Genomic DNA, 115,343 nt, shown 5'->3' on the forward strand with positions numbered 1-115,343 from the left:
CCGAACCCATTCACATCGAAAGATAGAAAGCCGCTACCACTCTCACCAACAGAAGACGTGATATCACTCAACACCCCCTCGAACTCCGCCAACGCTCTAGCGGCATCCGTCGCAGTCGACCCCTCGATCGAAAACTTCTTACCACCACCACCGCCGACGACCTGCCTCGCCAGCCGCTGCCACACATCAACCATCCCACAACCTCACCCTCGCTCCTCCTGTATTGCCGTAACGACGTGGGCGATCGCATTGTTGATCGCTGCGGTCATGCGGCGGACATCCGCGCCGGTGGCGGCAGGTGGGCGTCCGGTGATGACGTAGCGACCGTCGTCGAGGAGATCGCACCAGCGCACGGTCCGGCTGCTGATGCCGCGCGGTCCGAATGCGGAATGGCCCTGAATCACGGTGATGGTCCCGGTCGTGACGGCAGGCAGCGCCAGAAAACGCCTGGCGCGGGCGCGGATGATGTCACCGTGGTCGACATCGCCCTCGGGCAGCACGATGTCACGATGCCTGCCCGGACCGACCATCGGCAGCGCGTCGACGACGGTTTTCGCGAGCTCCAGCGCGTCGAGCTCGGTGATCGTGTATCCCCCGCTGTGCCAAATGGTTTCGCCGGGAAGCTGGGTCACGAGGTAGCCGGTGCTGCCGAGCCGGCAGGCGTGCAGCCGGATCTGACCTTTCGGGTTCTCCGGATCGGCCGGACTGCGGCCGTGCACCACCACGCGGATGTCGGGCCTGCCGAGGGCGGCCAGCACCGGGTCCAGCGCGGCACCGTGGTTGGTGCGCGCCTGCGTTGCGGCCTGTCGTAGCTCGCGTTCGGAATCCTCGAGCAACTCTGTGCGCGAGGTGTATAGCAACGGCTGTGGCAGCTGTTCTTCCCCCGTCGCTGCCCAGGCCGCGGCGAACTCGAGATCGGTGAGCTCCCAGGTTCGCCTCATCGGTCCACCACTGGCCGGTACGACGGGGGTAGCTGACCGATTGCATCGCCCAGATGCTCCTCGGAGTTCAGGTACTCGGCGGACTTGTGCTCCTTGTCCTCCTCACGGTCGCGGCGCCTTGCCGCCGGCGCGGGAGCACCGGGAGAACCGGGCACCCCGGCACGTGGGCCGGCGCGACCCGCTGGCTCCACCGAGGGCGTCCCGGCTCGCGGGAACAGCTGTGCCGCAGGTCTCTTCGACAGTTCTCCGGCCCGCGGGCCGCCGCCCGCTGAACCGCCACCGCCCAACCCCCGGCCACCGGTCGGACGGGGGGTGGGGCGGGCAGTTGACGGTGCAGGTAGCCCGGCCGCACGCGGTCCGCCACGGCCGGCCATGGCCTGTGGGTCGCGGGCGCCCATGAAAGCTGGATCCGCAATCCCAGATCTGGCGTCCTGGCCGAGGTCGCGTGGCCGGTCGGCAATCCCGGCCGGATAGTTGGACAGGCCGTCGGGTTCGAAAGGCTGCGTCCCGTCGACATCCGGACCGGTTGGGAGTCCCACTTCTGGTCCGACATCGTCGAGCGGGCGGGTGCCCGGGATGAGGTGTTCATCCTCCGAGCGGATGCGAACCCCTGTAATGCGGTCGTCTGGAATGGTCACGGGTGCCGTCCCGTTGCGCCGTTTCGTGGGGTCGGTGCCGTCGGTCACCGGCGACACCGGATGCGGCAGCGGGGGTATGCCGGACGTGCTGCTCTGCAGGCCGGAGGTGTAGTTCAGCTTCATGAGCATTCGGAGGGCCCACAGATCGCCGGACTCGAGGTCCTGCTGTTGCTGCTGGGTCAGCTGAGCCGGGTTCGGCAGGTCTTTGAAGACGTTGTAAGCCCGCTGCAACACCGCCGCGGTCGTCGACAGTTTGTCTCCCACACCCGTCATCGCGGTGTCGAGGGAGTCGATGTCCTTTATGTACCGACGAATCGCCTTGCGCGCCGCGTCCGCTCCGCCGCCCTCCCACACGACGGTCCCGCCGTGCTTGACGTTCGTCACCCTATCGAGCACCGCCTGGTAGTCCTCGAACCCCTCCCGCACATGGCCGGACACCTTGTTCCACATCTTCTGGGCGTTGATCACCGAATACCAGTTGATGCTCGTCCCCCACTCGTAGAGCTCTCGGTAGCTCTTGCTCATCGGATCCACCCAGCGGATCGCGACGCCGTCGGGAGCCATACCGGGCCGGTAGGCCGTGGTCAGCGTGCCCGAACCCAGCAGCTCCTTTTTCGACGCCGACAACGTCTTCGGGCGGATCTTCGCGAACTCCTCCGCATTGATGACTTCGGTGTTGTGGTAACGCGCCCCGACGGCCCGGAACGCGGCGGCTTGGTCGTCGAGCACGGCCAAGTGCGAGTCCAGGACTCCGACCAGTTCCTCGGTGGCCTTGCTGTGAAACCGCGCCGCCACATCGCTGCCATCACGCACGCCGCTCACGGGAGCGAACGAGTCACGGGTCGCGAGCTGCTGGACTCCCTTCAATTGAGCCACCAGATCCCGCGCGCCATTCATGAGGTCGACGACCGTCTGCCGGTCGAACCGAAGATTTCCCGCCCGGGCGCCGGACGCCACCTTCCCCCACAAATAGTCGTCGCCAGCCATGTGTTCGCCTCACTTCACGAGAACACGCCGCTCTCGCACACCCTCCAGATTCGCGGCTTCGATCCGTGGGCGGATAGTAGGGACATCCCTACATCTCGACGTAGGAATGAGCACCGACAACTTGGCCAGGGCCGACGCGGCCGGTCCAGCGGTTCTGATGCGCCCACGGCGGGACAGACCGATCCGTTCGCTCATTAAGAGCGGCTGCGAGCGCTCGGCCCTGCAGTTCGGAATGTCCTGAATGGTCGCGAGGTATACAGAGTCCAGCGTTATCACGATGTCACGCGGGCGCCGGTCGATGCTGCGCGCACAGCGACACGCTGGGCCGGATCTCGTCGTGTAGTTTCAGGGCGCCGCGCACCACCCCGGTTTCGATCTGTCCGAGCATCGACGCCAACCACCCTGCGGTGCGATGTGAGGGAGGAAGGGCCTGTTATCCCGCCATCGCTTCCCTGACTGGCTCCGCCTTCCTGCCGAGCAGGGACAGGACGATGCTGCGCTGGATGCCGCAGAAGCCGGGCGCGTACCAGGAGCCGAACGACGGCAGGTCGATTCCTTCGGTTGCTTCCGCCGCCCGGCCCCGCCGCGTGGAGGGCACGCATGGTAGCGCTTCGACCCCTTGTGCCGCAAGCAGTTCCGCGTTGATAGCCGTCGTAGACGGGCAGCAGTGACCATCGCCCTCGCCGACTCGAACTCTGGCGCCACATTCACCGAAACTGCTGGGACAGCGCCAGTTTCCGCAGTTTGTAGCACGCTCGTCTCGTCCACAATTGTCCACTCGGGGCATACCCCTCGGTGTGCGCAGCATCTGTCCGCGCGGGGGCGTATGTCGGCCACGACCTGAGTGCAGGAGGCGGTGGGATGACGAACCGGTCGTGGCTCGATGACGACCACCGCTCCGGATCGGTTCAGCACATCGACGGCACCACGTCGGCGCTCGATGAGAACGGGTATCTCGGTCGGCGGGAGGACCTGTTGAAGCAATTGTTCCACCCTTGCCGATTTTCGAGAGCGTCGAGCACCCCTGTGCACTTCCAACATGTTCCAGGTTTGCGGCCTCACCAAGTACCTACCAAATTCGCCTGCACCTCGGATCCAGCATCGGCTTCCTGCCCGTCGATCGATGAGCAGATCGAATGGCTTCCCAGCATCGAAGAGGGGTGAAAAGAAAACGGCTCAGCCGCCGAACGCGGTACGGAGTCTGGCGATGGCTTCGGCAAGCATTCTTTTGGCCGTGTCCGGTTGTAGTTGTAGCCGTGTGGCCGCGCCTTCCAGCGAATGCCCTTCTATGAGGTGCAGCGTAACCAGGCGTTCCGCGGTGCTGGAGTCTGTCATGCTCGCCAGTGCTACCCGAACGGTGTCAGCGAAATCGGTCTCGGTGAAGGGTGACGATGGGTCGGCGATGTCGCGTTGAGTGGTCCCGGATCGATCGATGGTCCTCCTTTCCAGCGATACGGTTTGCTGGCTGAGTATGCGACGTGCTTCTGTGACATCGGTAGGGGCAAGACCCAAGGCATTCCCGATTTCGTTGTCGCCGGGAACATATCCGGCAGCGGCCGCCCGGTTGACGTACGCGGCGACAGCTCCGACTGTCCGGCGGGTTCTGGCGTCGAGGTTCGGGTACCGGCGTTTGAAATAGACATCGCGTAACGCTGCGTAGCAGCTGGCCCAGGCGTGAGGGGTGAATGGCGCTGTCGGAACGTGATTGTTGATCGCGCTCAGGAGCGCTGTTCGAGCGATTTGCGCCAGGTCGTCGCGGTCTTTTGGACGGGCCCACCGATGGGTCAAATTTTCGGCGATCCACTGATAGTGCTCGAAGATCTGGTTGCGCAGCCGCGTCTCTTCAGGGCTGCCGACATCGGTGGAAACAAAATTCCAGAACCGGTCCTGCTCCTCCTGGTCGTGCGATAAGCCATACCGCTCGGAGTAGAATCGCCTGATCGCGTCTGCCCGCAGTTCGGGGCCGATACCCAATCCAGCGCATATTCGCCGAAAAGTACGCAAGCGCGGCACGATGCTAGCCCTCGCAACCAGCGAAATGTGGCCTCGCGCCAGATTGGCCGCCGTAGTCAGCTGTCTCTGAGTCCTGTCCTGGTTGGCGAGATGAGCTCTGACCCAGCTGCCGATCGTGTCGTGGGCGGCTGGGGTGATGTCGGTCGGTGGGAAGAAGTGGCGCAGTCCCTGCTCGCCTATCGCGTCGGGAATGTCCAATGCCATGCAGATGTCGCGGACATCGGACCGACGAGGGGCGGCGTGGCCCTTCTCGATGGCGGAAATGTAGCTGCTGCTGCGACCCGCCGCGGCGGCGAGCTGGGCCTGGGTCATTCCTGCCTCGTTGCGCAGCGCGGTGAGCCAGTCGCCGACCGTCTCGTTGGCGACGGGATCCCTCTTCAGCAGGCGGTACTGCTCGGGGTAGAAGTGGCGCAGGCCTGCGTCGAGCACCGCGTTGGGAACTTCCAGCGCAATACAGAGGTTGCGGACATCGGACATGCTTCGGTTGCGACCACTCTCAGTATCGGAAACATAGGTCGGGCTGCGGCCTATCGCGTCGGCAAGTTGGGTCTGTGTCATGCCATTGTCGCGGCGCAGTACCGTGAGCCACCTGCCGACTGTTCCGTGGGTGGCGGGATCTATGCGCAGCAAGTGATACTGGTCAGGATAGAAATGGCGCAACCCTTCCTCGCGCACCGATTCAGAGGCCCCCAATGCGAAGCAGATATCACGGGCAACAAACACATCCGGAGTACTGTTCCCATTCTCAATATTGGAGACATTAGCCTGACTGCGGTTTGTTACGGCGGCGAGTTCGGCCTGTGTCATGCCACGGTATCTACGCAGCGTGGTGAGCCAGCTGCCGACTCTGTTGTGAAGCCCGGGATCCGTACTCAGCAGGTGATACTCGTCAGGATAGAAATGGCGCAACCCTCCCTCRCACACCGATTCAGAGGCCCCCAACGCCAAGCAGATATCACGGGCAACAAACACATCCGGAGTACTGTTCCCGTTCTCCATAAGGGAGAAATAATCTTTACTGCGGTTTGTCACGGCGGCGAGTTGAGCCTGGGTCATCCCTTTATTGCGCCGCAGCGTCGTCAGCCAGCTGCCGATCCTGTTGTGAACCGCGGGATCCRTACTCAGCAGGTGATACTCGTCAGGATAGAAATGGCGYAACCCTCCCTCACACACCGATTCAGAKRCSCCCAACGCCAAGCAGATATCACGGGCAACAAACACATCCGGAGTACTGTTCCCATTCTCGACATCGGATAAGTACCGTTCGCCATGAATTGTTGCCGTAGCGAGCCGAGCCAAGCTCATATCATTACTGCGCCGCAGCGTCGTCAGCCAGCTGCCGATCCTGTTGTGAACCGCGGGATCCATACTCAGCAGGTGATACTCGTCAGGATAGAAATGGCGCAACCCTCCCTCACACACCGATTCAGAKRCSCCCAACGCCAAGCAGATATCACGGACAACAAACACATCCGGAGTACTGTTCCCATTCTCCATAAGGGAAAAGTAATCTTGACTACGGTTTGTTACGGCGCCGAGTTGAGCCTGGGTCATTCCCCTATTGCGCCGCAGGGCTGTGAGCCAGCTAACGACCTTGTCGTGTGCGGCATGATCCGTACTCAATAGGCGGTATTTTTCGGGATAGAAGTGACGAAGCGCTTCCTCACGCAAGGTGTCGGGAACGCTCAATGCGACGCAAATTTCGCGGGTGATGAAAGGGTCTGGGGTGGTGTAGCCATTCTCGATGTCGGAGATGTATGACTTGCTGTGCCTCGTGGCTGCGGCCAGTTCGGCCTCGGTCGTGCCGTTGTTGTAACGCAATTCTCTGAGCCAGCTGTTGACCGTGCCGTGGTCCGATGGATCGGCCAGCGGACAGAAGAGACGCAAACCTTCCTCGCACACGATTTCGGAAACACCGAAAGCGAAACAGATTTCACGGATTTCGGATCGACCGGGGACGACATACCCATTCTCCGTATCGGAAACATACCCTTTGCTGCGGTTTATCACGGTGGCGAGTTCCGCCTGAGTCATCCCATTATTCCGCCGCAGTGCTGTGAGCCAGCTGACGACTGAGTTGTGGGCTGCAGGATCCGTGATCAGCAGGTGGTATTGGTCGGGGTAGAAGTGGCGTAGACCTTCTTCGCGCACATCTCCGGGGACTTCCAACGCGAGACAGATAGCGCGTGCGACGAACGGATCCGGATCGACACGTTCGTTCTCGATCTCGGAGATATAGGTGTTGCTGTGGTCGGTCCCGATGGCGAGTTGCGCCTGCGTCATTCCCTTGTGACGACGCAGCGATTTGAGCCAGCGGCCGACCGCACGGTGCGCTGCGGGGGTAATATCAACTTGGGGATAAAAGCGGCGCAGACCTTCCTGCAAATCTGCATCAGGAACACCCAGCGCATGACAAATTTCGATGACCACGGACCGGACAGGCCGGTCTCGATTCTTCTCGAAAGCGGAAATATGGGGCTGTCTTCGTCCGACAGCGATGGCGAGTTGGGCCTGGGTTATCCCACTATGACGGCGGAGTGCAGCGAGCCAGCTACCGACCATCTCGTGGGCGGTAGCGGCGAGTTCGGGTATGTCGTGGGCAGGCGCAGCAGGTTCCGCCTCCGAGGAGGGAACGTGGGCGTCGTCGTCCCGGCGGCCTCGGTTGGTTGGTGGGCCTTCGATATCGTGTTGTGGCAAGTCGCGGTCGCTGCGATTGAGGATTGGTGCGTGGAGGGCAGACAGTCTGCCGTTGTCGTTCGTGAAGTAGGCCACGAAGGCTTCTGCTACGTCGCGGTAGGGCGGTGTCCAGCTGTTGCCTCCGTCTTCGTGGGGGCGCAGGCGTGGGACGTCGATGGGAGACTTGATGAGTGTGTCGGCGACGTAGATCGTGCCGTTGACATTCGTGACCACGTATCCGTGTGCTTTTTCGCCGTCGTCTACCACGATGACCGCAGTGTCGGCTCCGTCGCGTCCAGAACCTAGCGCCTCGACAACCGATGCCAGGGGGTCGTCGGCTCCGCGCTGCGGCTCCACTTTCGTCAGTTGGGCTTTGATGGCGCCTTCCAAGGCGGACGAACCTTTCTTGCCGCTCTCCGGCACCTCCGCATCATCGTTCCCGAGCGCCCATAGCGTTCGAGCCACATGAGGCAGGCATTCGTTCCTACGCCGAACCGCATCGTCGACGGCTTGGTACAGACCCTCGGCGCCGCGGCCGGAAACCGCAGACTCCGACACCACCGGGAACCCGCGCAGCCGCAGGCCCTGCACGGTCTCGAATACCGAATGATGGTGGGGGATCAGGAAACCCATCGTCGCAGCGATGAAATCGCGCTCCGACACCTCGGGAGGCTGCAGCAGTCCGAACGTGTCCATCAGCCTGGCGGCGGTGCCCGAGATTGCCGCCGTGATCGGAATCCCACCCTCGACGGCGACGTTCTGGAAGTATTCACTGTGCGGATCGAAGTCGACAACGATTGATCCGGGTTCCCAAGGCAGCGGCACAACATACCTGGTGTGGTCCAAGCGCGGGACATCTTCGGGGGCGATCGTTCCGACACGGCGGTACACCTCGACTCTATCGACGACGCACAGGCCGTCATCGTCTCTGATCCGCCCACCGTGCTCGTCGTAGGTGTAGATCGGCAGCACGTAATCGACCGAGGCGTCGTCGGACCGCAGCTGCGCTTCGAGCGCATCCGCTTCGACGCGACCGTGAGCGTCACGCGGAAGTTCACGACCTGGGTCGAGCGTGTCGATACGCAACACCTCCAGTCCGCCGGGAATCGCCTCGAGTTCGCGGCGAGACAACGGCATTCCCAGCACATCCCAGTCCCGCACCGTGAAATTTTTGCGCCGCTTCTCCTCCGGCGACCGATTACGACGCCCGACACGGCTTTGGTCGTACTCGTCGAGCACCCTGGAATCGACGCCGCGGCTGCGGGCCGAGTTCACTTCGTCGTTGACGGCCGCCGCAGTGATCGGCTGACCAGGATTCGCCGTCGTCAGCGTTTCGCGGAGTGCGCCCAGTGCCGCGACATCCAGCCCCAGCTCGACGGCCTTCTCCGCCCATCCGCGCTGGTTCAACAACCGAGCGATGCCTTCGCAAAACGTTGTGCCCGAGGCATTTCCGCTCTGCAAGTTCCGGAACCTCGCGTTCAACACGGCCGAGATGATTTCGCGCAGGTTCCCGTCGCGGCGCAGCTCCTCCAGTGACACCGTCGGCAACACCATACCGCCCGACTCAGGCCTTGTATTCGCGTAGAAAGCTGCCTTGATCTCCTCCGGCGTTCTGTCCGGAAACAGGCCAGAATTCACCTCCCAGGTCCGGTCCAGCATCGCCACCGCCGCAGCCCTGCTCTCCGGCCGGTTGTACAGGTAACGCGCCAGCTCCATCTCATCCCGCATGCGGTACTGGCGCCAACCAACCGCCTGCGCGTCGGATCCGCTGATCGCATCTGTCCGCACCGGCTGGTCGACCGCATCTGCATGCGCTTCAGGCGACAATGCCGCCGGGTCCGATGGCGACCTCGCTCCGGTGTGATCGTCATCCGTGGCCGCTGCATGCTCGACCGCTGGGGGCGACCCTCCTTCCGATCCCGGCGTCGGCTCGCCGGCACGCGGGCCGCCCCGGATCGGATGCGCAGGCATATCCGGATAGTCGACGTCGCGATCGTGCAGAGTGCTGTCGATCGGCTGCACCACACCGTTGTCATCGACGCGGTGCTCGATCACCCACGCCTTGACAACAGTGCGGTACGGCTGGCTCTCCTGCCACAAGCTCACCTCCAACGCACCACCGACGAGCGGGTCGAACACTACGATCTCGTCCACTACCACCCGGTCGACCTCGTTGCGGACCATAGTCATCTCGACCCGATGCGCTGCCTCACCGTCGTCGAGAACGACCGTGACCGAGTCGACCCGGACATCCGCGAAGATGACCTCGCCCCGCTCATCACGTGCCCTGCCAACGCGCAGATCATCGATGATCTGCTCCACCAACCCGGTGTCACCCGAGTACCCGTCCCGCTCACGGACAGGCACGAGGCGGCCCCCGACACTACGCTCGAGCTCGCGCCAGTCCTCCAACGCACCGACAGGCAAATCGAGAACGTCGTCGGCGCCGAGGTCGAGGAGGGTGCGGTTGCCAGCCGGCAGGCAATCCTGCTCATCCTCCTGACGCGTGCCGTACCGCTTCTCCGGGTCGGGCACGTACTTGGACACGTCGTGCCCCAAGCCGATTCGTGCGATCACCCGCACCAGCGCATCGTGCTGCAGGTTCTGCTCCAGGTCGAAACGCTCGATGCCGTCGATCGCCGAGAGACGGTGCGCGTCCGGCGGCAGATTCGGGTTGTCGAACTCACTCGAGAAGGCCACATACGTCGAGATGTCATGGGTCGGCATGTCGTACAGGTCCGTCTCGACGGGATCGACCATGAACAGGGTGTGCAGTCCCTCCTCCCCCATCAGCGTGAACGCCGTTTCAGCTGCATTGTCGAAGGTGACGAGGTCGAACCCGCCGGCGACGGTGACGTCGATGCCTGCTGTGGCAAGGGGGGAATCGGGTCCACTGGTTATCCGGTAGACCATGCTGGCCGCAGCGATATCACGCCGCAGCAGCGAACCGCGCTCGACCTCGGTCCGGATGTCGCCGGCACCGGGAACAGCGCGCATCCACGCCACCACGGCTACGTCAGCGCCGTGCTGCATGCGCTGCATCTCCTGGTAGACGCGCAATGCCAGGCCCTGGCCCTCCGCATAACTTGTGTCGGACAGTTGGCCGTGAAGTTCATTGACGAGGTACACACGCTGCGCGGCGATCGAGGCCTCGCCGAACACGAACGTCGCCTCGCCGGTGCGGGGGTCGACATCGCGCAGATAGTGCGGAGATCCGGCGGAATCGTCGATGCTTTCGATCAACCATCGGGTTCGCAGTGTCCGCTGCTGCTCTTCGTGGGAGACCCCTGTCGTTGCGGCCTTGTCTTCGAGTTCGCGCAGGTGCGCAGTGAGCATCCGCCGGCTGGCCAGGTTACTGATGTCGTCGGGAATGCCGAAGGCGCGGGCGATCAGATCGGGGTGGCTTCGCAGCACCGCGCGCTGCAGCCGTGTCAACCCGAATCCACCCTGCGGCCCGCCGCGTTCGAGCGCGACCCGCTCACGCAACCGCTCCGGCAGAAATTCGTCGCTCAGCTCGCTCCACCACGCGCGGTTGTGCACGGCCTGCTCGCGGGCGTGCCTGACCAGCCCGTCCTCATCGATGGCGCGCTCGACGCGGGCCTGCCCGACCAGCCCGTCTTCGTCGATGACGCCCTCGAGAAACTTCGAGTAATCGAGGGGCAGCAGACGCTCCGCCACCCATTCCCGACTCCCCCGCGCATGAGCGCTGCCCACACCCGGCAGCCTCGTCATCGCGTGCGCGGCGAGGTCCCGGTCGAGCTCGCTCGGACCCTCATCGTCGAATTCGCCCCACAAGGACCGCGGTGGCGTATCACCACCATCGCCACCTATGGATGCGTCGTTTGTGGCGCCGGAACTTTCCGGCGGCCGGTCGGATGTGGGTTCCGGGTCTGGAGCACGGCCGATGTTGCCGACTTCGTGCCCACGTGGCCTGCCCGGTTCCGGCAGGGGAAGCTCGGCGTCGAGGTCGGTGACGATGGGGCGCACCGGGTTTCCGGACTTGTCGACTTCGATGCCGTGCGTGAATCGCGGACCGGGGGGTGGCATTTCCGGGTCGAACTCGCCGATGAACCGGCCGCCGTGGTCTTCAAGCAGCTGTTCAGGGATCCCCTCTGAACGCAGGGAAGCCGTCTCCGCCATATCCCCATGCGGCGTTGCGGCCATCGAATCGACATCGGTGACGGTCGTTTCCGGGCCGAGCTCTGCTGGTTCGCCCGGTGACCTCGCGGCCATACGCTGCACGGCAGCGGCCTCCCGAGCGGCCGGTTCACCCTCGGAGTGGTCGGCGTCACCTCGGTCCACCGGCGCGGCATCGGCGAGCGCTGGTGCAGCGGGCCGCACGTAGAGGGCCCCACCGTCGGATGCGGGAGCCCGCAGCGCCTGTTCATCTGCGAGATGCGGTCGTGCTACTCCCTGCCGTTCCGCCGATCGGAAACGCTCGATCTCCGCAATGTCCAAGATCGGCATGCCGTACAGCGCGCGATACAACGCGTATTGCGGGGACCGCCAATCGGAATCCGGATTGCCTCGGATATAGACGGCCGCCTCGGCCAGCGCTTCGCCGTTGTTGAGCGTACGAACCCGAAACGGGATTCGGACCGGACGCCGGAGGCTGTAGGTGGACAGGTTCCACAGCCATCGCCACTTACGCACCGCGATCTCGCCGGACAAGGTCAACGCGGCGAAAGCGGCCTCGATATGCCGATCGACCCGCGCACGCGCCGGTGTCACGTACCCGGTCTCGTACCCGACGCCTTTGACACCGGCATGGTCTGTTCCGTGACCGAGAATTTCATGGAGGAACAGGTCGACCCACGCATCACCGGTGCCGGAGGAAAAGAACCCCTTGCGAACTTGCTTGGCCCATCTCGCGGCGAATTCATCCGGGTGAGTAACGCACCGAAGATCGATCGTCAGAGCATGCCCGGCGGCCATTTCGGCGAACCTCCCCTCCAACGGCGCAAACCGTACAGAAGAAAGACGCAGTTGCGGCGCCATTTTCAGCACATAGTCGATCGCGTACACGATATATTCAGCGGTCTGTTGCGAGATTTCGTCTCGCAACAAGCCTTGAACCTCGACGTAATCGGAGTCCTCCGGACCATCGGCACCATGAACAGCGGTGAGTTCCTTGATGGTACGGCGCTTCGCCGAAAGCGCGGGGGAATCGTCGAGCCTGGCAACCTCCGGCCCCGGGCTCGTCAATTTGTTCAGACCACGTAGCAGCGGCCGGAGTTCGACCAAACGGCCGATGAACCGGTCCGATTCACGGCTGTGCCCGTCCCGAGCCTCACGCTGCCGACGCCGTACCTCCTCCTGCAGCTTCTCGACCCTGGACCGTACCTCCGCCGAATCCAGCGCATTACCGGCCTCCTCGCGTCCTTCCGACACCAACCGCAGCAGCCTGATGTCGCCTCGAATCGCCGCGATCTCGGTGCTGAATTTCACATCGAAGGCATCCAGCTGAGCTTCGTCCCCATCCGGCCCATCGAGCGCCTGCTCACCGTCGTGAGCAGCGGCGCCATTCCGTCCGATCTGCGAGGTGGGGGATGCTTGGTCGTGTCCGTCACCCCCACGCACATTCCCAGGCGGCTCCGCGTCAGGCGGTGCATCCGAGTCCTCGGAATCCGGAAAGGCCTCGGGTTCGAACGTGGGAACGTGGGCGTCGTCGTCTCGGTTGCCCCGCAGCAGCGCGTCGTCCGATCCCACCTGGTTCAGGCCGTGCCCCAAAACTGATATCGAGTGATCCTGGGCGGCAGCGGAATCCACCGCAGCGCGCAACCGCGCGACCATCTCGGCACGGGCCTGAATCCACACCGGGTTGGTCTGCAACCGGGCGCGCGCCCTGTCGACCGTGAGCCGATACTCATCCTCGTCCCACCGGTCGTAGGGCCAGTGGATCCACGCGGGCAGGGGCAATGGCATGGACTCCGCTTGCTGGATCTGCTGAATTCGGTGCTGGTCGAACGGACGGTCCTGGTACCAATAGGCGTCGCGCTCGGCCCGGAGATAATGGGTGACGACGGGCAGGGAGTCCATGCCGATCATGTGGGATGCACCGTCGATGAGGTGGAGATTCGCGGTAGGAATGAGCCCGGTATTGATCCAGCTGTGGATGACCGGGACGAATTCGTCGTCGGTGCCGTGCACGATGTCGACGGGTACGCGGAATCCGTCGAACTGTATGCCCCATGGTTTTCTGACTTGAAGGACATCGTGCACCCACCCCTCGATCGAGTTGCGCAGGCCCCGCTCATAGCCCCGGGCGCATTCCTGCTGGTACAGGCCTACCCATTTGTGATCCAACAGACCGAAGGATCCCTGGTTGTGCCGCAGCAGCCAACGTCCGTCGCGGGCGGTTTCGGTGGCAATGTTCGTGATGGTGGCGATCGCGCGCTCGAGGTCGGGATTGCCGAGCACGGCCAGGTTCGGCCCTCCCATACCCTTGGTCCAGTTGCTGCTGCCGTGCTGTGGGGCGACACCGACGAGTGAGATGACGCGGTCGACGCGGTCGGGGTCGAGTGCGCCGACGGCGAGGGCGGTGGGTCCGCCGCCGGATCGTCCCATGACTGCATAGTGGTCGAAGGCGAAGAGCTCGGTGGCGATGTAGATGATGTCACGGGCGCAGTCGGCCACCGCGCGTCCGGGCAAAGGGGTGGAGTCGCCGTAACCGGGTCGCTCGACCACGATGAGCGCGTATCCGCGCTCGGCCAGGACGTTCGGGTCCGGCAGGACTCCGTCGACTCCGACGGGCGAGCCGGGTGACAGGAACACCGGATAGCCGTATGGATCGCCGGCGAAGCGGAAATGGACGATTCTGCCGTCGGGCATGCGTGCGGCGTAGAGGGTGGAGACCTCGCCGAGGTCGGCGGTCTCCGCAGGCTCGTCCAGCGCGGTCACCCGGTCACCGGGTAGGGCCGCCGGATGGCCGTGTACCCGCGCCGACTCACGTCTGCCTGCGAGTGGATCGTCGTCGCGGCGTGGTTGTTCCCACTGCCCGTGATCGACTACGGCGGATGCGGGCGTGGGCGTGCCTGCGACCTCGATCTGGTCTGCCCATGCCAACGCCGCCATGACAGCCTGGAGTCGGCGGCCGCCGTCGGAGTCGCGGAGGACTAGCGCATCGATCGCGCGTATCACCGCGTTCATCCGTTGTCGGGCAAGCTCCCTGGTGAACCCCGCATCGCCGCGGGCGTGAAGGTAGAACTGTACGGCGTCGTGGGCCAGAAGCCACACCCGCCGGTCTCGTTGCTCGGGATGAGTTACCGAATCCGCCGCAGTCCCACCGAATTCCAGCACGCCGGCGCCGGTAGGTTCGGCGCCCATATGGCGAATCCAGTCGAATGGATCGGGTACCGAATACGTTTCGGCGTGTGGTGTGCCGGGATCCTGGGCGGAGAATTTCAGCGTCTCGATCCAGCGAGTGATCCGGGCATCGGCGTACTGGGTGATCAGTTTCGCCGCTCGATCGCTGTCGATGAAGCGCTGCGCTTGCCGCTCCGCCAGACGCTGGATATCTGCCTGCGGTGTGCCCCTGGCGGCGAGGTCGGCCGCCGCGTTGGCGAGGTACTCCCGATACAGGTCGCGGGCAAGGGCGACCCGAATCCGGTTGAAGTAATCCTTTCGCAGCCTCGAGGCTTGCACTTCTTGGATGGTCTGGAGTGAATCGGCTACTGCCCGCTCTGCCGGATAGTGGGCGGGTGGTTCGTCGACGTGCTGAACAGCCGCGCTACCGTGCGAGTCGGTGATCGTCAGGTGGAGAGACCGCTCACCGGGTTGTGCGCCGCGGAGGTCGGCCGTGATATCGATAGCTTCGGTGGCGTTTTCGATCGCATGCACGGCGATGTCGACGGCGTGGCCCCGGCCCGGCTGTGACCAGTCGTGCAGCATTGCAGCGAGTGCCTCGCCAACGAGCGCACTATCGGCGGGGTCAGCGTGCTCAACGGCCTTGAAGTCGATTCTGAACTGTGTCGAGTCGGGTTCGTTGTTGCTGTCGGTGGCGGTCCGGGCCGAACGCTCGGGAGCGGCCTCCGCCGACTCCCCCGCTGGAGGGTAGTGCGGCGGCACGCCGACTTCACCGTCAGCGGCAGCGCGCACACCGTCTGGGGGACCGTCCTCCGCCTGCCGGGCCCCGATCCGGCCTACGGGACCCCGATGCAACGACTCCCCATCGCGCAACGCAATCTCCGGCACAAACACCCCATCGGGCTGCACACCGAACACTATCCCGTGCACTTGCATTACATACGCACCAGAGCGCACCCACTCGGCAATAATCTTCTCGCCCCGCAGCAATCCGCCGGCGGCGTTGTCGTACACCACCACCTCGCCCGGCGTCAGCTCCAGTTTCAACTGCGATTGCGCGAACTCCGCGAACTCCTCGGTCACCTTCACCACCGCGAACGCATGCGCACCCACTCGACCGAAATCCATCGCCCCGGCCACGACGCCCCCCTTCTCACGCACGTGAGCCACCACCGCCGCCAACCCCGCCGAACCCACGCCGAACGATCCCGGATCCCAATTCGCCGCCAACCCCCGAGCGAAGTCGGCGCCAGTCATCCCCTGCTCCGCGATCCGCACATCATCCGCCGCTGCCAGATGGATGCGCGCGGCCGCCTCATCGCCCATGGCGTGCCGCACGAACGCCTGCACCAATGGACCACAATTCTTCGGACCGGTCCGAAGATGTGATACGACATGCCCAGCATCGCCATCCCCGACAGCAAACGACGACTCGTGCTGAGCACGGGCCTGGTCGACCGCGTCCGCCGACCGCGCTGCACTCAACGACTCGAGCAATTCCGAATCGATAACCGTGAGGTCGGCCCACACCAGATAGTGGTCGGTATCGGTGACTTCCACACCACTGTCGGTCGTCCGGAACTCCGCAGAGGCCAACACCTGATCCGGCGCCCCATCCCAACCGGGCACAGTCCTGGTCGCCGGATCCAGCGCGACGCCCAGGCCCAATTCGTCGATGAGCGCCCGATACACCGGGTGTGGATTATCGGTATTCAAGTCAGCGGCGATCACGACCGGACCATCCGCTACCGAGCGCAGTACGTGCGCGATCCGCCTGGCGAGCGCCGCGCCTTCGACATCTTTGTGCTCTTCGTAGCTGCGGTGGACGTAACCCTGGGGCGTGCTGCGTAGGAAGTATTCCAGCGGTGTCGGGTGCAGAGTGATCAGCGTCACGCCGGCGACCTTGACGACCTCCGCAAACCGGTCGTAGTGCTCGTTCGGCTCCAGCAATCGGTTGGAATCCGGAAGCCTCAGCTCGAGACCGCGGGTATCCGGCAGCTTTATGCCGCGGGGTTCCTCCATCGGTAGCTTGCTGAGCACGGCGATGCCAAGCGTTTTGCTGGCATCGATGTGCGACGGGCACATCGGGGTCTCATGAAAATACTTGTAGCCGAGCATGTCTGCCAGTTGCCGCGCGGTCGAGCCGTCCAGACCGATCTCGGACTCCTGCAGGCAGACGACGTCGGCGTCGATCCGCGCCAACTGCTCGGCGAAGGCCGGCAGGTCGATTGTGGTGTAGTCGAACGCCTTCGACGACCGCGAATGGCGAGCGCCCGCGATATTCCACGTAGCCACCCGCAACGGCCTACGCGGATCGGCCGGGTCTCGTGGCTGCCCGAGATCGATGGCTTGCACAGGGTGCGTCGGTTCGGCCTGCGGTTCTCCTGTCGGCCCGCCACCATTGTCGATCGGCCCAGCAGGCTCGCCAGCATGGTCGATGTGATCACCGGGGGGCAGCGCATCGGCATCGATCGGCGAACGGGTTTGGTCACGGTGTCCGCTCTCGGCCGCGTCATTACGCTGTATCGGCGGTAGCGGAATCTGCCGGGTGTGCAGCTCGCTCAGATGTTCTGCCGGATGCCAAGGCGGCAGGATGTGATCGGTGGCCATCCGATAGCCGTACTCGGTCAGCCCGTCGTACTTCAGCTCCCCCGTCGGGTCACCATTCGTAAACGCGCCCGGGCCCAGCAGCCTCAGCCACTCATCGACTTTCATCGAGATCTCGCGAGCCCACTCGGTGTGGAACTTCCTCAGCGCTAGGTCGATCTCGTCATGTGTTGGGGCACGGTACTGCCCTTCGGCGACGGCCGCGGAAACGCGATGGGCGCGCACCGTCCCGTCCGGCTGGGCGCGGGTTTCCAGATATTCGATGTGGATGTCGGGTCGCCACAGCGAGCCATCGAGATCCCGATGCATGAGCTCCGCGTCCGCCAGCGCCCGCATGTGCTGCCCTCGTTCGGCCACGACCACGAGGCGGCGGGGCTCGCCCGGGATAACTCGCCAAGCACGTCGCACACCAGTGGGGTCGCCGCGCAGCGCCCGCATGTGCTGCCCGCTATCGGGGACCACCGCAAAGCTGCGGGGCTCGCCCGGGATAACTCGCCAAGCACGTCGCACACCAGTGGGGTCGTCACGCAGCGCCGCCATGCGCTGCCCGCGATCGAGACCGACCACAAAGCTGCGGGGCTCGCCCGGGATAACTCGCCAAGCACGTCGCACACCAGTGGGGTCGTCACGCAGCGCCGCCATGCGCTGCCCGCGATCGAGACCGACCACAAAGCTGCGGGGCTTGCCGGGGAATTCGACGACCCGAGCAGTACGTCGCAGACCGGCCGGGTCGTCCCGCAGCAGGCCCTCGACGATCGGCGCGGCCAGTCGCGCACCCAACTCGTCCCCGATCGCCACCAGCTCCCGCACCGCCTGATACTGCTGATCCAGTGCGTCGGCGATGCTGGCGATTCGCTGCTCTACCGCTGCCAGCTCGGCACCCACCGGGGATACATCGATGATGTATCGGTTCTCCGCAGCACGCACGCTGTCCAGGTCGACGACGTCCCGAGCGACCAGACTAGTCGAGCCGTCGTTGTGCACCTGCAGATAGCGCACCGGGTATGAACGGTTGACGATCTTGTCCCATAGCCAGAGGGAAGAACCCATACGCAATTCGTGCAGCGCGACACCATGAAACCCGTCCATAGCGACAACGACCGCCTCATCGGCGGCACTGACGTGTTCGGTGTGCCTGGAGATTCCGTGCTCCCCGGGGTCGATGTAATCCTCCTGGACCACAGCGTCAGAGCGCTCCCGGTTGAGATCCTGCAGCTCGGCCACGGCCAGCACGGCACGCAATACCTGCCGGCGCGCCTCGAGCTCGGCGATCGCCCGACGGCCGACCGCCTCGTCGTGAATCACGTCGGGTGCGGCGTCGCCAGGGAATTCACCCACCAGCTCGCGCAAGTGCGCAGCGGCAGCATCGCGCCGCAGGGTCGCATCCTCGTGGAGCCGCCGTAACTGTATCTCGGAGACAGCGGAGTCGATACCGGCGAGCAGCGAGGCATCGGTGTTACGACGGGCTCCGGCCACCTCCGCCGCGACAGCAGGCAACGGCTCGTACGGCGGCGTATACCCGCTTCGAATCGGCCGCGTTCTGGACTCCGGTTCGACCTGCGGAGATGACGGAGGAGGGGCGGGCCGCTTGCCCGGCAGCAGTTTGCGCAACCCCTGGACCGGATCACCCTCGATCAGCTCAGCAAGCTTCTGCGCCAGCTCGGTGGGACTGTCCGCGGTCACCCTGGAGTAGATGGGATCGCCGAGCAGCGCGTCATGGGCGGGACCGAACGACGATGCCCACAGCTTCCACCTCCCTGAGGGCGTCTTCTCCATCCCGACCTCGGCGAGAACCCTCTCGCCGGCCAAGTTGATCAAGCGCACGGCCGGCGGCTGCGGGCGGTCCGATACCAGCGGTACCTGCCGCAAAGCCAGTCTGCGCAACACATGTCCAGGGTGAGTGGGCTCCAGCTCCGGCCCCTCCAGCAGCCGCCACAACACGGACGTCGACAGCTCGTCCACGCCGAGCTGCGCAAACCACTGGTCGAATCCACCTTCGAGCTCTGCGCGCTGGGCGAGGAAATCCGCCACCAGAACGTCGTGCATATCCGCCGTAGTCGGCGCGCGATACAGGCCCTCGACTTTCGGATTCAGACTCCACGCCGTGCCGTCAGGTTCGACCAGGTAGTAATCGATGCTGCCGTTGTTGTCGTGGTGCCGGGCATAGACGGAGGGATGGGCCGCAATCACTGTTCGCAGCACATCCAGGTGCGCGCCATGCCCAGCGGCGATAATCATCCGCGGCGGCCGCGGGTCTTCGACATGCGGGTTCTCGACGTACTCCAGATACGCCACGTTTTCGGCGAGTCGACCGACCTCGACGGGGGCCTCGCCCCGCGCCAAGCTCACCTCCTGGTCGACCATCGCACGCGCAAACACCTCCACACGCGCCTGCGCCGGAACAGCCGCATAGCGCTCCAGATTCGGGCGTGCCTCGTCCACCAACCATTCGGGTCGAGTCCACTCCGGCAAACCAGCGCCGAGGTCCTTCGGGCCGCGGTGAGCCTGCTCGACCTCGTCGAAGGGAACTTCCGGTCCGTCGTCGTCGACGACGGCCACGTGCACGTCGGCAACATGCTGGCCGACGTGGGCCGCCCACTCGTCGATCGCCTCGCCACGAGCCATGCCACCAGGGATGGCGTTGTCGAACACCACCACCTCATCGGGCCGCAGTCCCAGTTCCGGGAAGTGCTCCTGCAGTGCCTGGGTCACGCGAACGACCGCGAACGCGTGCCCCCCGACCACCACGCCGTCGCGAACGAAATCCATGCCGCCGGCTACCGCCAGGGGGCCGCCCGGGCCGCCCACCAAGGCCACCGCGGTGGCCAATCCGTCGACGCCGGGTCCGATTGCCTCGGCACGCCAGCCCACGCCCAACCCGCGCACGAACTCGAGCCCGGTCATTTCGTTCAGGGCGATCTCGTCATGGTTCATTGCCGGACGCCCCAGGGCGCGGCCAACTATCTCCTGCACCCACGGCACGCTTCGGTTCGGTGCCGCATCGCCCGATGTTTCAGCCTTCAGTCGCTGCACGACGGCGGCATGCCAGTCCTGCGGACTCAGCGTCGCCAGCGAATAGTTGAAATAGTTGGGGTAGTAATCCCATCCGCCGTCGGCGCGGGTATCACCGTAATCGTCGGGGTTGAAGGCGAACATCCGCTTCTGGACCCCTACTCGGCCCTGGTCGTCAACCGACACCGTGCGGTAGAGGATATCGACGCCCCGCTCGGCCAGTTCGTCCGGCGATAGTCCTATGGTGCGGTTCACCAGCCTCGGCAGGTCCGTCACCGGTGCGGCGACGACGATGCGCGGGCGCTCACCCCACGCGATTCCGATGCCTTCGCCGATCGGCGCCGCACCCTCGGCGACAAGTACGTCGCGAGCGGCCAGCACTGCCGCAGCTCGGCGAGCCTCGGGAAGGTGCAGCCGGGTCGCCACGGCCGCGGGCCAGGCCTCCGGGCCCTGCCGCGTGGTCCAGGTCCGCCAGCCGGGCACCTGGGCCATCTCTCGCTCGAACCGCTGCTGCCACGCCGCCTCGGATTCCGTATTCGTCTCGGCGGCAGCAATATTCACCGCCGAGTCACGCAGCGCCGCCTCGACCGCCCGCGCGAGTTCCTGCTCACTGGCGGCGTGAAGGCCGCCCAACCACGTCGCCACCACCACGCCGGGCTCCCGACCAGCCCAGCTCATTTCGACCCGGTATCCCTCCTGCTCGTCGCCCGACACCGGGACAGCTATAGGGAAACCGCGGATCTCCGTATGAACAATGCGCCCATACAACGGGATGGAGGTGCTGTCATACCAGAGGTCTCGACCGCCGACTTCCCGCTTGACCAGTCGCCGGACGACTTCCCAAGCGCTGAACGGTTCCGCAGCGAACGGACCGGCCTCGGCGTATCGCACGTCGAGATCGGCGAGGGAGGTGTCAGCGGTGATCCGGCCGAGCGACTCCGGCAGCCAGGCGTCGAACCCGATATCCGGCTGCAGACCAGCGCTTCGGTAGCCGAGGTAGGCGTCCAGCAGCGCGGCCCGGATCTGAGCATTATCCGGTTCCCGGTAGTACGGCTGGACATCCTCGAGCCGGCCCAGGCTGATACCGCGGGGATGCCCACGGAGGCCGACCTGGTCCACGACCACCGGCGCGTGCACGATGCGGTATGCCGGCTCCGGCGCCAGCGCACCCACGAATTCCTCGTTGCCGGCAACGAATTCGAGCAATGCCGGGTGTGGGTTACGCGACGTCGTGAACACGATCAACGCATCGGGCGCCGCGTCCGGTGTCCGGACGTGCACGACATGGTCACTCACCGTCCGGGCTTGTCCGCCGTACAGGTTGGACTGTCGTCGCGCCTCGGCGACAATCTCGTCGTCGGTCACCGCGCGCAGGGACGCCTCCGTGTCCAGCGCCCGTTCGGCATGGTGGCGTTCGGCGACCACCTCCACGAACCGGAGATGCTTCTGGATATCCGCACGCCGCCGCTCCCAGTTCTCGAGATATTCGGCCGCCGAGGTGAACCGGGATGAGTGGGATCCGATGAGAAATTTCAAGTCGATATCGGCCAGCTGGGACGGCTTGACCCCCAGCTCCTCGGCCAACGCCACCCAATCGCGCTCGGCGGTCGCGCGCATCGCGACAACCTGCGGTGAATCCGGGCGCAGTGACGACGCGCCCAGGAGACCCAAACCGTCAGCCAGCCGGTACAACTCGGTCGCCAGACACTCGATCCGCAGGTCGACCAGGGCGACATTCATGATCACTTGTTCGCCGTCGGCCGGCGCCGGGTTCGGCGGCAGCGCCGCGTCCAGCTCCTGGTTCTCCAGGCCGACCTGTTCCAGCAGCGCTTGATGACGGTCCAGCACCGCGCTCAATCGCGTCAGCAGCTCTGCTTGGCGGCGCAGATCTGCTCTCTCGTCCGCCACCTCGCGCAGGGAATAGGCGCTCTGTAAAGTTGCCCACTCCAGATCCCGAAACGGGACACCGATTTCCGTGGCCAACTCGATCCGGGCAGCCGCCACCCGCTCAGCATGCGTTGCGATCGCCTGCCGGACCGGCACCACCGGGCCCGGTGGTGCCGGTCCGGCGGACATACCGAGATCGCGCATCAACTCATACCGCTCGGCCTCCAGCCGCACGATTTCGGCAAACACATCGGCACCGAAGCCTGATTCTCCGACCTGACTCTCCCGCTGGTCGGGGCCCAGAGCTTCACCGAACTCCTGCTCGCGTGGCTCGCCCGGTTCGGACGCGGGAAGCTCGGCGTGCTCAACCGCCGACACTCGATCGTGTCCGCCACCTTCGCGTACATCCCGAGGCTCCGGCGTCGAGGGCGGCAGGGTACCAGGTGCGCCAGAGTCACCGGCCGGATCGTCGTGGTCGAGCACCCGCCGCTCGGCGGCCCGCATGATGTCGTCGACACCGTCATGGGCCGCGATGTCCGCGTACCCGATACGCAGGTGGATTCCCGGCTGCTCCTCGAGGTTCGACGGATTCGCAATCGCCACCGCATCTTCGGCGGCAGCACCGTCGATGACGTCGGAAATCCCATCGGCCAGGACTGACGTGAGCACAGAGCCTTTCGGCCTGTACTCGACGAGTGGACCCGTGATCAGGGCGGCGTTCAGATAGTGGTCGGCAACCCCAACCAAGGCGACCGCAAGATCCGATGGCCACGGATGAGCCTCCAGGTCGCCGACCACCTGCTGCAAACCGTCAGCTGCACGAGCCACCGCGCGGGAATGGTCTCCGAGGTTCTCCTCCCCGGCGCGATGCGCCTCTGCGGCGAGCAGATACTCGGTCTCCGCAGTCATGTCGTCGATCTGGTGCGCCGTCCTGACCTCGTCCGCGCGGCGGGCGACAATTTGAGAGAACGGGTCGTCGTCGGTTACCTGCAGCTCACCGCGATTATCCTGTTCGAGGATGGTGCGGATGAGGATGTCTTCTGCGCGTTCGGCAACGAGATCGTGTGCCTTCACCTGTGCGTCGAGGCTGCGTTCTATGCAATAGGTCGCGTCCCGTGCGGAAATGGCCTGCTCGAGCCGGCCCGCTTCCGTCAGCGCTCGCACCCACGACGGGTTTCCGGGCGACCCCGCGGTCGCGTCATCGACGAACGCCGTGAAGCCCTTTGCCAGCTGCATCTTGTGGTCGCTTCGCTCCTGGATGCGCTCCCTGGCTGCCATCCAAGCGCTGGCGGCTGCGCGGTACGAGTCGGCCGCCCGGGTGTACGCTCCGCCGACCTCGTGCCACATCTCGTCCACGAAGTTGTCGACCCTGAACGCATCGGCGTCCGGCCACTCGAACGACCGTAGCTTCAAGTCCAGCCAGTCGATGAGCTGCTGCCGGGCCGACGACGCGGCAGCGTGCGCCGCTACCTCGGCCAACTCCGCGTCGAGCAGCATGGACTCCACAGCGCGATCCATCTCCGCCAACCGCGCTGCCGCCGCCTGAATCCGCAAGTGCTCGTTTTCGATTTGTCTGTGCAAGGATCCGGGAGCGACGCCCGGATCCCGGTGGGGCGGGTGTTCCGGGTCCGGCGCACGGCCAATGTTGCCGACTTCGTGCCCGCGTGGCCTGCCCGGTTCCGGCCGGGGAAGTTCGGCGTCGAGGTCGGTGATGGTGGGCCGCACCGGGTTGCCGTTGGCGTCGAATTCGATGCCATGCACGGCGCGCAACGTGTCGGGGGGTCGGTCAGGGTCGAACTCGCCGACGAAGCGGCCGCCGTAGTCGAACAGCAGCAACTCACCATCGTGGTTCACCACGAAGTACACATGTGTAGGAGTCGGCGACCCGATCCCGGCATGCGTGTCGACGAGAAGCATGCCGGGACCCGGGTGCTGTACGCGCACCGTCTGGGACACCCGCCGGAACGCGCCGCCCCGCCCGGCGTCCACCAGTCGGCGGGCCGCCTCGAGGTGTCCGGCCTGCCCATCGCCGAGGTACTCAGGGTGGCCGCCCGCCAACCACGCCAGTGCGGCGAGGGGGATGCCGTCCAGTCCCGGCAGTATCTCCGGAACGACGACGGCACGTGCACCGCCACGGGTGTGGAAGTAGTAGTCGTTGACCGCGAGCAGCGCCAGCGGCCCGCAATGGGCGTCGTCGGGCCGATGCATCCCGTCGCCGGGATTGCCTGCGGCCCATAGTTCTTTCGGCTGGGCGCGCTCCCGCCCAACCGCGAGGATCAGCTCCCGCCGCTGATTGGCCTGCTCGAACAGCCAGTCCGCAGACTCGGCGTCCATGTCGCGAACGTGGTCGTCGATGTCCCGGTACTCCGCCAGGGCGAAGCGCAGCTCGGTGAGCAGGCGCTCGTCCGCCTCCGCCGTGCGCAGCCGGTCGAGCGCGACGTCCGGTTGGGCCGCCACAACATCCAGGTCGAGCCCGGCAAGCGGCTCGTTCAATGCGGCAGCCGCCGCGAACGTCTCCACCGCGGCGTTGCGCACCTCCGCCCGCGACCGCTCGAGCCGCAGCCGGAACCGGGCCTGATCTTGTGCGATGCCCTCGACATAGTCGAGGTTGCGCATCGTCCAGTGATGCCAGTCACTGCGCTCGAGGCGGTCGAACTCCGGGCGCAGAGCTTCCAGCCGATCCCGAACGGCGGGAAGATCCACTGCCCCATGCGGATCGAGCCACCGCACGCCGAAGTGCTGCACCATCTCCACCACCACGGCCGCGAAGAACGTGCGCCCAATCCGATCGCCGAAGGACAGCTCGTGGTCGATGCCTACAATGCCGTCGAGAAACCAGTTCTCGTGGTACCGGTCGGGAAGACGTATCAACGCATCTGTGAGACCGAGAAGTCGGCCTGCGGCGGTATGGGCGGCAAACGCGTAGTCCCTCGGCGCTGGATGCCTCCCGTCGACGAACTCGGTATAGACCACCTCCCCACGTATGTAGACCTCAGGGACGTGCGCCCCGATCGCCCGAGCGGCCAGGGCGGCGAGATGTTCGGCGAGGGCGTAGGTGCGGTGGTGGGCTACTTTTCGCACCACGACCAATTCGTCCCCGAAGCTGATCTTCTCCACGAGGCCGACCGGCTCTACTGCGGGGCGTGCGGGCCTCAGCACCTCGGCCCGGGGCTCGTGGGCGCCCGCCGCCGCCAACAGGCGGTCCGCGAACGACTGCGGCGGGCGTGCGGCGTCCCCGACCGCCAATCGGTACAACACGTATTCAGGCCTGCTCGGGTCGAGTCCTTCCGCCCGAATGCGGGCAAATGCCTGTGGCACCGCGACATCCGGGTCGACCTCGGCTCGCAGCAGCGACCGCGGCCCATCGGTCGCGACGCTGTAGTCCAGTTGTCCCACCCACGACGGGTAGTCCATGTGCAGCAACCCGGCTTGGACCAAGCGTCCGTGGGCGGCCCGCAACTCCCTGTTCGCCGTGTCCCGATCCACCGGTGTACTCGGCTCGGGAATAGCAACTCCATCCGGCGTGGCGCCGATCGTCGCGTCGTGGCCGATTTTCGCGTCGAGGCGGCGCTCCGGGGGCGCGTCCGGCAGCGGGGTGTCCAGGTCGGTGATGATCGGCTCGACCGGATTGCCGTACGCGTCGAACTCGATGCCGTGGACGAAGCGCAGCGTGGCGGGCGAGTCGGCCGGGTCGAACTCGCCGATGAACCGCGCGCCGAAGTCGAATGTCAGCAACACACCCTTGTGGTTGACGACGAAGTACGCGTGTGCCGGAGTCAGCGATCCAGTGTCGGCATGGGTATCGATGAGGATCATGCCCCGCCCGTCGTTGGCCACCTGCCTCGGCCCAGGGACCTCGTCGTGACGCTCGCCAGGCGACAGGCCCAGCAGCCGTGCGGCGACCACAGCGTGCCCGGTCACCCCGGTGCCGAGGTACTCCCGATGACCACCAGCCAGCCAAGACAACGCCGTGACGGGCGTGCCGCTCAGGTCCAGGGCGACACCCGGGACGACAACCGCCCGCTCCCCGTGGCGTGCCTCGCGGTACCAGTCGTTGGCGGCCATCAGCGCCAGCGGCCCGCAGTTGGCGTCGTCAGGGAGGTGCCTCCCGTCGAGGGGGTTGCCCACCGGGCGCGCCAGGGGCTCCGGGTCACCGAGCTCGCGAGCTGCGCGGGCCCGGATGACCGCGCGGACCTCCGCGGCTGCCAGCTGATGGATGCGATCCCACCCCACCTCGTCGTCAGCGCGGATCCGGGCGTCGACCTCGCGATAGCCGGTAACAGCGGCGTCGATGTCGGCGATCCGATCGGCGCTCACCCCCGCCGCGCGCAGCGCGTGAAGCATATTGTCCGGATCGGCCAGCACCGCGTCCGCGTTGGGCCAGCTGTCGACGGCCAACCGCGCAAGAGTCGCCGCCACCGCATCCCGCTGCTGTGCGCGCCGCACCTCGTTGTCCAGTCGCGCCCGCCCTTGGTCGACGGCGACCTCGATGATGCGGTCGAAACGCGTCATCATCACGTCGTGCCATTCGGCACGCCCGCGGCGTTCGAATTCCGGCCGCAACCCCTCGAGCGCGCTGCGCATCGGGTCGAGGTTCGGCAGCGGGGTGCGCGGATCCAGCCACTGGATCCCGAACAGTGTCAGCATTCGGACTGCCCGACCGGCGAAATGGAAATCCATCTCTGGATCGCGGAAGGCCTGGCTGTTATCAATGGCGGTCCCGTCGACCATGACGTTGTCGCGCCGCCGGTCGAAGATGCCGAGCAAGTGGTCGGAGAACCCGAGGATGCGACCGGCGAGGGAGTCGCCATACAACATGACAAGCGCCGTGTCGTTCTGGAGAACTCGGTGGAACCGGCCCAGGGTGGGGCGCTCGATGTACTCCATGTAGACCAGGTTGTCGCGGACGAAGACCTCGGGCGCTCGTCCACCGAGCGCCCTGATCACCATGGCGCCCAGGTCCTCAGCATCCGGGTGGTGTGGTTGGGTGACAAACTTGCGGACGACCACGAAGTCCTCGCCATAAGCCGCCAAATCGACCCGCTCGGCCTGGTACGCGGGTATCTCCGTGCCGTCTCGGAACACCTCTAGGACCACAGGTTCGTGCGCGGCCTCGGCGGCCCGCAACCGGTCGGCCAGCGATGGCCGGGGTGGTTCCTGGGGTGCGGCGGGCTGCTCCGGGCCGGCGGGCCGCGGCGGGCCATGCTCGGGTAGCGGCTTGGTGAAAACGACATCCACGCCGGTGTATCGGCCGGGCTCGCCTTTCAGCATGTCGATGACGACGTCGGTGAACCCGAACCGGCGGCACATCTTTCCGGTGAAGGTCTCGAGAGCAGCTGCTTCTTCCGAAGTCAATCCTCGGCGGGCCGCCGCGTCGCGGAAGGATTGGTCGCGGACGAGCTCGTTGAAGGTCATGAGGTTGGAGGCCATCAGGGAGTTGTTGTCCGACCACGATCCCCGGATGGTCCGCACGTGCTCGCCGACCGCCTGCATCGCATGACCGAACATCACCGCCCCGCGGGGGGTTTCGGGCGGGGTGGCGTGGATGTACAAGAACATCTGACCATCGCAGTCGACGGTGGCCCATATCCCCGGCGTGCGTCTGTGGCCTGACGCATCGATGATCGGCCTTCTGTCAGTGTCGTACCTGTTCTCGTACTGGGCGAGCGAGGCCACCGCCGCGATCTGACGCAGCTCCGCCAGCACGAAATCATGCTGGTCACCGAGACCGCGGCGCTCGTGCTCCGCGCGCAGATCAGCGAAACGGTCCATGTGGGCAAGCACATCCGCACGCACCATGCCGGGGTCGTAGAGCACGACACGGCCATCGTCATTGAACCAGATGACCTCCGCGAGCGGACCCAGCGGAAGATCCGCGGCTCGAGAGGGCTTCCCATCGTCGGTATCGTGCGACGGTATCGGCTGATCCGCTCCTTCCGAATCAGGCAGTCGACCGACATTGCCGAGCTCCCGCCCGCGTGGCTCGCCCGGTTTGGGCGCGGGAAGCTCGGCGTCGAGGTCGGTGACGATGGGGCGTACTAGGTTTCCGGAGTCATCGAGTTCGATGCCGTGCGTGAACCGAGGGCCGGGCGGTGGCATTTTCGGATCGAACTCGCCGATGAACCGGCCGCCGTAGTCGAATAGCAGCAGCTCTCCGTCGTGGTTCACGACGAAGTACGAATGGGCCGGGGTCGGCGAACTGTCCCCGTGCCTGGTGTCGATGAGCAGCATGCCGCGCCCGGAGTTCTTCAGCCGTTTCGACTCGGAAACGTAGCGATGGGACGCGCCGTCCGCCGCGCCGAGCAGGCGAGCGGCAACCGCTTCGTGGCCCGCAGCGCCGTGCCCGAAGAACTCGGGGTGTCCGCCTATCTGCCATGGCAACGCCGCCCACGGCAGGCCGCCGGCATCGAGTGCGAAGGCGGGCATGTCGAAGACCCGATCCCCATCGCGGACGCTGTGGTAGTAGTCGTTGGCCGCCTGACCCGCCAACAGGCCACATGCCGCGTCGCCGGGATCGTGAGCGCCTTCGAGCGGGTTGTTCGGTCGGTGCAGCGGCCCGAGCGGCACCCCCAGTTGCCGAGCCCGGCGCGCCGCCTTGACCGCGGCCGCCTGCTCGTCGGCCGTTTTCTGCATCTGCTCCGCCCAGGTTCGGTCGGCGCGCCGGATCTTGGCGTCGAGGTCCCGGTGGGTTTGCTCATCGCCGTCCTCATGGGCCTGCGCTCGCGCCAGGTCGTACTCCAACCGCAACCGCATCCTGTCGGCGGTGAGGTCCTCGAGCTCGGCGAGGCGGCCGACCATGTCGTAGTGCCAGTCGTCGCGGCCCAGCCGTTCGAATTCCGGCCACAGCGCGTCCAGGCGCTCGTGGATCGGCCCGAAGTCAGGCAGACCGGAGTCGAGCCAGCGAATGCCGAACTGCCCGAGGAACTTCCGCAACTGCTTGCCGAAAACGCTGTTGCTGGTGGCATGGAACGACTGGCTGTGGTCGATCCCATACACCCCCTCCGCGGGATGGACCATCCAGTTCTTGTCGTTGCGGCGGTCCAAGTTGCCGACCAGCAGGTCGAGCAGGCCCAGCTGTCGGCCCTCGGCTGTCGACGCATGGATGCCCGCCTGGCCCAGCTGCATTCGCAATTCCACGGGGATATCGGTGTAGAGGTCGAGTCCGGTGCGCCCAGCGACATACTCCATGTAGACGACACCATTCGCGACATGGACGGCCGGGACCCGGGCGCCCAGCGCCGCCCCTGTGAGTGCGGCGAGGTACTCGGCATCGGCATGCCGCCGCTGGTGCACGTACTTGCGGATCAGAACGGTCTCGTCGGGGAAGGTGAGCTTCTGCACCCGCCGTGCCTGATCTGGGTTGTGTCCCTCGGCCAGCAGCTCGACAGTCGGCTCGCCGGAGCCGAAGGCTTCCCGAACCCGGTCGGCAAACGCTGACGGCTCCAGGTCCGGCCTTGCGCCGATGTGATCGTCGGGTGGCAGCGCACCGGCATCGACCGGACGCAACGCCCGCCCCCGCGCCATATCCGAATCCGCGGGAGTAATACGTCTGCCCAGCCCCACCTGCCGCGCCTCCAGCGTGCTTCCGCCATCCCGCCGGGTCAGCAGCAGACCATGCACGGTTTCCACCGCGAACGGCGGATTTTCCGGATCCAACACCTCCTTCGGCCGCGCCGCCAGCCGGTCGTGCATCCAAATTTGCTCACCGTCGTAATACACCAGAAATAGATGCCCGACCTCGGCACCGACCGGCCGGGCATTCACCAGCATCCCCGCACCTGCCCCCGAACCCACCACGAACTCCGCCAACTCTCGGAAACCACCATCGAACCGCTCGTGATGCGCACCCGCCAGGAACGCCACCGCTGCCGGTGGAACCGGCCCGTCCATCCCTACTGGCCCTTGAACCTCGAACCCAAGATTCGCGGCATCCTCGAACGACCCCACCACACACGATTGATCCACCGTGACCGGTTCCCGCTCTGGATCGAGCGCCACCGCCGCACCGGTCTCGTCACCATAGTTGTCCGGCCGAGGATCGGGTGGCTCCGCGTCGGACGGTGTATCCGAGTGGGCACCGACCCATTTCGGGGTACTCACACCGGGGTCGTTCCGCGAGCCGGTCAGCACTTTGGCAGCGCGATCTTCGATGCGCGTCACCGCGGCGACTGCCGCGTGGTATCGCGTGGCGGCGTTCTGGAGCAGCTCCAGACGCAGCAGATCCCGGTGCAGCTCCGGGGTCATCTCCCGCGACCGCAGCGGTTCCTGTAGTCGCGCGATCGTCTCCCGAAGCTGCCAGTCGGTGGCCAGACTCTCCGTCGGGTTGTCGACCAATCCGTGGGCGACACGTTCCAGCGTCCGTCCGCGTACGTGTGCGCCACGCCGCGCAGCCTCGTGTTCATGGGCCAGGTCGGCCAGCTCGGCGCGCTCGTTTGCACCGAGCCGGTGTGTCGGGGGGCGGTCGGGCGACAGCACGAATCCGCGCAGCCTGCCTTTGGACCGCCGCCAAGTGAGGTCGTATGAGCGCTGCAGGTTTCCCTCGAACGCCAGCACTTGCCCGGCCCGCACGCTCAGTGTGATCGGGTGCCCCTCCGGCCCCATGGGCACCGCGATGGTGGTCCGGTCCGGCTGTGCCGCCAGGTAGTCCACCATGCGGTCCAGGGATGGGAAGTGCCGCGGCGGCACCCCGAACGCGGCGGCGAACTCAAATTCCGGCACAGTCGTGATATCCGCGGGCCGGCCGAGGTGCCGGACGCCGGGATCGCCGGACAGCGCGGCCGCTGCCTCGATCAGGTCGTGCACCGGGCGTTCCTCGGCGGGGAGCGGGCCCAGCCCCTGCCACCGTGTCAGTGCGGTGTCGATGGCCTTGGTCGCCTCCGCCACCGCTGCCTGCGTCCGGTCGACTCGAGCAGCCAGCTCGATGAGCTTTGACCATCCCCGGGCGCTCGGTCCGGCGGGCAGCGCCCGGGTCGTCTGCGCCAGCTGTCGCGGATCGACGGTGTCGGGACGCAACCCGTGGTCGCGCAGCTGGGCGTCGAACTCGTCGCGCACCGCGCGGTAGGCCAGCACCGCCTCAGCACGTCTGCCGGTGAGATCGGCTACCTCCGCCAACTCCCTGGCTGCATGAAGATGCCGCTCCAGAGGGCCGAGGAGGTGCATCTCGGCATCCGACAGTGTGGACCTGTCCTGCCGGATCGAATCGATGAGCTGTTGCTGCCCATGCGGGCTGCGCCGCCCCGGATCGACGGCGGCGGGGTCGATCCCGAGGGGCCGGGCCGCGGCGAGCGCGGCGAACCGGGCCTGCTCCATCGCCCGCCGCGCAGCGTGCATAGCCGCAGCTTCGTGTGGTCGGCCGTCCAGCAGCTCGGCGCCCGGCGCCATATGTCGGCCCTGGGGGTCGAAGAAGGCGACGCGCGTGGTGACGTTGTCCGTGGTCGTGGGTTCGAACGCTCGCACCTCGCCGGTCCGCCGATCGATCATCATGACCGTGCCCTCGTAGTTGAGCAGCAGGTATTCGACGAAGGACGAGCCGACCTGATCCGACACCAGTGCCGCGCTGCCCGGCTCGCGCAACTGTGCGAGCACGGCGGGATGGTCTGACTGGTTCAGCAGCCGCCCACCCGCCCGCGTGCGCAGTTCGTCGTCGGTCATGCGCAGCACCTGATACCGGGCTCGGTGCTTGCCCGTCGGCAGTTTCGGCTCGGCGTTGCCGAGGTCGGCGACCCGCGCGGCCGCGTCGTCGAATGCCGCCGCATGGTCGTGCAGGATGTACAAGCCGATAGGCTGGACGTCGGGCGGCACGGAGCGCAACAGTCGATCCACGGCACCGGCCACCGGCCCCGAACCGGACAAGTCCACGCCGAGATTTCGCGCAAGCAAATCAGTGGCGCTCGCCAACCACCGGTGGTCCAGCACGGCCACGAGAACGTCGGCGCTCCTATCCCGCAGCGCCTGCTGCCGCGCCTGCGCGTCGAGATAGCGTTGGATCAAGTCCATCGATTCCGGGTCGGCCACCGATTCAGCCAGTTGTGGCGCGGCGATCGCTGATGCCTGGCGATCCTCGGACGCCACAACGTTCCGGACCACCTTCAGCGCGCTCAGCTCGGCGTGCACCTCACGCAATCTCCGCGACACGGTGCGCACGGCATCCTCGGCGCCCGAGTACCCGCTCAGCACCTGGCGCAGCGGGTGGTACCGCGGCTCGGCGGCTATCCGCAGTGTCCCCGACACCACACTGTCGTAGTGGCGCTCCTGGCCGGCCTCGATCGTTGTGACCGTCCTGAATTCGACCGGGTACCCGATCGTTTCGACATCGCGGAGAAATAGGGGCCGTTCCCGCAGCAACCGCAGCAGCTGGCGGGGCTGCTGGTCGTGCGCCGAGAAGACGATCACCTTACGTTCGCTGGGCGAGTAGACGACATGGTCGCCCCACTGCAGTCCCCCCGGTGTTTGTCGGACCTGCGCCAAGGCGGCCTGCCTGGACAACGCGGCATCCTGGAGATCTCCCGACAGTATCGACTCGCCACGCACCAACTCCTTGAGCCGAGCCAACGGATCGACTTGCCCGCGGACAAAGTCGATGAGCGCACGCATCGCCGCGCGCTGGTCGAGCCCGTTGAGGGTGGCGGGCAGCGCGGCGCGCTCCTGACCGATTTGCTCGGCCAGCCGCTGCAGGGTCACCTGCCACCCTGCGCGGTCGAGCAGCCCCGGCCGGTCCACGCCCATCGATCGCGCCAGCTCGTTGCGTTCGGCCTCCCACAGCACCAGTTTCCGATCAACCGGTGTGCTGTCGCCGCTCGTGGCCCGGTATACGGCATAGTGCGGGCTGGTCAACTCGCGGCCGTTTACCAAAAGGGACTTGAGCACTTCCGCGAACCCCTCGATCGGATGCACCTCGGCCTGTTCCAAACCTTGCTTGTAGCTGTATTTCGACAGCGGCGCCATCCATTCCTCGTAACTAGATGAAATCGGCGCCCCGATGGCGACCAACCAACTGTGGTACCCGCGAATAGAAGGCTCGATGGAATTCGACGGGAAGTAACCCAGCCTGTCGTACTGCACTGCATGGCCGGCCTCATGAAGCCATGTGTCGATGATGGCGTTGCCCGTCCCGACCAGGAGCCAACCGCGCTCCACAGAGGCCTGCATGGATGCGGCGAACTTCAGCGGATCGTGCACCTTGCTGATGTTGAAGTAGATGTCGACAGCCCGTCGGCCGTTGAGCTGCGTGGGTGAGGCAAAGGCATCGGCATTTGCATACTTGGTAAATGCCGTGGCGAACTCCGCGAAACTCACCGACCGAATTGCCACGTCGCGATGGATCGCTTGGAAGTACCGGACCCCCAGCTCGATGTCTTGCACGACTTCGACGGGGACCTGCGGATGTTCGAACCCGACTGTGTTGGGAATGCCCAGCTGCCGCAACCGGTTGGCGATGTCGAGCTTGACATCGGCTTCATAACCTGCAGCAGCCAGGCTGAGCGGGCTGCCGACAAACCCCAAGTCCCCCGCTTGCATCGGCCGGTCCTTGCTGCGATGGGCGCCGATCTGGTCCGGTCCGGGATGGGACAGCGGCTCAGCAGCGGCATACACCTCCAGCGCGCGGAGCCGTTGCAGCGTGACATCGAACCAATCCCGACGGCCGGCAGCGTAAAACACCGGTTTCAGCTTTTCGACCCTATGCCGAATCTCCAGCACCTCGGATCGCGTGAGCGTGTGGTTTTTCCACACGGTTTCGCCGTTGGGCCCGTCTTTCTGAAAATGATCCGCGAAACGGCTGATCACATAGATCATGTGATCGAGGTCCTCGTACGCACGACTGTGGTCTATCCCCCACACGTCCCCGGCGGGGTCGATCATCCAGTTCTCGGAATTACGGTCAGGTATGCGGGTCAGCGCGTCGAGAATACCCAAACGCACTGCGGCACGGGTCCTGAAGAGAGCTTCCGGGTACGAGTTTCGGGCATAAGTATCTGCTGCAGCCTTGCCGGGCACCACCTCCATAAAGACATGATCACCAAGGACGTATACCGCAGGCACCTTTGCTCCGACCGCTTGACCGACCAACGCGGTAAAGAATTCCGCGTGCGAGTGCTGCGGATCGGAAACCACCTTGTGGATCACCTGCGAATCATCGTGAAAGGTGAGTCGCACCACCACCCGTGCCGAATTTCCGACGGTGGTGAATCGCTCGATTTCCTCGACGCGCGGTGGTACGCCGGAGCGCAATAAATCCTCGATATGCGCGGCGAATTCCAGCTGGCGCGTCACCACCTCGTACGAGTCGTCGTCCCACCGCATCTCGTCGAGCGCGTGCCAAGCCTCGGCCAGGTCGATGTCCGTCCCCGGCGGCGCGGCAGGTCCGTCCCGCGTGCCACCCGATTGCTCCCCCGGCTCGCCGCCGATGCGCGACGGCGGGCCTTGGCCCGGCGCCACCGGCGGCATCCGATCGTCACCCAGTGAATGCACCGCGGTTCCATCGTCGCGGTAAAGGATCCCGTACCAATTCTTCACTGTGCGTGGTCCCTCCGGCAGCGAGAAGGGCCGCAGGTTGCCATGCTGGTCGAAGATCCTGGGGCCCTCCCCGTCGTTCACGACGAGACGGACGTGCGCGCCGACCCCATGCTCGTCGACCGGTCCGGTGTACTCCTCCACCACCAGCATCGCCGCACCTGCCGGCATACGCTCGAGCTGGTCCGTGATCGCGTCGTAGCCTCCGTCGACCGCCTGCATCCTCCCACGCGCCGCCGCCTGAAACTCCGCCGCCGACATCCCGTCCAGCCCGACGTGCCGGGGAATGACGACGTCGACATCCGGGCCGAACCATGCGCGTAGCGCCTTCAAACTCCTTGGTCCGCAGTCATTTCGGACATGCAGCTCGGGCAGGTTCCGGTCCGCGTGCGCCCCGACCGGATCTCGGAAACCGTCCAACGGCAGATCGTCGGCCCAGGCGGGCTCGCCATGAACGAGTTCCTCCAGTTGCGCGAAATGCTGGACGTCGCCCAGATACAGCCCCAACGCTATGCCCCCCGCGTACGGATCGTGGTCCAGCTGCGCCAGCACCTCGGCACCCTGTTCGGCAATCTCGGTACTCAGCCGGGCCAGCTCCCGCTTCCACCCGACCGAGGTGAGCCGATGCGGTTCAGGGACCCCCAGTTCGGCTGCCACCCGCAACCGGCGCACCTCTGCGTCGATATCCCACGGCTCGCCGGTACGGGCGCACTCCAACGCGCGATACAGCGCGTATTCCGGACGCGTCACGTCGATCCCGTGCGCCTCCACGAACGCGAACGCCTCCTGTAGCGCTACTTCCGTATTCAGCCACCGCATCCCGAACCACGACCGCAAGAAGCTCTTCCCCGATAGCTGCCCCTCCCACGCGCGGAACGACAGGTCGATCAAGCCGTGCGACCTCAGATACCGGTGCAGCTCTTTCAGGAAGGGTTGTGCCATGTCCCACGCCACCCGGTTACCCTGCATATCGAGCACCTCGGCAACCTGCCGATTGATCAAGTCCCGCACCGGATCCCCGGTCAGCGGCAGATTTTCGTGATTCTCTATCGCAACCCTCGCGCGTCCACGGAGCTCGATCGGATCGGCCAGGGTTCGGCGATCCAACTCGAGTTCAGTAGTCCACCCCCGCGGCTGCACCGGATACGACCACAGGTTTGCAGCCCGCCCGGAGAAATCATCATCCGGCAGGTGCCGGTTCAGGTTCTTGAAACTGATGCTCGCCAACGGCAAGTCCGGATATCGGTCCCGCAACTTCTCGACGGTTTGCACCACAGCACGCAGCGGCTCGATCGGCACGGCATGCTCCAGATGCCCGGAAAACCGCACACCCTCCCGCTCGAGCGGCTCGACAACGCCCTGCTTGTAGGACTTCTCGTCGGTATGCCGACCCACTGTCCAAGGCCGGTCGTCGCCCGGCTTGCCACGATGCCCTTGTCGCGGCGCGTCCGACTCCCTTTGGGCGCCTGACGCGTCCGGTTGCTTCGAAGGAACTTCCGGTTCCTCCCACGACCGGTGTGTTTCTTCCGGATCGTCTTGGCGCGTAGCCGAGTCAGCCGAGTCGCGGTCGCGCCCCAAGGCAGCGCTGTCCTCCGGACGGTGGCGCCTCTCCGGTTCCGAGATCTGCTCCGCACGCGGGTACGGGTTACGGTGCCGGCCGCGGGTCTCCCTATCAGGCTCGTCGGCGTCCTCCGGCGAGGTGTACGGCTCATCCGGTGCATCGAACCTGTTTTCAGGCGAGTCGGAATTGCCGTGGGCGACCAGCGCAGCGTCATTTTCGCCGTCCTGATCCTCCTCTTCCTCGTGATCTTCCTCGCCAGGTCCCGGAAGCGTGCTGTACACCATCGGCGCAGGGCCAGTGTTCGGGGTACCGTTGACCAGTTTCTTCAACTCCAAGAAGAGCTCCACCGTTCGGCGATACTGCTTTGCGGCTGCCTCCTGTTCGTCGGTGGTGAGCGCGTCCGTTTTGGCGGGCCACTGCTCGTATTCCTTCAGCAACTCCCGTTCCATGTCGGCGACGGCTCGACGCCAGCCACCCGGACTCAGTAGGTGTGGGTCGGGGATCTTCAATTCCTCGGCCACGTTCAACCGGCGAACCTCGACCGTCATGTCGACCCGGGTGCGGAATATCGCACTGTCCAGCGCTCGCATGCGCGCGTAGTCCGGCCCCCGCATGTCCAGGGCCCTCTCCTGCTGCGCCTGCTTGTACGCATGTGCGAATGCTGCCGGGGTATCCAGCCCGACTCGTCGCCCGAACAGAGTGCGCTTGACGTCGCCGCGCGGCATGCCCTCAACCTGCCATTTCCGGTAGGTCGTGCTGACGTGACCTTCCCGCTTCAAGGCACGGAACGTGTCATGCAGTACCTGTTCGGTCCCGTCCGGGTCAATTTCGTAGCGGCGTAGTTCGTCCACAAGTGGTATCGCGTCGCCGCGGCGCCTGGTACCTCGGTACTTCGGTGTCGTGGTCCTTTCTTTCTCTTCGCCGCGGTGCCCGCGCTTCTCGGACGCCCCCGACGCATCAGTTGCCCCCGACGGGGCACCCGGTCTTCCGCGTCGATGCTTTCCTCTGTTCGCCGGCTCCTCACGGAAGCGATGACGATCACCTGACGCGTTCTTCGCTTCGGATACCTTCGACCCATCCACCGGCGCATCGGGCTTCCCCGACGTTGCCGCCGGATCGGCGCCCGGCAGGTCGGACTCTTCGCCGCGATGCTTCCCTCGGTACGCCGCTTCCTCCCGGAAGCGATGACGCCCCCCCGGCGCGTTCTCCGATTCGAGAGCCGCCGCGGGTGAAGCAAATGGACGCGGCGAGGCGGCTGCATGTTTCCCAGGCACGGAGGGTTCGATTGGACTTTCCGCCGACTGCGACGACCCTGAGCGCACCGCGGGCGAGTCGTGGGCAGCGGCAGCCACATTCGCCGCAGGCAGGGCGCCCAGTGCCGGTTGTGCGCCCACGTGTACTGCGGAAGAACCTGCGGTCGACCGCACCGCAGGTTGCTCTGTGCGGGGGCCGCCCGGCGGCACGGATCGATCGGATGAGGCCGCACCGTCCATCCGGGTATCCGTCCGTGATGCCGCTACCTGACCAGGCGGCTCGCTCAACTCACTTCGGATCCCCACCGGCTGGCCGAGCATAGGCGTATTCGCGGCGGGATCTGCCGCCGCGAGGGGACGAGCCGCCTCGGAGGTATGCGGTACGGAATCCGCGTTCGACCCGGTCGCCACTGCGGCGTTCGTCGGCCCGGCGCCATCCGCTCCATCTGACGCCGGTTCCGCTGAGGCTGCCGCGACGTTGTCGGCTGTCGCGGCGGGTTCGGCGCGGACACCGGCAGAGACGGACTGCTCCGCCGGGATGGGATCCCTCCGGACTCCCGCGCGTGATACCGCCTGCTCGTGGCGTCGATCGTCTGCCCCGACCGACTGGTTCCCAGCCTCTGTCGGCTGCATGGGTATCGACGCATCCGGCGCGCGGTCGACCGTTCTCGGTGTACTGGTGGGCGCGACGGGGCTGCTGCGCATTTCCGCCGGGACCAGTTTCAGCCCGAGCTTGGTGATCGGCCCCACCCGGCTGTTCAGCTTGGCGACGTACCCGCCTGGATTCTGGTGGGCCCGGTGCTCGATGTAATGATGTCCCCCCATCGAGATGCCCGCACCGAGGATGCCCGAGCTGAACATGCGGTAGTCGAAGGTAAAGTCCCCGGTGACGGCGGCGCCGCCCAGCCAACCGGCCACCCCGCCCACGACACTGCCGCCGATTAGGTCGGCGGCCAACATCCGGGTCGGGGTGAGGTGATCCAGGCCCAATCCCGTCGTGCTGAACTTCTGCAACCCGATACCGAACCCGGCACCCGCGACGCCGCCGGCCGCACCCGAGACCGCCGACGACACCGTCTGCGTCGTGTTGAATCCGGTGCTCTGGTGACCATGACCGATCTCCCACAGCTGAATGCCGGCGTCCTGCGCGGCACTGATCCCAGCGCCGAGCAGGGCGTGACCGGACAGCCGCAGCGTCAGCCGGGCCACCATCTTCGGCACGCCCGCCCCGAACAGCTTCAAGAGCAGCTCACGTGCGATAAATTTGATCCCTACCCGGGTCGCGGCAATCGCCGCCGCCTCCGCGGCCGGCGCGGCGGGCCCGAACGCAAACGAGGCTGCGAGTTCGAGCGCCAGCAGGATCAGCGAGCTGACGATCATGATCTTCGCGGCTTCCATGCTGCCGCCGGCGTCGTCGGCCTGGGTCGCCAACTTGTCGAACTGGTCGACGAGCTTGGGGATGTAGTCGGCGAACCCGTCGAAGGCGGTCGTCATGGCCTCGATGCCCTTGCCGCTCGGATACGCCACGACCGCTGTGGATTTCGCGTTCGCCACGTCCGGCAGGAGCTCCTCGAGCTCGGCAGCCGCCTTGCGCAGATAGGCGGCAAGCTGCCACATCTTGTCTTCGTCGCCCTCCGGCCATTCGGCCCCACCGACGAGGCCTAGCAGCCACTTGCCCGCCTCGTCCAACTCGAAACCCATGACCGCCGCCTAGGTGAACCGCTCGAGCCTTCGGCTCACCAGGCCGAGTCTTTGTAGCCCGACCCGCGCCGGCCGTCGTGCGGCTGGGTATCGGGGTGACCGGGGTCTTCCTCGACCCGCCGCTCAGCCGACTGCGGCGGTGCGGTCGACACTTTCGGTATCACCGGTGTGTGGCTGCCCAGATCGGGCATATCCGCGACGATGTCGGTCAATTTCGGGAGGCGCGCCCGCTGCTCGAGCAGCGGGCGTTGGATCTCCGCGAGCTGTCGACCCAGGTCGGCCTTCGCGGCTTGCGCCGCAGCCGTGACAGCGGCCGCGATCTCCTCATAACCAAGGTCGTCGATATCATCGGCGAACCGCGTCTCGATGACGGTGCCCTCGGCATTGAGAAACACCGTGACCCGGCGCTGCTCCGCCTCCCCGGTCGCCACAACGGCGGCGGTGCGCTGCTGAATTCGGTTGATCTCACCCATCTGCTCCTGGAATCCCTCGAGGAGATCGACCAGTTGGGAATTGAGATGTTCGTTTGCCATGGCTCAGCCCACCCTGCCCAGCCGCCACTGAAAGCGCTGTTCGAATCCGGCCGCGTAGACCGACGGTGGCATGGACGACGAGGAGCGTTCCAGCACCCCGTCATCGGCGACGTAGAAGATCGCGCGTCCCAACATGACCTGTCCTTCCGGGGCCGGAACATGAACCATCCACCCGACAGCGACCCGACTGGCCACCAACCCGGACACCGGGTAGCCGGGCGTCTCGAGTCCCCGCTCCAGGATGTAGTCGCGCACGAGGGCGATGGCATCGTCCTTCGGCAGCGGGGTCAGCAGCACCGTGGCCACGCCGGCGGCGTCGAATTGCGCATAGGCGGCGTCGATGTCGAACCGTTCGGAATCGGCGAACAGCGGCAGCACAGTCTCCCGCGTAACCAATCCGACCTCGGCCGATCCGAGGACCGTTTCGGCGGCATCGCGGATCTCATCCTCCGGACGCGGATCTCCCGCCTCGCGCACCAGATCGACCACTTGCTGCACCACTGAGTCTTCCTCCCACACTTCGGGCAGCGCGACCCGAGCGGGTGCGGGCTCCGGCGATTCACCGCGGCGCCACGACCCGGACTGCCACCAGTAGCAGAACGACAGCAGTCCGGTAGCTGTCCGCGGGTTCAGCACCGCGCTCGTCACCCAGCTCGGCGCCCCCGCATAGAGATCCGGCAATGCGGCCTCACCGTGATAGCCCGCCGCGAGTTCGGCCGAATCCGATCGCCCGCCGGACAGCACCGCCCGATCTCGGGACAAGAGGTACAAGGTCGCGCCGTTGTGGTTGCCGTCTTCGAACCACCCCAACGACGGCAGGATTCGCGGACCATGCTCGGACCCGACGCCGACGTGGGCCGCCGCCAGCGTCGCCCAGCGGGCCCACAGCGCCGGTAACGACGGCAGTTCTCGCACCATATGTGCCGCGACGGCCCGGTCCGCGGCCACAGCAGCCTGTTTGGGGGTGCGGACCTGGTGTCCGGGGTTGCCGATGTACGCCGCGAGCCAGGTCGGCAGCCGTCGGGGAAACGTCTCCAGATCTGCGCGATAAGCGTCTGCCGGGAAGAGCTGCTCCGGCGGGAGCGGAGTATCTCCATAGTCGTACTCGGCTTCGAGTTGGCCCCCCTTGGTGAGCGACAACACCAGCCGAAGCCATGGACCGTCGCCCAATTCCGCAGACACTGTGCGGAGTTCGCGGACCGCGCGTACCGTCGCCTCCGGCGGCGCCGCCCGCACCGACCGTTCCCCATCGGTGTAGACCAGCTCGGCCGCCTCGTCGGCGACGGTCAGCGCGAATACGCCGTCCAGACGCTGCCACCCCTCCGGGCCGATCGCCGCCAATTCACGGGCAATGCGGTGTGTCAGCTTGCGTGCCTTTGCGGCCGGATCGGTCGAACCGGAGCCACCGAGACTGAACTGCCGGTCCGGCTCGTCCGGTGTGGGCTCCTCGCTCATCGATCACCGCTCATGCTGTCTCCTTCGCGGCATGAGCGGGGCCCTGCGTGGTCACACTCCGCTGCCGTCTCCGGACCTGACCTCTCATGCCTGGCGCCGGAATCGTTCGGCGTTCTTGTCTTCCTGTGCCTGTAGGTAGTTCGCCGATTTCGTCTGGACATCGGACATGTCGCCGAATGTCTTCGCGAGACCGGGTAGCGCGCCGGGTTTTCCGTCACTGCTGTGATCCAACAACTCGTCGCGGTTCGGCAGATACGTCTTGGCGAACTCTGTGCCGTAACTGTCGTCACCCCACGGCTCGCCCAACGACTCCGTATTGCTCTTCACGGTGGCGAGAATGGCGGCGACCTTGTCGTGCAAGTCGTCGGCGCTGTGGGCGGCCTTGCGCAACTTGGCGATGGTGACCTTCACTTCGGCGGTCATCGGAACTCCTCATGGCAGGCAACGGATCGAGTACCTCAGGCCAAGTGGAGCACCCGCCCGCCACGACCACCAAGTGCCCCCACTATTGGGAGGCCGCAGCCCTCATATCGTCGTTGAACCGCTGATATTCAGCACTGACACAGCGCAGTTTGACACTTCCATGCAACGCCGACACGTGCACGAAGGCAACTGGCGTCACCTCCCAGACCAGCTCCGGGTACTCGCCGTCGCTACGACGGGTCGGCTCCCCCAGGTCCTCGGCCACCGTGGCGTACGCCTGCGCGACAAATTCCGCCACCCCCAAGGCGTCCGGCTCGAACGAGTCGGTGACATTGACCGTCACCATACCGACACGGCTGCCGAAGAACGTGAACCGCGCCTCCGGCCGATTCACCGCGGCCGCGGTGCGGGCCACCACGCCAGGCCGGGTGACCTCCACCGGGGACCAGCCCTGCGCGGCGCACAGCCGCTCGATATCGGCCAATCCCCAGGTCCAGTCGAATTCCCTCGCCGCCGTCACGAACTCCGCCACGGCGTCGAGGTCTATCCTGGCGTCCATCCGCTCACCGTAGCCGCCCTCGCCGTCCAGTGCTCGCCGATCGGGCAATGCGCGTCATCTCCCCGAAATCTCAGTCGGCAGTACCGCGACGACGAGCACGCTATTGGCCTCCGGGCGCGGTAATTCGCACCGCAATTCGGCTCCGGCGCGAGCAGACGTTTCATGTCGTTCCCTATGGCGTGGATTTCAGCGCTGCCCGAAGACGATCGTGCGACGTGTACCGATGGTCTGCCGCAGTAACGAGTGGGTCACACTGTCGGGCAGTGCGTCGAGAGACTTGGGTCCGACAATGACCAGTTGTCTGTGCCTGCGGCGCCTGCGCAGTGAGGCGGGCCGGTATCGTGCGAGATTTTTAATTACCTTGCCGGACCGGTCGTATCCGACACCGGCCCAGAGCATCTCACGAGGCGGCCGCCCCACTTCCACCAGTTGGGTGGCGCGCCGGGCGCACGGCGCGCGCAGCGGGCACTGCAGGCAGATTTGCGACGATTCCATCCAGATCTCGGGACTTCCGGTGCCGAGGTCCCATCGCTCCGGCCGCTCGGCGCACGGTAGCTCTCCGGGCGGCTTTGACATCGAAGCTGTCATGGCCTCTCGTTTCGTAAGACTCGGGGATATGTGACGGCGAAATGGTGGCGCACACATCCAGATTCGGGCTTCGACTCGTGAGTGGGAAGTAGGGAGATCCCTGTATCGCCATCCAACCGATGCCGTTGCGGATCCACACGGTCGACGCCACGGCTGTGGGCATGGCCGATAGACGTCCCGGCAGCTCTGTTTCGTCCGGACTCAGCGAGCGGTGGCCCCTTCAACGCCTGCTCTCCCCCAGCTGCTACAAATCACCGAAACCGTGTGGCGGACTCGGGAAATCCACCCCGAACCCAGCTGGCTTCTCCGACCACTTCCCCACAGCAATGACAGCGACCGTCAGCTGATAATCAAGGCAACTCGATCAGATGTGCCAGCCACCGCCAGCCGATCCAGTCGAGTCGCGCCAGTCTCTCCGAGCGGCTGTGGCCCGAATCGGGCTATGCCACATGGGATCGCGACCCGGGATTCATCGGTCACCATTCCCGCCATACCCCCAACGCTCGCCGAGCTCGACTATGGAACCCGGCAAGTCGCACGCTGCGGATGCGGCGCTCAGCACCTGGATGCGCCCGCTCCGGATCTTGTCTCGCCAGTCCCCTAGGCCGGGCTCGTAGGCCCCGTGATCGAAATTGCCGTAGTCCAGCATCGTCGGCTCATAATCGACGCCGATGAAGCTGCACAAGTCACTGCATGTTATATCAGGAGTTTCGAGCAGCTTCTCGTACCGGACTTCGATAGAATTGGGATGCGATGCCGCCGCTTCCAGCCTTTTCGACCATTGCAATATCGATTCGCATGCCGCTCCGACTTCGGTAAATATTCCAGAATTCACCAACGAGAGACAGATGTCGATGGGGTTCCTGTAGAGAATAATGAATCGAGCATCGGGCCAGCATGAAAGTATTCGTTCATATATCAATGTATTTGCAGGAGTTTTCTCGACTATGAATCTCTTCCCGCTCGCCACCAGTTGCCGATACAGGAGTTGGTCCCAGAGCATGAATTTCAGGTCATGTTGCGTCATGTCGAGCCGGCCGATCGACAGTTGTGCGCCGTCGACGGCTTCTACTTCGATAGAGCCGAGGTGCAACTCATGCGGCGAATATATTTTCGAATGCGAATCGAGGATGCATCTCAGCAGGGTCGACCCGGACCTCATCAGAGATAGGACGAACGTAGGACTCTGCACAAATCGGCCTCCTGGAGTGGAGGCGCTGTAAGCATGCCGCCGAGACCGTACGGGATCGGCAGCAGTGCCTCGGATGGGACCGTTCACGAGACGGTCCGGACGTCGAGCAGACTTTCCCACGGTCGACTGGTGGCGATACTTCGCGAGATAACATCGAACTTCTCGTCGGCTGCCACGGGTTGCAATACCGGGTACGAAACCTGGATAGATTTATCCGATACTTCGATGACTTTCATTCGCTGATCCTGCAATCTGGCTCGAATCACTACTCCGGGCCGGTCGGAAGACAGCAGCAGGAGATTGTCGATGTTATCCGAATCCCGCGTCAGAATGAGCAACCCGAGATCAGGATCGCGAGCTGCGGCGGTCAACGATCCAGCATCACCGAGGCGGGCCTCTGCCATTGCGGCGGCGGCAAAGTCGAGCGTGACCGGTGCAGCCCGAGCCAAATACCGTCTTCCCATCCGACCCAGCAAGGCAAATTTGGTGACTCTCCGATATCGCGCCGTGCGGTTGTGCGCAGTGCCGCCGAGGAACTCGATCTCACCCAGAAACCGGTCGAGAACCTCGATATCGGCCACATCCCAGTCCAGACCACTGCTGTAGCTGGGGAATCCGGTCCGGTACACGTAGGTGTGATCCACGGGTTTGGCTACCTGTGCGCCTGCGTTCACCATCCGCAGCCACAGATCCCAGTCCTCCGCATAGGCGATGTTTCGGTCTCGATATCCGCCGACGTCCTCGTACAGGCGATGACTGTAGAGTGCACCCACCAGGACATAATTGCGCATCAGGAGCTGGTCGAGGTGCCCGACTCCCGGCAGTGGGCGCGTGTCGTGAGTCCGATCGACACACAACTTCAGGCCGCCATACCAATGCAGCGGCCGCGGACTGATCAATCCCGGTCGTTCCAGGTATGTCCGCCGCAGTGCGGCCAAGTGCCCAGGTGTCACGAAGTCATCCGCATCCAGCTGAGCCACCAGCTCGGTGTTCAGCACAGCGATCCCGGTCGCGCGAGCAGCTCCGATACCGCACTTGCGTTCGTGACGGATAACTTCGATCGGGAGCACGCCCCGCCAGCGACGAGCAACCGCATAGGTCGCATCCTGCGAACCGTCGTCGACGACGACAACCTCTTCAGCGGGCTGCGTTTGCATCGCGAGCGAATACAGCGCGCGGTCGAGACAGTCAGCCATGTTGTAAGCCGGAATGACCACACCGACGGTTGCTTGTTCAAGCACACCGCAATGGTGACACGACCTGACTTCAACAGAACGCAGGTTCGAAGGACTTCCTCGTCAGCACAGCCGCATGAGCCTCACGTCTTCAGTTCTGCACCGCGATCCACCGTGCCCGGCCGGGACGAGCCGTTCTCGGGGGTGGGAGAGCATATGCCAGAGATCCGGCGGTATGCCGATCAGCGAGCGATGTTGGAGTGTAAATGATTTCATGTCACGGCGGCCGATGGGGTGGCTACGGCCGGTTCGTGGCGTTGTCTCGGCAGGATCTGGAGCGCTACTTCTACCCGGGCGGGCGGCCCCGCCGCTGCGCGATCCCCACGCGCCCGACGACGAGCAACGCTGTGTAGTGGGTAGGTTGCTCGTCCCCGGTGGACGATATAGAGAAAGAGAATCCTTCCGTCTTCAACATATAGCGCACCCCCGGCCTTGCGGCAAGGCCCGGGTCATACCGCAGAATCTCTGGCCGAGGCCGGAACCGGCCGGAATGGGAGTAGTGAGATGCGTGCGGTGTCGACGACTGGGACGAGCGGGAACGCGACGAACGGCTTTGGGGGGAACGCAGTAGTGGACACCGACGTGATCATTGTGGGCGCGGGCCCGACCGGCTTGATGCTGGCCGCCGAGCTGCGCCTGTCCGGGGTGCGTCCGCTGGTGCTGGAGCGGCAGCCGCGGCCCCGGGACACCCCGAAGGCCGGTGGTCTCGGCGGGCAGATCCTCGAACTGTTGCGTTATCGAGGCTTGCTGGACCGGTTCGAAGCGGCCTGCACCGATCCGGTTCCGGCTCCGAGATTCCCGTTCGGCGGCGTGCATCTGGACTTCACCCATCTGACAGAGTCCCCGATGCACGCCTTGCCGCTGCCACAACAGAAGCTCGAGCGGCTGCTCGACGAACGGATCGGCGAACTCGGCGTCGACATTCGTCGCGGACATGAAGTGCTGGACGTAAGCCAGGACGCCTCCGCGGTCACTGCGGAGGTGCGCGGCCCGGACGGGCCGTACAAGATGACCGCCCGATATCTGGTGGGCTGCGACGGCGCGCGCAGCCGGGTTCGCGACATGGCCGACATCCTGTTCCCCGGGACCGTATATCCAGAGGTCAACCGGCTGGCCCAGATCACCGTGCCCGACTCGGTGACCCGGCTCGACAATGGCGACCTCGAGGTTCCCGGGTTCGGAACGATCCGTGGAGGTTTCACTCGAACAGACCATGGTCTGTTCGGGCTCGGCGGGTCGCTCGCTTCGGAGGTTTTATCCGTCTACACGACCGAGGACGAGACAGCCGAATACGATGACGATGCGCCGATGACCGTGACCGAGCTGAAGGCCAGCATCCGCCGCGTGCTCGGTGCGGACCTCCCCGTGGGGGAAACGCTTCGGTTGTCGCGCTTCACCTTCAAGGCTCGGCAGGCCGAACGATACCGCGACGGTCGGATTCTGCTCGCCGGTGATGCGGCCCACTTGTTCCCCGCCACGGGCGTGGCACTCAACGCCGGCATGCTCGATGCGGTGAATCTGGCCTGGAAGCTGGCCGCCGACGTCCACGGCTGGGCACCCGACGGCCTGCTGGACACCTATCACGACGAACGCCAGTTCGCCGGGGCGCGCACGATGCTGCATACCCGGGCTCAGGTGGCGCTGCGGCGCGGGCACGACCCTGCCGCCGAGGCGCTGCGGGCGGTTTTTCAGGAACTGATGACCGACGAACAGCCCTTGCAGCGCATGGCTGCCCTCATCGCCGGCGCCGACATCCGCTATCGACTGCCCAACCCCAACGACCACGCCTTGACCGGCACCTTCGCACCGGAGATCATCCTGCACACCGAGGAAGGCACTACCAGCGTCGCCGAACTCATGCACACCGCACGACCCATCCTCCTCGACCTCGCTGACCGCGCGGACCTCCGCGATGCCGCCCGAGACTGGCAGCACCGCATCGACATCTGCACCGCCAAGACCGACAGCAGGCAAGCCGACGCCCTCCTGATCCGCCCGGACGCTCATATCGCTTGGGCCGCAACGATCGACGAATCCGCCGAAACCGCCGCGCCCGGCCTACGGGCAGCGCTGTCGTCCTGGTTCGGCGCACCGATAGAAACAGCAGCGCCGACCAGCGACCAAGGTTCCTGACCGGCCGGGCGGCATCGAGCGAACTCGGCAATCGCCACGGCGCGGCAACTGCTTGCGGCGAATGAGAGAACAAATAAGGTCGGCCCGCTTCTTCGGGCCGCCGGTTGCCGAAGCCCAATTGTCCACGAACCGAAGGAATGTCCCATGCCCACCGGTCCTACATTCGTTCCCGCGGACCCGACCGCGCTCCACCCCATGCCCGACCAGCCGCGGGTGGTGTTGCTGAAACCCCTGGTCACCTCGCCCCTGATCGAGGTCGGGGAGTTCTCCTATTACGACGACCCGGACGATCCGACCGCCTTCGAAACCCGCAACGTGCTGTACCACTACGGACCGGAAAAGCTGATCATCGGTAAATTCTGTGCGCTGGGCACGGGGGTGAAGTTCATCATGAACGGCGCCAATCACCGCATGGACGGACCTTCGACCTTCCCGTTCCCCACCATGGGGGGCTCATGGTCGCAACATTTCGACCTGCTCACCGGCCTGCCCAACCGGGGCGACACCATCGTCGGCAACGACGTCTGGTTCGGCCACGGCGCGACGGTGCTGCCCGGCGTCCGGATCGGCCACGGCGCGATCATCGGCTCCGGCGCCGTGGTCACCAGCGACGTACCCGACTACGGCATCGTCGGCGGCAACCCGGCTCGCCTCATCCGCACCCGCTACAACGACGAGGACATCGCCCGACTGCTGGCGGTGGCCTGGTGGAACTGGCCGCTGGAGCACATCACCGAGCACGTCCGGACGATCATGTCCGGCAGCATCGCCGACCTCGAAACCGCCGCCCGAACACCATGTGACGCGCGCATAGCCGTCAGCGAAGAGCGCTGTCCTCCTTCGCCGTAGACCTGAAAGGAGTGATCACCCATGCCCCGTCGCCCTGCCCATATCGCGATGATCGGCATCCCCATCGTCAGCCACGTCCTGCCGAGCCTCGAGCTCATCCGCGAGCTCGTGGCCCGAGGTCATCGTGTGAGCTACGCCAACGACCCGGCCGTCGCCGACCTGATCACCGCCACCGGCGCCGAATTCGTCTCGTGCACCTCCGTGTTGCCGGTCACCGACAACAACTGGCCCCACGATTCCGTCGCCGTGCAGAACCTCTTCCTGGACAACGCTGTTCAGGCACTCCCGCAGTTGCGCGCCGGCTACGACGACGACCGTGCGGACCTCTACCTGTACGACATCGGCGCCTACGCCGCGCGCGCGCCCTCGCCGAAACACAGGACCGCGCCCTCCTACAACTATCTCCAACGTTCGTGGCCTGGAAGGGCTACGACCAGGACGTCGCCGCACACCTGCGGGGACTGCCGGGCGCCGATGCCTACCGGGCGAGATTCGCGCAATGGCTCGGCGACTGCGGCGCGTCCACCACCGACGTGGACGCGTTCTCCGGCCTGCCCGACCGCGCGCTGGCACTGATCCCCCGAGCGATGCAACCGCACGTCGACCAAATCGACACCGACGCAGTGACATTCGTCGGCCCGTGCTTCGCAACGCGTACGGTTGAGGAGAATTGGGGCCGTCCGACCGACACAGCGCATGTCCTGTTGATCTCCCTGGGTTCGGCGTACACCCGCCAGCCGGAGTTCTACCGCCAATGTCTGGCGGCCTTCGGCGACCTGCCAGGCTGGCACGTAGTCCTCCAGATCGGCAAACACACCGACCCACAGGAACTCGGCGATATACCACCCAACGTCGAAGTGCACCCCTGGATCCCCCAGCGGGCGATCCTGGCACAGGCGGACGCCTTCATCACCCATGCCGGCATGGGCGGCTGCGGCGAAGGACTGCGAGCAGGTGTGCCGATGATCGCCGTGCCACAAGCCGCCGAACAGTTCGTCAACGCCGACCGGCTCGTCGAACTGGGCGTGGCCCGCCGCATCGACACCCAGGACGCCACCATCCAAAACCTGCGAACAGCCCTACACGACCTCGTCACCGACGCCCAGGTCACTCGCCGCGCGGCACAACTACGCGCCGACGCGCTAGCCGAAGGCGGCACCATACGAGCCGCCGACCTCGTCGAGAACATGCTGGGCTGAGCTTTCACCCGCCGCAGACCCGTGGTCCGCCCCATCCCGCGGGCACCGGCGCGGACCAGTGCAACCTTGCCTGCCACGCGCCGCTCATGCCCGCACTTCCTTTCCGTCGTCCGCGGAGCCGACCCCGACCGAATCGGGTCGCTGATCGAGCCGGAACACACAGCGGGTGCGGGTGTATATCGTGGGCATGCACTCGTTGCAATGGACACAAGCCGACCGCGTCGCCGCATCGGATTGAATGCGGCGCAACAGGTTCGGCTCTCGCAGTAACGCCCGTCCCATGGCTACGAAGTCGAATCCCTCCGCCATGGCCAGACGCATCGTGTCGAGCTCGGTGATGCCACCCAACAGGACCAGCGGCATCGACAGCTCGCGACGAAAATGGCGCGCCCGCTCGAGCAAGTACGCCTCCCGATACGGATACTCCTTCAAAAATGCTCGGCCGACGAGCCGGAAGCCCCAACGCGCTGGAACCGGGAGGACTTTCGCGAACTCACGCCGGGGAGCGTCACCGTGGAACAACAGCATCGGGTTGAGCAGCGAACTTCCCGCGGTCAACTCGAGGGCGTCGAGCGCGCCGTCGGCCTCCAGAGCCGCGGCGACGTGCAGCGACTCCGGCACAGTCAGCCCACCCGGAACGCCGTCCTCCATGTTCAGCTTCGCTGTGACCGCGAGCCGATCCCCGGCGGCTTCTCGTACAGCGCACGCGATCTCGCGCGCCAGCCTGGCTCGATTGGCTATCGAGCCACCGTACTGGTCCTCGCGCCGGTTCAGCCGTGGGCTCAGGAACGAACTCACCAGGTAGTTGTGCCCGAAGTGGATTTCCACTGCGTCGAAACCGGCCTCGATCGCCAGCCGTGCGGCGGCGGCATGGGCTGTGATGATCTCGCGGATCTCGGCCACATCGGGAACCTTCATCAGGCGCATACCGAGCGGGCTGAACATCCGGCTCGGCGCCATGGCGGGAGCGCGGTTGGACGCCGCGTTGGCCACCGGGCCGGCGTGCCCTATCTGCGCACTCGCCGCCGCGCCCTCGGCGTGCACGGCATCGGTCAATCGCCGAAGTCCGGGCACCGCTTCCGGTCGCATCCAGATCTGGCGCCGGTCGGTGCGACCGCCCGGGGCGACGGCGCAGTACGCGACCGTCGTCATGCCCACTCCCCCTGCGGCCGTCTCCCGATGAAACTCGATAAGCTCATCAGTGACCATCGCGTCCGGTGTGCGGCCCTCGAACGTCGCTGCTTTGATCACCCTGTTGCGCAAGGTGATCGGCCCGAGTGCGGCTGGTGCGAAAACCTCGTTCATCTGTTTCCTTCCACCGGAACGGTCAGTCCCGCCACGACAAAGTCACGGAGGGTGCTCACCGCTTGCGGCGACATGCCGCGTTCATCTGTTCCTGCCCCGCCGAACCGCATGATGATCAGATCGAATGCGAGCATCCAGCGGCGACGGCTCTCCTGTTCGCTCAGTTCCGGCAGCAGACCAACCCAGGAGTCGATTCGGAACCACGGTTGGTGCCAGGACGTGACGTGCCGCCCGAGTACGTATCGAGCCAGCAAGCGCAGATGCAGTCGGCCCATCGGATCGGCGGCCAGCTGGACAAACGGCTCGATCACCGCCTCGACAACCGCCGACACCGAGCCGTGCCGGGCAGTTACAGCGGCCAGCCGGGTTGCCCACAACGGACCGAGCCGGTCCTCCAGCAATGCTGCCATCAGAGCCTCCTTCGACCCGAAGTGGTAATGCACCGCAGCGGGATTCGCGCCCGCCTCAGCGCAGATCCCGCGCACCGACACGTCGTCGTAGCGCTCGGTCGACAACAGTCGTTCGGCAGCGGCAAGCAGACGTTCGCGTGTAGCCGCGGACACCTTCTCGGTCATACCGATAGTCAAGCATGACTAAAGCAATGTTTCAATCGTTGATTGAATTCGAGACCGGCGGCGGAGGACTTGTCCTCGGCCACACAGCGAGCAACTGCAACCGCCGACCGGATCGGCATCGGCGAAACACCGCCTGCGCAGCAGGGCTGTAGCGCAGGCAGCGCGCCCTGATTCGCGTCTGCTCGACCGCCAGCACAACGACATGCGTTTCATCACGAACTCCGCGATACCGCCGGATGACATCGGCCGCGAGCGCGACATCCGCATGATCAAGCTCCGGCGGAAAGTCTCCGGCTGCCCTTGCACTCTCACCGGCGCACAACAGTTCTGCACCATCCGCAGCTACTTGTCGACCGCAGCCAAGCACGGCAAACACGCCTTCGAACCCCTCGTCATGCTTGCCGAGCGACGACCATGGCCGCCCGCAGAACCAGCTGACCAGTTACGTTTTTGTGCTGTCGAATTCTGTTGCGAGGCAGGAACTGCAGGATCGTGTGGTGTGGGGTGCGTCAACGATCGACACTGTCCTGGCACGTGCTCGTCCGGTGCGTGTGTGACCGGTTCATCGCCCCTTTGGAGACAGCATGATCGAGTCTTCGGCCCAGCCGCCCACCGATAGCTCCCTTTATACCAAAGAGGACTGACGCTCTTTCCGCGTAGGTGGTCGTTCGATCAAAGGCCGACCTGCCAGGCAGATCCGCGCCGACGCTTCCTCCAGGTCGCGAACCGTCGGCGATCGGCGAAAATTGGAGTAAATCGTGGCAAATCTGTTGCCGTTCTTGATCGCGGGAATTGTATCCGGTTCGGTATATGGACTGGCCGCAGTGGGTTTGGTGCTCACCTACAAGACGTCGGGAGTGTTCAACTTCGCCCACGGCGCCATGGCCACGGTATCGGCGTACGCGTTCTACACGTTGCACGTCATCGATGGTGTTGCATGGCAGCTGGCCGTGGCGATTTGTGTACTCGGCATCGGTCCGGCCATGGGCCTGGCGCTGGAGTTGATGGCCCGTGTCGTCGACCGGGCGACTTTGGAACTGCGGATCGCCGCCACGGTCGGTATCCTGCTGGTCGTCGAGGCGGGGGCGAGTCTGTACTTCGGGCAGACGACGACGCGCATCGTTCCGATCTTCCTGCCGCAGGGTGGATTCGCTGCCTTCGGGGTGCGGGTGCAGTGGTCGGATGTGGCCACGTTCCTTGTCGCGGTACTTGCGACGGCCGCGTTGTCGGCCGCGTTGCGATTCACCCGACGCGGCGTCGCGATGCGCGCGGTCGTCGAGAATGCGGCGTTGCTGGATCTGGCCGGTACCAGCCCAGTGAGTACACGACGATGGGCCTGGTGTGTCGGCACTGGTTTGGCGTCACTGTCCGGGGTGCTGTTCGCGCCGTTGATTCCGCTCGATCCCGTGCAGTTGACCTTACTGGTCGTCCAGGCGTTCGGAGCTGCGGCCATCGGTCGATTCACCAGTCTGCCATGGAGTTTCGGCGGTGGACTGCTCATCGGAGTTCTCGCCGCACTGGCTACCCACTACTTCACCACAGGTCTTGCCGCGGGAGTTCCTGCCGCATTGCCGTTCTTGGCGTTGTTCCTCGTATTGCTGGTCATGCCCCGTCGCTACCTGATGGACCGAGACCGGTCGGTCCAGCCGATCCGATCCGGCTGGACTGCACCGCCCGCACTGCAATCCGTTGGCGGGGCTGTGGTGTTGGCAGTGCTCGCGGTGGTGCCGTCGTTTGCGGGCATCCATTTGACGGACTGGACCGTGGCGCTGGCGATGACACTCGTCTTTCTGTCGCTCGGGCTGCTGGTCCGCACGTCTGGTCAAGTCTCGCTGTGCCACATGGCCTTCACCGCGATCGGCGTTTGCGCGTTCTCGCATCTCGCTGTCGATTGGCGGTTGCCGTGGCCGCTCGCACTCATCGGCTGTGGACTGGTGGTCGTGCCGATCGGAGCGGTGCTGTCGGTTCCGGCCATTCGACTCAGCGGCCTCTATCTGGCATTGGCGACCTTCGGATTCGGCGTCGTACTACAGGTGATGTTCTACAGCCAGGACTACATGTTCGGCACCAGCGGGCTGGGCCTGAAAATGCCGCGGCCCAGCATATTCGGACTCGACTCCGACCCCGCCTTCTACCGTCTCGTGCTGGCGCTGGCCACGATGGCCACCCTGATGGTGGTGGCGTTGGACAAGAGCAGGCTCGGGCGATTGCTCCGCGGCCTGGCAGAATCGCCGACCGCGCTGCGGACGAACGGCGTCACGATCGACATCACGCGCGTTCTCGTCTTCTGCGTCTCGGCATTTCTCGCTGCGCTCGGCGGTGCACTCGCCGGAATGGCCCAGACCACCGCCGCGGCAGACAACTACCAGCCGCTGCTGTCGGTCACCTATTTCGCGGTCATCGTCATCATGGTGGGCCGCGAGCCGTGGTACTCGCTGCTGGCCGCGGCGGCGCTCATCCTGGTGCCGTCCTATATCGCGACCGCCGATATGTCGCTGCGGCTCCAGGTCCTTTTCGGCATCCTGGCGGTGCTGCGTGCCGCCACCGCGAGCCGCCTCGAGGTTCCCACCCCGATCCGGACCTGGCTGGACCGTACGTTCCGCCGTAACCGCTCGTCGGCGGTGCTTGCGGCGGAACAGCCCACCAGGTTGTCCCCGACCGTGCTGGATGTCCGAGACCTTTCGGTTCGATTCGGCGGCGTAGTGGCGGTCGAGAACTTTTCGTTCGACGCGCCCGCCGGGCGGATCACCGGACTCATCGGTCCCAACGGGGCGGGAAAGACCACCACGTTCGACGCCTGCACCGGTCTGGTCAAGGCCCACGCGGGCGTGGTGCGACTGCAAGACCGGGTGATCAGCCGGGCATCGACTCCACGCCGGGCGCGACTGGGCCTCGGGCGAACCTTCCAGAAGACAGAACTGTTCGATTCCCTTACCGTCGCCGAAAACGTCGCGTTGGGAGCGGAAGGTCCGCTCGCCGGGGCGAATCCGCTCAGCCACCTCATCGCGACGCGCGGACAGTCCCGGCGGGTGCGCACCGCAATGGCCTCCGCTATGGCGTTGTGTGGCATCGAATCCATCGCGCACACCCGCGTCGGCGCGCTCTCCACCGGGCAGCGAAGACTGGTCGAACTCGCTCGTTGTCTTGCCGGGCCGTATCGGATCCTGTTGCTCGACGAGCCGAGTTCGGGCCTCGATCGTTCAGAGACCGCACGTTTCGGTCAGATCCTGCGGCATGTCGTCGCCGAACGAGGCGTCGGAATCGTCCTGGTCGAGCACGACATGTCGCTGGTGCTCGATATCTGTGCGGAGATCATCGTCCTCGACTTCGGCCGCCTGATATTCCGGGGCACGCCCACGCAGGTCAGGGCCTCGGAGATGGTGCAGCGCGCATACCTCGGCGAGCCGGTCACCGTTGAGTACCGGCTGGAGGAACCCGTAGCATGACCAGCACCGACTCAGCACTTGAATTGCGCTCGATCACCGCGGGCTACGGTTCCACGATCGTGCTCCACAACGTCGACCTCACGGTTCCACCTCGGTCGGTCGTCGCGCTACTCGGGCCGAACGGTGCGGGAAAAACAACGCTGCTGCGAGTGGCCTCCGGACTGCTGCGTGCGCGATCGGGCACGGTGGCGATAGGCGGCGCCGAGCTGACTCGCGCCCGCCCCGCGCGCCGTGCCCGCGCCGGTCTGTGCCTGATCCCCGAGGGCCGAGGGGTGTTCACGGACTTGACGGTCCGGGAGAACTTGCGCCTGCTGACGCCACCGTGGCGACGCCACCGCGGCGTCGATGACGCGCTCGATGTCTTCCCTGCGCTGCGGACCAGGCTCGACCAGCGGGCAGGTTCCCTGTCCGGCGGGCAGCAGCAGATGTTGGCACTGGGACGTGCCTGGCTGGCCGATCCGGCGGTTGTCCTGCTCGATGAAGTGTCCATGGGCCTGGCACCGCTGGTCGTGGACGAGATCTTCGCCGCGCTAGGCGAATTGCGTGCCGCCGGTGCGGCGATTCTGCTGGTCGAGCAGTACGTCGACCACGCACTGACGATGGCCGAACACGTGGTGTTGCTCAGCCGCGGCACGGTCACGTTCGCCGGCCCCGCCGCGGATATCGACCGAGATGCCGTGCTGGAGAACTATCTCGGCATCGACAGCGGACACACAGACTTGCCGGCATCGCCGGCGGGACACCCACCCGGAACCCTTGCCGGGCCGTGGGCGTAGCGAATTCGAAGTTCGGCATCCGCATAGGAGTGGAGCTAATGAAGAAGACAAGGTTTCTGTGGTGGGTCGCGCCGATGCTGGCGGCAGCGCTCGCGCTCACGTCGTGTTCCGCCGACTCGGCAAACAGCGGGTCCGAATCCATTGGCCCGGCGAAGGTTTCCGATGGCGGGCTGACGGGCGATCCGATCCTCATCGGATCGATTTGCAGTTGCACCGGCCCCGCCGCTGGATCGGTGGGACGCGCCACCGATGTGCTGCAGGCGTGGGCATCGTCGGTCAACGACCGTGGCGGGGTCAATGGGCACCCGGTCAAGGTCGTCTCCTACGACGACGGGCAGAACCCGACGACGGCGCTGGCCGTCGCAAAGAAACTGGTCGAACAGGACAAGGTGGTCGCCATCGTCGGCCAAACCAGCCTGGTCAGTTCGAGTTGGCAATCCTATGTCGACAGCAAGGGCATTCCGGTCATCGGCGGACAGCCAGTCGATGCCCCATTCATCACCGATCCGAACTTCTTCGCCTCCGGCACCACGCTGCCGGTGCTGATGCTGGGCGAGGTGGCCCAGGCCAAGCAGGCGGGCGCGAAGACCCTCGGCGTCTACTATTGTGCCGAGATCCCGGTATGCGAGCAACTTCCGAAGATGCTCGAGCCGATGGCCAAACAAGCCGGACTGGGATTCGCGGCAGAGAAGGTCGCGATAGCCGCGCCGAACTACATCGCTCCCTGCCTGGCATTCAAGGAAAAGGGTGTCGACGCCGTATTCCCCGGCGTCTCGGTCGAGGCGATTTCGCGCATCGCGGCGTCGTGTGCGCAACAAGGATATAAGCCGATTCAGGCCCCCACCGGCGCGAGCCTCCAGAAGGCGTGGGCCACGGACCCGAACTTCGAGGGCAGCATCTTCGCAGGTGCCAACGCGCTGTACACCGACGACGCGAATCCGGCCATCAAGAACTTCAGCGAGGCCCTCGACAAATACGTTCCCGGCCTTCGGGACAGTGCGGACCTCAGCGCTCCGCTGCTGTGGCCGTGGGCAGGCGGCCAGCTGTTTCTGGCAGCAGCAAAAGCGGCCAACCTCACCCCGTCCTCGACGAGCGCGGACGTGATCAAAGGCCTGCACGCACTGCGAGAAGAGACCCTCGACGGCCTCGCTCCCCCGCTGACCTTCCCGGAAGGCAGACCAGCGTTCCCGCTGTGCTACTTCACCGGAAGCACCAAGGGCGGCACGTACCACTCCGACAACGGCGGCAAGCCGACGTGTATCGACCAGGACACCGCCGCCGCGCTGATGAAGGCGCTGACACCGGCGTGACGGTTCGGGCCCGACCAGGTGCCGACTGGTCGGGCCGGAACCTTTCTCTCGGATGCGCCGCGGCAAAGAACGGCTGCGGCGCACCAAGCGATCAACGAGGGGCGACCCAAGCAGGCCACGAAGTGTCAGTCCGGAACACGCGCTCGGCCTCGTCGCGGTGGGTGGTGTGCAGTTCCCAGTAGACGGGGGAGATCTCCTCGGGCTGGGCCACCGGCGCGCCGGGGAGGAAGGAGGCGCCGATCGCCACGTCGATGCCGACGTGAGCGGCCTGGATGCCGGCGTCGGCCAGTTCCTTGTGTAGGTTCATCGCCCAGTTGCGCAGCGCCGCGGCGGCGGCGTTGACGTTGGCGACCCGCGGGTCGGGGTCGATCGAGCCGGCGCCGGTGGTGTAGAGCAGGGTGCCCGCACCAGCCTCGCGCATCGCAGGCAACACCGCCTTGGTGGCAGCGATCGCCCCGTAGAGCTGGAACTCCATCGCGCCCTGCACATGAGACGGTTCAGTCTCGGCCGGAAGAGTCAGAACGGTGGATTCGAATGTCCCCACCGGGGAGTACTCCAGAACGTCGATCCCGCCGAACTGGGTAGCGGCATCCTCGAGCGCCTGGGTCAGCGCCTCATGGTCGAGCACGTCCGCGGGGAATGCGGCGGCGGTGATGCCCTCGACGGTGAGCTGGCCGACGAGGTCGTCCAGCTTGGTCCGGTTGCGGGCGATCAGGGCGACGTCGAGGCCGTGGAAGCCGAAGGTGCGGGCGATGGCCAGGCCCAACTGGGGGCCGGCTCCGACAATGGCGATGCTGGTCACAGCAATCCTTTCATAAAATGGAACGGCCTTCCCGTTTTCATGTCGCCAGCGTAGCAAACAAACCGGGAAAGGCGGTCCAGTTAGTAGAGTGCAGGTATGACGCCGGCCGCACCTTCCACTGAAGGCCCCGATCAGCAGCCCGAAATCGCCCTGCGAGCAGATGCTGAGCGCAACCGCGAGCGCATCATGAGGGCCGCCCGCCGCTTGTACGCCAGCGAGGGCCTAGGAGTATCCATGGCGTCGGTCGCCCGTGAGGCCGGAGTCGGCAAGGCCACCCTTTCCCGCCGCTTCGCCACCCGCGAGGACCTCATCAACGCCGTCTTCGCCGACCGCATGAACGGCTACGCCACCGCCACCACCGCGGCACTCGCCGACCCCGATCCCTGGCACGGTTTCACCCGCTACATTGAAGCCGTCTGTGGGATGCAGGCCGCTGACCGCGGCTTCGCCGACGTCCTGGCCATGACTTTCCCCGCCGCCGAGACCCTGGAAACCCGGCGCGCCGAGGCCCACAACGGCTTCCTGAGACTCATCGCCCGCGCAAAGGCCACCGGTCACCTACGGGCCGACTTCACCTCCGAAGACCTCGTCATCCTGCTCATGGCCAATGCCGGCGTCATCGCAGCCACCGGCGACACCGCGCCGGACAGCTGGCGCCGACTTGTCGGACATATGCTCCGCGCCTTCGCCTCCCCCGAGGCCTCCATCCCACCGATGCCGGAAGCACCCACATCTGCCGCCCTTTACCAGGCAATGACGCGCTTCCGGCAGCCCTCCTCCGACGAGCCCTGATGGATGTGGTGTCCCCGGCCTTGTAAGCGCTGATCGACAAGGTCGCCACAAGAACGGCGCAGGTCACTCACCCGACGCGGACTTTGGCGCAGAACAGGTGTCGGCGTTGTCCGCGGCCGGGTTGGCAGTCGGCGCGTTGATCGCGGTGTCAAGGGGGCCATGGGTCGAATTCCGCCGCGAGTGGCCGGTCATGAGCTCGTTGTCGAGTCGATGCTTGTGGTACCTGCGAATCCGACCGAGCCTGCACTACCTTTTTGCTCGGGGTCCTGGGGACCATCAGGCGATCCGCACGGGGGCAGCTTCTTGTTTTCGGCGCGGGCAGTCTCCGGCACCGGCGGCTGGCACAGCCCCGCCGAGTGCAGACTTCACTGGGTAAACCCCCACACACAGAACAGTCCCCGGTAGTCTCCATCGAATCCATGAGCCTCAGTCGTCGCTGACAACTCCGGTATTCGATTGGCTTGCCGGGGGCCTAGCCAGATCCTGGGAAAGTTCATCGTTGTCGACAGACGTCTCCGCCGACAATGTGGCTCTCTCCCGGTGTTCCGGTGTAATGACTAGTTTCCTCCAGATTCGTCTCCAGTCAATACCTGCGCACCCGTGAATACGGCTTATTCTACGGCTCGTAGCCGCCGGGTCGGGCCAGCCGCGGTCAGTCGTTCCAGCCGGCCTCTGCGGCGTGGGTGTGCAACGCCTGCCATGCGTGCCACACCCGGGTCGCGCCGAACTGGGCGTTGTAGCGAAGCACAGCGCGCACGTCGTCGAGGGTCGCACCGGCGCGGAAGGCCCGCTCGATGTGGATCCGGAACGTTTCACGCAGCGTCTGGTAATGCACGTCGATACTCATAGTCGTGAATGCGCGCTCGCGCACGGTCAGCGTGCCAGGCCCGGACGGCAGGCGCATCCGGGACTGCATGTCGAAGTACTCGGTGAAGTGCGCGTCCAGTTCATTCAAGGTCGTACGGACCTGGTCGGGCAGGGGGCTGGGCGGACCGTCCGGCGCGGTGGACAGCAATTCGTCGGGAAGCGCCTCGGCACCCGGCCGCGGCAGGCCGAGCGCCGCCTCGATCTCGGCGAGCCGCTCGAACGCGGCCAGCGCGGCGTGGTAACCGCTGTCGTAGGAAATAAGACGCAGTAGGGCGCGAATGTCCGCGGTGGACACACCCTGCTTCAGGCCGGCGCGGACGTGTAGCTCGAAGGGCAACCCGAGGCACTGCTGGCAGACGTCCGCGGTCACCTGTAGGAACACCTTCTCCCTCTCGGTCAATTCAGGAACTGCATCGGCGTGCCCTGCGGTGGCGACGCCCATCTGGGCGAACACGGGATCCAGCGCGGCGAGATCGGGGTCGGCGGTGGCAGCCGGGGGAATGTTGCTCGTGACGGTCACGGCGAGAACTCCTATCAATGGACAGCGTTAGCGCTACAGCTGTAGCGCAATAAATGTAGCGCTAAGTCTGTCCAGTTACAATGCGGACCATGGACGAGATACCGGCTCGCACCGCCACGCGCCGCCGACCCAATGCTCGCGGCCAGGGTGACCTGCTGCGTACGGAGATCGTGACGGCCGCCGTGCAGATGCTCGACGACCTCGCCGACGATCAGGCGTTGTCCCTGCGTGCTGTCGCACGCGCGGTCGAGATCGCCGCCACCTCGGTGTATCTACACTTCCCCGACCGGGACTCGCTGGTTCTTGCAGCGATGCAACGCTGCCACGAGGAGTTGGTGCGACTCGGCGACGAGGCCGACGCCGCCGAACCGGACCCAGGTGCCGGGCTGCGTGCACGCATCCTGGCACAGGCCCGCTGGGCCGAGAGCCACCCAGGGCTTTACAAGGTGTTGCACGAGAGCATGGTCCACCGCCGACTCGGAATGCCGTTCAAAGAAGTGATGGTCCAGCGCACGATCGAGTCCGTACAGCGGTGCATGGACACCGGTGTCGCTCCAGCCGACGATGCGACCACCGTCGCGATCGACCTTCGCACCGCCGTCAACGGGATGCTCTCGCAGCGCATCAACGAGCCCGATCTGCCGTGGCCCCCCGCCGTGGAACAGCTCGACCGCTTCCTCACCAAACTCGTCGGCATCGACCACCCCGCCACATGAGACCACGCATCCTGACAGTCCGGACCGACTTGCCGCAAGAGCGCCGCTCCCAGTCCGAGTGTTTGTTATCCGAGTTGAGCGCCCGGTTGTCATCGTGGCCATCCGGCGTGTGGCCATTGCTACAGAACCGGACACACCGGCAGTCATGATCACGCATGCGCCGTCGCTGCCACGGTAGTGCCGGGAGACACATTCCGCGCCGCGGCTGACGATTCGTACGTCCAACCGTACCGAATCCCTTGCACGCCAACCTCCGACCTGGTTCACCCTCCGTACGGGCGCCGGAAGTACCCGACCGCCACTGAATACTGTTCCAGTACTATACGATTTACGTAGAGTATGAGATACATAGTTTTAAGGAGAGGGATTCGTGAACGCGGACAGCTACCGCAGGGTGGTCAATATCTTCGGCAAGGTCGTAGTCGGCTTGCAGCGCAGCGGCATCGCCTTCGGGCCGATGCAGCTACTCACCGTCAGGGGTCGACGCAGCGGACAGTTGCGCACCTTCCCGATCGCAGTGAATGAACTGAACGGTGGCCGATACATCTTCCAGGCCTATCCGAAGGCGGCCTGGGTGGCGAATGTTCGAGCGGAAGGCTCGGTCACGCTGACACGGGGCCGAAAGTCTTCGAAGGCCCGCCTGGTCGAAGTCCCTGTGGACGAACGCGGTTCACTGCTCCGTGAATTGGTGACAACAAGCCCGGCGAGTGTCGGCAACCGCTTCGTGACCACAGGCCTTGCCGATGCGCCCACGCCAGACGGCGTAGCCGCCGCAGCACAGCGAATCGCAGTATTCCGCGTAGAGCCAGCCTGATCACAAAAGGTCGATCAAGCCGTCCGGTCACGCCGAGCCGACCTGCACCGCGATATGATATGGAAGCCATACCACTCGTGCGAAAGTAAATGGTGTATGACTCCCACAGCAGGTCGGGCCGCGGCGCGGCATCGACGGCAGCTGACAGTTGCCGTCAAGGAGGCGTTGCGCGACTTGAACATTCAGCTGGCGCTGCTCAATCGGAGGTTCGGCGGCCGGGTCGAGCTCAGGGATGTCGACTGGACCTGTCTCGACCTCATCAACCGACATGGACCGTTGACTCCGACCGCGTTGGCACGGCGTACCGGGTTGCATCCAGCCACGCTGACAGGGATCCTCGACCGACTCCAGAAGGCTGGTTGGATCGCGCGCGAACGCGATCCCGAATCGGACCGCCGCGCGGTCACCCTGCGGGCGGTGCGCGATCGCAATTCGGAGCTGTTTCAGGTGCTGTCCGGCATGAACACCAGAATGGACGAGTTGTGCGAACGCTACTCCGAGGCCGAACTCGAGGTGATCGCCGACTTCCTGCGCCGAAGTGGTGCGGCCGGGCACGAGTCGGCCGAAGAGTTGGCGGAAGACTGAGCCTGGATCGGCAGGTAGACGGTTGTCCCCATATCGCCTGTCACACTCGTCCTCGGTGCATCGTCTACTGGATGACAATCGAAACGAAGGAGGCAGCGATGCGGATCGCGGTGGTCGGAGCGAGCGGGCGGATCGGCCGCGAGGTCGTCGATGTGCTGAAGAACCAAGGCCATGAGGTCGTGGGTATCGCTCGGTCGGCGGGCGTAGACGTCTACACCGGCGAGGGCCTGGCGCAGGCGCTGGCCGAGGTGCAGGTAGTGGTGGACGCGGTCAATGCGACAACAACGGAAACCGCTGCGGTGACGGACTTTTTCCGCACGATTGCCCAGAACGTGCAGCGGCAGGCCGCCGCCGCGGGCGCGCAGCGGATCGTGCTGTTGTCGATCATCGGTATCGATTCGTTCACCTCAGGGCACTACGCCGGGAAGCTGGCGCAGGAGGACGCCTATCGACAAGGCCCGGTGCCGGTGCGCATCCTGCGTGCCGCCCAGTTCCACGAGTTCACGGAGATGATGCTCGACTGGACCACCCGCGGCGATACGGCCGACGTTCCGGAGTATCGCACTCAGCTCGTCGCCGGCAGTGTCGTCGCTGAGCAGCTGGCCGAGCTGGCCGTCGAGGAGAGCGGTCCTGAGCTGGTCGAGATCGCCGGCCCACAGGAGCTGAACCTCGCTACGGCCGTGGCGAAACTCGCTGCGCGACGCGGCAATCCGGCGCGGGTGCAGGAGATCCTCGACACTGACGACCCCAACCACGAGCTGCAGGCGAACGGCGCCCTGCTGCCGGGACCGGCGGCGATCCTTGTCGGGCCGACGTTCGACGAATGGCTGGACCAGCACTACCCGACGCAGCAGTAACTCAGCCGATCCTGTGCCCGCCCGAGACGACCCGCGGAGCACGGTCGGTGCCGCCGAGTCGACGTGGACGACTGCCGTGAAGTGTGGCATCCATCGCGAACGCCCAACGGGCGGGCGTGGGACTCGGAGCATGCCGGCTCGATTGGACGCGAGCGGTGATCATGGTGCCAGATCGCTATGGTTGGAGTTACCCAGGGCAGGAAAGTCTTCGGTGCGACCGAGCTGTGCACGCGAACTTCATCGGCGCGACAATCGGCTGAATATCACGCTCGCGCAGGCGAAGCCGATAATCGTGAGCCCGAAGCACCAGGATACGGCGAGAGCCGTGTTGTCTCCGGTGCCGGTGGAGTTGAGCAGTCCGCGCACCGTTTCCACGACGGGCGTTGCCGGTTGATATTCGGCGAAACCGCGCAGCCACCCCGGCATGGTTTCGGTTTGCACAAATGCGCTGCTGATGTACGGGATGAACATGATCGCGTAGGTGAGTCCCCCTGCCGCCTCCGGGTTCTTGGCGAGCAATCCCAGTGCGACCGCGATCCAGGAGATCGCCACGACGAACAGCGCGATCACCGCCAATACCGACAGCCAGGCGGCCGGGTCGGCGTGGGGTCGATACCCCAGAACGAGCGCCGCGGCGACCGCAATGCCGATGGCCGCCAGATTGCGGACGACACCTTCGGCAACGTGCCCGGCCAGGACGGCCTGCCTGAACATCGGGAGCGTACGGAACCGGTCGATGCTGCCCTTCGTCATATCCGTCGACACGCTGGTGGCCGTGATCGATGAGCCGAATCCCGTGCACAGCAGCATTATTCCGGGCACCACGTAGTCCAGGTAGGGCCCTCCCACGTCGATGGCCCCGCCGAAGACGTAGGTGAACAGCATCATGACCAGGACCGGCATCAGCAGTGAAATGATCAGTGTGTCCCGGCTGCGCAGGGTATGTCGGGCACAACGCTGGAACATGACGACCGTGTCTGTGAAAACGTGCGACGTCACCGGGCGGTGGCCTCTACGATGTCGGCGGCGCGGGCGGCGGCGTCCTCGGTGCTCAGTGTCTTCGCGAATTCCGCTGCGCGGTCCCTACATTCCCGCGTGAGTATCGAAGCCACGCCGCGCTCGAGGCGAGCTGCCGTGAGCTGCGTGAACTTCATGTGCGCGCCCACTCCGAGGCGCTCGACCTGCGCGCCCCACATGGGCTGCTCGAACGACACCGAGCAGACGAGCGTCGGCAGTCCGGCGCGCAGGCTCTCGAACAGTGTTCCGATCCCGCCATGATGAACAGCGGCGGCGCACCGCGGAAAGACCATGTCATGCGCGAACGGGCCGACTACCTTCACGTGCGCACCGGGTTTCGCGGCAGCGATGTCCAGATCGCTCCAGCCCGCGCTCACCAGCGCACGTACACCCAGCCGCGCGGATACCTCGGAGACTATGGCCAGCATGGCTGCCGCGTCCCGGATCGGCATGCTGCCGAAGCCGAAGAACACCGGTGGCTCCCCCTCGCTCGCCCAGGACAGAATGCCGACATGGTCGCCGGCGAGATCGCCGACAGATTCGCGGGCAGCATGATCGAGTGTCAGGAAGCCGGTGAAAGGCCGGCGCTCGTCCCACTGCTCAGGTAGCCCCGGAACGAGCGCGGGATCGTAGATCTGCACTTCCGGGACGTTCCGGCGGGCCAGCACTGCGGCTGTGCTCGCCCACGATTTCGGCAGCCCCAGCATCGCCCGCAGGTCGTTGAGGTAGCGCATGAACACGACGCGGCGCAGGTTCTCGGCAAGTACCCAGGTTGCTCGATTGACCGGTGCCGGCGGATTCCAATGCGGCGGAAGGGCACCGGGGAACGGATAGGCGCCGTTGTTCCGGCAGGGGAAATAGTGCAGGCTGACCAGAGGAACGTCCATCGCCTCGGCAACCGAACTCGCCCGGTCTTCGGTGACGGTGCTCGCGACGATCAGGTCGGCGTCCGCGCACACCTCGATGACTTCGCGGTTCATCCGGCCCGCGTAGTCGGCCATCTGCCGTGCGACCAGCTGCATAAGGCGAAAAGTGTTTCCCGAGGCCAGCGCCTTCTGCCCGGGCTCCGAACTGTAGAGCTGCTGTATGTCGGGACCGCACACGCGGGCGGCAAGCCCCGTGCCGGCGACAAATCCGATCAGGTTGGGCGGTGCGCCGAGCAGCACGTCGTGACCGCGCCGCTGCAGCTCGAGCCCCAGCGCCACGATCGGCTGTACGTCACCACGGGTTCCGGTGACCGGAATCGCTATTCTCACGGCGCTTCTTTCGGTGTTGTTGTAGTACCTGTCGACACTGTGCCCCTACCGGCGCTCGGCGTGCAGATGACAGCATTGTGGGCTCTTCAGCAGGGTCGGGCGTCGGTACAGTGAACAATTGTGCACATAGCGATGTTCATGGATTACCACCCGGCCACGCTCGGCGGAGTCCAGACCGGGGTGAGCTCGCTGCGTCGCGGGCTCGAGCGCGCCGGTCACCGCGTCACGCTCTTCGTGGCGCCGCTACCTGGTGCGGACGTAGAACCGATCCAGAACATGGTCGAACTCCATGCCGTCGCCGCACTCGCTGTCAACGGTTTTGCAATTGTGCTGCCTACCAAGCGCAATGACAGATTGATCGACGCGGAATTCGCTGCTCGCGGCCCGATCGACGTCGTACACACACATACGACCTACGGCGTCGCCATCGCTGGAATGAAAGCAGCACGGCGCCATCGGCTTCCGCTGGTGCATACTGCGCAGAGCCGTGACGACGCGTTCATCGAACACACCTCGCCCGCTCCGTATCCGACAGCACTGGCGATGCGCGCACTGCACGGCCGGTTCGTCCCGCACAGCCATCACATGCCACACGTGCCGGAAAGCCGTGCGGCGCGCCACGCCTGGTGGACGATAGTCGGCCAGGCCTGGGCCGCTGACCAGGTGATCGCACCGACGCGCCATTTCGCTCGATTGATGGTCGCGCACGGACTGACACGACCGATTCAGGTCGTGTCCAACGGCGTCGACGACGAAGTACTCCAAAGCCGCGGTAGCAGTGTCGTTTCCGAACCGCCGACCGACGGACCGCTGCGGCTTGTCTGGAGTGGACGGCTTTCCGCCGAGAAGCGCCTGCTCGAATCGATCGACGCAGTACGGCGCACCGACAACTGCACACTCGACATCTATGGCGACGGCGATTTACGCGACGACGCTGCCGCCGTGGTCGCCGAACACCATCTGAACGATCGAATCCGGTTGCACGGTAGGGTTACACAGGCAGAATGTATCTACGCCATGTCCCGATGCGACGCTCTACTGTTTCCTTCCTACGGATTCGACACGCAAGGCATGGTTTTGCTCGAGGCGGTGGCGGTGGGCCTTCCGATTGTCTACTGCGATCCCGAACTCGACGAGTCCGTGCCCCCCGGTGGCGGCATTCGCACCCAGAATCCGTCGGCCGACAGTATCGCCGAGACGATCTCCTCGCTCGCAGACGACCGTCCGGCACTCGCCGACATGCGCGAGATACTCGGCAGGCACTGCGGCTCTGTTCTTCAGTCACGTCACACGGGTGCGGTTGTCGAAATCTACCGGCAGGCAGGTGAGGAATCGGCAAAGCGCCCGGAATCGGCAATGCCGCAAACCCTTTCGCAAGTTCCCACCGCGCCGGGTAGGTTGCCGTTGGTGGGGCACAGCCTGCGGGCACTTCGCGGCGCCCCGGAATTTGTGACGTCACTTTCCGAGCTCGGTCCGGTAGTGCGGATATTTTTCGGGCAGAAGACGGGATACGTCCTCACCACCCCGGAACTGGTTCGCGATGTCGGCTTGGGCGACGCCGAATTCAATCGTGAAGACCTGCGCGAAGCGATCAAGGATATTGCGGGCGGATCGGTCAACGTTTTACGCGGCGAGGAACACAAGCTGCGGCGCAGGATGATCGCACCCGCTTTGCGTCAGAGCCGGCTCGCCGAGTACACGAAGACGGCGGCCGATATCGCCGACACGTGGTCAGCGGGACTTCCATCGGGCGTTCGTGTGGATCTGATGAACGAGGCCCACGGCCTGGTGCTCGACACGGTGTCGTCGACGCTGTTCACCGCAGGCTTCAGCACCAGCGCACGACGCGAGATCCGGGACAACGTGCCTTGGCTGCTCAGCCAAGTGATCCTGCGGACCGCGTTACCGCCACAACTGCGCCGTCTCCGCGTCATCGCGAACTGGCGGTGGCGCAGGAAAGCGCGGCATTTGCGTGCCGCTATCGGCGATGTAGTGTCCGAATATCGCCGTTGCGGTGCGGATTTCAATGACGTGGTGTCCGCGCTGATCCGACATACGGATAGTGAGACCGGAGCAACGCTGTCCGACGAGCACATCATCGATGAAGCTATCCTGATGCTGGCTGGCGGTGTCGGGTCCATGGCGTCGCTGGCGGGATGGCTGTGGCACGAGGTCATGCGCCGGCCCCAGGTTGCCGAGCCGCTGTACGACGAACTCGATGCTGTCGTGGGATCGGGCCCTGTTCGCGCCGAGCATCTCGGCGCGCTCCCCTACCTGAAACAGGTTGTGGCGGAGACACTTCGCTTCTGGGGACCGTGGATCAGCGCAGGCACCGCCGACGGCGACATCACCATCGGCGGGCTCGATATTCCGGATGGCACGGCAATCATGTTCAGCCCCTACATGGTTCAGCACGACGAACGCTACTTCGCCGATCCGGAAGCGTTCGACCCGGCGCGCTGGTCCCCGGAGCGCGCCGGCGCGAACGACAAGAAAGCCAACCTGTCGTTCGGTGTCGGCCGTCGCCGCTGCCTGGGTGATCACTTCGCGATGCTCGAGATCGCGCTGGCGTCGGCAGCGCTACTGTCGCGCTGGCGGCCGATACCTGATCCGGATTACATAGTGCGGGCCTCGAATCGGGACTTCGTACTGTCGCCCTCGGCCCTGCCGGTCACCCTGCACCCGCGATAGTGCTGTGTGCCGGTCCCGTGTCCGGCGTCCGATCCCGTGTAGAGCGTCATTCCACTTCGCCACACCCGGAACTAGATATCGCCATTGTCCGGCATTCGCGGTCATATACTTTTCCGGCATTAGTCATCAAATTAGGTGAACACCGACAGTGCACGAGTCATTGAGGTAAGCAGTTCCTCCATGGAAGGATGCGAAATGTCTACCAAAATCACCAAAATCGTCGCCACGACCGCCATGGCTTTGTCTCTCGGTATCGTCGCGGCTCCCGCAGTTTCGGCCAGCACGCCTCCCTCCGCCGATCCCGTCTCGACCCCAGCCACTCCTATCGTTGGATCAGTCGGTTTCTGTGTGATGTTCGGCAGTGTCGCCTTCTGCCTGTGAGACCACCGCCGGAAGCCGCCTGAATCGGGTCCGAATCCAATGGGTGTTGTCGACGCCTGCCCACGCTTCCCGATGGCGTGGGCAGGCGTAGCGCCCAGGTCACGACACCGGGCGGCGACGTTCTGCTCGAACACGAAGATGCCGCGGTCGAGCAAATGGTTCCGCTGATCGTAGCGCTGTAGCTCGTCAGAGGTCAGCTGGCGATCAAACTTCGCGTTGCACCGTCTGCAGGTCGGACGGTGCGATCGGAGGTTCGCCGGCTGCAGTCGCCACGGTGGCCGCGGCGGCATGTTCGGCATCCTCGACAGTGCTTCGTCCGAGACCGCACGCCGTCGCCACACCATAGGCGGTTCGGCCGGATGCCTGCTCGAACAGCGCGAGGCTCCGGCGACTACCTTGGGTGTCGGCTGGCGACACGACACCGGCGATCAATTGCCAATCCTCGTTCAGGCGGCGGAGCGGCCGGTAGAACGCTGAGTTGAGCGGCGCGGGGTGGGCGCCATAGGCGCAAGGAATGTGCGCGGGCGGCAGCGGCACACCGCGTTTGCGCAGTCTTCGTGCGGTGGCGTTCAACAAGTTCACGGCCGGCGCGATAGTCCGCGGGGCGAGTAGTTCTTTGTGCTGATAGTCGCCGTAACACAGGTGCAGGACGGTCTGCGCGCCGATATCGTGTGCGCCCTCGAGGAATCCCGCCAACTGGCGCGCCACCAGACGCCCGACCGGCACGTGTGCGCCCAGTTGTGCCGCCTTGACCAGTGCCAGCTGAGCGATCGGCGACTCCACCTGCCACGTGAGCGTGTCGCCGTATTCCGCTGTCAGTTCAGCCATTTCGGCGAGCACGGCCTCGGCGAACACCGGTAGGTTGCGTAGCGCGGGCGTGAGCGCTCCACCATGCCGTAGCGCGCGCCCGAGCGGAAGACCGTCGGCGACCGCGGCGCCCGCGAACACGAACAACGCCATGTCCAGCGGGTTCGGCTGACTGATCTGCAATCTCGTACCGGCGAGCTCGGGATGCCGCTTCTGCACCTCACGGAACGCGGTGACAGCTTCGGCGATCCGCTCTGCGCGGTCCATCGATACATGGCGGGGCTCGAGTGTGTGTCCGTGCCGTACGCCGTAGCCGCGCATGTCGGAGTAGTCAGCGAAATCACCGCTGCGCACCACCTCGAACACGTCGAGGTGTTTCTCCCGATCTCGGAGATACTGCACGACCCAGTTCGGGTCGAGATCACAGGGGACCCCGGTCAACTGGTGTCCATGACTGCGCTGGACGAACCATTCCAGTACGTCGGTGTCACTGGTCATCAACTGCGGAGGCAAACTGCCCACAAAGTGTACGAATCTGGTCATCGCCTGTCCAAAAGGTAGTGATCACATGCGGATCAGGCCGCTCGCCCCCCCACAACCCCGTAGCCACAATCCGACGATTGCAGTACACGGTAAGGGAGGGGGTAACCGCAGCATCCCCATTCACGGGAAGGCGACTTCGGAGAAGCGACCACTTGACTTCAGGTCGACCTCAACTCGCAAGCTGAGGTACTGCGAGAAAGGGAAATCATGACAACGTTCGGAGAGAAGCAGAGTCGAGGCTACGACCAGCGGGCCAGTCGGCTGCTCGGTGGCCTGTATTCGCTGGTCGCCACCGAGGTCGACGCCGTCGCGAAGCCGGATGCGTCAGTGCTCGACGTTGGGACCGGCCCCGGAAAGCTGTTGGCTCAGTTGCGGTCCCAGCGTTCAGACCTGCGGCTGCATGGTGTCGATCTGTCGCCGCACATGATCGATCTCGCCGCGTGCAATCTCACCGGCGGCCCAGTCGAGCTTTCGGTCGGCGACGTCTGCGCACTCCCCTACTCCGACGAAAGCTTCGACCTGATCGTCTCGAGCCTGAGCATGCATGAATGGCCCGACGTGGATCGGGCGGTCGCCGAGCTGGCCCGGGTGCTGCGGCCCGGTGGCACCGTGGCGATCTACGACTTCCGATTCGTGCGCACGGCGGCGGCGCGTGCCGCGCTGCATCATTGGTTCGAACCTGCGACGGTGCGACGCGAAACTGTCCGTCCGCCACGGCATCCGATCGGTCTGTACGCGCGCTTCACCGCGCGCACCGCCTAGAGTGCGGGTATGACGGGCGGCGAGCTATCGATCGGGGATCTCGCGGCGCGTTTCGGCCTCGCCACCCATGTGCTGCGGCACTGGGAGGACGTCGGCCTGCTCGCGCCGCGGCGAGACAGCGCGGGGCGTCGCAGGTACCGCGACGCCCACGCGGAGACTGTGGCGATGATCTTGCTCGGCAAACAGGTTGGGTTGTCACTCGACGACCTTGCCACCCTGTTCGCCGAGGCGTCGGATCGGACGGCCCGCCAGAATTTGCTGCGCGCGCACCGCGACCAGCTCGAGCGCCGCGTCGCCCAGGCCACCGCGGCACTCGACACCATCTCGCACGCGCTCGACTGCGGCGCCGAAGACTTCCGCAGCTGCCTGCACTTCCAGGCGAAGGTCGCCGGCGCGCTCGCGCTGACGACTGCAGGCGCGGAACGCCCGCCCCGTCGGCTTCCGGTGGTTGCGGCGATGGAGCCCGGCACCGAATGAGGAGATCGCGCCAGTTCAGCGCCACCGCGCCGAGGTGACGTCGCATACTGCCAACAACTGTCCGTCGGCCCGATCTCGGCCGTGGGCTACGAATCGATCGAAGCGCCGAGTGTAAATCGTTATCGCACAGAGAATTCCGCTCGGACGGCGGGGTTTCCCGCCGTTCCGGCCGCTTCGGGGTGATTCGAAGGTCGAGGAGGCGGACCGCTGCCGTTTTCCCGGATAGGATCGAATCAGGCCGAAGCGACGATTCGACTCTCGATGGGAGGTGCCACGTGAGCAGGACAATTCGAATTCCCGCGGCAGAACTCGCCGACCATATCGGCGAGTCAGTCGTGGGGTACGGCGAGCTTGCGCAGGCGGGCGTGGTTCAGCCGGGTGGCGATCTCGTGGTCGCGGTATTCGGGGTGGAATCCAACCGGCGCGAGAAGTCGTTCACGCCGACCCAGCTGGTCGAGCTCGAGGTCACAGACTAGTCGCTAATCCCTCCAGCTGCACAAAGACAGCCTGGCCGAGCCGGGGCCGACTCCACCAGGCTGTCAGATGCGATGTCAGCTGATCAGTGCGTTCATGATCGTTCCGGCACTGGTGGCGATAACGCCGCCGAGCATGCCACCCGCGACCATTTTCGCCGAAGCGAGTGGGCCGCCGTTCCATTTTTCCCAGGCGAATCTCCCGCCTGCATACATAATTCCCGTTACGCCCGAGAGAATCACAAACCACGTGAAATATCGAACAAGCGTCAGGATTTTGTCCGAGTTGGGTGGAGCTTCGGGCTCCGGGTTGCTCACCTGAGCCATCAACAATTCTTCGATCGCCGTATTGATCATCGTTGATCTGTCTCCCATGCGTCGCCGCCGGACAAGCTATACGCAATCGCTATGACGATGGAAGTATCGCTACCCGCGCCCAATCCGTCAACCCTCCGACCGGCGGTCGAGGTGTGCCTGCGATCGATTCAGACCGCCGAACTGGTGTCAGGTCGCCGAAGACGGGTAGTGCCTGGGTGTGAGCGACGATGTCACAGCACCCGGTGACCTGGATCCGGTGGCCGCGCGAGCGGTGATCGAGCAGGCCAAAGGGGCCGTGATGCTGGTCTATGGGCTCGACGCCGAGGAGGCGTTCGCCATCCTTCGGGTGCGCTCCCAGGAAACCAACACCAAGCTGCGAGTCCTGGCCGCCAAAGTAGCCGCCGAACTGCCGTCGGTCGGTCTCCCCGCCGTCACCACCGAGCTGCGCAGCAGGGTCAACCACTTGCTGTCGACCGCGCACGAACAAATCCGGTAGGCGCTGACGGACGAGGCGGCACACCAGAGATATCCCGGCGACCCGACCCTTTTCCGAGGGTTTCGGCGGACAAGCGGTTGCCCGGCAGGTGTCCGCGGGGTTGCCCTGGTGGCTACCTCGTCTGGGCGACAGCGAACACTCGACCGAACGGCGGCCAAGTGGTGCCGTCACTGCGGCCCGGGTAGGCGCGCGGAAGTGGGGCGAGCTGGGTGGTGAACTCGTTCCACCTCGCGTTGTCGACGGCGCTGCGGCGCAATTCGGTATCGCCAACCCGGTCGAGTATCGGATTCTCACCGGTGAGGCACTGGAGATAGGTCGTTTTCCCAGGCGTCGACCGTACCGCTGGGTGCGGCAAGCACCTCCGCGACGCTCGTCGTGATGTCCGGGCGGCACCCCGTCGGCAGCGATCCGGTATGAACCGGAGTTGGCCGTCGGAGTCGGGTCGACGTCCTCCCCACCACTGGACCGCATCGCGATAAACGCGGCGCGTCAACGTTTCCGCGACATCGAGCACGTTCGCCCCCGGCGAGAGGGTCTGCACTGCGATGGTCATGACCCGATCTCTCCCGACGCGGACACCGGGGTTTCGGCTCGGCGACCACATGGAACGGAATCAGTCCAGCCATCACGGTTTCGTAACGGCCGACTGTGGGTATCACGTAACTATGACGGATCACCGACCAACCCGGATCGCCGGTGTGGAACGGGGAACCGGCGCGCTCGCTTTGTCCACGTGCCTTGCCTTTTCGATCGGCATCGCAGCGATCACGCAAGCTGTGTTCCCCACCCTCCTGGCCTGCATCAGTATCATCGCTGGGCTCGCTCTTGTGCTGAACATCCTGCCGCACAAGGCATAACGCGACCACCTCCGGCGTAGCCTCGCCGGCGTAGCCTCGCCGCCCCTTGCCCTCGACCTCGAATCCTGGTGGCATCTATCGAGTACCGGCGTTACTCGGAGGCGCGCATGCTGTCGTTGCAGGAGATTTCGGATCGACTGGAGATCGAGGATCTGATGGTGCGGTACTCGCACGCGGTCGATACCAAGCAATGGGACCTGTTGGACGCCGTATTCACGCCCGACGCGCACATCGACTACTCGGCCATGGGCGGATCGGTGGGTGACCTGGAATCCACGAAGAAGTTTCTCGCGTCGGTGCTGCCGAATTTTTCTGCGTTCCAACACCTGATCAGCAACTCGTCCATCACAGTCAACGGGGACACGGCCACCGGGCGCACGATGTGCCACAACCCGATGATGGTGTCCGGCGACGACGGTGCGTCGAGGATGATGCTGTGCGGGTTGTGGTATCTGGACACATTCGTCCGCGTCGACGGACAGTGGCGGATCAAGAAGCGGGTCGAGGAGAAGGGCTTCCTCTTCGTCGCGGCATCGGCCCCGGGATGAGTTGATACGGGTCGGCTCGGTCCGCCGGTCCGGACTCGCTCTCGATCGGGGTGGGATCGAGCGCTGATGCCGCACAAGGGATCCGGCACATCCGGACCTCCAGTGCCGAATACCTGACGACCTGGCGCCGGGGCGGCCGCTGTTCACCCGACCGCTCCTCCGCGGTGACACGTCGGTGGTGATCGCCGATGGAACTCTCAGTCGTACGGGCCGCAAGGTGTCACATGATCGTGTCGACGTCGCCGTGTACTTCCGTGGTCGCGGGACCGCCGGACGGGCCAGAGACCGCCTCGGCATCGCGCTCGGCCGGACCGAACGCCGTTGTTCGACTGATACTTCGGCGGGTCGCGCACACGATCACCGACGTGATCCGCGACGGGTGTGCCGCGCAATCCATGCCGGTCCGCGTCTCGAACTCGCTCGACTATTGCCGGACAGCAGAATCCGTCCTACGGTCGCGCCGAACCAGCGGGCAAGCCAGCAAGCGATGGGCGAGGCGCGCAACCTCGCCCATCGTTGTCGAGAGTCAGCGGTTCCGGTGGCTGTTCTCGCCGCCGCGGCGCTTGGCCTCGGTGGGCTGGGCCGCGGCACCCTTCTTGCCGGCCTCGCTGGCACGCTTGGGGTCGTTGTCGAAGCTGCCGCTGCTCGCCTTGCCACCTAGGCTGGCGATCTTTCGCTGCTGGTCTTCGTCCATGGCGGCAAAGCCGCGGTGGGCGTTGGCCATTATGTCATCCCTCCTTGCCCCTCGGGTGATTCCTTGCGGCGACGGCTGGATGCCGTCACTGTGGGCGCTACCCGTGGATGCCGCGGGCAAACACTGCGGCGCGGAGGTCAGGGCTGACGGTGCGGCGTCATGGCGTACTCGTCGCGCGGTCGATCCGCTTTTCGCGCTGCCCCGGGCCGCCTGCTGCCCAGCAGGTACAGCACGACGAGCACCACGCTGAACCAGACATAGGTGTTGCCGATGACATGCTGCCCTGGTGTCCAGGCGGATTCGCGGTGCTCGCCGTCGGGCAGCCAGTTCTGCGGACCGATCACGAATACCGCCGCGGTGACCAGGATCGTCACCCACCAGCCGATCGCCCGTCTACCCGAAAGGCGAGTGGTATGGCCGACAAGGGCGAACAATGCGGGCGCGATCCATACCCAGTGGTGCGACCAGGAGATCGGTGAGACCAGCAGGGTGAACACGGCATTGATAGCCAGCGCCAGCGCGGGGAAGTCGGCCGCCCGGCGCATCGCGACAACAACCAGCACGAGCAGCAGGGCGCCGAGCACCAGCCAGACCGCTGTGAAGGCGGGTTCGGGCACCTCGAGCCGGGCGAAAACCGCCTGAATCGACTGGTTGGTGTGGAATGCCGACCCGCTCAGCCCGGACACGTTTCCGAGGCCGCCGAACCAGTACTTGACCGACTCCTTCGGCAGGATCGCAAAGCCGACACCCGTCGCGGCCGCGCCGGTGACGGCGGCCGTAGCGGCGGCGCGGTAGTCCCTGCGCACCAGGAAGTACAGCACGAACGCCGCCGGCGTCAGTTTGATCGCAGCGGCGATGCCGATCAGCATGCCCCGGCGCCAGCGCGGCTTGTGCGTCAGGCAGTCCGCGGCGACCAGCGCCATCAGCAGCAGGTTGACCTGGCCGAAGTCCAGCGTCGAATGAATCGGCTCCAGCAACAGTCCGAGCGGAGTCGCACATGCCGTCGCCCAGACCGCGAGCCTGCGCTGCGCCTCGTCCGGCCACACTCGCCGCGCGACCAGGTAGAGCGTGATCGCGAGCGCGGCCACAGAGGAGACGAAGAAGGTCAGGGCGGCCACGTCCCAAGGCAGCATCGCGAACGGGCTCAGCGCGAGCGCGGCGAACGGCGGGTAGATGAACGGAAGGCCCGCGCCGATGGTGGTCTGCGGCAACTGCCCGTACATGTCCGCACCGTGGCGTAGTGCGTCGACGCCCAGTCGATACACCTGCAGGTCGATGAACCCGCCGGTGATCTTGTGGAACGGCCAGACCGGCGTCAGGAGACAGAACGCGGAGAACGCGACCGAAAGGACAGGTGCCAGCCGCACCGCACGCCCGAGTCGACGGTTCTGGGACATCGGCGTATCGGTGGTGGCCGTGACACTACTCATCCGCGGCAACTATACCGACCCATGTCCGCTCGTTCAGCAGGTGGGAGGGGACATTCGGCACAAGAGTGTGTGCGCTGGACGCGTGGCGGTGGCGAAAACGGGTAAATCGCCAACAGTCCACGGCAGCAGAGGAGGTCGGCATCGTGCCGGTATCGGCGAACGCAGCCCTGGTAGGCGCTGGGAGTGACGGACGGGCCGAGCAATGAAGACGCCTGGCGCCGCAGGGTTCGTTCCCGAGGGTGCGGACCTGGCACAGATGCGGCGCGCGGCCTGTGACTGTCACGGGTGTGATCTGTACCGGCACGCGACACAGACGGTGTTCGGTGCGGGCCCCGAAACCGCGGACGTGGTACTGATCGGCGAGCAGCCCGGCGACCAGGAGGACATAGCGGGCCAGCCCTTCGTCGGCCCCGCGGGTCGATTACTCGATCGGGCGCTGGCGGAGGTCGACATCGACCGCGACGCGGTCTACCTCACGAACGCGGTGAAGCACTTCAAATTCGTCGAGCGGGGCAAGCGGCGGATTCACAAACAACCTGGCCGGACCGAGGTAGTTGCTTGTTCGGCGTGGCTGACCGCCGAGCTCGAACTGGTGCGGCCGAGACTGGTGGTGTGCCTTGGCGCGATAGCCGCGCAGGCGGTGCTCGGTGCATCATTCAAGGTGAGTACCCGACGCGGACAGGTCATCGACGCCACGGACTACCAGGTGATCGCCACGGTGCACCCGTCGTCGGTGTTGCGTGCCCCCGACCGGGCCGCGGCGTACGAGGCATTCGTCGCCGATCTCCGGACCGTCCGGGGACAACTGGGAAAGTCCGCGGCAGCCCGCTGAAGATCCCCGTCGACGCAGACGATCACTGGTAGAAATGGGCTCGTGACCGATGACGAGATTGATCCGGAACTGATCGAGTTGGCCGGGAAGGTCTTCGACTTCGCTCGACGCGGTGACGCGGCGGGCCTGGCCACCTTCGTGGACGCGGGCGTGCCGGTGGACCTCACCAACGACGCAGGCGACACATTGCTCATGCTCGCCGCGTATCACGGTCACGACGACGCGGTCGCGACCCTGCTGGAGCGGTCGGCGGACCCGAACCGCGCCAACGACAAGGGCCAAACCCCGTTGGCCGGAGCGGTTTTCAAAGGCGAGACGGAGATCGTGCGACAGCTCGCCGCGGCAGGCGCCGACCCGGACGCGGGCACGCCGTCGGCGCGCGACGCCGCCGTCATGTTCGGCAAGACCGAGATGCTCGAGCTGTTCGGAGGCTCAGCGCCGCGCTAGCCCCGCTTCCGGACGGCGGTGACCGCTTTTCGGGCCGCCACCAGAACCGGGTCCCACACCGGTGAGAACGGTGGCGCGTAGCCGAGGTCCAGGGCTGTCATCTGCTCGACGGTCATCCGGGCGGTCAGCGCGACCGCGGCGATGTCGACGCGCTTGCCCGCGCCTTCGCGCCCCACGATCTGCACGCCGAGCAGGCGGCCGGTGTGGCGCTCGGCGAGCATCTTCACTGTCATTGTCTCCGCACCAGGGTAATAGCCCGAACGACTGGTGGATTCGACGGTGACCGCCGCGTATTGCACGCCCGCGGCGCGAGCGTCCTTTTCGCGCAAGCCTGTTCGCGCCACCTCCAAGTCGCATACCTTGCTGACCGCGGTGCCGACGACACCGGGAAAGGTCGCGTATCCCCCGGCGATGCCCGCGCCGATGATCTGGCCGTGCTTGTTGGCGTGGGTACCGAGCGGGATGTGACGTTCGCGGCCGGAGACCAAATCGAGCACTTCAACGCAATCGCCACCAGCCCAGACGTTCTCCCGGCCGCGCACACGCATGGCCAGATCGGTGAGCAGGCCGCCGTGCTCGCCCAACGGCAACCCGGCCGCACGGGCCAGCTCCGTTTCCGGACGGACACCGATGCCGAGCACTACGACGTCGGCCGGGTATTCGGCAGTGTCCGTCACGACCGCGGCCACGCGCCCGTCGTCCCCGGTCCGGATTTCGGTCACTTCGGCATGGCACACGATCTTGATGCCCAATCCGCACATCGCGTCACGAATCAGGGCACCCATGTCCGGATCGAGGGTGGACATCGGCGCAGCGCCCCGGTTGACCATCGTGACGTCGTAGCCGCGCCGGATCAACGCCTCGGCCATCTCGACGCCGATGTAGCCGGCACCCACCACGACGGCGCGGTTGCCTTCGGCCCGCTCCAGCGTCTCGATCAGCGCCTGGCCGTCGTCGAGGGTCTGGACGCCGTGGACGCCGTCGGCGTCGATGCCGGGCAGCGGCGGGCGAATCGGCCGGGCGCCGGTGGCGATCACGAGGTGGTCGTAGGCCGTCCACGACTCGCCACCGGACGCGAGGTCGCGGGAACGAATCCGGGAACCGTCGAGGTCGATCTCGGTCACCTCGGTGCGCAGTCGCAGGTCGATGTCGCGGGCCCGGTGTTCCTCAGGTGTGCGGGCGATCAGGGCGTCCCGGTCGGCTACGTCGCCGCCGACCCAGTATGGAATACCACAGGCGGAGAAGGAGGTGAACCGGCCACGTTCGAAGACGACGATCCCCAGCTCGCTGGTGTCCTTCATTCTGCGCGCCTGCGAGGCCGCCGACATGCCCGTCGCGTCACCGCCGATGACCACCAGTCGCTCGCTCATGGTCCTCACGCTACGGCGGACAGCTATTGAGCGGGTGCCGGGGCGGCCGGACGAACCGGGTCACCGCGCATGGGCCGTGTGGTTGTCGAGTTGTCCGGTCCCGGTGTCACCGCCGTTCCCAGGTCTCCTGGTTGCCGTGCGATCTACCCGTGCGTACTACACACTGATCTTCTGACAAACGCGGTATGAGGGCAGCGTTTTCACCCGGGAGCACGATATGACCGACACCCGATCACCCTCCGACGACGAACGTCGGCTTGCCGAACTCGGCTACAAACAAGAACTGGCCAGATCGTGGTCGGGATTCTCGAATTTCGCCATCAGCTTCACCATCGTCTCCATTCTCACCGGTGGATTGGCCAGTTTCGGCATCGGTTTGGCCAATGGCGGCCCGATCACCATGGCCTGGGGATGGCCCCTGGTCTCGGTCATGGTGCTGTTCGTCGGACTTGCCATGGCGGAATTGGCCTCCGCCTATCCCACCTCCGGCGGCCTCTACTGGTGGGCCTCGGAACTCGGCGGACCGGTGTGGGGATGGTTCACCGGGTGGTTCAACCTGATCGGTCAGATCGCAGTGACCGCGGCGATCGATTACGGCGCGGCCATCTTCACCACCGTCGTGCTGAACGTCATCGGCATCGGCATCGGTACCGACCGCACCGCGATATTTTTCGTGTTCGCCGCGATTCTGGTCCTGCACGCCGTGCTGAACGCGATCGGCCCCCATCTGTCCGCGGTGATCAACAACGTGTCCGCGTGGTGGCACGTCGGCGGTGTGGTCATCTTCGTGGTCGTGCTCGGGTTCGGCGCGAAGCACCACCAGAGCCTCGGATTCGTCTACACCGAAACGGTCGACAACAGCGCGGTGGGATTCGGCGGGGTGGCATTCAGCTTCCTGCTCGGTCTGCTACACGCGCAATACACGTTCACCGGGTACGACGCGTCCGCGCACATGTCCGAGGAAACCCACGACGCTTCCCGCATGGCGGCCAAGGGCATTATCAATACGATCATCGTGTCGGCGATCGCCGGATATCTGCTCATCATGGCGGTGACCTTCGCGATTCCTGATCTCGATGACGCGCTCGATCCGGAGATGAACAGCGGCTACCCGGTGATCTATATCCTGGAAAACTCGCTGAATTCGTTCTGGTCGAGTCTGCTGCTGGTCATCGCGGCGATCGCGCAATTGTTCTGCGGTTATGCTTCGGTGACGTCGGCCTCCCGCATGCTGTTCGCGTTCTCGCGTGACGGCGCCGTGCCCGGGTCGGCGCTGTGGTCGAAGTTGTCGGCGCGGAGGGTGCCGGTCAACGCGGTGCTGTTCATTTCGTTCTTCGCCTTCGTCCTGCTGATTCCGTCGATGCTGGTGCCCGCGGCGAACGCGCCGACCGCGTACGCGGCGGCCACCTCGGTCGCGACCATCGGCCTGTATATCGCGTACGGCATCCCGGTTCTCCTGCGCCAGCTGCACGGCGCCCGATTCCGCACCGGCCCATGGCAACTCGGCGCGTGGTATCGGCCGGTCGGTCTGGTCGCGCTGATCTGGATCGTGCTGATCAGCTTCCTGTTCATCCTGCCCACCGACGACCGCGGCTATCCGTGGGACAGCGAGTTCACCTGGAACACAGTGAATTACGCGCCGATCACCCTGGTCGGTGTGGTGGGCGCGATCGGGATCTGGTGGCTGATATCGGCGCGGACCTGGTTCACCGGCCCGAAGCGGACGGTGGACGAGCCGCCCGCCGGCGAACCGGAAGACGAGGCGCCCGCCATCGTCTGACCGACCTACACGGCCGAGAACCGGCATTTCGATTTTGTCGGTCCCGGCCACTAGGGTTCGTCGGCATGGAAAGGACCGACCTGGCACGTATTTCACCCACCGGGAGGATTGTGTTCCCGGGAAATCCGTGGCCCGACGGGCATGTGATCGAGGAGTTCGCCTGGACCGGCCGCTTGGATCCGGCCGGTGACCTGTGGTTCGATCTGCACCTGCAGTCCGCGGACTACGACGCTGAAGGGGCACCCGGCGACGGCGTCGAATGCGAGCCCGAGGACGATGCGGACCACGAGGACTGGACGTCGCGGATCGTCTGGCAGAACTATCATCGCTGCACACTGTCGTCGACGTACTGGGGCGAGGATGAGGGGACCGGCTTTCGCGCAGCCGAGCCCGGCCGTCCGTTTCTGCTGAAAGCGGTGCAGCCGCAACGGCTGACGGTGGATCCCCTTCCCCTGGCCCAGTTCGACGACGTCGAAGACCTCGCGTTCAACATCTATCTGCTCGGGCACGACTCGGTCGCCGACCAGGAAGTGTCCTTCACCAGACGCGCCGACGGCAGGCACGACATCGACTGGCGAGGCCGTATCGCGCTCACCTACTGCGCCCAGTACGAATTCGAGTACGGCTTCCGCGCCCGAATTTCCGGCGCCACGCTCGACTTCATCCGATTTCCTGCGGACATCTCGGCCGAGCAGGCACATCAACAATTCACCGCGGTGGTCGACGCGCCCGAGGAATTCGAGCTCGGCCTCGTCGACGGGCAGCCCGCCTGGGTGTCGAAACTACGGGCTTGACGGAATCGAGGCCAGGTCGTGCCGTGGGCCCTTCCGTCATCGGTACGTTTCGCGTGGCTGGGCCTACTGTTCGGCGAGATGGCTGGGCAGCACACAGACCGCGTCCAGGCCGAGCACGCGGTTCAGGCGGCCGAAGGCCAGCCAGGAGCCGATGCTCATGCTGAGCTCGACCAGTTCGACCTGGCTGTAGTGGGCGAACATCCGGGTCCAGAACTCGTCGTCGAGATTGTGGTGATCGGTGGCGTAGCGCTCGGCGTATTCGGCGGCAAGGCGGGTGCGTTCGTCGAAGGCGTCAGTGGTGCGCCAGTTGGTGACGGCGTCGGCGAATTCGGGCTCGACTTTCTTCCCATCGCGCTCGGTGCGCCAGTCCTGGCAGAACAGGCAGCCGTTGATCTGGGCAATGCGCAGCCGCGCCGCCTCGAACTCGCGCAGTCCCAGGGTGCTGTGCGAGTACACCGACAACGAGAAGTTGGAGGCGGCGATGCCGATGCCCGGGACCATTTCGCCCCAGACGTAGCCGATCGGATCCCTACCCTCGGGAACATCGATGATCATGTGCGCTTCCTTCCGAGTTTGCCGACCGCCGGGCGTAGCGGGATGTCCAGCGCGTCGTAGAGTCCGGGTTCGGCGGCTACCAGCCAGTCGATCGCGCTCACCAAACGGCCGACGGCCGTCGCGTTTCCGCCCGCGGACCGGTTGCCGTCCTCGTCGGTGGCCGCGACTGTCACTTCGATGCGTGGGCGGCCCTCGATGATCACGCGGTGCGCGCCCGCGCCGCCGTCGGCGAGTGAGGGCCAGTCAGGGGCGCAGGACGGATGGATGCGGGTGACGTGTTCGATGACGAAGCGTGCCTCCCCTTCCACGATGCCCTGAACCTCGAACCGCACGGCGCCCTGGGTGCCCGCCTCGAACTCCCCCATGGACACGGTGGTGACGGCGCTGTCCAGTGCTCGCCGGTCCAGCGTCTCGCGGATCTCGTCGAGTTCGACACCCAGTGCCCGCGCCATGAGCCGAATCTGCCCGCCCCACACCATGCTCGGCACCGACGGCGCCAGCATCGGTGGCTGATAGTCCATCGGCTGACCCATGCCGACCAGGTAGCGCACCGAGTCCGGTTGGTCGTAGCTGGAGTAGTCGAAGATCTCCTGGCAACGAATCACCTCGACCCTGCTGCCGAGCCCGCTGACCAGCGCCGGCAGGACGTCGTTGCCCCACCCGGGATCGACGCCGGAGACGAACAGCGACCCGCCGCCTGCGGCGATGGCGGCCAACACCGGCTCGCGCACCTCAGCTGGGGCATTGCGCGGGTCGTAGAGCGCGTAGAGCGCGGGTGTGACGACCACTGCGCCCGCGCGGAGTGCGCGCACGATGTCGCCGAGTGCGTCGTCAGGGCGGATGTCGCCGGATGCCGCGTAGACCACGGCGTCCGGCGCCGCGGCGAGTACACCATCGATGTCGTCGCTCGCCGCGACTCCGAGCGCATAGTCGAGGCCGCCGAGCTCGCCCGCGTCCCGGCCGACCTTGTCGGAGTTGCGGACGAGCACGCCCGTCAGCCGCAGAGCCGGGTGGGACTCGACGGCGCGGATGGCCGCCCGGCCGACATTGCCGGTGCCCCAGACCACCGTGGAGATCATTTACCGAGGGTAGCAAGCGCTTGGTCGGCAGTATGTGCTTCCATGTAAGCTCGCAAAACCGGCCTCTGCGCGGTGGATCTTCACGGTGTCGTGCGACGGTCGGTGCGCGCAGGTAGCCACATCGCCCTGGGCTTCCGCAATTCCGATCACGGATGCGGCGGCCCAATTTCCCAACGTGCTTCACCGTCTAGCCGATCACTACGCACAAACTCTGCCCGCCATATTGCGCCGCCGGACTGAGATTTCCGTGGCCCAACGTCGGCCTCAACCCGGCGGCAGCGATACGATTGGCTTATGGCGTGCCCCGCCTCGCCGGGTCCGGAGGCGACGGCCGAATTCGACCGCCCGCCGGGAAAATCGCGGGTCACCCGGGTCGCCGACGTAGTTGAGCGCTTCGCCGACGCATGGCGCACGGCGGCTACACCGCCGAAGCTGGCCGCTTACCTGCCGGATTCCCCCGCGATCCGCCGCGTGTCGCTGATCGAATTGATCAAGGTGGACCTGGCCAACCGGTGGGGGCGCGGCAAGGCGCCGAAACGGCTGGCCGATTACGTCGCGGAACTGCCGGAATTGCGTACCTGGCCCCTGCCGCCGGATCTGATCTACGAGGAATTCCACGTCCGCAAGCAGGCGGATAGCTCGGTCGCGGTCGCCGAGTACACTGCGGCCTACCCCGAGCAGAGCGACCAGCTCTCGGAAATGCTCGCCACCGACGACTACCACAGCACGGTGATGACGGTCCCAGCCGAGCCGACGAACCTTGATGAACTCGCCGCCGGACAGAAGATCGACGACTTCGACTTGATGACCGGTCTCGGACGAGGCAGCTTCGCCCGGGTGTTCTTGGCCAGGCAACGGTCGATGCAGCGGTTGGTCGCAGTGAAGATCTCCCGTGACAGAGGCACTGAGCCACAGACGCTGGCTCAGCTCGACCACGACTACATCGTGCGGGTCTTCGACCAGCGGGTGCTGGAGAGCCGGAAGTTGCGCCTGCTGTACATGCAGTACGTGCCAGGCGGCACGCTTTTCACCGTGCTCGAGCGTGTCCGCGCTACGCCACCGGCTCAGCGCAGTGGTGCGATGCTGCTCGAGGTGATCGATCATGTGCTTGCCGCGAAAGGCGAGATCCAGCCCAGTGAATCGCCACAGCGGGCGGAGCTGGCCGAGTTGTCCTGGCCAGAGACCGTCGCGTGGCTCGGGCGCCGGCTCGCCGAAGCGCTCGACTACGCAGGCAACGCGGGCGTGCTGCACCGCGACGTCAAACCGGCCAATGTCTTGCTCACCGCAGAGGGCGTCCCCAAGCTGGCCGACTTCAACATCAGCTTCAGCGACAACGTGTCCGGCGACAATCCCATAGCATACTTCGGCGGTTCGCTGGCATACATGTCACCAGAGCAGCTCGCCGCGCTGCACCCGGACCTGCCGATTACGGCCCAGGACCTCGATACGCGCAGTGATCTCTACGCCCTGGCCGTCGTGCTGTGGGAATTGCTCACCGGGCGCAAACCGTTCGACGACGATGTCGCGACCGGCGGTGACCGTGCCACCCTGGAAGGGATGTTGAAGCGCCGACCCCGTAGTCCGCAGGCGCTGCCCTATTCGGATCTGCCCCCGGATTGCCCGAAGGCATTACAGCGCGCCCTGGTTCGGGCGCTCAACCCCGAACCGGAAAACCGATGGTCGCGTGGTGCCGACATGGCCCAGCAGCTCGAAGTCTGCCTCGACGCCCGCGCCCGCGACCTCGTCGACCCGCCGCCGACAAGCTGGCGCCTGCGCGCCCGCATGCTGATGCACCCGATCATGGCGCTGGCTATCGCCGTACCGAACGCGCTCGCGATCCTCTACAACTACCATCACAATCGCAGTTTGATCATCGACAAGCTCGACGTGCAGACTCAACACCGCATCCAGCAGATCGTGCTCGCGACCTACGGGCTCGGCTTTCTGATCGGTTTCGTCGTCATCAACATGCTGATCGCCGGGCTTTGGTCGATCGCGTGGGGGCTGCGCAAGCGCCGGTCCTATGACGCGGAAACCCTCGCCGGAGCCAGGGCCGACACGCTACGGCTCGGGAAACGCACCGTGTTGACCTGCTGTGCGTTGTGGGCGATCACAGGCGTGGTGGTCCCCGTGATAGTGCAGGTGTCGGGAAACCATATCGCCGCCGAGTCCTACGTCTACTTCTTCATCACTCAAATCGTGTGTGGCGTTGCGATGGCCTATCCCTACTTCCTGGTCAACTTCTACGCGGTGCGGTCGCTGTATCCGATGTTCCTCCCGCATGGCGGACTCGGTGCCCAGGATGCACACCGCCTGCGACAACTCGAGGTACGCAGCACGTACTTCCTGGCCGCCGCCGCCGCGGTGCCACTGCTGGGCGTCGCGGGCGCGACATTCATTCCCTCCGGCGACCTTGCCGCCGTCATCGTGACGCTGCGGCTACTCTGCATCGGCAGTGCGCTGGCTTTCATCGGCGTGTATTGGCTGTTCCGGATACTCGAAAAGGACCTCGCGGCGCTCGAACGCATCGCCGCCCGCGGGACGTGATCGAACAGAACGCGACGGGCAGGATCAAGCAGGTGTCGCGTAACGACGCCAGATGGACGGCGTTCGGCATGGAGGCACCGTGATCGAGGAGACCGCCATGCGTCACTGTCGCGCTCCCACTGAGGATCGCGCCGCGTCCGCGGCCGGCAATTCCCACTCTCGAGCCCCTTCGCGGCTCTACGCTGCCTGCGTTCCAGTGGTGACCGGATTCCTCGATCGAAAGACGAGTCATGCCTGGTACTGGCCGAATTGCGCGCCGACCACGGTCTGGTGGCCGAGATCCTGCGCAGGCTGGACGATCTGCTCGACTCCGCACAGCCGGATGCAGAGACCGCCCATCGGGAACTGGACAGTTTGACCGCGATTCTGGAATCCCACTTCCGCTGGGAGGAGCGGCGGCTGACAAAGGCGTTGAATGCCCTCGCCGACAGCGGCGGAACCTCCGGTGAACTGCTCGGTATCGGTGTCCCGTCAGAGCCGTAACGGGACGCCTGGGAATTTAGGCGCAGTTGTAATGCGCGGCTAGTACGGTATACCCCGCACCACAGCGCAGGGGGAAGGCACGGATCGAACGAAAGGCGGGCGGGCACGAATGAACAAGCCGTATTCGTCGTGGGCTGCCCGGAATTCGTCCGAAGAGTTACCCCTGTCCGCTCGTTATCAGAGCGCGGAACCCATCGTCTGGCACGGCAGCATGGTCTACCCCATGTACACCGAGCAGGTCGGACCAGCGCCCACTACCGTCACAGTGACATTGCTGTCCGCAGCGCCGCCCGCCGGACTGCGCGGGCTGGGAATGGGCCTGTTTGTGGTTGATGGCTATGTGGATCTGCACGGACGCTCACTCGCCGGGGTCGACGCGTGGAGCGATGCACTCGCTGCGGGTGTCAGCTTCGACGTGACGCCGACGGCGCCGGGCACGCTGGTGACGCTCACCCCCGTATGGGTGGACGAATTCGGGACCCAGAAGTCCTGGGTCGGCAACTACGGCATCGTGATCGAGCACCAGCCCGACGGTCGAATCGTCCTGTGGTGCAGCATCGGAGAGGGACCGCCGAACTTCGCGAACCTCGTCGTGGAGGTGCGTACCGCGCCTACGGTCGTCACACCGAACGAATCGATCCCGAGCGCGCCCGCCACGACACCGGTCGCCATGAGCACGCCCGCCACTCGGTCCCCTTCCTCGGCCGGTCCGCCCACCGCGCCGACGATGCCCGTTCCGCGTATCGACGCGGGCCCGCCGACCGGCGCACCCTCTTCGCCCACCGGCCGATCTCCTTCCGACCGGCGATCGGCCACGAACGGCGATCCACCCGTGAATGGGCAAGCGGCGCAAGACAACCCGACCGGACGGGCAGGCACACTCTTCACGAATATGCAGTCGTCACGGACTGCGCAGCCCGCCGCGGATATCCAGCGCCCTACGCCGAGCCCGCAGGTCTCAGAAACCCGGACCGCTCCGGCCTCGAATCCGCACCCCGCCGAAGAATTCGCTGCCGATATCCCCCGGCCCGAGACCGACTCGAGGCAGTCTGGCGACCCAGGCTATCGAAGCGCGCTTTACGACCTCGGCGTCGCTATGCAGAGCCGCGGCGAGGAGGAACAGGCGTGCGAGCTCTGGGCACAGGCGGCCGAGGCCGGGCATGCGGTCGCCGCCTACGAGCTCGGCATGGTCCGATACCGGCGGGGTGATCCGGCCGGGGCCGAATACTGGTGGCGCGCCGCCGCCGACCGCCGCGAGCCTCGTGCGACGGCCGGACTTGCCGAACTGCTCGACCAGCAGGGCAACCACGACGAGGCCAGGGCATGGCGGACGTACGCGTTCGAGGAGCGAGCCGCCGACGTGGTCGGTCAGCCGACATCTGGCTGATTCCCGCCCCAATTCGATGTGGGTCGAGCCGATTCGATCGATTCGATCGGTGAATTCCGACGTCACTTCGGCGACTGTGTCGATGAGTCGAATGGCTGTTGGTGGCGCCAGACCTTGGCGGCCGGTGACGTGGGGCGGAAAAGAATTTTCCAAGGAAGGGGCATCCTGTACGGTGCGGAGTATGGGTGGCAGTCCAGGTGCGAACGGGGTGTGCGCGGTCGGCACATACTTCATCCGACTGCGGACGGAGGCCCGGGCTCTGCCGGCATACCGTATGGCTTCGATTTCCTGATCCGGCTGATCGAAATCCGCGCAGGCGGCCGATAGCGGCCGCCTGATCCGCTGTGCCCTGGCGTGGGTCCGGGCGAATCAACATTTCTGATTCGACCACTCTGTTCGGAGGACACCCATGTCCCGCCACCATTCCGTTTCGCGTGCCCGCGACAGCCAGGTCCACACTACGAGCACGCGAAAGCGGCTGTCCCAGAACTTCCTCACCGATCCGCGCGCCGCACGTCTGATCGTGCACGCGTCCGGCGTCACCACCGAAGACCTCGTGCTGGAGATCGGCTCCGGCGACGGCATGCTGACCAGGCAGCTACTCGGGGTGGCCGGCCGGATCCTCGCCTACGAGAAGGACCCGCACTACGTAACCCTGCTGAGCAGAAGATATGCAAATAATCCGCGAATACATCTGTTCCACCGGGATTTTCGCACGGTCCGCGCACCAAGGGAACCGTTCGCCGTCGTGGCCAACGTTCCGTTCGCCGGCACGACCGACATCGTGCGCTGGTGCCTGGCTGCTCGGCACCTCACTGCCGCTACCTTGCTCACCCAGGTGGAGTTCGCGCGCAAGCATTCCGGCGACTACGGACGATGGACCAAACTCACCATCGGCCACTGGCCCACTGTGGCGGTCGATTTGGGCGCGCGGATCGGCAGGCACAGCTTCAATCCAGTGCCGCGGGTCGACACGGCGATTCTGCGTTTGCGCAAACGGCATGCTCCCCTGCTGCCGCGCGAGCTGATCGGTGACTACCGCAGGGTGGTCGCGCTGGGGTTCTCCGGAGTCGGCGGATCCCTGGCCGCGTCGCTGCGTCGGGAGTTTCCCACCTCCGCCGTGCGCGCCGCCTGCGCGGCGGCCGGGATTCCACCCGACCAGCCGGTCGGCCTGGTCTCCCCCGATCGCTGGACGACCCTCTACCGGGCATTGCGCGCATTACCGGAAGCAGCCCGCTGACCAGTGGCGAACCGCGGCATTGTGGATGCCAGCGTCTACGGCGAACCGTCCGGGTGCACGACCCGCTCCCTGCCTGGCGGGCGCACACCGGGACGGTCGTTCACGCCGAGAGCGGCGTGAAGTCGCGGCTACCGATGTATCCGGGCCGCGGCGCCGGCGCGGCGAACGGCTCCACGAGGGTGTTCTCCACACTGTTGAACACCAGGAAGATGTTCGAGCGCGGGAACGGCGTGATGTTGTTCGACGACCCGTGCATCAGATTGGAGTCGAACAGCAGCGCCGACCCTGCCCTGCCGGTGAACTGGCTGATCCCGTACTGCTTCGCGAGCGAGGTGATGTCCTCGGTCGTCGGCACGCCGATCTCCTGCTCCTGCAACGACTCCCGATAGTGCTCGGCCGGAGTACTGCCGAGGCAGGGCACGAAGGTGCGGTGCGAGCCGGGCATCACCATGAGGCTGCCGTTGATCGGATAGTTGTCGGTCAGCGCGATCGACAGGCTCACCGCACGCGGCACGGGCATACCGTCCTCAGCGTGCCAGGTCTCGAAATCCGAGTGCCAGTAGAAACCCGTGCCGCGGAAGCCGGGCATGTAGTTGACCCTGCTTTGGTGCACGTACACCTCCGACCCCAGTACCTGCCTGGCCAGCCCGGCGACGCGTTCCTCCCGCGCCAGCTCGGCGACCGCCGAGCTGAGCTTGTGCACCTCGAAGATCGAGCGCACCCGGTTAGACGACTTCTCCACGATGAGCCGGTCGTCGTCGCGCAGCGCGGGATCGCCCGCGAGCCGGTGGATCTCGGCGCTGAAATCGGCCACCTCGGCGGGCGTCAGCAGCGCGTCGAGGATGGCGAATCCGTCGGCGTCGAACGCGGCCAGCTCCTTGCTGTCGACCGTGCCCCAGACCGTCGGGTCGGCGCGCTCCAGATGCGGGGCGGGCACGCCGAGCCGGGTCGGGTAGCGATCGAACCGAGCGGTCTCGAGTCGAGTATCGGTGTGCTGCAAAACCATTACTGTTCTCATTCTCCGATCATCGTCGCGGCGACCAGCGGGTAGACGCCGTCGCTGTCGTGAACCTCCTGCCCCGTGACCGGCGGGTTGAACACGCACATCATCCGCATGGTGCTGCGCACCTCGAGCCGGTGGCGTTCGTGTCCGTCGAGCAGGTACATCGAGCCGGGCAGAAGCTCGAAGGTGACGCCGTTGTCCAGGTCGGTCAACGTGCCCTCGCCCTCGATCAGCCACACCGCCTCCACGTGGTAGCGGTAGTGGAACTCGTGCACGGTGCCTGCTTCGATGGTGGTCTCGTGGAAGGAGAAGCCCACCCCGTCGCCGCCGAGGACGATGCGCTTGCTGCGCCACCCCTCCCCCGCCACATCGCGTTCGGTGCCGGTGATCTCCGCGGTGGTGCGCACGATCATGCGACCACCTCCAGGCCACCACACACGGCGTCGACGGCGCCGGTGAGGATGTGCAGGCCCTGGTCGAGTTCCTGCTCGGTGATGGTCAATGGCGGCAACAGCTTCACCACCTCGTCGGTGGATCCGGAGGTCTCCACCAGTAGACCGCGCTCGAACGCGATCTGGCAAACCTTGCTCGCCTGCGACGGGTCGTCGAACACGACGCCGTGCACAAGACCGCGTCCTCTGGTCGACACGCCGGGGAAGTGCGCGGCCAGCTCGCTCAGCGTACGTCCGATCCGGTCGCCTTTGGCCTGCGTGGCGGCCTGGAGGGCGCCATCGGACCAGAAGTGCCGCAGCGCGGTCGTCGCGGTGACGAACGCGGGGTTGTTGCCGCGGAAGGTGCCGTTGTGCTCACCGGGCGCCCACTGATCGAGCTCGGGCTCGAGCAGTACCAGCGCCATCGGCAGACCGTAGCCGCTGATCGACTTCGACAGCGTGACGATGTCGGGGGTGATGCCCGCGACCTCGAAGGAGAAGAACGGGCCGGTGCGACCGCAGCCCATCTGCACGTCGTCGACGATCAGCAGGATCTCCCGGGCCGCGCAGAGCCCGGCGAGGTGGCGCAGCCACTCGGCGCGCGCGACATTGACGCCGCCCTCGCCCTGCACCGTCTCCACGATCACTGCGGCGGGGCGGTCGACGCCCGACGAGCTGTCGTCGAGCACCTTCTCCATCCACTGGAAGTCGGCGGTGGTGCCATCGAAGTAGCCGTCGTAGGGCATGTGCGTCGCGTGCACCAGCGGCACACCGGCACCCGCCCGCTTGGCCGCATTGCCGGTGACCGACAACGCGCCGAGCGTCATCCCGTGGAAGGCGTTGGTGAAGCTGACGATCGTCTCGCGGCCGGTGATCTTACGGGCCAGCTTGAGTGCCGCCTCGACAGCGTTGGCGCCGGTCGGGCCGGGGAACTGGACCTTGTAGTCCAGGCCGCGCGGCGTGAAGAGGGTGTCGCGCAGCGTCTCCAGCAGTTCTCGTTTGGCCGCCGTCGACATGTCCAGGCCGTGCGTGATGCCGTCACTGGCGATGTAGTCCAGCAGCGAGCGCTTGAGCACCTCGTTGTTGTGGCCGTAGTTCAGCGCACCGGCGCCTGCGAAGAAGTCGAGGTAGTCCCTGCCCTCCTCGTCGCGCAGCCAGCTGCCCTTCGCGGTGGTGAACACGGTGGGCCAGGCGCGGCAGTAACCGCGCACGTTCGACTCGAGACTCTCGAAAACGGTGGTGTCGGCGTTGATCATCGGGGATCCTCCTCGGTGGTGCGGGCAGTCGGTGCGATGCGGTACAGCTCCTCGGGTGCATGGCTGTCCGGGAAGACGGCGGCATCGAACAAGGGGCGCTTGCTGATGGCGGCTTCCCTCGCCCGGGCTACCGACGTGAACATGGCGATGGACGCGGTGTTGTCCGGTGAGATCGTCGTCTCCAGCACCGAAACTCCTTTCGCTGAAACGCTGTTCAGCAACGTGTGCAACAGCTCGGCCCCGGTGCCGCGGCCGCGCTGCGAGCGCTCCACCGCGACCTGCCAGACGAAGACGGTGTCCGGTGCCTGCGGGCGGACGAATCCGATGACGTATCCCACGATGCGGCCGTTGAGCTCGGCGACCACGGACGTTCCCGCGAAATCTCGGCACCAGAGCAAATACGCGTAGCTCGAGTTGGCGTCGAGCACCGCGGAGTCGTTGGCGATACGCCACATCTGGGCGCCGTCGCCCAAGCGGGGGGTGCGCAGGACCACAGTCGGTCCGGTGGCTTTCGGTGTCGGGGTGGAACCCAAGGCGGCCGCCGCGTTCTCGACACGCGATCGCTCGATCTCCGCTGCGGACAGGGTTGGCGGTGACATACAACTCCCTCGTCGGGCCAGCAGTACTTATCCAGGCTTGCGAAGTGACTTTGAGGTGAACCTGTCGACTTCTTTACGGTTGTGTTACGGACACATGTCGTCCAACCGGGGCAGGCGCACAACGAACCGCGCGCCGCCGCCGGACCGCTCGATGCATTCGACGTGACCGCAGTGTGTGGCGACGGTCTCGGCGACCAGCGCGAGGCCGATGCCCGTCCCGGTGGCGGAGCGGCGGCCGCTGTGTGCGGTCGCGAAGCGTTCGAAGATGCGGAGCCGGTCCGCGGGCGGCACGCCGGGTCCCGCGTCGTCGACGATGATCACCGCGTCGGTGCCGTTGCGGCTCGCGGTGACCGCCACCACTCCGCCGCCGTGCCGGTCCGCGTTGTGCAACAGGTTGGCCACCGCACGTTCCAGCTCCAGCTTGCGACCGCGCACGATGACGTCTTGCGTCACTGTGAGCAGCTCCGCCGGATAGCGACGATCGGCCAGCGTATGGGTCAGCAGGTCGCGCACAGACAGCGGCTCGGCGTCGCCGTGGTGCATTCCTGCCTCGACGCGGGCAAGGGCAAGCAGGTCGTCCAGCAGCCTGCGCAAGTGATCGACCTCGTCGGTGACCAGGCCGAGCGCGCGCCGCGAGCGTTCGGGCAGATCGTCGCGGTGCCGGTTGAGCACGTCGACGCTGGCCATCAACGTGGTCAGCGGCGTGCGCAGCTCGTGGCTGACATCGCCGAAGAGCCGGTGTTCACGCTCGATCCGACGCTGCAGTGAGTCCACCATGGTGTTGAACGACTCGACGGTGATCGCCAAGTCGTGGTCCGGGGTGGCGGACAGCCGCAGGTCCAAATCGCCGGAGGCGATCCGTGCCGCCGTCCCGGCGAGCTGGTGCAGCGGGGTCAGTACGCGTCTGCTCGCCCACCATCCCACGGCCGCGCCGATCAGGGTGACCACGATGGCACAGCCGATCAGCACATTGCGCAGCAGATCCAGATCGGAATTGAGATCGCCGGACTGCTCGGTGCTCGAGTGCGGCCGCTGCGCTTCCAGGTAGCTGCGACTGATGAGAAACACCGACGCAACCAAAACCAGGGACATCAGCGCGGCGATCGCCGCGAACGCGGCGGTCACCCGGCCGCGCAGGCTCCAGGCGTTGGGGCTCCAGTGCTTCGGGTTCAGCGGGCGCTCAGCGCCGGACATCGAGTCGGTAGCCGAGCCCGCGCACCGTCACCACGATCCGCGGATCGGACGGATCCCGTTCGATCTTGGTGCGCAGCCTGCGCATGTGGACGTCCACAATGCGCTCGTCACCGAAGAATCCGCGATCCCACACCCGTTCGAGTAGGACTGTCCGGCTGAGCACCCGGCCTGACGCCTCCGCCAGCTCGCACAGCAACCGGAACTCGGTGAGCGTGAGCCGGATCTCCTCGTCGCCGCGCCGGACCACGCCGCTGTCCTGTGCGAGCACCAACGGAGCTGTGTTGTCGGCGTCGAGAACCATCTCCTGCGGCGTCTCGCGCTCGGCGGTGAGCCGTGCGCGACGACGCACCGCGCGCATACGGGCGGTGATCTCCTTGATCTCGAACGGCTTGGTGACGAAATCGTCGGCGCCCGCCTCCAGTGCGGCCACCACGTCGTGGGTGTCGTCGCGAGCGCTGACCACAATGATCGGCACGTCGTGGTCGCGGCGGATCTCCCGGATACATTCGAATCCGTCCATGCCACCGAGCATCAGGTCGACGATCATCACATCGGGAACGCCATTGCTGCGCAGATGGGTGAGCGCGTCCTCGGCTTCCCCCGCCTCGTCGACGTCGTAGCCCTCGTCTTCCATGGCGAGTCGTAATGCGCCACGGACCCGGTCGTCGTCTTCCACGATCATCAGGTTTGCGCTCAAGACCTTATCCCTTGCAGACACGCGGATCCGCGCCACGATGCGGACAATCGCATCCCCATACCGACGCGACATTCCGCTTTCGAGCAACCTTGCCTGCCTATGTTTACCCGAAGATACCGTCCGGTAAACGTTCGGCAGCCGGGCGAGCAGGCATCCTCATCCGCCGACGACCGTGAACCCGCGGCCGGTGGAGCGGTGATCGGGCCGAAGAAGGGCGGTCGCGACCCGCCGTTCGGTGACTGTGCGGCCTGCCGTACCGCTCCCCAAATCGATGTGGCCGGAAGCTCTCTGCCCGCGCGGGGCGTAGTTCGGCGGCAGCGCCGAGCGTGGGAGCCGAGGTCGACATTGCCCGGCTTCGCCCGCCGCGGAGTCGAGCTCGATCGAAATGCCACCGGTGACCGGGCTCACGCCAATCGCACGGAACCGGGCGCGCACTCCAGCGCCGACCCCCGGCGTGATGATCGCGCACTCAGCGGCAGGCTACGGGCAGCGAGAACACTCGAGCCATGCCGCAGACAACCGCGCAGCGGATCCCTCGGTCGGTGGGAAGCCCGATCCTGGAGGTTGCGAATCGCCTGGCCCGGGCGCGGGCGACGGTGGCGGTGCTCGGTGACGCGGTGCTGGATGACTGGAAGTGGGGCGCTCCCACGGGTTGGGCCGAGAGGCGCCGGTGCCCGTGACCGTCGGGCCGATCCCGATCAGGGAAGTCACCGGTCGGGGTGCTCCAGCCGATTGAAATTGCTCGGCGTCCCGTCGGGCCGCTGTTCCTGATAACGAAAATGCAACCGCCGCGCGTCGAACGTGGCGAACCATTCATCCCAGTCCACGGTGCGTAGCACGGCGCCACCGTACCCGGGAAAATCGAATCGCAGCACACCGAGGCGCCCGTCGTACTCGCTGCCTGGCAAAGTCGCGGGGCGGGCTCCGCGTTGCTCCGCCCAACGCCGGATCACCTCATGACTCGTCGTGGTGCGGGTGTCGTTCATGCGCTCCGTCCGCTGTGCGGGGGGCGGGATTTCCGTTGCGTGTCTCGGCGACCTCGAACTGCCCGACCCGAGGTTTCGGGTGCCTGGTCGTCGCTGGTCGTTCATGACGAACTCCTCGAGCCGTAGGCATCGTTTGTCCGGCTCTCCTTCACGTACCCCACGTCACCGACGCGCAAACCGCTCGTATCGCCCGCTCCGCCGACCACGGGTGCCGATTCGGCCCCAGCCTGTCGATTCAGGCCAGAAGGCAGGGGTACCCGGATGGCGTGGTCGACCGTCCCGGCGATTCGGCTGGCCTGCCGTCATAGGCGATCACCGCTGGCGCGCCGCTTCGAGTGTCGCGTCGAGACAGCGCAGAGCGAGGAGGAGATCGAATGAGCATGACCCGCCCGGTGCCACCGGATCCGAGCCCGGTCCCGCCGGAACCGATACCCGACCCGATACCGCCGGTACCCCGCCCCGAACCACTCCCCGACCCCGAACCCACACCGCCCGATCCGGATCCGCGTCCGGTCCCGCCGACTCCGGAGCCCCAGCCACGTCCAGCACCGGACCCTGGACGGCCGGTGCCGCCGATACCCGATCCCGGACATCCGTTCCCGGCCCCGCCGCCGGTGCCGACACCGGATCCAGCGCCACCGAACCCCATGTGACCGCGGCGTCTGCCCGACAACGCAGGCAGCGCCGATCGCGTCGAACGGCTCTGACCGGCGGGTCAGTCCCGCAATGCCTGTTCGCGCAGCTGGTTCAACGTTCTGGACAGGATGCGCGAGACATGCATCTGGGAGACGCCCAGGCGGTCCGCGATCTGGGTTTGCGTCATCGATTCGAAGAACCGCATCACCAGGACTTGCCGCTCACGGTCGGGCAGCTCCTCGATCAGCGGCCGGACCGCAAGGTAGTCCTCCACCACGTGGTAGGACGTTTCCTCGGCGCCGATGCTTTCCAGCAGCGGCAACGGCGCGTTCTCGATGTCCTCGCCCGCGACGGCGTCGATGGACGAGGACTGGTAGGCGTTACCTGCGATGAGGGCCTGGGTTACTTCGACCAGGTCCACGTCCAACGCTGCGGCGATCTCCCTGGCTCGTGGCATACGGCCGAGGCGCTGGGACAGCGTCTCCACTGTGACGCCGATGGTCAGCTGGATCTCCTTGACGCGGCGAGGCACGCGCACCGCCCAGGTGTTGTCCCGAAAATGCCGGCGCACCTCACCCATGATGGTCGGCACCGCGAAAGACAGGAACGATGACCCGCGGGTGACGTCGAACCGGTCTGCCGCCTGCACCAGACCGAGGCGAGCAACCTGTAAAAGATCATCGAAGTTCTCGCCGCGGCCGGAGAATTTCCGAGCGATGTGGTCCGCCAGCGGCAGGCATCGGCCGATCAACTCCGATCGCATGGAATCTCGGCGCGGGTCATCAGGGTCCAGTGCGGCGATCTTCTCGAACAGCGGCTCGATGTTGTCGTAGCTGTCGCCGCGCGATCTCGATTCAGCGGTCATCCGCGACACCCCGAACCCAACTGAAGTCCACGATTGTCGGGTATCCGCCGAGCATCCCGTCGTAGGGGCTTTGCGCAGCGGCGATCGAATCAGTCAGGGTCCGGACGATGTGCCAACCGAAGCCACCTCCGTTGACCGCTGATGGCGAGACGGCGACCGAGGAGACGTGGACGAACATCTGGTTGGCGTCGTAGGTGAAGTTGCAATCGATGGCCGATTCCGGAACAGCATCCAGGATGAGGGACGTAGCCACCTCATCCAGCGCCAGCCGGATGTCGGTCACCTCATCGAGCGCGAAATCCGCGATGAGCGCGACGGTTTCGGCCAGGGCGCGCAGCATCGTCAGCTGCTCCAACCGGGCAGGCACTCGCACGCCGATCGTCGTCGTTTCGGTAGAGGATCGGGAAGTCCACTCGCCCATGCCCATCACCACCTTGTTCTCGCAGCCGACCGGAGACGGTCGGGTACCGCTCCCCGGTGTTCCCGACCACACACCAGCCCAGCGCTCGCGGCAGGCGGAACACAAGCGGCCGCGACTTCCTCAAACCGTGGCGTACCCGCCGCATGATGCTCGAAACGGCTACGCTTCGAGCCGTCGGAGTCAACCGTTTCGGACGCGCTCGTGTGCGGTGAGCAATAGATGGTCGAAGCGGGTGCGCAAACCGCTCGCGGAATCCGCCAGCGACGCCAGATCGGCGACCAATCGCTCGGCCAGCGCGCGCAGTTTGATGTTGGTTTCCTGCGAACGCCAACTGAGCACGCGGAACGCCTGCTCGGGACCGATGCCATATACCAGCATGAGCGCGCCTTTGGCCTGCTCGATCACCGCTCGCGCGGCGTACAGCTCTGGGAGCGCATCGTCGAGAGTTTCCTGCCGGTGCTCTTCAAGCGTCTCGGTGACGTCGATGTAGTACCCGGAAGTGCCGACCACCTGGTCGTGCTCATCATTCATGGTGTCGGCCACCACGATCACATGGTGGACTTGCCCGCGCGTATCGATGATCCGGTGGCGGCTGGAGAACGGCTCGGTGTTCTCGATCGCCTTCTCCAGCGCGCTGGCGACCTGTGCCCGGTCCTCGGGATGCTTGTGGGTCAGCAGAAGCTCGGTCGTCGGCGTGATATTTCCCGGCGGATAGCCGTGTATTTCCGCTACCTCGTCGGACCATTCCCAACGCCGATCAGCGAACCAGAACCGGAAGGCGCCGACACTCTGCGGCGTGCCGAACCCGATCACTTGACTCAGCACCAGGCTGTCCTCCGGCGGTAGCGACCCACTTTCAGTCATATCGCCAGTATCCTTTGTGGCCATTCGCCACGCGAGTACATCACGCCACGCCGCCACGCCGGGGTGCGTCTGCTCTGGGAACCGCTCAGCCGTGCAGGGCGGCCCGCATCGAGGCGTATCGGTGAAACAACCCGCGGACCTCGGTGACCTCGAGGGCACGCTCGATCACCTGGCGTCCGGCCACAATACGCAGGTCAGGGCCACCGCGGGCGTCTCGGTTTTGTTTGACCGCGCCCAGCGTCGCCGCGACCCGCAGACTGAGGAATCGCGCCGCGCGCAGATCGACGACTATCGCGTGGCAGTCCGACTCCGCGGCGCGATCGAGCGCTTGGAAGAACTCGGAAAAAGCCGCGGCGTCGAGTTCGCCTTCGACTCGGACCACGACGCATTCCCGGCGGCGGTCCACGTGCTGCGCCCACAATCGGGCCTTCCCGCGGGGTTTTGGCCCCGAGCCGTTCCGATGTACTCCGTCGGCGTGCTCCCGGAGCAAAGAAATGGCGGACATAACAGAACCTCCCGTACAAGGGGGGATTTCCAGCCCTACGCGGCGGGGGCGACGGTCGGCGGAAGGATGTCGCAACAAGGTTGTCGCTACTTCCGCCGATCGACGGGCCCGGGGTTCGTGCTCTCCGCGTCGAACCGGGGTCGGCTGTAGTCTCAACCTGCCTCTCAGTCTGTCATGGTCCGGCACTGCTGTCATAGGTTCAGGCGGGAACTGCTGCTGTGGATCGGCGCCATAACCGGTGACCGGCGATCGCGTCGGCGAAAGCGTCGATGAAAGCCGCATCCACTCTTCCGCCCTATGTCGGGGTCCCCACCACGCCGTCGTAGCGTCGGGCCGCGTTCACGGGTGCACGCAGAACGGATCGGTCTTCTTGTCGACTGCCCGCATACAGCCGAGGCAAACAACTGCGTAATCCGCGGCTGCCCGGCCGTTCGTCCTTCCCGATTGATCGGGAGTGGACCGAGGCCGCGGCCGCTAGCCGCCGCGCATTGTTTCGGTCCACACCGCGAGGGCATATCCGGCATAAATCCGGATCCATATATTCCCACCCGGCCGGGGGCAACGCACACTGTCGCTTCCCGCCGCGCCGCACCGGAGGAGAACGGAGCGAATCGTGAAAATTGCCATGGTTTCCGAGCAGGCGAGCCCTGTGGCGCGGCTCGGCGGCGTGGACGCAGGCGGACAGAACGTCCATGTCGCAGAACTCTCGGCAGCATGCGCCAGACGCGGGCACGAAGTCACGGTCTACACCCGGCGGGACAATCCGGCGGACGAGCAGGAAGTGCGCACAGCGGCGGGCTACCGAGTCGTCCATGTACCGGCCGGCCCACCGAAGCCGCTCGGGAAAGACCAGATTCTCCCGTATCTCGGCGAATTCGGTTCGTTCCTGCAGAGGCACTGGGCTGTGGAGAAACCCGACATCGTGCACGCCCACTTCTGGATGTCGGGGTTGGCCGCTGAGCTGGCGGCGCGGACGCGCAAAATCCCGGTTGTGCTCACCTTTCACGCACTCGGCACGGTGAAACGGCGTTATCAGGGCATGGTCGATACCAGCCCGCGCTCCCGCGTCCGGTTCGAACGATTGATCGCCGCGCGCGCGGCGCACATCCTGGCCACCTCCGCCGACGAGATAGTCGAGTTGGGCAGAATGGGTGTCCCACGGTTCCGAACCTCTCTCGTGCCGTGTGGGGTTGATCTGTCGACGTTCACGCCCGAAGGGCCCACTGCCGAACGCGATCATCCGCATCGGCTGCTCGCTGTGGGGCGCTTGGTGCCCCACAAGGGGTTCGACACTTCGATCAAGGCATTGCAGGAACTGCCTGACACGGAATTGCTGATCGCGGGCGGCCCCGCCGACGACGACAGCGAGCACCGACGGCTGCGCCAGATCGCCGTGGATTACGGCGTGCAAGAGCGGGTTCGGTGGCTCGGACCGGTCGCACGCGCGCAGCTGCCGCGCTGGTATCGCTCCGCCGACGTGGTGCTGTGCACGCCATCGTACGAGCCGTTCGGGATGGTTCCGCTGGAAGCGATGGCATGCCGCAAACCCGTCGTCGCGACCGCGGTCGGCGGCATGCTCGACACGGTGATCGACGGAGTGACCGGACGTCTGGTCGCGCCGGCCGAGCCGATCGCCGTCGCGCGCGCCGTGCGCCCCTTGCTCGACGACGCCACCCTGCGCGACACCTGGGGCGCCGCGGGATATCAGCGGGCCGCGGGCCGCTACAGCTGGGATCGGATCGCAATGGAAACGCTGACTGCCTACCACCGGGCCGCACCAACACGCACAGGTGATGTCGTCTCGTCGGCAAGAGAAGAGGAATCGGCAATGTCTTGATCACCCGAGGCGCCTCCGGTCTCGGCGCGGCAATCGCCGAGGCGTTGCAGCAGGCACTTCCCTGATCATCGACCGGAGCCGGCCGGAAGACGGATTCGCTTGGAAATACGCGAACCTCGCGGGCTTCTTCGATGCCGAGAACGCGGCCGCCGCTCTGCTGCAACGGATGGACGGCGATCTCGACGCGCCTTGTCCGCAGCGACGCGTGCGGTCGGCCGGAAGACGTCCCGACCACCGATGGGGAGCGGATGATCGAAATCTGCGCGGCACGGTTGGCGTCGTCCGCGGCGCGAGCGGCGAAGCAGGTCAGCGGTCCACCCGCATGCTCACCCGGCGCCACCGCCACGGCGCGACCAGCCAGGTCGTGAGGAACAGCGCTGCGACGACGGCGCCAGCGAACACCCCTTCGGCGGTGCCCGCGACCAGGGCGACGACCAGAACCACCGCACCGGTGAGCGCGAGGCCGAGCAGGGCGACACCGGCGAGCGCGCAACGGTGTGCCGCCGCCACCACGCTACCCAAGCGGTGGCGCCGGAACAGGATTCGATGCCACGAGACCGGGGCCACCAAGAACACTGTCGCGCCGATCGCTGCACCGATGGTGGCAAGGTAGAGCATGCGCAGCGGCTGCGAGAGCGTGCCGAAAGCGGCCTGGAACGGCAGAATCAGCAGCGCACTGATCAGGAACTGCACCCCCGTCTGCACGACCCGCAGTTCCTGCACCAGGTCGCTCCAGTTGCGATCGAGTCGCTCCACCTCGGTTTCGTGCCGCGCCTGCCGATACCAGGCGTCCCCGTCACTGTCGCGGTCGTCACTTTCGCGCACCGGCGGTCTCCAGGCGATTGGCCTTCTCGATCGCCGAGACGAGTTCGTCCTTGGTCATCTTCCACCGGCCGGTGACCTGCAGCCTGCTCGCGATGTCGAGGAGATGTTTCTTGGTCGCGTTGGCGTTCACGCCCTCGGCCGTCTCGCCCTTCGCGTTCGGCCCGCCGCTCTCGGCCCGCTCGTCGGAGGGTCCACGCTGGTCTTTCGGCTCCCAGTGGTCGCCGACCCTTTCGTAGCTGTGCTTCAACGCGCTGTAGGCAACGCGGTGTGCCCGCTCTTCGCTGCCGTATTCCTTCAACGCGGAATCGTGTGCCTTGGCGAAGGTCCGCTGCGCCTTGTCCCCCGACCGTTGCAGCGTGCTCGGCAACTCCGACTTCTTTGCGTCACCACGTGCGGTTGTCTTGGGCATTTCCGGCGCTCCTTCCTTGTCGAATCGACGTACGGACCGCCGCCGATTCCAGCCAGTGGCGGTCCGCCCCGTACGTGCTCGCTTACCCGGTCAGTGCACGATTAACCCGGCATTCCCCGGGTACCACCGCAGCATGTCAGCGACGATCGACCAACTGCTGCATTCGCTGACCCGCGCGGTGAACGCGCTGTCCGGCGCCGGTATCAAGTTCGCGGTGGCGGGTGGGTGCGCGATATACGCGCGCGGCGGCCCGGTCAGCCATCACGATGTGGACATCTTCGTCAAACCGGAGGACGTGTCGCAGGCCATGCAGACGTTGGCCCGCAGCGGATTGCGGGTGTGCGATCCGCCAGAGGATTGGCTGCGCAAGGTCTACGACGGCGACGTTCTGATCGATGTGATCTTCCGGCCGAACAACCGAGAAGTGACCGACGAATTACTCGACCGCGCCACCGTAATGCGGATCGGGCCCGCGGCGGCGCCGGTGATCAGCGGCACCGATCTCATGGTGGACAAGATGCTGGTCTTCGATGCGCACCGGCTCGACCTCAGCCCGCTCCTGCACACAGCGCGTGACGTGCGCGAACAGGTGGACTGGGCGGCAGTGCGCGAGCAGACCGCCGTGTCCCCGTACGCCAGGGCGTTTCTCGGGCTGCTCGACGACCTCGGCATCACCGATACGGGGAAGGTGAACTGAATGGAACAACCCCAGTACCTTGTCGCGCACCTGCGCAGGGCGCTCGCCGAGGATCCACGGACCGCCGAACTCGGCGTGCACGTGACGATCCGCGGCGACGTGGTCGTGCTCGGCGGCGAAGTGAGCAGCGAGCGCGTCAAACAGCAGTTGGAAACGATAGTGCGCGAACAGCTTCCGCAAGCGCGGATCCACAACGACGTTCACGTCACGCACCTCGCCGCGCCCGCTGACAGTGAAGATCTCGGAAGGGGTTGAACGGAATGCGAATCGCGGCGGTCGGCGATGTCCACCTGGGTGCGGAATCACGCGGTCAATACCGGCCCGCGATGCTGGAACTGCCCGAACGCGCGGACATCCTCCTGCTGGCAGGCGACTTGACCAGGCACGGCACGATGGAGGAAGCCGAGGTCGTTGCGGCGGAGTTCAGCAGCATCGGTGTCCCGGTCGTCGCGGTCCTCGGCAACCACGACCACCACAGCGATGTCGAGCAAGACATCGTGAAGCTGCTGACCGACCACGGCATCACAGTGCTGGAAGGAACGGCGGTGTGCTTCGATATCGACGGACACACTCTGGGGGTCGCGGGTACCAAGGGCTTCGGTGGTGGGTTCGCCGGAAAGTGCGCCAGCGTTTTCGGCGAGCGCCTGATGCGCGAATTCGCCGCGCATACTGTGGATCTCGCAGGATCGCTGAGCAGCGCCCTGGCCGAATCGAGCGCCGACGTCACGATCGCGCTGACGCACTACTCCCCCGTCAGTGACACTTTGCATGGTGAACCGCGGGAGATCTACCCATTCCTCGGCTCGTACCTGCTCGGTGAGGCTATCGACGCGACAGGTGCCGATCTCGCACTGCACGGCCATGCGCACGCCGGCGCCGAACGGGGCACCACCCCGGGGGGCATCCGGGTGCGCAACGTGGCGCAACCGGTGATCCGTTCGGCGTACGCGGTCTACGAACTGCACCCGGATGGGGCCTGATCGGCGCAGCGGGATCAGAAGTCGGTCGAGACCGCCTCGACCGTGCTACCCGACTCGGCGTTGCCGAGCGACGTCGCGACGTCGGCCTGCGCGATGATGCCGACCAGACGGTGGTTCTCCAGGACCGGCACGCGCCGTATCTGATACTGAGACATCACCGACATGACTTTGCGCACGTCGTCGGTCGCTTCCACGGTCACCGGCGCGCCTTCGGCGAGTTCGCCCGCGTCCACCCCGAGCGGGTCTTTGCGTTCCGCGACCACCTTCAGCACGATATCGCGGTCGGTCAGCATGCCTTTCAGCCGATCGTCCTCGCCACAGATCGGCAGCGCCCCCACGTTCAGCTCCGCCATCCGTTGCGCCGCGGTGACGACAGAGTCGCTGGAGCGCACGCACTGTACGTCCGGCGACATGATCTCTCGTGCGATTGTCATCAGGGTTCCTCCTCCTCGTGACGGAATGAGTGCGTCGGCCGTCCGGCCACTCGTTGTCCGCGTACCCGGGTCTGGCACATGTACACGTTCGCCTGCGCCCGCGTTTCGGACGTGGTGGCGCGGGCACTCGGCGGATATGGAAGCTCCGACGACTCATTCGAACGGGGCGACGAGATCTCTGAACGTCCTCGTCTGGCATGTGCACGGCTTCTGGATGACCTCGTTCCTACAGGGGCGCCACCGCTATCTGTTGCCGTATGACGCCGAGCTCGGCGTTTGGGCGCGGGGCCGCCGCGGACGCGCCTGGCCCGGCAATGCCATCGAGATCGCACCAGCCGACCTCGCCGACGAAGACATCGATGTCGTTGTCCTGCAACGCCCGCACGAACTGGACCTGGTTTCGGATTGGCTGCGCCGGTCCCCCGGCTCCGACCTGCCCGCGATCTACGTCGAGCACGACACGCCACATGAGCATGCGGCGCTCACCCGGCACATCCTGGCCGACCGCACCGATATCCAGCTCGTGCACGTCACGCCCTTCAATCGGCTGATGTGGGACAACGGTCGGTGCCCGACCACGGTCATCCCACACGGTGTGCTCGATCCAGGGCATCGCTATACCGGCGAACTCCCGCGGGCCGCCACAATCATCAACGAGCCGGTACGGCGCTGGCGGATCACTGGCACCGATCTGCTCGGTCCACTGTCCGACGCCGCACCGATCGACGCCTACGGGATGGGCACCGAGGGTCTGCACAGGGCACTCCGGGTCGCCCCTGAACGGGTGTGCGGTGTCGGCGACATCACGCAGGACCGCTTACACGTCGAGCTGGCTCGCCGGCGGGTATTCGTGCATGTTCCACGCTGGACATCCCTGGGTATGTCGGTGATCGAGGCGATGTACCTCGGGATGCCGATCGTGGCGCTCGGCACCACGGAGGCCTCGGCATCGATCCCTGCCGAGGCGGGAGTCGTATCCACCGAACCGGGCATCCTCGCCGAGGCGATCCGGCAGTTCCTGCACGAACCGATGTTCGCCCAGCTGACGGGCAAGGCTGCCCGGCATTGGGCGCAGGCCAACTTCGGTATCGACGAGTACGTCGCCAGATGGGACCGCCTGTTGACCTACATCGCCGACGGACAAGGCGGATGAGTGAGCAGTCCTGGTGGCCCGCCTGAACAGCGCGAGCGACGTCCTGTCGACCGGTCCCGCCATGCAGGCGATCGCCCGACGTGCCGAGCCGGTGACGTTCCTTCCGATCTCGCCGAACGCGCTGCGTGCGATCGTCGCCGCCACTGCACCGCTGCTGCGGACACCGGTTGGTCCGTTACGAACGGGGTATCCGGTCGGACACCCCGTTCGAAGTCAGACGAAAGGACATGCTCATGCTTCCCGAACCCGATGAACCGACGAAGCGATACGATCCTGCCGAGCACGGTCTGCCCCGGGAGCACAGCTTCCCGGACCACGCGAGAACCGCCCGGAGTCATGCGGGCGAATCCATCGAAGACGCTCGCAATTGGCCCGGGATGATCCTCGTCGGGGTCGGCGTCGTCATCGTCGCGCTCACCTTGACTGCTGCGGGCTACGGCTTCGAAGGCTGGGCCGTCATCGGAGGCATCGTCGCCGCGGTGTGTCTGCTCACCGGAATCTTCCTGATCATCGCCGAGCATCGAAAGGTCAAGGCCCGCGAAGGACGCGCGCTGACCGATCCGGGCGGCCACTGATTCGGAGCGGTCGAGCGGGGTATGCGAAATCGTAACGCTGTGCGTTATCGGCGTTTTCGATTCGGAGGAGAAGACATGACACACCATCGCTATCGTGCGACACGCGCCTTGCTGATCGCCGGTGTGCTAGTGACGGGAGCGGTCCTGGTCGGGTGCACGGATGACAAGGACGTCGATTCCGCACCCACCTCCCCGACCGATGCCACTGTCTCGATCACGATGCCCGCACCGAGTTCGTCGCAGGTGCCCAACATCGACGAGATCACCCCCGCGGCCGCGAAACAGTTGTGCGACATGATCCGTCCGGAAATCGACCACTGGCGCAACCAGGGTTCCACGGTCGGCAAGGTGAGTTTCAATGGCACCGTCCACAATTGGGCGGCCCGCAACGGAGGCCTGAACGACACGGTCATTCGGGACCGCTCGGTAGTCGATGCCATCACCACCCAGAACTGCCCGGATGTGCGTCAGCAGGCGCTCGAGGCGCTCGACATCCCGGATCTCGCCTCGGGACTCGCGGGATTCGGTCGATGAGAGCGGCATGCGCGATAGCGGCCTATCTGGTGACCACTGCTGCCGTGGTCGGCTGCGGTGACGAGGCGAAGAAGGTGGTGAATCGCGGCGGCGACACCAAGTGCAGCGAGTTCGTTGCCCAGGACGCGGACAAGCAGCGCATTACCGTCACGAAATTCCTGGAGCAGGAACGCAATGGCGACGCGCCACCGAGTGAGGACCGCACTATCGACGCCGTGATCGCGGCGATCGAACTGATGTGCTCAGCGCAGGCCAATCCGGATACACCGATCCGCAAGGCGGACCTCTCGGGTGTCCTCGTGCCCAAGTGAGGCAAAAATATGACAAGTACAACAACGCGCCACCACCAGAACGTCGTCGATTTATTGCTCGTGCAGCACAGCAGAATGCGCGAATTGGTCGATGAAATGCTGTCCGCATCGGACGCCGAACGGCGGGAACCGCTAGAGGAGTTGGCGCGCTTGCTCGCTGTACACGAAGCTACCGAAGCCGCACTCCTGCACACCGCGGCACGCTCTGGATAATTCGGTACTTCGGACAATTCGTTGGCAGCCTGGCCGGAAAGCGAGGGTTGTCCGGCGAAAGGCGGACAACCCCTCCGTCGCCGCCGACGTCGACTACTGCTGCCCACTCTGGTAGGCGCGCTGACGCTTCTCGTCGACCGCCGCCTCGGCGCGTTCCTTCTCGGCGGCCGCCTCCTTCTGCGCGGCTTCGCGCTGAGATCCGGCCTTGTCCTGCTGGGCCTTGCCCTCGTCCCGCAGCTCGTCCTTTCCGAAGACCGTTCCGGCGGCCTCCTTGACCTTGCCCTCGACGTCTTCCACGGCGCCTTCGAGCCATTCGCGGGGGCCGCTCTTGTGTTCGGCCACGATATCTACCTCCGAAATATCGGTTATCAGGTGGACGTAGATCGCGCACCCGGGGTACGCAGGCTCGATCAGGACTCCACGCTGTCGGGCTTCTGGATGGCGACCGCCGAATATTTGGCCGGCACGGCGGGATGAGCAGAAATACATTCGACCCGAGCCGGCGTATACGCATATTTTGCCGGGTGCGTTTCAGCACGTCGGGACCGGCTATGCCGCACGCATGACGTCATTGTGGTTGCATGATGCCCAGGTGCCGGCGCGGTTGCGGCTGACGCCTGGATCGCGCTTCGACACCGTCGTGATCGGCGCCGGGCTCACCGGTCTGGTGACCGCGTTGCTGCTCGCACAAAGTGGCATCCAGGTGGCGGTGCTCGAAGGTCGGCGTGTCGGCGCGGGAACGACCGGCGCCACGACCGGAAAGATCAGCCTTCTCCAAGGAACTCGCGCACAGCAGATCGCGCGCCACCATGCCGACCGCACCGTCCGCGCCTACGTCGATGCCAATCGTGAAGGGCAGGAGTGGTTGCTGCGCTTCTGTGCTCAGCGTGGGGTGCCGGTGCAGCGCGCGGCGGCATTCACCTACGCGCAGACCGAGGCCGAAAGGGCCGCGGTGCGAACCGAATACGCCGCGACACAAAAGGCGGGGCTGCCCACCGAACTGGTCGACGAACTCGACCTGCCCTTCCCCAGCCACGGCGCCGTGCGGCTGCCGGACCAGGCGCAAGTCGACCCGATGAAACTGCTGGCCGCACTGGCTGCCGAGGTCGAAGCCCATGTCGCGCCGATCTACGAATCGACGCTGGCCCGGGCCGTGCACCACAACCGAGATGGCGACCTTGTGGTGGCGACCGAGCACGGTGACCTGGCCGCGGGCACGGTCGTCCTCGCCACGGGCACACCGATTCTGGACCGCGGCGGTTTCTTCGCGCGGCTCACCCCGCAGCGCTCGTATCTGGCTGCTTTCCGCGTGGACGAACCCATTCCGCACGACATGTATATCAGTGCGGGACAACCCACCCGGTCGCTGCGCTACGCCCCGGAACCAGAGGGTGATCTGCTGCTGGTCGGCGGCAACGGCCACGTGGTCGGCCGTGGCGGCTCGACACGCGCGAAGGCCGCCGACCTGGTGAGCTGGACGCAGACCTGGTTCCCTACCGCCGATCTGACCTACCAGTGGTCGGCACAGGATTATGCTCCGGTCGGCGAGCTGCCCTACGCCGGGCCCCTGCTGCCCGGTATGGAGCGCATCCTGGTGGCCACCGGCTATGCCAAGTGGGGCATGACCAACGGAGTCGCGGCCAGCATCGCACTGGCCGGGAGGCTCACCGGCAAACCACCGCGCTGGTCCGGAGCGTTCGCCAGCTGGCGTCCGGACGAACTGAAAGCGCTCCCGTCCGCGGCCCGCATGAATACCGCAGTCGCCCGGTACCTTTCGGCAGACTGGCTGCGGGTCGTTGTGAATGGCTCCGGCTACGGCGAGGTTCCGGCCGAAGGTAGCGGCTCTGTCGACCGACACGGTCTGCGACCGACCGCCACCTGCACAGTCGACGGCACCACCACCCGACTGTCGGCGGTGTGTCCGCACCTGTACGGCATCGTGCACTGGAACGACGCCGAGTGCACCTGGGACTGTCCCCTGCACGGCTCGCGGTTCGCGCCCGACGGCACGCTACTGGAAGGTCCGGCCACCAAGCCACTCACCGTCTTTCATGCCTCGGAGGACTCACGCTGACCGAGTTCACGGGCCCGCTCGCTCGGATCGGCTCCGCCACCTGAAGACCATGATTTCTACGGCAAATGTGGAGCATGCCTGGATCTCGTCGTCAGCGCGCGGGCGCCGTGGCGTTCTGATCGATGTAGCGCGTCATCGCCCAGTTCAGACCGCGCATCGCCAGGGTGTAGGCGGGCGGGATGTAGCGTTGTGCCCAGAAGCCGACGCGGATGTCGGGCGAGGTGAAGACCAGGTACCTGTCGCGCTCGACGCCGCGCACGATCGCCCGCGCGGCCGCTTCCGGCGTGACCGCATGCCGCGTGAACAGCGACATACCGCGCTGCACCGCCTCGGCCGTGGGGTCCACGCCCGCGATCTCGACGCGGTCGACCATCGGTGTCGCCATCGCCCCTGGGCACACCAGGCTCACTCCGATACCGTGGCGTCGCAGGTCGAACCGCAGCACCTCCGACACCCCGCGCAAACCGAATTTTCCCGCGCTGTAGGGCGCGTGCCACGGCAGACCGAACAGGCCCGCGGCTGAGGACACGTTCACGACGTGGCCGCCGCGCCCCGCCGCGATCATCGGCGGGACGAACTCCTCGATCACGTGGATCGGACCCATCAGATCGATGTCGATGGTGCGCCGCCACTGTTGGTGGGTCAGGCGATCGACGGTGCCCCAGGTCGCGATCCCCGCGACGTTCATGACGATGTCGACGCTGCCGACCTCGGCGTGCACCTCGGCCGCCAGCGCGACAACCTGGTCGTGGTCGCTGACGTCGGTAGTCGCGGCGCGGTGAACGGTCGCGCCTGCCGCGCGCGCGTCGTCAGCGGTCCGGCGCAGGCCGTCCTCGGCGATATCGATGAGGACGAGGGCGGCGCCCTTGGCCGCCGCCGCGAGCGCCGTGCTGCGGCCGAGACCGCTGGCCGCCCCGGTAATCAGACAGGTTTTGCCGCCGAACTTCGTCATAGGGGACGACCATACGCATCCATGAACACCGTTGTCTATGAATGGTGGACCGTGGAAAAGCTACTGTTCAGACGACGGATGGCCGTTGTCTGCTTCGGTGTTCACCGTCTCACGCTGCGGAACCGAAACCACTGCGACCGTGATGTTGTCACCGCCGCCGGAGCGCAACGCGAACTCGACGAGGCCGCGGGCCGCTGTCATGGGTGCGGCCGCTGTAGCCGGTCCCGCCAGGGCGGCCGGGGCGGGCAGGTAGTTCCATAGGCCGTCTGAGCACAGCAGCAACACACCTGGGCCGGCGGTGCGTATTGTCCGCACGCAATTGTCCGCCCACGGCATGGGCGGGCTGTCCGCGCCGAGCCAACGGATCAGAGTATGCGCGCGTGGATCGTTCATGGCTGCGCGCTCGTCCATCGCGCCCGCGTCGACGAGGGCTTGGGCCCACGAATCGTCGGAGCTCAGCCGCTGCGACGGCGCGTTACCCGTCCCTTCCGCAGACTCGGCCCGCAACCAATAGGCCCGGCTGTCACCCACGTTGGCGATGGTGATCTCGGTCGTCTCCGCGGCATGCGGCACGATCGCGCAGACGTAGGTGCACGACGGAGCAGGGCCGTCGGCGACGTCGACATCCCGAACCGCCTGCGCCGCCGCCGCGAGCCCGGTCATGATCGCCTCGGTCGGGGCCTGCCCGGCCGCGAGTGCGGTGACGGTCGCGTGCACGCCGGCCCGGACCGCCGCACCGGAGGCCACTTGCGGCTGCGTGGAGGTGGACACGCCGTCACTCACCGCTATCACGGTGGCTGCGGGTGCCCCAGAGGTCGCGCCATCGATCACAGCTGCTGCGACCGCGTCCTCGTTGCGCTGATGGACGAGGCCGCGATCGGTGATTACCGCGACGGCCGCGAGATCGGCCTCGCAACGATCTCGGCGTGCTTGCGGCCGACGGCATTCCGCGCAGCGTCCTTCGGCGTTGTAGCGGTCGCTGCCGCAGCCCGCGCACGGGCCGGGTGCACTCGGATCGTGGCTCGGCAGCGCGACGAACCGGTACCCGAGTTCGCGTCCGCACGCCGGGCAGACGTTGCTGTCCAAGCCCACGGCGCCGCACCCCACGCAACGTAGGTCGATCCCCTGGTCGCTCATCGGCGTCTCCCCGGCCCGCGCATGCCCATGGCTGCCGACGCGGCGACGGGAGCCGCAGTGCTGTTCGTATGCAGTCCGCCCAGCCGTATCCACAGTGGCCCGTTGCTGGTGCGAGATTTCACACCGTCCTCCTTCATCTCCCCGGCCCGGCGACTCCGCTCGGAATAGTACGGGAGCTTTCTCGGAGGCAGATCCCAGTGTCGGCTCGACCGAGATCCGGCCGTGACCGGCGCGCTGTCCGATATCAGACATAAGAGGCAGGCCATCGGTTTGGCACGTTGACGACGCACGGCACTCGCTGCAGGGCCGCACCAGGTGCAGGATGGCCTTCGTCAGGGAGTTCTGTCGAGCAGTAGGTCGACCGGCCACGTCAGTCCGCGACGGTGACGCCGACGGCCCTCGCGAAGGAAGGCGCCAGGTCCATCAGCTGCATGCTGCTGATCGTGGCGCCACGCAGGGCGTCGAGTCCGTCGGCGATGTCGAGGCCCGCCGCACCACGCAGGTCCACTTTCGACAGCCGGGCCTTGTTCAACGACAGCCCACCCAGCCTCGATCCGGGGACGGTGATCTTCGTGAGCTCGGCATCGCCGAAATCGCAGTCGCGCAGCACGCAATCGATGAAGGAGACCTCCCGCAGCCGCGCGCTGCGAAAGTTCACCGAGTCGAACTTGCAGCCCTCGAATCGCACTCGTCGCAGGTTCGCGCCCGCGAAATCGACACCGGACAGAGCGCCGGCGATCAGTTCGCCGTCCATCCAGACCGTGTCGGCGAGTTCGGTTCCCACCCAGCGGACATGGCGCAGCCACACGTCGGTGAACCGGGTGTAGCGCATGCTTCCCCGGTTGATCGCCATCGAGGTGAACGCGGACTCGCTGAACCGCGCGTTCGGCATGTCGAGGTCGTCGAACCGGCCGCCGTCCACCCGCACACAGTCGTAGTCGCCTTCGGGCTCGAGGCCGCCCTCCAGTGTGGTGAGGAATGGGGCGTAGGGCAGGTCGTCGAGCTCGCGCGGCATGCGCTCCTCCAGTTCGTCGCGGTGGTCCGGTCGCCTCGCGAGTATGGCGGCCGGCACCGACAGCCTCGGCAGGGCCCGGAACTGCCGTGCGACTCACTCGACGATCGCGTCCAACCGAGCGGCAGGGTGCGCAGGTAACAACTCCCTCGGGGTCGCCGGCACCGATCGGCTGCTCGTATGGAAACGTCGCAGACGTTGACCATCCTCGGCCATCGCCACGCGAAAATGCGCCCTACCCGGCCATATCGGGCGGTGACCACGGCGCATGCCGTTCGTCCGCGTCGTGACATGCTGTGCCGCATGAGGATCGAAGGAACGATTGCCGCTGGGTACGAGGCGGTGCGAGAGGCGTTCGCGGCGAATTTCGCCGAACAGGGCGAGATCGGCGCCGCGGTTTGCGTGTATCGAGACGGTGAGCCGGTGGTCGATCTGTGGGGCGGGATCGCTGACCCCGAGACCAACCGGCCGTGGCAGCGTGACACGCTGCAACTGGTCTATTCCGCGACCAAGGGGGTGGTTGCCACCGCCGCGCATCTGCTCGTCCAGCGCAAACAGCTCGACCTCGACGCTCCGGTGGCACGGTACTGGCCGGAGTTCGCGGCGGAGGGCAAGGACGAGATTCCGGTACGGTGGCTGCTCACCCACCAGGCGGGTCTGGCGGCGTTGGATAAGCCGGTGACGTTGGGCGACGCGCTGAGATGGACCCCGATGGTCGACGCGCTGGCCGCGCAGGCGCCGAATTGGACGCCGGGCGCCGCGTTCGGCTATCACGGCAGGACCTATGGGTGGCTGGTGGGTGAGGTGATCCGGCGGGTCTCCGGACGCACTCCAGGGCGGTTCCTCAGCGAGGAGATCGCCGGAGGGTTCGACATCGACTTCTTCATCGGCCTCCCGCCGGAGGAACAGCCTCGCGTCAGCCGATTGGTGTTCGCCCCCGTGCCTGATCTGTCCGAGGCGGACGTTCCCGAACCGCTGCGTCGACTGTTCGCGGCGATGCGGGAACCCGAGGCGCTGGTGAATCGCGCCTTCCAGATCACCGATCCCCCGGACATCGACTTCAACTCCCCGGCAGTCCAGGCGGCGGAGATCCCCGCGAGCAATGGGATCGGCACCGCGCACGGTCTGGCGCGCGTCTATGCGACCCTCGTCGGCGAAGTCGACGGACGGCGTCTACTCACTGCGGACACGATCGCGACGGCCACCCGTGAACAGGCGGTCGGAACCGATCAGGTACTGCTGCTTCCTGGCCGGTACGCTACCGGCTACATGCTGCCCACTGCCGAGTTGCCGCTCGGCGGTCCGGCTTCCTTCGGCCATCCCGGCCGCGGCGGCAGCCTCGCCTACGCCGATCCCGAACGCCGCCTGGCGTTCGCGTACGTCACCAACTACATCGTCGAGGGCGCGGTCGACCTGCGCGCCCGCAACCTGGTCGACGCGCTGGACACTGTGTTGTAGGCGGTGTCGCTCCGGTCACCGCGGGTGTGCATGTTCGGCAATGCGCCCGGGCGGGCAGTCGCCAACGTGGGCGGGCCCAGTCCAGGCGGTGACAGGAAGGGTTTCGCTCGCAATCGACAACGTGGCTGTCTCGGCGCTCCCCGAATGTCGACAACGCCTACCTCCGCCACGCGGCCGGGCCGCAGGGGTGACGACCCGCGCTGTCCTCCTCGACGAGGCTCCGCGCACCGTGAGTGGCAGCCACGTGTGCGTAGAGTTCTCCGGGGTCGCGGCGGGTGCGTCGGAGTGCCGCCGCGATCAGGCGCTGCGCGAACCTGCCAGCGGCCGGTCGGCCTCCGCCGCATATACAGCGGCCCCGCTGAACGTGAGCACCCCGTCCTCGAGCGCGCCCTTGCGCAGCAGTTTGCGGTCGCGGAAGTAGTTGTTGATCACCTGCCATGGGCCGTTGGTGCCCTGGCGCGGCATCACTGCATCGCCACGCTGGATGTAACCGGAGGTCAACGCGCCGCCCATTACCGATTGGGCGGCGCGATCGCCCTCTTCGGCGATCGCCTCGACCCGGGTGTAGCCGTGCGCCTTCATGTGGTTGAGCAGGCGGCAGAAGTATTCGGCTGCCAGGTCGGCCTTCAGCGTCCAGGAGGCGTTGGTGTAGCCGAGCACCATCATCGCGTTCGGCACGCTGTCGAGCAGCGCGCCCTTGTAGGCCACCCGGTCGCGGATGATCACGGGCTCGCCGTCGACGTCCAGGCTCGCACCTCCGAGCATCTGCACGCTCAGGCCGGTCGCGCTGATGATGATGTCGGCGGGCAATTCCGCACCCGAGGAAAGGCGGATACCGGTCTCGGTGAACGTCTCGATGCGATCGGTGACAATGGACGCCTTGCCGCTGCGCAGCACCTTGAACAGATCGCCGTTGGGCACCACACACAGACGCTGATCCCAGGGGTTGTAGCTCGGGGTGAAATGGCGCATGTCGATGTCCGAACCGACCTGCATGCGCACCGCACCGAGCAGCAGTTTCTTGGCGGCCTCCGGGTTGGTCCGGGAGAGCTGGAAACTGGCGCGCTGCAACGCGATATTGCGGGCACGGCCCATCCGGTAGGCGATCTCGGCGGGCACTCGAGCCAGCTTCATGCCCACCGCCACCGGGTCGTCGGCGGGCAGTGCGGTGATATAGGTCGGCGAGCGCTGCAGCATGGTGACGTGCGCGGCGTCGTCACTCATCGCCGGGATCAGGGTGATCGCGGTGGCGCCGGAGCCGATCACCACGACCCGCTTGCCGGTGTAGTCGAAATTTTCGGGCCAGTGCTGCGGATGCAGGATCCGGCCGCCGAAATTCTCCTCGCCGGGGAACGTCGGCCGGTAGCCGTTGTCGTAGTCGTAGTAGCCGGTGCAGCCGACCACGAAATCGCTGGTGTAGACCTCGGTCTCGCCGGTCTGTTGGTTGTGCGCCTCGACCGTCCACTTGCCGGCCTGACTGGACCAGCGCGCCGTGGTCACCTTGCGTCCGAACCGGATGTGCCGGGTGACGCCGTACTCGGCGGCGGTGTTCTCGATGTACTGGCGGATGCGCGGTCCGTCGGCGAGCACCTTGGTGCCGTGCCAGGGACGGAAGCCGTAGCCGAAGGTGTACATGTCCGAGTCGGAGCGAATTCCGGGGTACCGGAACAGATCCCAGGTGCCGCCGATGGCGGTCCTGCGTTCCAGGATGGCGTAGCTGCGCCCGGTCCGCTCTCTGGTGAGATGGCAGGCCATACCGATTCCGGACAGGCCTGCGCCGATGATCAGTACGTCGATATGCCGCGTCATTGAGGTACTCGTTTCGTCTGGTCGGCCCCGGCGCTGTGGGGCGAGCACTGCCGCCAGCGTATATGTTATTTATGGTTACGCCTAATTGTGGATGTGCACACGCGGCGCGGATTAAAAACCGCGGTGGTTCCAAACGGTGACCCCGGCCCGTCGAGCGCTCAGCATGGATCACTGCGGCGCGCCTAGAAGACGCACCGCCTGTCCTATCCCCCGTCCCGCCTATCCCCCGTCCCGAGGTGTCGCGTGTCTGTCATCGCTTCGGCCCAGTGCTGGCTCGGGTTGTTTCGCGTCCGCGGTGGCGCACTCGGCGTGGCCCATATCGGGACCATCCGCTCGCCCCGGGGACCATCGCCTCCGAGCAGGGCGTCGCCGACACGTTCGCGAACGCGGGCCTGATCCCGCACAAGGTGTCGATCGCCGAGTGTCGATCGCCGACTACACCGACACCCGCTTCAACGACCTGTTCCCCCGGCCTCCTGAAGGGAGTTGGCTCAGCATGAGTCTGTCGTTCCACTGGTTCCTACCCACCTATGGCGACTCCCGCGGCCTGGTCGCGGGCGGGCACGGCACCTTCATGTCCGGCGACCGTCCGGCCAGTCTGCGCTACCTGAACCAGATCGGCGCGGCCGCCGAGGCCAACGGCTTCGAGGCCGTGCTGACCCCCACCGGTGCGTGGTGTGAGGACGCCTGGCTCACCACGGCCATGATGGTGGACACCACCGAGACGCTGAAGTTCCTGGTGGCTTTCCGGCCCGGCCTGGTCAGCCCGACGCTGGCGGCGCAGATGGCGGCCACCTTCCAGCGGCACTCGCGGGGCAGACTACTGCTGAACGTCGTGACCGGCGGCGAACCACACGAACAGCAGGCCTACGGCGACTTCCTGGACAAGACCCAGCGCTACGCACGCACCGGCGAGTTCCTGCACGTGGTGCGGGAACTGTGGAACTCGACCGAGCCGGTCACCTTCGACGGCGAGCACATCCGCGTGCACGAGGCGCTGCTGGGCAACCGGCCAGACCCACTTCCTCCGGTGTTCTTCGGCGGTTCGTCGGAACCGGCCGGTCCGGTGGCGGCCCGCTACGCCGACACCTACCTCACCTGGGGCGAACCGCTGCTCGCGGTAAGCAGGAAGCTGGAGTGGATCCGCAGCCTCGCCGTGGACTACGGGCGCGTGCTCGACTACGGCCTGCGCGTCCACGTGATCAGCAGGGACACCTCGGAGCAGGCGTGGGCCGAGGCCGATCGCCTGCTCGCAAGCATCGACCCGGCGGATATCGAGCGGGTGCAGACCAACCTGGCTCGCAGCGAATCCGAGGGCCAGCGCCGGATGTCTGAGCTGCACGGCGGTCGTACCGATCGGCTGGAGATCGCGCCCAACCTCTGGGCGGGCGTCGGCTTGGTGCGCGGCGGCGCGGGCACCGCGCTGGTCGGGTCGCACGCCGAAGTCGCCCACCGGCTGACCGAGTACTCGAAGCTCGGCATCACCCACTTCATCCTGTCCGGCTACCCGCACCTCGAAGAGGCATACTGGTTCGGCGAGGGCGTGCTGCCGATCCTGGAACGCAAGGGTTTGTGGCGCAACCCCAACCG

81 protein-coding genes and 1 pseudogene (1 of these 82 running past the window's edge) are annotated in these 115,343 nt (G+C 65.8%); 39 read left to right on the plus strand and 43 right to left on the minus strand.

Annotated features, from left to right (window positions below):
* The 11 genes from AB4Z47_RS13340 to AB4Z47_RS13390 form a co-directional block, all read right to left on the minus strand.
* A partial coding sequence (locus tag AB4Z47_RS13340) for a hypothetical protein (protein ID WP_441950743.1) occupies window positions 1-194 on the minus strand: 194 nt, incomplete at its 3' end.
* A 9-nt stretch (window positions 195-203) separates the two neighbouring features.
* A complete protein-coding gene (locus tag AB4Z47_RS13345) occupies window positions 204-941 on the minus strand; it encodes an ESX secretion-associated protein EspG (protein ID WP_441950745.1) in 738 nt (245 codons plus the stop codon).
* Complete coding sequence (locus tag AB4Z47_RS13350) at window positions 938-2,566, minus strand: hypothetical protein (protein WP_441950746.1); 1,629 nt, start codon at window positions 2,564-2,566, stop codon at window positions 938-940. The genes AB4Z47_RS13345 and AB4Z47_RS13350 overlap by 4 nt, the downstream gene beginning before the upstream one ends.
* A gap of 1,176 nt (window positions 2,567-3,742) precedes the next feature.
* A complete protein-coding gene (locus tag AB4Z47_RS13355) occupies window positions 3,743-39,091 on the minus strand; it encodes an alpha/beta fold hydrolase (protein ID WP_441950748.1) in 35,349 nt (11,782 codons plus the stop codon).
* Between the two features lie 35 nt (window positions 39,092-39,126).
* Entirely contained in the window at window positions 39,127-39,624 is a 498-nt protein-coding gene (locus tag AB4Z47_RS13360; RefSeq protein ID WP_441950750.1) for a YbaB/EbfC family nucleoid-associated protein, read from the minus strand.
* Window positions 39,625-39,627: 3 nt separating this feature from the next.
* Window positions 39,628-41,079: a hypothetical protein gene (locus AB4Z47_RS13365; protein WP_441950751.1), complete on the minus strand. Its 1,452-nt coding sequence runs from the start codon at window positions 41,077-41,079 to the stop codon at window positions 39,628-39,630.
* Window positions 41,080-41,163: 84 nt separating this feature from the next.
* Window positions 41,164-41,502, minus strand: coding sequence for a hypothetical protein (locus tag AB4Z47_RS13370; protein ID WP_441950752.1), 339 nt, complete (start codon window positions 41,500-41,502; stop codon window positions 41,164-41,166).
* 82 nt (window positions 41,503-41,584) lie between these two features.
* Complete coding sequence (locus tag AB4Z47_RS13375) at window positions 41,585-42,109, minus strand: DUF6301 family protein (protein WP_441950754.1); 525 nt, start codon at window positions 42,107-42,109, stop codon at window positions 41,585-41,587.
* A 138-nt stretch (window positions 42,110-42,247) separates the two neighbouring features.
* Window positions 42,248-42,649 (minus strand): hypothetical protein, encoded by a 402-nt coding sequence (locus AB4Z47_RS13380; RefSeq protein ID WP_441950755.1) that lies wholly within the window; start codon window positions 42,647-42,649, stop codon window positions 42,248-42,250.
* 469 nt (window positions 42,650-43,118) lie between these two features.
* Window positions 43,119-43,841 carry a sulfotransferase family protein gene (locus AB4Z47_RS13385; RefSeq protein ID WP_441950757.1) on the minus strand — a complete coding sequence of 241 codons (723 nt, stop codon included), beginning with the start codon at window positions 43,839-43,841 and terminating at the stop codon, window positions 43,119-43,121.
* Between the two features lie 83 nt (window positions 43,842-43,924).
* A complete protein-coding gene (locus AB4Z47_RS13390) occupies window positions 43,925-45,082 on the minus strand; it encodes a glycosyltransferase family 2 protein (protein WP_441950759.1) in 1,158 nt (385 codons plus the stop codon).
* A 564-nt stretch (window positions 45,083-45,646) separates the two neighbouring features.
* On the opposite strand from AB4Z47_RS13390, the gene AB4Z47_RS13395 reads away from it, so the two are divergent.
* The 3 genes and pseudogenes from AB4Z47_RS13395 (at window position 45,647) to AB4Z47_RS13405 (ending at window position 49,257) form a co-directional block, all read left to right on the plus strand.
* On the plus strand, window positions 45,647-47,209 hold the full coding sequence (locus AB4Z47_RS13395) for an FAD-dependent monooxygenase (RefSeq protein ID WP_441950761.1): 1,563 nt from the start codon (window positions 45,647-45,649) through the stop codon (window positions 47,207-47,209).
* 144 nt (window positions 47,210-47,353) lie between these two features.
* Entirely contained in the window at window positions 47,354-48,058 is a 705-nt protein-coding gene (locus tag AB4Z47_RS13400) for a CatB-related O-acetyltransferase (RefSeq protein ID WP_441950763.1), read from the plus strand.
* A 21-nt stretch (window positions 48,059-48,079) separates the two neighbouring features.
* Window positions 48,080-49,257, plus strand: a pseudogene (locus AB4Z47_RS13405) (macrolide family glycosyltransferase).
* An 84-nt stretch (window positions 49,258-49,341) separates the two neighbouring features.
* Here AB4Z47_RS13405 and AB4Z47_RS13410 read toward each other — a convergent pair.
* Both AB4Z47_RS13410 and AB4Z47_RS13415 read right to left on the minus strand, forming a co-directional pair.
* A complete protein-coding gene (locus AB4Z47_RS13410) occupies window positions 49,342-50,562 on the minus strand; it encodes an NADH:flavin oxidoreductase (RefSeq protein ID WP_441950764.1) in 1,221 nt (406 codons plus the stop codon).
* Window positions 50,559-51,137 (minus strand): TetR/AcrR family transcriptional regulator, encoded by a 579-nt coding sequence (locus AB4Z47_RS13415; RefSeq protein WP_441950766.1) that lies wholly within the window; start codon window positions 51,135-51,137, stop codon window positions 50,559-50,561. The genes AB4Z47_RS13410 and AB4Z47_RS13415 overlap by 4 nt, the downstream gene beginning before the upstream one ends.
* Window positions 51,138-51,895: 758 nt before the next feature.
* On the opposite strand from AB4Z47_RS13415, the gene AB4Z47_RS13420 reads away from it, so the two are divergent.
* From AB4Z47_RS13420 to AB4Z47_RS13430, 3 genes are read left to right on the plus strand one after another with little or no spacing between them, the layout of a single operon-like run.
* Window positions 51,896-54,583, plus strand: coding sequence for an ABC transporter permease subunit (locus tag AB4Z47_RS13420; protein WP_441950768.1), 2,688 nt, complete (start codon window positions 51,896-51,898; stop codon window positions 54,581-54,583).
* The gene (locus AB4Z47_RS13425) at window positions 54,580-55,359 is read left to right on the plus strand and encodes an ABC transporter ATP-binding protein (RefSeq protein ID WP_441950770.1); all 780 of its coding nucleotides are present in this window, start codon (window positions 54,580-54,582) and stop codon (window positions 55,357-55,359) included. Before AB4Z47_RS13420 ends, AB4Z47_RS13425 begins: the two co-directional genes overlap by 4 nt.
* A gap of 38 nt (window positions 55,360-55,397) precedes the next feature.
* On the plus strand, window positions 55,398-56,669 hold the full coding sequence (locus tag AB4Z47_RS13430) for an ABC transporter substrate-binding protein (protein ID WP_441950771.1): 1,272 nt from the start codon (window positions 55,398-55,400) through the stop codon (window positions 56,667-56,669).
* A 91-nt stretch (window positions 56,670-56,760) separates the two neighbouring features.
* Here AB4Z47_RS13430 and AB4Z47_RS13435 read toward each other — a convergent pair whose 3' ends face one another.
* Window positions 56,761-57,471 carry an SDR family NAD(P)-dependent oxidoreductase gene (locus AB4Z47_RS13435; RefSeq protein WP_441950772.1) on the minus strand — a complete coding sequence of 237 codons (711 nt, stop codon included), beginning with the start codon at window positions 57,469-57,471 and terminating at the stop codon, window positions 56,761-56,763.
* A gap of 96 nt (window positions 57,472-57,567) precedes the next feature.
* Here AB4Z47_RS13435 and AB4Z47_RS13440 point away from each other — a divergent pair, with 96 nt between their 5' ends.
* A complete protein-coding gene (locus tag AB4Z47_RS13440) occupies window positions 57,568-58,263 on the plus strand; it encodes a TetR/AcrR family transcriptional regulator (protein WP_441950774.1) in 696 nt (231 codons plus the stop codon).
* 652 nt (window positions 58,264-58,915) lie between these two features.
* Here the strand turns inward: AB4Z47_RS13440 and AB4Z47_RS13445 are convergent.
* Window positions 58,916-59,650: a carboxymuconolactone decarboxylase family protein gene (locus AB4Z47_RS13445; protein WP_441950776.1), complete on the minus strand. Its 735-nt coding sequence runs from the start codon at window positions 59,648-59,650 to the stop codon at window positions 58,916-58,918.
* An 89-nt stretch (window positions 59,651-59,739) separates the two neighbouring features.
* Here AB4Z47_RS13445 and AB4Z47_RS13450 point away from each other — a divergent pair, with 89 nt between their 5' ends.
* The 4 genes from AB4Z47_RS13450 (at window position 59,740) to AB4Z47_RS13465 (ending at window position 62,622) form a co-directional block, all read left to right on the plus strand.
* Window positions 59,740-60,366 (plus strand): TetR/AcrR family transcriptional regulator, encoded by a 627-nt coding sequence (locus tag AB4Z47_RS13450; RefSeq protein ID WP_441950777.1) that lies wholly within the window; start codon window positions 59,740-59,742, stop codon window positions 60,364-60,366.
* Between the two features lie 370 nt (window positions 60,367-60,736).
* On the plus strand, window positions 60,737-61,180 hold the full coding sequence (locus tag AB4Z47_RS13455; protein WP_441950779.1) for a nitroreductase family deazaflavin-dependent oxidoreductase: 444 nt from the start codon (window positions 60,737-60,739) through the stop codon (window positions 61,178-61,180).
* 96 nt (window positions 61,181-61,276) lie between these two features.
* A complete protein-coding gene (locus AB4Z47_RS13460; RefSeq protein ID WP_441950781.1) occupies window positions 61,277-61,765 on the plus strand; it encodes a MarR family transcriptional regulator in 489 nt (162 codons plus the stop codon).
* A 71-nt stretch (window positions 61,766-61,836) separates the two neighbouring features.
* On the plus strand, window positions 61,837-62,622 hold the full coding sequence (locus tag AB4Z47_RS13465) for an SDR family oxidoreductase (RefSeq protein ID WP_441950782.1): 786 nt from the start codon (window positions 61,837-61,839) through the stop codon (window positions 62,620-62,622).
* Window positions 62,623-62,859: 237 nt separating this feature from the next.
* On the opposite strand, the gene AB4Z47_RS13470 is transcribed toward AB4Z47_RS13465, so the two are convergent.
* Together AB4Z47_RS13470 and AB4Z47_RS13475 are read right to left on the minus strand one after the other, a co-directional pair.
* Entirely contained in the window at window positions 62,860-63,621 is a 762-nt protein-coding gene (locus AB4Z47_RS13470; protein ID WP_441950784.1) for an ABC transporter permease, read from the minus strand.
* The gene (locus tag AB4Z47_RS13475; RefSeq protein WP_441950786.1) at window positions 63,618-64,895 is read right to left on the minus strand and encodes a glycosyltransferase; all 1,278 of its coding nucleotides are present in this window, start codon (window positions 64,893-64,895) and stop codon (window positions 63,618-63,620) included. The genes AB4Z47_RS13470 and AB4Z47_RS13475 overlap by 4 nt, the downstream gene beginning before the upstream one ends.
* Before the next feature lie 120 nt (window positions 64,896-65,015).
* Between AB4Z47_RS13475 and AB4Z47_RS13480 the strand changes: the two genes are divergently transcribed.
* Entirely contained in the window at window positions 65,016-67,586 is a 2,571-nt protein-coding gene (locus AB4Z47_RS13480; protein ID WP_441950788.1) for a cytochrome P450, read from the plus strand.
* 195 nt (window positions 67,587-67,781) lie between these two features.
* On the plus strand, window positions 67,782-67,967 hold the full coding sequence (locus AB4Z47_RS13485; protein WP_441950790.1) for a hypothetical protein: 186 nt from the start codon (window positions 67,782-67,784) through the stop codon (window positions 67,965-67,967).
* A gap of 204 nt (window positions 67,968-68,171) precedes the next feature.
* On the opposite strand, the gene AB4Z47_RS13490 is transcribed toward AB4Z47_RS13485, so the two are convergent.
* Window positions 68,172-69,317: a hypothetical protein gene (locus AB4Z47_RS13490; RefSeq protein ID WP_441950792.1), complete on the minus strand. Its 1,146-nt coding sequence runs from the start codon at window positions 69,315-69,317 to the stop codon at window positions 68,172-68,174.
* Between the two features lie 207 nt (window positions 69,318-69,524).
* Here AB4Z47_RS13490 and AB4Z47_RS13495 point away from each other — a divergent pair, with 207 nt between their 5' ends.
* The 3 genes from AB4Z47_RS13495 (at window position 69,525) to AB4Z47_RS13505 (ending at window position 71,032) form a co-directional block, all read left to right on the plus strand.
* Window positions 69,525-70,079 carry a class I SAM-dependent methyltransferase gene (locus AB4Z47_RS13495; RefSeq protein WP_441950794.1) on the plus strand — a complete coding sequence of 185 codons (555 nt, stop codon included), beginning with the start codon at window positions 69,525-69,527 and terminating at the stop codon, window positions 70,077-70,079.
* 9 nt (window positions 70,080-70,088) lie between these two features.
* The gene (locus AB4Z47_RS13500) at window positions 70,089-70,556 is read left to right on the plus strand and encodes a MerR family transcriptional regulator (protein ID WP_441950795.1); all 468 of its coding nucleotides are present in this window, start codon (window positions 70,089-70,091) and stop codon (window positions 70,554-70,556) included.
* 275 nt (window positions 70,557-70,831) lie between these two features.
* Window positions 70,832-71,032, plus strand: a complete 201-nt coding sequence (locus tag AB4Z47_RS13505; protein WP_441950796.1) for a hypothetical protein — start codon at window positions 70,832-70,834, stop codon at window positions 71,030-71,032.
* A 75-nt stretch (window positions 71,033-71,107) separates the two neighbouring features.
* Here the strand turns inward: AB4Z47_RS13505 and AB4Z47_RS13510 are convergent, their stop codons facing one another.
* Window positions 71,108-71,386 carry a hypothetical protein gene (locus AB4Z47_RS13510; RefSeq protein WP_441950798.1) on the minus strand — a complete coding sequence of 93 codons (279 nt, stop codon included), beginning with the start codon at window positions 71,384-71,386 and terminating at the stop codon, window positions 71,108-71,110.
* Between the two features lie 178 nt (window positions 71,387-71,564).
* Between AB4Z47_RS13510 and AB4Z47_RS13515 the strand changes: the two genes are divergently transcribed.
* The 3 genes from AB4Z47_RS13515 (at window position 71,565) to AB4Z47_RS13525 (ending at window position 73,248) form a co-directional block, all read left to right on the plus strand.
* Window positions 71,565-71,843 carry an ANTAR domain-containing protein gene (locus AB4Z47_RS13515; RefSeq protein ID WP_441950799.1) on the plus strand — a complete coding sequence of 93 codons (279 nt, stop codon included), beginning with the start codon at window positions 71,565-71,567 and terminating at the stop codon, window positions 71,841-71,843.
* Window positions 71,844-72,508: 665 nt separating this feature from the next.
* On the plus strand, window positions 72,509-72,700 hold the full coding sequence (locus tag AB4Z47_RS13520) for a hypothetical protein (RefSeq protein WP_441950800.1): 192 nt from the start codon (window positions 72,509-72,511) through the stop codon (window positions 72,698-72,700).
* A gap of 107 nt (window positions 72,701-72,807) precedes the next feature.
* On the plus strand, window positions 72,808-73,248 hold the full coding sequence (locus AB4Z47_RS13525) for a nuclear transport factor 2 family protein (RefSeq protein ID WP_441950802.1): 441 nt from the start codon (window positions 72,808-72,810) through the stop codon (window positions 73,246-73,248).
* A gap of 526 nt (window positions 73,249-73,774) precedes the next feature.
* Here AB4Z47_RS13525 and AB4Z47_RS13530 read toward each other — a convergent pair.
* Both AB4Z47_RS13530 and AB4Z47_RS13535 read right to left on the minus strand, forming a co-directional pair.
* Window positions 73,775-73,972 carry a general stress protein gene (locus AB4Z47_RS13530; protein WP_441950804.1) on the minus strand — a complete coding sequence of 66 codons (198 nt, stop codon included), beginning with the start codon at window positions 73,970-73,972 and terminating at the stop codon, window positions 73,775-73,777.
* 107 nt (window positions 73,973-74,079) lie between these two features.
* Window positions 74,080-75,372, minus strand: coding sequence for a glycosyltransferase 87 family protein (locus tag AB4Z47_RS13535; RefSeq protein WP_441950805.1), 1,293 nt, complete (start codon window positions 75,370-75,372; stop codon window positions 74,080-74,082).
* 202 nt (window positions 75,373-75,574) lie between these two features.
* On the opposite strand from AB4Z47_RS13535, the gene AB4Z47_RS13540 reads away from it, so the two are divergent.
* Together AB4Z47_RS13540 and AB4Z47_RS13545 are read left to right on the plus strand one after the other, a co-directional pair.
* On the plus strand, window positions 75,575-76,204 hold the full coding sequence (locus tag AB4Z47_RS13540; protein ID WP_441950807.1) for a UdgX family uracil-DNA binding protein: 630 nt from the start codon (window positions 75,575-75,577) through the stop codon (window positions 76,202-76,204).
* Window positions 76,205-76,246: 42 nt separating this feature from the next.
* The gene (locus tag AB4Z47_RS13545; RefSeq protein WP_441950809.1) at window positions 76,247-76,651 is read left to right on the plus strand and encodes an ankyrin repeat domain-containing protein; all 405 of its coding nucleotides are present in this window, start codon (window positions 76,247-76,249) and stop codon (window positions 76,649-76,651) included.
* On the opposite strand, the gene AB4Z47_RS13550 is transcribed toward AB4Z47_RS13545, so the two are convergent.
* Complete coding sequence (locus tag AB4Z47_RS13550; protein ID WP_441950810.1) at window positions 76,648-78,021, minus strand: FAD-dependent oxidoreductase; 1,374 nt, start codon at window positions 78,019-78,021, stop codon at window positions 76,648-76,650. The two genes, AB4Z47_RS13545 and AB4Z47_RS13550, sit on opposite strands and share 4 nt — an antisense overlap.
* Before the next feature lie 217 nt (window positions 78,022-78,238).
* Here AB4Z47_RS13550 and AB4Z47_RS13555 point away from each other — a divergent pair, with 217 nt between their 5' ends.
* Together AB4Z47_RS13555 and AB4Z47_RS13560 are read left to right on the plus strand one after the other, a co-directional pair.
* Entirely contained in the window at window positions 78,239-79,801 is a 1,563-nt protein-coding gene (locus tag AB4Z47_RS13555) for an amino acid permease (RefSeq protein WP_441950812.1), read from the plus strand.
* 65 nt (window positions 79,802-79,866) lie between these two features.
* Window positions 79,867-80,595 (plus strand): hypothetical protein, encoded by a 729-nt coding sequence (locus AB4Z47_RS13560; protein WP_441950813.1) that lies wholly within the window; start codon window positions 79,867-79,869, stop codon window positions 80,593-80,595.
* 63 nt (window positions 80,596-80,658) lie between these two features.
* On the opposite strand, the gene AB4Z47_RS13565 is transcribed toward AB4Z47_RS13560, so the two are convergent.
* A complete protein-coding gene (locus AB4Z47_RS13565) occupies window positions 80,659-81,150 on the minus strand; it encodes a carboxymuconolactone decarboxylase family protein (RefSeq protein ID WP_441950814.1) in 492 nt (163 codons plus the stop codon).
* Window positions 81,147-82,229 carry an NAD(P)H-dependent amine dehydrogenase family protein gene (locus tag AB4Z47_RS13570; protein ID WP_441950816.1) on the minus strand — a complete coding sequence of 361 codons (1,083 nt, stop codon included), beginning with the start codon at window positions 82,227-82,229 and terminating at the stop codon, window positions 81,147-81,149. The genes AB4Z47_RS13565 and AB4Z47_RS13570 overlap by 4 nt, the downstream gene beginning before the upstream one ends.
* Window positions 82,230-82,523: 294 nt before the next feature.
* Between AB4Z47_RS13570 and AB4Z47_RS13575 the strand changes: the two genes are divergently transcribed.
* The 4 genes from AB4Z47_RS13575 (at window position 82,524) to erm (ending at window position 87,886) form a co-directional block, all read left to right on the plus strand.
* Window positions 82,524-84,776 (plus strand): serine/threonine-protein kinase, encoded by a 2,253-nt coding sequence (locus AB4Z47_RS13575; protein WP_441950818.1) that lies wholly within the window; start codon window positions 82,524-82,526, stop codon window positions 84,774-84,776.
* 249 nt (window positions 84,777-85,025) lie between these two features.
* Window positions 85,026-85,259 (plus strand): hemerythrin domain-containing protein, encoded by a 234-nt coding sequence (locus AB4Z47_RS13580; protein ID WP_441950819.1) that lies wholly within the window; start codon window positions 85,026-85,028, stop codon window positions 85,257-85,259.
* Window positions 85,260-85,368: 109 nt separating this feature from the next.
* Window positions 85,369-86,646 (plus strand): hypothetical protein, encoded by a 1,278-nt coding sequence (locus AB4Z47_RS13585; protein ID WP_441950821.1) that lies wholly within the window; start codon window positions 85,369-85,371, stop codon window positions 86,644-86,646.
* Window positions 86,647-87,055: 409 nt separating this feature from the next.
* Complete coding sequence (gene erm, locus AB4Z47_RS13590; RefSeq protein ID WP_441950823.1) at window positions 87,056-87,886, plus strand: 23S ribosomal RNA methyltransferase Erm; 831 nt, start codon at window positions 87,056-87,058, stop codon at window positions 87,884-87,886.
* Between the two features lie 100 nt (window positions 87,887-87,986).
* Here erm and thpD read toward each other — a convergent pair whose 3' ends face one another.
* The 6 genes from thpD to AB4Z47_RS13620 all read right to left on the minus strand — a co-directional run bounded on the left by thpD (window position 87,987) and on the right by AB4Z47_RS13620 (window position 93,066).
* The gene (gene thpD, locus AB4Z47_RS13595) at window positions 87,987-88,892 is read right to left on the minus strand and encodes an ectoine hydroxylase (protein ID WP_441950824.1); all 906 of its coding nucleotides are present in this window, start codon (window positions 88,890-88,892) and stop codon (window positions 87,987-87,989) included.
* Window positions 88,893-88,900: 8 nt separating this feature from the next.
* Window positions 88,901-89,302 carry an ectoine synthase gene (locus AB4Z47_RS13600; protein WP_441950825.1) on the minus strand — a complete coding sequence of 134 codons (402 nt, stop codon included), beginning with the start codon at window positions 89,300-89,302 and terminating at the stop codon, window positions 88,901-88,903.
* Window positions 89,299-90,576, minus strand: coding sequence for a diaminobutyrate--2-oxoglutarate transaminase (ectB, locus tag AB4Z47_RS13605; RefSeq protein WP_441950827.1), 1,278 nt, complete (start codon window positions 90,574-90,576; stop codon window positions 89,299-89,301). The genes AB4Z47_RS13600 and ectB overlap by 4 nt, the downstream gene beginning before the upstream one ends.
* Complete coding sequence (ectA, locus tag AB4Z47_RS13610) at window positions 90,573-91,175, minus strand: diaminobutyrate acetyltransferase (protein ID WP_441950828.1); 603 nt, start codon at window positions 91,173-91,175, stop codon at window positions 90,573-90,575. The genes ectB and ectA overlap by 4 nt, the downstream gene beginning before the upstream one ends.
* Window positions 91,176-91,259: 84 nt before the next feature.
* Entirely contained in the window at window positions 91,260-92,369 is a 1,110-nt protein-coding gene (locus AB4Z47_RS13615; protein ID WP_441950830.1) for an ATP-binding protein, read from the minus strand.
* Window positions 92,356-93,066 (minus strand): response regulator transcription factor, encoded by a 711-nt coding sequence (locus AB4Z47_RS13620; protein ID WP_441950832.1) that lies wholly within the window; start codon window positions 93,064-93,066, stop codon window positions 92,356-92,358. The genes AB4Z47_RS13615 and AB4Z47_RS13620 overlap by 14 nt, the downstream gene beginning before the upstream one ends.
* 506 nt (window positions 93,067-93,572) lie before the next feature.
* On the opposite strand from AB4Z47_RS13620, the gene AB4Z47_RS13625 reads away from it, so the two are divergent.
* A complete protein-coding gene (locus tag AB4Z47_RS13625; RefSeq protein WP_441950834.1) occupies window positions 93,573-93,746 on the plus strand; it encodes a hypothetical protein in 174 nt (57 codons plus the stop codon).
* A 27-nt stretch (window positions 93,747-93,773) separates the two neighbouring features.
* Here AB4Z47_RS13625 and AB4Z47_RS13630 read toward each other — a convergent pair whose 3' ends face one another.
* The 5 genes from AB4Z47_RS13630 to AB4Z47_RS13650 form a co-directional block, all read right to left on the minus strand.
* Window positions 93,774-94,052: a hypothetical protein gene (locus AB4Z47_RS13630; RefSeq protein WP_441950835.1), complete on the minus strand. Its 279-nt coding sequence runs from the start codon at window positions 94,050-94,052 to the stop codon at window positions 93,774-93,776.
* A 715-nt stretch (window positions 94,053-94,767) separates the two neighbouring features.
* Window positions 94,768-95,553: an RNA polymerase sigma factor SigF gene (locus tag AB4Z47_RS13635; protein ID WP_441950836.1), complete on the minus strand. Its 786-nt coding sequence runs from the start codon at window positions 95,551-95,553 to the stop codon at window positions 94,768-94,770.
* Window positions 95,543-95,974, minus strand: coding sequence for an ATP-binding protein (locus AB4Z47_RS13640; RefSeq protein WP_441950838.1), 432 nt, complete (start codon window positions 95,972-95,974; stop codon window positions 95,543-95,545). The genes AB4Z47_RS13635 and AB4Z47_RS13640 overlap by 11 nt, the downstream gene beginning before the upstream one ends.
* Before the next feature lie 180 nt (window positions 95,975-96,154).
* A complete protein-coding gene (locus AB4Z47_RS13645) occupies window positions 96,155-96,838 on the minus strand; it encodes a PAS and ANTAR domain-containing protein (protein ID WP_441950840.1) in 684 nt (227 codons plus the stop codon).
* A gap of 85 nt (window positions 96,839-96,923) precedes the next feature.
* The gene (locus AB4Z47_RS13650; RefSeq protein WP_357264836.1) at window positions 96,924-97,343 is read right to left on the minus strand and encodes an STAS domain-containing protein; all 420 of its coding nucleotides are present in this window, start codon (window positions 97,341-97,343) and stop codon (window positions 96,924-96,926) included.
* Window positions 97,344-97,956: 613 nt separating this feature from the next.
* On the opposite strand from AB4Z47_RS13650, the gene AB4Z47_RS13655 reads away from it, so the two are divergent.
* Complete coding sequence (locus AB4Z47_RS13655) at window positions 97,957-99,180, plus strand: glycosyltransferase (protein WP_441950841.1); 1,224 nt, start codon at window positions 97,957-97,959, stop codon at window positions 99,178-99,180.
* Between the two features lie 306 nt (window positions 99,181-99,486).
* On the opposite strand, the gene AB4Z47_RS13660 is transcribed toward AB4Z47_RS13655, so the two are convergent.
* Window positions 99,487-100,005 carry a DUF6328 family protein gene (locus tag AB4Z47_RS13660; protein WP_441950842.1) on the minus strand — a complete coding sequence of 173 codons (519 nt, stop codon included), beginning with the start codon at window positions 100,003-100,005 and terminating at the stop codon, window positions 99,487-99,489.
* Window positions 99,992-100,414: a ChaB family protein gene (locus AB4Z47_RS13665; protein WP_441950844.1), complete on the minus strand. Its 423-nt coding sequence runs from the start codon at window positions 100,412-100,414 to the stop codon at window positions 99,992-99,994. The genes AB4Z47_RS13660 and AB4Z47_RS13665 overlap by 14 nt, the downstream gene beginning before the upstream one ends.
* A gap of 133 nt (window positions 100,415-100,547) precedes the next feature.
* On the opposite strand from AB4Z47_RS13665, the gene AB4Z47_RS13670 reads away from it, so the two are divergent.
* From AB4Z47_RS13670 to AB4Z47_RS13680, 3 genes are read left to right on the plus strand one after another with little or no spacing between them, the layout of a single operon-like run.
* Entirely contained in the window at window positions 100,548-101,111 is a 564-nt protein-coding gene (locus AB4Z47_RS13670) for a nucleotidyltransferase family protein (RefSeq protein WP_441950845.1), read from the plus strand.
* Entirely contained in the window at window positions 101,112-101,366 is a 255-nt protein-coding gene (locus AB4Z47_RS13675; RefSeq protein WP_441950846.1) for a BON domain-containing protein, read from the plus strand.
* 5 nt (window positions 101,367-101,371) lie between these two features.
* Entirely contained in the window at window positions 101,372-102,091 is a 720-nt protein-coding gene (locus tag AB4Z47_RS13680) for a metallophosphoesterase family protein (protein ID WP_441950847.1), read from the plus strand.
* A 14-nt stretch (window positions 102,092-102,105) separates the two neighbouring features.
* Here AB4Z47_RS13680 and AB4Z47_RS13685 read toward each other — a convergent pair whose 3' ends face one another.
* Window positions 102,106-102,525 carry a CBS domain-containing protein gene (locus tag AB4Z47_RS13685; protein ID WP_441950849.1) on the minus strand — a complete coding sequence of 140 codons (420 nt, stop codon included), beginning with the start codon at window positions 102,523-102,525 and terminating at the stop codon, window positions 102,106-102,108.
* A 214-nt stretch (window positions 102,526-102,739) separates the two neighbouring features.
* Between AB4Z47_RS13685 and AB4Z47_RS13690 the strand changes: the two genes are divergently transcribed.
* From AB4Z47_RS13690 to AB4Z47_RS13705, 4 genes are all read left to right on the plus strand, one after another.
* Window positions 102,740-103,678 carry a glycosyltransferase gene (locus tag AB4Z47_RS13690; RefSeq protein WP_441950851.1) on the plus strand — a complete coding sequence of 313 codons (939 nt, stop codon included), beginning with the start codon at window positions 102,740-102,742 and terminating at the stop codon, window positions 103,676-103,678.
* A 233-nt stretch (window positions 103,679-103,911) separates the two neighbouring features.
* Entirely contained in the window at window positions 103,912-104,253 is a 342-nt protein-coding gene (locus AB4Z47_RS13695; RefSeq protein ID WP_441950853.1) for a hypothetical protein, read from the plus strand.
* A 75-nt stretch (window positions 104,254-104,328) separates the two neighbouring features.
* Window positions 104,329-104,787 carry a hypothetical protein gene (locus tag AB4Z47_RS13700; RefSeq protein ID WP_441950854.1) on the plus strand — a complete coding sequence of 153 codons (459 nt, stop codon included), beginning with the start codon at window positions 104,329-104,331 and terminating at the stop codon, window positions 104,785-104,787.
* Entirely contained in the window at window positions 104,784-105,098 is a 315-nt protein-coding gene (locus tag AB4Z47_RS13705) for a hypothetical protein (protein ID WP_441950856.1), read from the plus strand. The genes AB4Z47_RS13700 and AB4Z47_RS13705 overlap by 4 nt, the downstream gene beginning before the upstream one ends.
* Window positions 105,099-105,404: 306 nt before the next feature.
* On the opposite strand, the gene mbp1 is transcribed toward AB4Z47_RS13705, so the two are convergent.
* Complete coding sequence (mbp1, locus tag AB4Z47_RS13710; RefSeq protein ID WP_441950858.1) at window positions 105,405-105,653, minus strand: microaggregate-binding protein 1; 249 nt, start codon at window positions 105,651-105,653, stop codon at window positions 105,405-105,407.
* Window positions 105,654-105,873: 220 nt separating this feature from the next.
* On the opposite strand from mbp1, the gene AB4Z47_RS13715 reads away from it, so the two are divergent.
* Entirely contained in the window at window positions 105,874-107,385 is a 1,512-nt protein-coding gene (locus tag AB4Z47_RS13715; RefSeq protein ID WP_441950859.1) for an FAD-dependent oxidoreductase, read from the plus strand.
* A gap of 91 nt (window positions 107,386-107,476) precedes the next feature.
* Here the strand turns inward: AB4Z47_RS13715 and AB4Z47_RS13720 are convergent, their stop codons facing one another.
* The 3 genes from AB4Z47_RS13720 to AB4Z47_RS13730 form a co-directional block, all read right to left on the minus strand.
* Entirely contained in the window at window positions 107,477-108,337 is an 861-nt protein-coding gene (locus AB4Z47_RS13720; RefSeq protein WP_441950860.1) for an SDR family oxidoreductase, read from the minus strand.
* 60 nt (window positions 108,338-108,397) lie between these two features.
* Window positions 108,398-109,474 (minus strand): PP2C family protein-serine/threonine phosphatase, encoded by a 1,077-nt coding sequence (locus AB4Z47_RS13725; RefSeq protein ID WP_441950861.1) that lies wholly within the window; start codon window positions 109,472-109,474, stop codon window positions 108,398-108,400.
* 370 nt (window positions 109,475-109,844) lie between these two features.
* Window positions 109,845-110,489 carry a pentapeptide repeat-containing protein gene (locus tag AB4Z47_RS13730; protein WP_441950863.1) on the minus strand — a complete coding sequence of 215 codons (645 nt, stop codon included), beginning with the start codon at window positions 110,487-110,489 and terminating at the stop codon, window positions 109,845-109,847.
* A gap of 300 nt (window positions 110,490-110,789) precedes the next feature.
* Here AB4Z47_RS13730 and AB4Z47_RS13735 point away from each other — a divergent pair, with 300 nt between their 5' ends.
* Entirely contained in the window at window positions 110,790-111,944 is a 1,155-nt protein-coding gene (locus AB4Z47_RS13735) for a serine hydrolase domain-containing protein (RefSeq protein ID WP_441950864.1), read from the plus strand.
* Window positions 111,945-112,241: 297 nt separating this feature from the next.
* Here AB4Z47_RS13735 and AB4Z47_RS13740 read toward each other — a convergent pair whose 3' ends face one another.
* Window positions 112,242-113,753 (minus strand): flavin-containing monooxygenase, encoded by a 1,512-nt coding sequence (locus AB4Z47_RS13740; protein WP_441950865.1) that lies wholly within the window; start codon window positions 113,751-113,753, stop codon window positions 112,242-112,244.
* A gap of 496 nt (window positions 113,754-114,249) precedes the next feature.
* On the opposite strand from AB4Z47_RS13740, the gene AB4Z47_RS13745 reads away from it, so the two are divergent.
* Window positions 114,250-115,343: the 5' portion of an LLM class flavin-dependent oxidoreductase gene (locus AB4Z47_RS13745; RefSeq protein ID WP_441950869.1), read on the plus strand. 52 nt of this gene lie beyond the right edge of the window; 1,094 of the gene's 1,146 nt are visible here — the first part of the coding sequence; it begins with the start codon at window positions 114,250-114,252; its stop codon lies beyond the right edge, outside the window.

The sequence above is a fragment of the Nocardia sp. 2TAF39 genome (genome assembly GCF_052114905.1).
Taxonomy (GTDB): domain Bacteria; phylum Actinomycetota; class Actinomycetes; order Mycobacteriales; family Mycobacteriaceae; genus Nocardia.

What these genes read in the sequence shown, in the direction of transcription:
- AB4Z47_RS13345 (WP_441950745.1), bottom strand. Translation starts at nt 941, where the DNA reads ATGAGGCGAACCTGGGAGCTCACCGATCTCGAGTTCGCCGCGGCCTGG.
- AB4Z47_RS13350 (WP_441950746.1), bottom strand. Translation starts at nt 2,566, where the DNA reads ATGGCTGGCGACGACTATTTGTGGGGGAAGGTGGCGTCCGGCGCCCGG.
- AB4Z47_RS13360 (WP_441950750.1), bottom strand. Translation starts at nt 39,624, where the DNA reads ATGGCAAACGAACATCTCAATTCCCAACTGGTCGATCTCCTCGAGGGA.
- AB4Z47_RS13365 (WP_441950751.1), bottom strand. Translation starts at nt 41,079, where the DNA reads ATGAGCGAGGAGCCCACACCGGACGAGCCGGACCGGCAGTTCAGTCTC.
- AB4Z47_RS13370 (WP_441950752.1), bottom strand. Translation starts at nt 41,502, where the DNA reads ATGACCGCCGAAGTGAAGGTCACCATCGCCAAGTTGCGCAAGGCCGCC.
- AB4Z47_RS13380 (WP_441950755.1), bottom strand. Translation starts at nt 42,649, where the DNA reads ATGACAGCTTCGATGTCAAAGCCGCCCGGAGAGCTACCGTGCGCCGAG.
- AB4Z47_RS13400 (WP_441950763.1), top strand. Translation starts at nt 47,354, where the DNA reads ATGCCCACCGGTCCTACATTCGTTCCCGCGGACCCGACCGCGCTCCAC.
- AB4Z47_RS13410 (WP_441950764.1), bottom strand. Translation starts at nt 50,562, where the DNA reads ATGAACGAGGTTTTCGCACCAGCCGCACTCGGGCCGATCACCTTGCGC.
- AB4Z47_RS13415 (WP_441950766.1), bottom strand. Translation starts at nt 51,137, where the DNA reads ATGACCGAGAAGGTGTCCGCGGCTACACGCGAACGTCTGCTTGCCGCT.
- AB4Z47_RS13425 (WP_441950770.1), top strand. Translation starts at nt 54,580, where the DNA reads ATGACCAGCACCGACTCAGCACTTGAATTGCGCTCGATCACCGCGGGC.
- AB4Z47_RS13430 (WP_441950771.1), top strand. Translation starts at nt 55,398, where the DNA reads ATGAAGAAGACAAGGTTTCTGTGGTGGGTCGCGCCGATGCTGGCGGCA.
- AB4Z47_RS13440 (WP_441950774.1), top strand. Translation starts at nt 57,568, where the DNA reads ATGACGCCGGCCGCACCTTCCACTGAAGGCCCCGATCAGCAGCCCGAA.
- AB4Z47_RS13450 (WP_441950777.1), top strand. Translation starts at nt 59,740, where the DNA reads ATGGACGAGATACCGGCTCGCACCGCCACGCGCCGCCGACCCAATGCT.
- AB4Z47_RS13460 (WP_441950781.1), top strand. Translation starts at nt 61,277, where the DNA reads ATGACTCCCACAGCAGGTCGGGCCGCGGCGCGGCATCGACGGCAGCTG.
- AB4Z47_RS13465 (WP_441950782.1), top strand. Translation starts at nt 61,837, where the DNA reads ATGACAATCGAAACGAAGGAGGCAGCGATGCGGATCGCGGTGGTCGGA.
- AB4Z47_RS13485 (WP_441950790.1), top strand. Translation starts at nt 67,782, where the DNA reads ATGTCTACCAAAATCACCAAAATCGTCGCCACGACCGCCATGGCTTTG.
- AB4Z47_RS13490 (WP_441950792.1), bottom strand. Translation starts at nt 69,317, where the DNA reads ATGACCAGATTCGTACACTTTGTGGGCAGTTTGCCTCCGCAGTTGATG.
- AB4Z47_RS13495 (WP_441950794.1), top strand. Translation starts at nt 69,525, where the DNA reads ATGACAACGTTCGGAGAGAAGCAGAGTCGAGGCTACGACCAGCGGGCC.
- AB4Z47_RS13500 (WP_441950795.1), top strand. Translation starts at nt 70,089, where the DNA reads ATGACGGGCGGCGAGCTATCGATCGGGGATCTCGCGGCGCGTTTCGGC.
- AB4Z47_RS13510 (WP_441950798.1), bottom strand. Translation starts at nt 71,386, where the DNA reads ATGATCAATACGGCGATCGAAGAATTGTTGATGGCTCAGGTGAGCAAC.
- AB4Z47_RS13520 (WP_441950800.1), top strand. Translation starts at nt 72,509, where the DNA reads ATGACGGATCACCGACCAACCCGGATCGCCGGTGTGGAACGGGGAACC.
- AB4Z47_RS13525 (WP_441950802.1), top strand. Translation starts at nt 72,808, where the DNA reads ATGCTGTCGTTGCAGGAGATTTCGGATCGACTGGAGATCGAGGATCTG.
- AB4Z47_RS13530 (WP_441950804.1), bottom strand. Translation starts at nt 73,972, where the DNA reads ATGGCCAACGCCCACCGCGGCTTTGCCGCCATGGACGAAGACCAGCAG.
- AB4Z47_RS13535 (WP_441950805.1), bottom strand. Translation starts at nt 75,372, where the DNA reads ATGAGTAGTGTCACGGCCACCACCGATACGCCGATGTCCCAGAACCGT.
- AB4Z47_RS13540 (WP_441950807.1), top strand. Translation starts at nt 75,575, where the DNA reads ATGAAGACGCCTGGCGCCGCAGGGTTCGTTCCCGAGGGTGCGGACCTG.
- AB4Z47_RS13550 (WP_441950810.1), bottom strand. Translation starts at nt 78,021, where the DNA reads ATGAGCGAGCGACTGGTGGTCATCGGCGGTGACGCGACGGGCATGTCG.
- AB4Z47_RS13555 (WP_441950812.1), top strand. Translation starts at nt 78,239, where the DNA reads ATGACCGACACCCGATCACCCTCCGACGACGAACGTCGGCTTGCCGAA.
- AB4Z47_RS13560 (WP_441950813.1), top strand. Translation starts at nt 79,867, where the DNA reads ATGGAAAGGACCGACCTGGCACGTATTTCACCCACCGGGAGGATTGTG.
- AB4Z47_RS13565 (WP_441950814.1), bottom strand. Translation starts at nt 81,150, where the DNA reads ATGATCATCGATGTTCCCGAGGGTAGGGATCCGATCGGCTACGTCTGG.
- AB4Z47_RS13570 (WP_441950816.1), bottom strand. Translation starts at nt 82,229, where the DNA reads ATGATCTCCACGGTGGTCTGGGGCACCGGCAATGTCGGCCGGGCGGCC.
- AB4Z47_RS13575 (WP_441950818.1), top strand. Translation starts at nt 82,524, where the DNA reads ATGGCGTGCCCCGCCTCGCCGGGTCCGGAGGCGACGGCCGAATTCGAC.
- AB4Z47_RS13585 (WP_441950821.1), top strand. Translation starts at nt 85,369, where the DNA reads ATGAACAAGCCGTATTCGTCGTGGGCTGCCCGGAATTCGTCCGAAGAG.
- erm (WP_441950823.1), top strand. Translation starts at nt 87,056, where the DNA reads ATGTCCCGCCACCATTCCGTTTCGCGTGCCCGCGACAGCCAGGTCCAC.
- thpD (WP_441950824.1), bottom strand. Translation starts at nt 88,892, where the DNA reads ATGGTTTTGCAGCACACCGATACTCGACTCGAGACCGCTCGGTTCGAT.
- AB4Z47_RS13600 (WP_441950825.1), bottom strand. Translation starts at nt 89,302, where the DNA reads ATGATCGTGCGCACCACCGCGGAGATCACCGGCACCGAACGCGATGTG.
- ectB (WP_441950827.1), bottom strand. Translation starts at nt 90,576, where the DNA reads ATGATCAACGCCGACACCACCGTTTTCGAGAGTCTCGAGTCGAACGTG.
- ectA (WP_441950828.1), bottom strand. Translation starts at nt 91,175, where the DNA reads ATGTCACCGCCAACCCTGTCCGCAGCGGAGATCGAGCGATCGCGTGTC.
- AB4Z47_RS13615 (WP_441950830.1), bottom strand. Translation starts at nt 92,369, where the DNA reads ATGTCCGGCGCTGAGCGCCCGCTGAACCCGAAGCACTGGAGCCCCAAC.
- AB4Z47_RS13625 (WP_441950834.1), top strand. Translation starts at nt 93,573, where the DNA reads ATGCCGCAGACAACCGCGCAGCGGATCCCTCGGTCGGTGGGAAGCCCG.
- AB4Z47_RS13630 (WP_441950835.1), bottom strand. Translation starts at nt 94,052, where the DNA reads ATGAACGACACCCGCACCACGACGAGTCATGAGGTGATCCGGCGTTGG.
- AB4Z47_RS13635 (WP_441950836.1), bottom strand. Translation starts at nt 95,553, where the DNA reads ATGACCGCTGAATCGAGATCGCGCGGCGACAGCTACGACAACATCGAG.
- AB4Z47_RS13640 (WP_441950838.1), bottom strand. Translation starts at nt 95,974, where the DNA reads ATGGGCGAGTGGACTTCCCGATCCTCTACCGAAACGACGACGATCGGC.
- AB4Z47_RS13645 (WP_441950840.1), bottom strand. Translation starts at nt 96,838, where the DNA reads ATGACTGAAAGTGGGTCGCTACCGCCGGAGGACAGCCTGGTGCTGAGT.
- AB4Z47_RS13650 (WP_357264836.1), bottom strand. Translation starts at nt 97,343, where the DNA reads ATGTCCGCCATTTCTTTGCTCCGGGAGCACGCCGACGGAGTACATCGG.
- AB4Z47_RS13665 (WP_441950844.1), bottom strand. Translation starts at nt 100,414, where the DNA reads ATGCCCAAGACAACCGCACGTGGTGACGCAAAGAAGTCGGAGTTGCCG.
- AB4Z47_RS13670 (WP_441950845.1), top strand. Translation starts at nt 100,548, where the DNA reads ATGTCAGCGACGATCGACCAACTGCTGCATTCGCTGACCCGCGCGGTG.
- AB4Z47_RS13675 (WP_441950846.1), top strand. Translation starts at nt 101,112, where the DNA reads ATGGAACAACCCCAGTACCTTGTCGCGCACCTGCGCAGGGCGCTCGCC.
- AB4Z47_RS13680 (WP_441950847.1), top strand. Translation starts at nt 101,372, where the DNA reads ATGCGAATCGCGGCGGTCGGCGATGTCCACCTGGGTGCGGAATCACGC.
- AB4Z47_RS13685 (WP_441950849.1), bottom strand. Translation starts at nt 102,525, where the DNA reads ATGACAATCGCACGAGAGATCATGTCGCCGGACGTACAGTGCGTGCGC.
- AB4Z47_RS13690 (WP_441950851.1), top strand. Translation starts at nt 102,740, where the DNA reads ATGACCTCGTTCCTACAGGGGCGCCACCGCTATCTGTTGCCGTATGAC.
- AB4Z47_RS13695 (WP_441950853.1), top strand. Translation starts at nt 103,912, where the DNA reads ATGCTTCCCGAACCCGATGAACCGACGAAGCGATACGATCCTGCCGAG.
- AB4Z47_RS13700 (WP_441950854.1), top strand. Translation starts at nt 104,329, where the DNA reads ATGACACACCATCGCTATCGTGCGACACGCGCCTTGCTGATCGCCGGT.
- AB4Z47_RS13705 (WP_441950856.1), top strand. Translation starts at nt 104,784, where the DNA reads ATGAGAGCGGCATGCGCGATAGCGGCCTATCTGGTGACCACTGCTGCC.
- AB4Z47_RS13715 (WP_441950859.1), top strand. Translation starts at nt 105,874, where the DNA reads ATGACGTCATTGTGGTTGCATGATGCCCAGGTGCCGGCGCGGTTGCGG.
- AB4Z47_RS13720 (WP_441950860.1), bottom strand. Translation starts at nt 108,337, where the DNA reads ATGACGAAGTTCGGCGGCAAAACCTGTCTGATTACCGGGGCGGCCAGC.
- AB4Z47_RS13725 (WP_441950861.1), bottom strand. Translation starts at nt 109,474, where the DNA reads ATGAGCGACCAGGGGATCGACCTACGTTGCGTGGGGTGCGGCGCCGTG.
- AB4Z47_RS13730 (WP_441950863.1), bottom strand. Translation starts at nt 110,489, where the DNA reads ATGCCGCGCGAGCTCGACGACCTGCCCTACGCCCCATTCCTCACCACA.
- AB4Z47_RS13735 (WP_441950864.1), top strand. Translation starts at nt 110,790, where the DNA reads ATGAGGATCGAAGGAACGATTGCCGCTGGGTACGAGGCGGTGCGAGAG.
- AB4Z47_RS13740 (WP_441950865.1), bottom strand. Translation starts at nt 113,753, where the DNA reads ATGACGCGGCATATCGACGTACTGATCATCGGCGCAGGCCTGTCCGGA.